At 54.4% G+C, this 107,549-nt stretch carries 94 protein-coding genes and 1 tRNA gene (1 of these 95 running past the window's edge); 39 read left to right on the top strand and 56 right to left on the bottom strand.

Going from position 1 to position 107,549, the window contains the following annotated elements:
* Positions 1 to 377, top strand: a 377-nt coding sequence (locus HOV93_RS09620) for a hypothetical protein (protein WP_207396270.1), incomplete at its 5' end; no start/stop codon positions are given.
* Between the two features lie 284 nt (positions 378 to 661).
* Here the strand turns inward: HOV93_RS09620 and HOV93_RS09615 are convergent.
* From HOV93_RS09615 to HOV93_RS09590, 6 genes are all read right to left on the bottom strand, one after another.
* Positions 662 to 1,066, bottom strand: coding sequence for a hypothetical protein (locus tag HOV93_RS09615; protein WP_207396269.1), 405 nt, complete (start codon positions 1,064 to 1,066; stop codon positions 662 to 664).
* 56 nt (positions 1,067 to 1,122) lie between these two features.
* Positions 1,123 to 1,332, bottom strand: a complete 210-nt coding sequence (locus HOV93_RS09610; protein ID WP_207396268.1) for a CDGSH iron-sulfur domain-containing protein — start codon at positions 1,330 to 1,332, stop codon at positions 1,123 to 1,125.
* Between the two features lie 175 nt (positions 1,333 to 1,507).
* Entirely contained in the window at positions 1,508 to 1,738 is a 231-nt protein-coding gene (locus HOV93_RS09605; protein WP_207396267.1) for a hypothetical protein, read from the bottom strand.
* A 2-nt stretch (positions 1,739 to 1,740) separates the two neighbouring features.
* The gene (locus HOV93_RS09600) at positions 1,741 to 2,610 is read right to left on the bottom strand and encodes a radical SAM protein (protein WP_207396266.1); all 870 of its coding nucleotides are present in this window, start codon (positions 2,608 to 2,610) and stop codon (positions 1,741 to 1,743) included.
* A gap of 102 nt (positions 2,611 to 2,712) precedes the next feature.
* Entirely contained in the window at positions 2,713 to 3,204 is a 492-nt protein-coding gene (locus HOV93_RS09595) for a MarR family winged helix-turn-helix transcriptional regulator (protein WP_207396265.1), read from the bottom strand.
* Between the two features lie 94 nt (positions 3,205 to 3,298).
* On the bottom strand, positions 3,299 to 3,853 hold the full coding sequence (locus tag HOV93_RS09590) for a hypothetical protein (protein ID WP_207396264.1): 555 nt from the start codon (positions 3,851 to 3,853) through the stop codon (positions 3,299 to 3,301).
* Positions 3,854 to 4,114: 261 nt separating this feature from the next.
* Here HOV93_RS09590 and HOV93_RS09585 point away from each other — a divergent pair, with 261 nt between their 5' ends.
* Positions 4,115 to 5,782: a 30S ribosomal protein S1 gene (locus HOV93_RS09585; protein WP_207396263.1), complete on the top strand. Its 1,668-nt coding sequence runs from the start codon at positions 4,115 to 4,117 to the stop codon at positions 5,780 to 5,782.
* A gap of 180 nt (positions 5,783 to 5,962) precedes the next feature.
* On the opposite strand, the gene HOV93_RS09580 is transcribed toward HOV93_RS09585, so the two are convergent.
* From HOV93_RS09580 to HOV93_RS09560, 5 genes are all read right to left on the bottom strand, one after another.
* Positions 5,963 to 6,871 (bottom strand): alkaline phosphatase family protein, encoded by a 909-nt coding sequence (locus tag HOV93_RS09580; protein WP_207396262.1) that lies wholly within the window; start codon positions 6,869 to 6,871, stop codon positions 5,963 to 5,965.
* Between the two features lie 191 nt (positions 6,872 to 7,062).
* Positions 7,063 to 7,455, bottom strand: coding sequence for a hypothetical protein (locus tag HOV93_RS09575; RefSeq protein WP_207396261.1), 393 nt, complete (start codon positions 7,453 to 7,455; stop codon positions 7,063 to 7,065).
* 24 nt (positions 7,456 to 7,479) lie between these two features.
* Positions 7,480 to 8,478 carry a DUF1559 domain-containing protein gene (locus tag HOV93_RS09570; protein WP_207396260.1) on the bottom strand — a complete coding sequence of 333 codons (999 nt, stop codon included), beginning with the start codon at positions 8,476 to 8,478 and terminating at the stop codon, positions 7,480 to 7,482.
* Between the two features lie 453 nt (positions 8,479 to 8,931).
* On the bottom strand, positions 8,932 to 9,429 hold the full coding sequence (locus HOV93_RS09565; RefSeq protein ID WP_207396259.1) for a hypothetical protein: 498 nt from the start codon (positions 9,427 to 9,429) through the stop codon (positions 8,932 to 8,934).
* A gap of 30 nt (positions 9,430 to 9,459) precedes the next feature.
* Positions 9,460 to 10,725: a beta-ketoacyl-[acyl-carrier-protein] synthase family protein gene (locus tag HOV93_RS09560; RefSeq protein WP_207396258.1), complete on the bottom strand. Its 1,266-nt coding sequence runs from the start codon at positions 10,723 to 10,725 to the stop codon at positions 9,460 to 9,462.
* Between the two features lie 384 nt (positions 10,726 to 11,109).
* On the opposite strand from HOV93_RS09560, the gene HOV93_RS09555 reads away from it, so the two are divergent.
* The 3 genes from HOV93_RS09555 to HOV93_RS09545 all read left to right on the top strand — a co-directional run bounded on the left by HOV93_RS09555 (position 11,110) and on the right by HOV93_RS09545 (position 17,377).
* Positions 11,110 to 12,264, top strand: a complete 1,155-nt coding sequence (locus tag HOV93_RS09555; protein WP_207396257.1) for a fatty acid desaturase family protein — start codon at positions 11,110 to 11,112, stop codon at positions 12,262 to 12,264.
* Between the two features lie 59 nt (positions 12,265 to 12,323).
* On the top strand, positions 12,324 to 12,755 hold the full coding sequence (locus HOV93_RS09550) for a YidH family protein (protein ID WP_207396256.1): 432 nt from the start codon (positions 12,324 to 12,326) through the stop codon (positions 12,753 to 12,755).
* Between the two features lie 224 nt (positions 12,756 to 12,979).
* A complete protein-coding gene (locus HOV93_RS09545) occupies positions 12,980 to 17,377 on the top strand; it encodes a DUF7133 domain-containing protein (RefSeq protein WP_207396255.1) in 4,398 nt (1,465 codons plus the stop codon).
* Positions 17,378 to 17,457: 80 nt separating this feature from the next.
* Here the strand turns inward: HOV93_RS09545 and HOV93_RS09540 are convergent, their stop codons facing one another.
* From HOV93_RS09540 to HOV93_RS09520, 5 genes are all read right to left on the bottom strand, one after another.
* Entirely contained in the window at positions 17,458 to 17,880 is a 423-nt protein-coding gene (locus tag HOV93_RS09540; protein ID WP_207396254.1) for a carboxypeptidase-like regulatory domain-containing protein, read from the bottom strand.
* A gap of 71 nt (positions 17,881 to 17,951) precedes the next feature.
* A complete protein-coding gene (locus HOV93_RS09535; protein ID WP_207396253.1) occupies positions 17,952 to 18,866 on the bottom strand; it encodes a DUF1559 domain-containing protein in 915 nt (304 codons plus the stop codon).
* Positions 18,867 to 19,050: 184 nt separating this feature from the next.
* Positions 19,051 to 20,241 carry a hypothetical protein gene (locus HOV93_RS09530; protein ID WP_207396252.1) on the bottom strand — a complete coding sequence of 397 codons (1,191 nt, stop codon included), beginning with the start codon at positions 20,239 to 20,241 and terminating at the stop codon, positions 19,051 to 19,053.
* Complete coding sequence (locus HOV93_RS09525; RefSeq protein ID WP_207396251.1) at positions 20,231 to 20,743, bottom strand: anti-sigma factor family protein; 513 nt, start codon at positions 20,741 to 20,743, stop codon at positions 20,231 to 20,233. The genes HOV93_RS09530 and HOV93_RS09525 overlap by 11 nt, the downstream gene beginning before the upstream one ends.
* A 117-nt stretch (positions 20,744 to 20,860) precedes the next feature.
* Complete coding sequence (locus HOV93_RS09520) at positions 20,861 to 21,499, bottom strand: RNA polymerase sigma factor (RefSeq protein WP_235990040.1); 639 nt, start codon at positions 21,497 to 21,499, stop codon at positions 20,861 to 20,863.
* A 953-nt stretch (positions 21,500 to 22,452) separates the two neighbouring features.
* On the opposite strand from HOV93_RS09520, the gene HOV93_RS09515 reads away from it, so the two are divergent.
* Both HOV93_RS09515 and HOV93_RS09510 read left to right on the top strand, forming a co-directional pair.
* Positions 22,453 to 24,123, top strand: a complete 1,671-nt coding sequence (locus tag HOV93_RS09515; RefSeq protein WP_207396250.1) for a DUF1549 domain-containing protein — start codon at positions 22,453 to 22,455, stop codon at positions 24,121 to 24,123.
* Between the two features lie 77 nt (positions 24,124 to 24,200).
* Positions 24,201 to 25,469, top strand: a complete 1,269-nt coding sequence (locus HOV93_RS09510) for a DUF1501 domain-containing protein (protein WP_207396249.1) — start codon at positions 24,201 to 24,203, stop codon at positions 25,467 to 25,469.
* A 285-nt stretch (positions 25,470 to 25,754) separates the two neighbouring features.
* Here HOV93_RS09510 and HOV93_RS09505 read toward each other — a convergent pair whose 3' ends face one another.
* Positions 25,755 to 26,060: a DUF7674 family protein gene (locus tag HOV93_RS09505; protein WP_449243541.1), complete on the bottom strand. Its 306-nt coding sequence runs from the start codon at positions 26,058 to 26,060 to the stop codon at positions 25,755 to 25,757.
* 61 nt (positions 26,061 to 26,121) lie between these two features.
* Between HOV93_RS09505 and HOV93_RS09500 the strand changes: the two genes are divergently transcribed.
* Positions 26,122 to 26,262: a hypothetical protein gene (locus tag HOV93_RS09500; RefSeq protein ID WP_207396247.1), complete on the top strand. Its 141-nt coding sequence runs from the start codon at positions 26,122 to 26,124 to the stop codon at positions 26,260 to 26,262.
* On the opposite strand, the gene HOV93_RS09495 is transcribed toward HOV93_RS09500, so the two are convergent.
* Both HOV93_RS09495 and HOV93_RS09490 read right to left on the bottom strand, forming a co-directional pair.
* Positions 26,259 to 27,410, bottom strand: coding sequence for a GNAT family N-acetyltransferase (locus tag HOV93_RS09495; protein WP_207396246.1), 1,152 nt, complete (start codon positions 27,408 to 27,410; stop codon positions 26,259 to 26,261). The two genes, HOV93_RS09500 and HOV93_RS09495, sit on opposite strands and share 4 nt — an antisense overlap.
* Positions 27,411 to 27,679: 269 nt before the next feature.
* Positions 27,680 to 29,560: a protein kinase domain-containing protein gene (locus tag HOV93_RS09490; protein ID WP_207396245.1), complete on the bottom strand. Its 1,881-nt coding sequence runs from the start codon at positions 29,558 to 29,560 to the stop codon at positions 27,680 to 27,682.
* A gap of 386 nt (positions 29,561 to 29,946) precedes the next feature.
* On the opposite strand from HOV93_RS09490, the gene HOV93_RS09485 reads away from it, so the two are divergent.
* From HOV93_RS09485 to HOV93_RS09475, 3 genes are read left to right on the top strand one after another with little or no spacing between them, the layout of a single operon-like run.
* Complete coding sequence (locus HOV93_RS09485; RefSeq protein WP_207396244.1) at positions 29,947 to 31,029, top strand: KpsF/GutQ family sugar-phosphate isomerase; 1,083 nt, start codon at positions 29,947 to 29,949, stop codon at positions 31,027 to 31,029.
* Entirely contained in the window at positions 31,030 to 31,545 is a 516-nt protein-coding gene (locus HOV93_RS09480) for a KdsC family phosphatase (protein ID WP_207396243.1), read from the top strand.
* Between the two features lie 15 nt (positions 31,546 to 31,560).
* Complete coding sequence (locus HOV93_RS09475; protein WP_207396242.1) at positions 31,561 to 34,566, top strand: LptA/OstA family protein; 3,006 nt, start codon at positions 31,561 to 31,563, stop codon at positions 34,564 to 34,566.
* On the opposite strand, the gene HOV93_RS09470 is transcribed toward HOV93_RS09475, so the two are convergent.
* Complete coding sequence (locus HOV93_RS09470; RefSeq protein WP_207396241.1) at positions 34,563 to 35,729, bottom strand: FG-GAP repeat domain-containing protein; 1,167 nt, start codon at positions 35,727 to 35,729, stop codon at positions 34,563 to 34,565. The genes HOV93_RS09475 and HOV93_RS09470 overlap by 4 nt on opposite strands.
* Before the next feature lie 157 nt (positions 35,730 to 35,886).
* Complete coding sequence (locus HOV93_RS09465) at positions 35,887 to 36,519, bottom strand: response regulator (protein ID WP_207396240.1); 633 nt, start codon at positions 36,517 to 36,519, stop codon at positions 35,887 to 35,889.
* A gap of 487 nt (positions 36,520 to 37,006) precedes the next feature.
* Between HOV93_RS09465 and HOV93_RS09460 the strand changes: the two genes are divergently transcribed.
* The 5 genes from HOV93_RS09460 to HOV93_RS09440 all read left to right on the top strand — a co-directional run bounded on the left by HOV93_RS09460 (position 37,007) and on the right by HOV93_RS09440 (position 43,303).
* A complete protein-coding gene (locus HOV93_RS09460) occupies positions 37,007 to 38,395 on the top strand; it encodes a sigma-54-dependent transcriptional regulator (RefSeq protein ID WP_207396285.1) in 1,389 nt (462 codons plus the stop codon).
* Between the two features lie 284 nt (positions 38,396 to 38,679).
* Entirely contained in the window at positions 38,680 to 39,864 is a 1,185-nt protein-coding gene (gene sucC, locus HOV93_RS09455) for an ADP-forming succinate--CoA ligase subunit beta (RefSeq protein WP_207396239.1), read from the top strand.
* Positions 39,865 to 39,960: 96 nt separating this feature from the next.
* Complete coding sequence (sucD, locus tag HOV93_RS09450) at positions 39,961 to 40,839, top strand: succinate--CoA ligase subunit alpha (RefSeq protein ID WP_207396238.1); 879 nt, start codon at positions 39,961 to 39,963, stop codon at positions 40,837 to 40,839.
* Between the two features lie 347 nt (positions 40,840 to 41,186).
* Positions 41,187 to 42,944 carry a phosphoenolpyruvate--protein phosphotransferase gene (gene ptsP / locus HOV93_RS09445; protein WP_235990034.1) on the top strand — a complete coding sequence of 586 codons (1,758 nt, stop codon included), beginning with the start codon at positions 41,187 to 41,189 and terminating at the stop codon, positions 42,942 to 42,944.
* A gap of 146 nt (positions 42,945 to 43,090) precedes the next feature.
* On the top strand, positions 43,091 to 43,303 hold the full coding sequence (locus tag HOV93_RS09440; protein ID WP_207396237.1) for a hypothetical protein: 213 nt from the start codon (positions 43,091 to 43,093) through the stop codon (positions 43,301 to 43,303).
* Positions 43,304 to 43,381: 78 nt separating this feature from the next.
* On the opposite strand, the gene HOV93_RS09435 is transcribed toward HOV93_RS09440, so the two are convergent.
* The 10 genes from HOV93_RS09435 to HOV93_RS09390 all read right to left on the bottom strand — a co-directional run bounded on the left by HOV93_RS09435 (position 43,382) and on the right by HOV93_RS09390 (position 51,943).
* Positions 43,382 to 43,990, bottom strand: coding sequence for a hypothetical protein (locus HOV93_RS09435; RefSeq protein ID WP_207396236.1), 609 nt, complete (start codon positions 43,988 to 43,990; stop codon positions 43,382 to 43,384).
* A 128-nt stretch (positions 43,991 to 44,118) separates the two neighbouring features.
* Positions 44,119 to 44,775: a hypothetical protein gene (locus HOV93_RS09430; RefSeq protein WP_207396235.1), complete on the bottom strand. Its 657-nt coding sequence runs from the start codon at positions 44,773 to 44,775 to the stop codon at positions 44,119 to 44,121.
* A 333-nt stretch (positions 44,776 to 45,108) separates the two neighbouring features.
* Positions 45,109 to 45,546, bottom strand: coding sequence for a universal stress protein (locus tag HOV93_RS09425; protein WP_207396234.1), 438 nt, complete (start codon positions 45,544 to 45,546; stop codon positions 45,109 to 45,111).
* Positions 45,547 to 45,634: 88 nt separating this feature from the next.
* The gene (locus HOV93_RS09420; protein ID WP_207396233.1) at positions 45,635 to 46,081 is read right to left on the bottom strand and encodes a hemerythrin domain-containing protein; all 447 of its coding nucleotides are present in this window, start codon (positions 46,079 to 46,081) and stop codon (positions 45,635 to 45,637) included.
* Between the two features lie 54 nt (positions 46,082 to 46,135).
* Complete coding sequence (locus tag HOV93_RS09415) at positions 46,136 to 46,570, bottom strand: universal stress protein (RefSeq protein WP_207396232.1); 435 nt, start codon at positions 46,568 to 46,570, stop codon at positions 46,136 to 46,138.
* 320 nt (positions 46,571 to 46,890) lie between these two features.
* On the bottom strand, positions 46,891 to 47,655 hold the full coding sequence (locus HOV93_RS09410; RefSeq protein ID WP_207396231.1) for a VIT1/CCC1 transporter family protein: 765 nt from the start codon (positions 47,653 to 47,655) through the stop codon (positions 46,891 to 46,893).
* A 71-nt stretch (positions 47,656 to 47,726) separates the two neighbouring features.
* Positions 47,727 to 48,026, bottom strand: a complete 300-nt coding sequence (locus HOV93_RS09405; protein ID WP_207396230.1) for a hypothetical protein — start codon at positions 48,024 to 48,026, stop codon at positions 47,727 to 47,729.
* Between the two features lie 57 nt (positions 48,027 to 48,083).
* Complete coding sequence (locus HOV93_RS09400; RefSeq protein ID WP_207396229.1) at positions 48,084 to 49,289, bottom strand: GNAT family N-acetyltransferase; 1,206 nt, start codon at positions 49,287 to 49,289, stop codon at positions 48,084 to 48,086.
* A gap of 187 nt (positions 49,290 to 49,476) precedes the next feature.
* A complete protein-coding gene (locus HOV93_RS09395) occupies positions 49,477 to 50,160 on the bottom strand; it encodes a class I SAM-dependent methyltransferase (RefSeq protein WP_207396228.1) in 684 nt (227 codons plus the stop codon).
* A gap of 4 nt (positions 50,161 to 50,164) precedes the next feature.
* Positions 50,165 to 51,943 carry a permease gene (locus tag HOV93_RS09390; RefSeq protein ID WP_207396227.1) on the bottom strand — a complete coding sequence of 593 codons (1,779 nt, stop codon included), beginning with the start codon at positions 51,941 to 51,943 and terminating at the stop codon, positions 50,165 to 50,167.
* A 238-nt stretch (positions 51,944 to 52,181) separates the two neighbouring features.
* On the opposite strand from HOV93_RS09390, the gene HOV93_RS09385 reads away from it, so the two are divergent.
* From HOV93_RS09385 to HOV93_RS09375, 3 genes are all read left to right on the top strand, one after another.
* Positions 52,182 to 52,841 carry an RNA polymerase sigma factor gene (locus HOV93_RS09385; protein WP_235990032.1) on the top strand — a complete coding sequence of 220 codons (660 nt, stop codon included), beginning with the start codon at positions 52,182 to 52,184 and terminating at the stop codon, positions 52,839 to 52,841.
* Complete coding sequence (locus HOV93_RS09380) at positions 52,825 to 53,832, top strand: hypothetical protein (protein ID WP_207396226.1); 1,008 nt, start codon at positions 52,825 to 52,827, stop codon at positions 53,830 to 53,832. The genes HOV93_RS09385 and HOV93_RS09380 overlap by 17 nt, the downstream gene beginning before the upstream one ends.
* Positions 53,833 to 54,104: 272 nt before the next feature.
* Entirely contained in the window at positions 54,105 to 54,323 is a 219-nt protein-coding gene (locus tag HOV93_RS09375) for a hypothetical protein (RefSeq protein WP_207396225.1), read from the top strand.
* Between the two features lie 42 nt (positions 54,324 to 54,365).
* On the opposite strand, the gene HOV93_RS09370 is transcribed toward HOV93_RS09375, so the two are convergent.
* Together HOV93_RS09370 and HOV93_RS09365 are read right to left on the bottom strand one after the other, a co-directional pair.
* The gene (locus HOV93_RS09370) at positions 54,366 to 55,058 is read right to left on the bottom strand and encodes a hypothetical protein (RefSeq protein WP_207396224.1); all 693 of its coding nucleotides are present in this window, start codon (positions 55,056 to 55,058) and stop codon (positions 54,366 to 54,368) included.
* Positions 55,055 to 55,669, bottom strand: a complete 615-nt coding sequence (locus tag HOV93_RS09365) for an RNA polymerase sigma factor (protein ID WP_207396223.1) — start codon at positions 55,667 to 55,669, stop codon at positions 55,055 to 55,057. Before HOV93_RS09365 ends, HOV93_RS09370 begins: the two co-directional genes overlap by 4 nt.
* A gap of 649 nt (positions 55,670 to 56,318) precedes the next feature.
* On the opposite strand from HOV93_RS09365, the gene HOV93_RS09360 reads away from it, so the two are divergent.
* The 5 genes from HOV93_RS09360 to HOV93_RS09340 all read left to right on the top strand — a co-directional run bounded on the left by HOV93_RS09360 (position 56,319) and on the right by HOV93_RS09340 (position 62,503).
* Positions 56,319 to 57,086: a DUF1559 family PulG-like putative transporter gene (locus HOV93_RS09360; RefSeq protein ID WP_207396222.1), complete on the top strand. Its 768-nt coding sequence runs from the start codon at positions 56,319 to 56,321 to the stop codon at positions 57,084 to 57,086.
* A gap of 54 nt (positions 57,087 to 57,140) precedes the next feature.
* Entirely contained in the window at positions 57,141 to 57,833 is a 693-nt protein-coding gene (locus HOV93_RS09355) for a DUF1559 family PulG-like putative transporter (RefSeq protein WP_207396221.1), read from the top strand.
* 2 nt (positions 57,834 to 57,835) lie between these two features.
* A complete protein-coding gene (locus tag HOV93_RS09350; protein WP_207396220.1) occupies positions 57,836 to 58,618 on the top strand; it encodes a DUF1559 family PulG-like putative transporter in 783 nt (260 codons plus the stop codon).
* A 33-nt stretch (positions 58,619 to 58,651) separates the two neighbouring features.
* On the top strand, positions 58,652 to 59,365 hold the full coding sequence (locus HOV93_RS09345; protein WP_207396219.1) for a DUF1559 family PulG-like putative transporter: 714 nt from the start codon (positions 58,652 to 58,654) through the stop codon (positions 59,363 to 59,365).
* A 126-nt stretch (positions 59,366 to 59,491) separates the two neighbouring features.
* On the top strand, positions 59,492 to 62,503 hold the full coding sequence (locus tag HOV93_RS09340) for a DEAD/DEAH box helicase (protein ID WP_207396218.1): 3,012 nt from the start codon (positions 59,492 to 59,494) through the stop codon (positions 62,501 to 62,503).
* A 16-nt stretch (positions 62,504 to 62,519) separates the two neighbouring features.
* On the opposite strand, the gene HOV93_RS09335 is transcribed toward HOV93_RS09340, so the two are convergent.
* Entirely contained in the window at positions 62,520 to 63,182 is a 663-nt protein-coding gene (locus HOV93_RS09335; RefSeq protein ID WP_207396217.1) for a hypothetical protein, read from the bottom strand.
* A 188-nt stretch (positions 63,183 to 63,370) separates the two neighbouring features.
* Positions 63,371 to 64,828 (bottom strand): trypsin-like peptidase domain-containing protein, encoded by a 1,458-nt coding sequence (locus tag HOV93_RS09330; protein WP_207396216.1) that lies wholly within the window; start codon positions 64,826 to 64,828, stop codon positions 63,371 to 63,373.
* A gap of 422 nt (positions 64,829 to 65,250) precedes the next feature.
* Here HOV93_RS09330 and HOV93_RS09325 point away from each other — a divergent pair, with 422 nt between their 5' ends.
* From HOV93_RS09325 to HOV93_RS09310, 4 genes are all read left to right on the top strand, one after another.
* Positions 65,251 to 65,778, top strand: a complete 528-nt coding sequence (locus tag HOV93_RS09325) for an RNA polymerase sigma factor (protein ID WP_207396215.1) — start codon at positions 65,251 to 65,253, stop codon at positions 65,776 to 65,778.
* Positions 65,775 to 67,937, top strand: a complete 2,163-nt coding sequence (locus HOV93_RS09320) for a DUF1549 domain-containing protein (RefSeq protein ID WP_207396214.1) — start codon at positions 65,775 to 65,777, stop codon at positions 67,935 to 67,937. The genes HOV93_RS09325 and HOV93_RS09320 overlap by 4 nt, the downstream gene beginning before the upstream one ends.
* Positions 67,938 to 68,126: 189 nt before the next feature.
* The gene (locus HOV93_RS09315; protein ID WP_207396213.1) at positions 68,127 to 68,762 is read left to right on the top strand and encodes a protein-L-isoaspartate(D-aspartate) O-methyltransferase; all 636 of its coding nucleotides are present in this window, start codon (positions 68,127 to 68,129) and stop codon (positions 68,760 to 68,762) included.
* 94 nt (positions 68,763 to 68,856) lie between these two features.
* A complete protein-coding gene (locus tag HOV93_RS09310; RefSeq protein WP_207396212.1) occupies positions 68,857 to 70,716 on the top strand; it encodes a transketolase in 1,860 nt (619 codons plus the stop codon).
* 16 nt (positions 70,717 to 70,732) lie between these two features.
* Here HOV93_RS09310 and HOV93_RS09305 read toward each other — a convergent pair whose 3' ends face one another.
* The 3 genes from HOV93_RS09305 to HOV93_RS09295 form a co-directional block, all read right to left on the bottom strand.
* A complete protein-coding gene (locus HOV93_RS09305; protein WP_207396211.1) occupies positions 70,733 to 71,047 on the bottom strand; it encodes a hypothetical protein in 315 nt (104 codons plus the stop codon).
* Between the two features lie 780 nt (positions 71,048 to 71,827).
* Positions 71,828 to 72,223: an aspartate 1-decarboxylase gene (gene panD, locus HOV93_RS09300; protein WP_207396210.1), complete on the bottom strand. Its 396-nt coding sequence runs from the start codon at positions 72,221 to 72,223 to the stop codon at positions 71,828 to 71,830.
* Positions 72,224 to 72,436: 213 nt separating this feature from the next.
* Positions 72,437 to 72,868, bottom strand: a complete 432-nt coding sequence (locus HOV93_RS09295; protein WP_207396209.1) for a nuclear transport factor 2 family protein — start codon at positions 72,866 to 72,868, stop codon at positions 72,437 to 72,439.
* A 530-nt stretch (positions 72,869 to 73,398) separates the two neighbouring features.
* Here HOV93_RS09295 and HOV93_RS26370 point away from each other — a divergent pair.
* Complete coding sequence (locus tag HOV93_RS26370) at positions 73,399 to 75,465, top strand: spermidine synthase (RefSeq protein WP_207396208.1); 2,067 nt, start codon at positions 73,399 to 73,401, stop codon at positions 75,463 to 75,465.
* A 9-nt stretch (positions 75,466 to 75,474) separates the two neighbouring features.
* On the opposite strand, the gene HOV93_RS09285 is transcribed toward HOV93_RS26370, so the two are convergent.
* Positions 75,475 to 76,581 carry a PP2C family protein-serine/threonine phosphatase gene (locus HOV93_RS09285; protein ID WP_207396207.1) on the bottom strand — a complete coding sequence of 369 codons (1,107 nt, stop codon included), beginning with the start codon at positions 76,579 to 76,581 and terminating at the stop codon, positions 75,475 to 75,477.
* Between the two features lie 55 nt (positions 76,582 to 76,636).
* On the bottom strand, positions 76,637 to 77,392 hold the full coding sequence (locus HOV93_RS09280; protein ID WP_207396206.1) for a sensor histidine kinase: 756 nt from the start codon (positions 77,390 to 77,392) through the stop codon (positions 76,637 to 76,639).
* A gap of 192 nt (positions 77,393 to 77,584) precedes the next feature.
* Between HOV93_RS09280 and HOV93_RS09275 the strand changes: the two genes are divergently transcribed.
* Positions 77,585 to 78,073: a HEAT repeat domain-containing protein gene (locus HOV93_RS09275; protein ID WP_207396205.1), complete on the top strand. Its 489-nt coding sequence runs from the start codon at positions 77,585 to 77,587 to the stop codon at positions 78,071 to 78,073.
* Positions 78,074 to 78,263: 190 nt separating this feature from the next.
* Complete coding sequence (locus HOV93_RS09270; protein ID WP_207396204.1) at positions 78,264 to 79,208, top strand: endonuclease/exonuclease/phosphatase family protein; 945 nt, start codon at positions 78,264 to 78,266, stop codon at positions 79,206 to 79,208.
* Between the two features lie 18 nt (positions 79,209 to 79,226).
* Here HOV93_RS09270 and HOV93_RS09265 read toward each other — a convergent pair whose 3' ends face one another.
* From HOV93_RS09265 to HOV93_RS09240, 6 genes are all read right to left on the bottom strand, one after another.
* Positions 79,227 to 79,712 carry a DUF6960 family protein gene (locus HOV93_RS09265; RefSeq protein WP_207396203.1) on the bottom strand — a complete coding sequence of 162 codons (486 nt, stop codon included), beginning with the start codon at positions 79,710 to 79,712 and terminating at the stop codon, positions 79,227 to 79,229.
* A 161-nt stretch (positions 79,713 to 79,873) separates the two neighbouring features.
* The gene (locus HOV93_RS09260; RefSeq protein ID WP_207396202.1) at positions 79,874 to 81,730 is read right to left on the bottom strand and encodes a VWA domain-containing protein; all 1,857 of its coding nucleotides are present in this window, start codon (positions 81,728 to 81,730) and stop codon (positions 79,874 to 79,876) included.
* A gap of 93 nt (positions 81,731 to 81,823) precedes the next feature.
* Positions 81,824 to 82,306 (bottom strand): TadE family protein, encoded by a 483-nt coding sequence (locus HOV93_RS09255; RefSeq protein WP_207396201.1) that lies wholly within the window; start codon positions 82,304 to 82,306, stop codon positions 81,824 to 81,826.
* Positions 82,307 to 82,491: 185 nt separating this feature from the next.
* Positions 82,492 to 83,067, bottom strand: a complete 576-nt coding sequence (locus tag HOV93_RS09250) for a TadE/TadG family type IV pilus assembly protein (RefSeq protein WP_207396200.1) — start codon at positions 83,065 to 83,067, stop codon at positions 82,492 to 82,494.
* 256 nt (positions 83,068 to 83,323) lie between these two features.
* A complete protein-coding gene (locus HOV93_RS09245) occupies positions 83,324 to 83,890 on the bottom strand; it encodes a hypothetical protein (RefSeq protein ID WP_207396199.1) in 567 nt (188 codons plus the stop codon).
* 78 nt (positions 83,891 to 83,968) lie between these two features.
* On the bottom strand, positions 83,969 to 84,187 hold the full coding sequence (locus tag HOV93_RS09240; RefSeq protein WP_207396198.1) for a hypothetical protein: 219 nt from the start codon (positions 84,185 to 84,187) through the stop codon (positions 83,969 to 83,971).
* A gap of 95 nt (positions 84,188 to 84,282) precedes the next feature.
* Here HOV93_RS09240 and HOV93_RS09235 point away from each other — a divergent pair, with 95 nt between their 5' ends.
* On the top strand, positions 84,283 to 84,936 hold the full coding sequence (locus HOV93_RS09235; protein WP_207396197.1) for an RsmD family RNA methyltransferase: 654 nt from the start codon (positions 84,283 to 84,285) through the stop codon (positions 84,934 to 84,936).
* Between the two features lie 179 nt (positions 84,937 to 85,115).
* The gene (locus tag HOV93_RS09230; protein ID WP_207396196.1) at positions 85,116 to 87,797 is read left to right on the top strand and encodes a hypothetical protein; all 2,682 of its coding nucleotides are present in this window, start codon (positions 85,116 to 85,118) and stop codon (positions 87,795 to 87,797) included.
* On the opposite strand, the gene asnB is transcribed toward HOV93_RS09230, so the two are convergent.
* The 3 genes from asnB to HOV93_RS09215 all read right to left on the bottom strand — a co-directional run bounded on the left by asnB (position 87,794) and on the right by HOV93_RS09215 (position 90,989).
* A complete protein-coding gene (gene asnB / locus HOV93_RS09225) occupies positions 87,794 to 89,710 on the bottom strand; it encodes an asparagine synthase (glutamine-hydrolyzing) (RefSeq protein ID WP_207396195.1) in 1,917 nt (638 codons plus the stop codon). The genes HOV93_RS09230 and asnB overlap by 4 nt on opposite strands.
* A 46-nt stretch (positions 89,711 to 89,756) precedes the next feature.
* Positions 89,757 to 90,257 carry a MarR family winged helix-turn-helix transcriptional regulator gene (locus HOV93_RS09220; RefSeq protein WP_207396194.1) on the bottom strand — a complete coding sequence of 167 codons (501 nt, stop codon included), beginning with the start codon at positions 90,255 to 90,257 and terminating at the stop codon, positions 89,757 to 89,759.
* A 174-nt stretch (positions 90,258 to 90,431) separates the two neighbouring features.
* Entirely contained in the window at positions 90,432 to 90,989 is a 558-nt protein-coding gene (locus HOV93_RS09215) for a glutathione peroxidase (protein WP_449243536.1), read from the bottom strand.
* A gap of 499 nt (positions 90,990 to 91,488) precedes the next feature.
* Here HOV93_RS09215 and HOV93_RS09210 point away from each other — a divergent pair, with 499 nt between their 5' ends.
* Positions 91,489 to 92,505 (top strand): DUF1559 domain-containing protein, encoded by a 1,017-nt coding sequence (locus tag HOV93_RS09210; RefSeq protein WP_207396193.1) that lies wholly within the window; start codon positions 91,489 to 91,491, stop codon positions 92,503 to 92,505.
* 60 nt (positions 92,506 to 92,565) lie between these two features.
* Positions 92,566 to 92,991, top strand: coding sequence for a carboxypeptidase-like regulatory domain-containing protein (locus tag HOV93_RS09205; protein WP_207396192.1), 426 nt, complete (start codon positions 92,566 to 92,568; stop codon positions 92,989 to 92,991).
* 118 nt (positions 92,992 to 93,109) lie between these two features.
* Here HOV93_RS09205 and HOV93_RS09200 read toward each other — a convergent pair whose 3' ends face one another.
* Positions 93,110 to 93,424 carry a transcriptional regulator gene (locus HOV93_RS09200; RefSeq protein ID WP_207396191.1) on the bottom strand — a complete coding sequence of 105 codons (315 nt, stop codon included), beginning with the start codon at positions 93,422 to 93,424 and terminating at the stop codon, positions 93,110 to 93,112.
* Positions 93,425 to 93,678: 254 nt separating this feature from the next.
* Between HOV93_RS09200 and HOV93_RS09195 the strand changes: the two genes are divergently transcribed.
* The 3 genes from HOV93_RS09195 to HOV93_RS09185 all read left to right on the top strand — a co-directional run bounded on the left by HOV93_RS09195 (position 93,679) and on the right by HOV93_RS09185 (position 98,588).
* On the top strand, positions 93,679 to 96,417 hold the full coding sequence (locus HOV93_RS09195) for a hypothetical protein (protein WP_207396190.1): 2,739 nt from the start codon (positions 93,679 to 93,681) through the stop codon (positions 96,415 to 96,417).
* 30 nt (positions 96,418 to 96,447) lie between these two features.
* Positions 96,448 to 97,110: a hypothetical protein gene (locus HOV93_RS09190; RefSeq protein ID WP_207396189.1), complete on the top strand. Its 663-nt coding sequence runs from the start codon at positions 96,448 to 96,450 to the stop codon at positions 97,108 to 97,110.
* An 86-nt stretch (positions 97,111 to 97,196) separates the two neighbouring features.
* Positions 97,197 to 98,588: a glycerate kinase type-2 family protein gene (locus tag HOV93_RS09185; RefSeq protein WP_207396188.1), complete on the top strand. Its 1,392-nt coding sequence runs from the start codon at positions 97,197 to 97,199 to the stop codon at positions 98,586 to 98,588.
* 70 nt (positions 98,589 to 98,658) lie between these two features.
* Here HOV93_RS09185 and HOV93_RS09180 read toward each other — a convergent pair whose 3' ends face one another.
* The 4 genes from HOV93_RS09180 to HOV93_RS09165 form a co-directional block, all read right to left on the bottom strand.
* Complete coding sequence (locus tag HOV93_RS09180; RefSeq protein WP_207396187.1) at positions 98,659 to 99,090, bottom strand: peptidylprolyl isomerase; 432 nt, start codon at positions 99,088 to 99,090, stop codon at positions 98,659 to 98,661.
* Between the two features lie 215 nt (positions 99,091 to 99,305).
* Positions 99,306 to 100,694, bottom strand: coding sequence for a DUF1598 domain-containing protein (locus tag HOV93_RS09175; protein ID WP_207396186.1), 1,389 nt, complete (start codon positions 100,692 to 100,694; stop codon positions 99,306 to 99,308).
* A gap of 271 nt (positions 100,695 to 100,965) precedes the next feature.
* Positions 100,966 to 104,505, bottom strand: a complete 3,540-nt coding sequence (gene dnaE / locus HOV93_RS09170; protein WP_207396185.1) for a DNA polymerase III subunit alpha — start codon at positions 104,503 to 104,505, stop codon at positions 100,966 to 100,968.
* A 189-nt stretch (positions 104,506 to 104,694) separates the two neighbouring features.
* Positions 104,695 to 105,381 carry an FHA domain-containing protein gene (locus HOV93_RS09165; RefSeq protein WP_207396184.1) on the bottom strand — a complete coding sequence of 229 codons (687 nt, stop codon included), beginning with the start codon at positions 105,379 to 105,381 and terminating at the stop codon, positions 104,695 to 104,697.
* A gap of 211 nt (positions 105,382 to 105,592) precedes the next feature.
* Between HOV93_RS09165 and HOV93_RS09160 the strand changes: the two genes are divergently transcribed.
* Positions 105,593 to 105,665: transfer RNA gene (locus HOV93_RS09160), tRNA-Arg, on the top strand.
* Between the two features lie 58 nt (positions 105,666 to 105,723).
* Here the strand turns inward: HOV93_RS09160 and HOV93_RS09155 are convergent.
* Positions 105,724 to 106,698 (bottom strand): ABC transporter permease subunit, encoded by a 975-nt coding sequence (locus HOV93_RS09155; RefSeq protein WP_207396183.1) that lies wholly within the window; start codon positions 106,696 to 106,698, stop codon positions 105,724 to 105,726.
* A protein-coding gene (locus tag HOV93_RS09150) for an ABC transporter ATP-binding protein (protein WP_207396182.1) crosses the window boundary here: on the bottom strand, positions 106,695 to 107,549 show its 3' portion. Its footprint extends 33 nt past the window's final position; the window shows 855 of its 888 coding nt (coding positions 34–888); its start codon lies beyond the right edge, outside the window — the gene reads right to left on this strand; it ends in the stop codon at positions 106,695 to 106,697. Before HOV93_RS09150 ends, HOV93_RS09155 begins: the two co-directional genes overlap by 4 nt.

Raw genomic sequence — 107,549 nt, 5'->3', positions numbered from 1 at the left:
AACGCGAGCGCCAGCTTCACCATCGTTACCGCGAGCGGGAAATCCGTCGAAGCAAACAACCAATCCAAGAGCCGTTGTCCTACCAAGAGAAACGGTTCTTTGCGTGGACCTACTACCGCATGAAAGCGCTTAACCTGCAACTGCAGGGAGAGATATGCGCCAAGCAGGAAGAGATCGACGCGTTAGAGCGTGAGTTCGACCGCCCGCACGAAACGCCCTCCAACAAAGAACCCTCAACCACCCCGCCAACAAAACACCGGGTGCCATGCCCACGTCTTCGTGGGCATGCGAAGAAGGTCATCCACCAAAGAAGACGTGACCGAGTACATCAGGCTTTAGAAAGAGCTTCCCAAACCAAAGAACGCGGTCCACCCTGACAACCCGGCCCTTCACCCAGGGTAGGGTGCGAGCAGAGACGCGAAGCGGAACGTATCGCACCGAATACGGCCTCCATCCCATGGCAACGCGAAAACGTTGTTCATGGTGCGATTCGCTGCGCTACTCAGCACCCTACGGCAGAACTGGCCTCTCTTCTCTTGTCCTCTCCCCCGAGTACAGGGGCGAGGGGGCCGGAGATGCGCATGGCAACGCGGGCCCGTTGTTCGTGGTGCTACTGGCTGCGCTGTTGGGAACCCTGAGGCGAAACCTGCCGTTTAAGGCACTACAACTCTTCGTCTAGTGCGCCATAGGGGACTTGAGAAAGGTCCCCCTGCAGGTCGTCATAGAAAGTGGACACTGCCTCGACGGCCATGGCGTGGAAGTCGTCTTCGCGGGTTGGGCCTTCGAGCGGGCCGATCTCCCCGATGGGTGTGCTCGCATCGTCTAGGTATTTTTCGCTGAACATCAGCAGCGGATGGAATCGCTGGTTATCGACGCCGATCCATCCCATGTCCAAAACCTGCCCCATGCTCATGCCGAACTGGGCGCAGATGCTTTTGCGGATCCCTTCGTCGTCGATGCCGTTTTGTTGGAGCGTCGCATCGAGTTCGGCTACCTGGGCCATGAGATAGGCGTTCATCAGGTTGCAATACGTTTCCGTATCGCGACGGATATCAACCGGTTCCATGCTTCTGCTCCTGGTCAGTGGTGACAAATGTGGGAGACGTCTGTCGCTGGCACTGCTTAGGTTGCGTTGGCACGCTCTTGGGAAGTGAATCCGCAATGCTTGTGCTTGCCGTCGCAAAACGGCTTGTTGTCGGACTCGCCACAGCGGCACAGGGCAATCGTCGGCTTATCGATGGTGTAGGAGTTGCCTTCAGAGTCTTCGAGGGTTACCGGACCTTCGACCAAAAAAGGGCCATTGTCACGAATGCGAATCTTAGTTTCAGACATATCCCGATCCTTCACTGGTGTGGGTGGCTACTTGGACCTGCTATTTGCATTTTAGGGTAGTCCTAGAGAGAAGTCAGCCCAGCGCCTGGCGGTGAGTGGGAAGTTTGAAGTGTTCCGTTTTCAGTAACAGGAATGCCCTCAGGCAATCTTGCTGAAAACTTCACAATTGGCGAACTTACTCGTCGTCTGAGCGAAGACGACGTTGGCGATTCCAAAGCAGGGCTCCCCAGAAAAGCAGAAAGCTACCCATGCTGGCGAACACGATCAACCCGCGGCGGATGTCGTACCCGCGTGTTCCTTCCGCCAAACCCAAGTACGAACCAATGGCCAGGTAGATGCCCCACACGGCGAGCGCTGTGATGACGCCCACGATCAGGTAAACCGAGTTTTTCGACTGGAAAGCCATGCCTAGTAGTCCGAACTGCCGTAGTAAACTTCCGCGCGAAGGCCGGTGCGGTCGCGAACAGCCTGGGCAATTGCGTCGACTTCGGCGTCTTCCAGCGGGGTGACAATTGACTCGGCCGGCTTCCGGGCCACGGTGTAAACCTGGACCAACTTGATTTCGCCGCCCGCGTGGGTGATTTCGTTCAAGCGATCGCAGAAGGCCGAAATCTCTTGGGGCGTGGGGCTTTCGCCCAGCAGCTTCAAGAACATCGATTGAATGACCAGCGGACGAACTTTCGCCGCGAGCAGCAGGTTATCGAGTACCCGTTGAAAGGGAATTTTGGTCCGTTCGATCGTGCGGTAATAGCTCTCGGTGCCGGCATCGAGCTTGGCCCAGATTTCGCCCTGGTTGGCGTCGAAGATCTCGAGACCACGCTGGACGTGCGGCCGATGAAACATGGTGGCGTTGGTAATCAACACCATCTTCACGTCGTCGAGCCCATGCTTGCGCTTGATCTGGGCACTCCGGTCGATCAGTTCGTCGAAGTTTTTGTAGGTGGTCGGTTCGCCGTCGCCGCTGAACGCGATATCGTTCACGCGTCGCAGATGCTCTGGCGTCTCGGCAAATTTCGCCGTGTGGAAGATTTCGCCGGAAGCACACAGGTCGAGCATTTCTTCCAGTTCCTGGAAGTAGCGTTCACTTTCGACGAAGCGAACTTCGCTTTCGGTCCGGCGATCGACCTGGCAGTAGATGCAATCGAAATTGCAGATCTTGTCCGGGTTCAAATTGACCCCCACCGACAGCCCCTTGCTTCGGCGAGAAAGGACCGGATAAACGAACCGGTTCCCTTCGAACGTTCGCTGGTGCTGAGTGTGGAGGTGGTGCGTGGACATTCAATTTTCAGTGGGAAGTCTTCAGTTTTCAGTTTTCAGCGGGAGAGAGGTTCTCAACCATTCTTACTGAAAACTGAGCACTGAAAACCTATTTTAACAAGATCACGGCGTTTCCGATGCTTGTTTTTGGCCGACAGGCTCTGCCGGGATATGCCCAGGTAGTTCGGAAAGCAAATTGCCGCGAATGACCGTCAGCGTGCTTTTGACCTTCTGAACTTCTTCCGGAGGAACTTCGAGAAGAGCCTTGGCGCGGACGCTTTTGGCGCAGTCGACCATTTGTTCCCACATGGGTTCCACCTTTTCGGTGGCGCGGATGATCTTCTTGCGTCGATCGTTGGGATCGGTCTCGCGGACGATCCAGCCGTCGCGTTCCATTCGGTCGATCACCCCGACCAGGGTGGGCGCTTCGATGCGCATCTGGTCTGCCAGTTCGCTTTGGGTGATTTCGCCCATGTACGACAGCCAGCACAAGACTTCCCACTGGCGATAGGTGATACCGAGTTTCCCCAGTTCATCGTTCATCGCACGTGTCATCAAATGGGCGACACTGAAAACCCAATAGCCTAAGCTATCTTCAAAATCGTAACGGAGCATTCTTTTCTCTTCACGTCGGAGGCTGAGAAATTTAGATAAGAAATATGACGAGTCAGCCTTGCTTCTCTGTTCTATGCCATCGGTTATCGGCGCACTAAAAAGCACGCGAATAACAGGTTTCAAATAACGTTTCCCATTCTAACTGGGCAACTTTTCGTAATAGTAACTCATTTGCGCACTTGCCGCGGCTGACCGCTTCACATGCGTCAACCATGGCCATCGGGTCCCAATTTGGCTCTGCGAGGAATTGGGTATGGCTGTCGAGGTTGGCGTCGGATGCCAACAAATTTGCTTTTGCTGCGAGTGGTTCCATCGCGGGATGATCGCCGGTGCGGCGAAACCAGTACTTGCCGTTGCCGTAATCAGGTTCACGCCGGTGCATGATTGCGTGCCAGTAGCTGCCTGTCGAACTGGGCAGATCCTGGCTGATCGTGTGCGACTCGTCCAAATAATTCCAAAGCAGCCACAAACCACTGATACAAGCCCGAGCCATCTCGGTATCTTGTACCGGCTTGTTGCTCAGGGAATCGACCTGGATTGCCTGGAGCCGCTCGAAGACCGTTCGATCTGGATTCCCAGGCCCCAAAGGGCACAACGGGGCAGTTTGGATGAGTTCGGCGACTTCGGTTGGGTACGGATCGAAATTCATTGCCTACGCGGGAACTACCTTCAAGAGGGGGGTGATTTGTGATGAATCTAACATGGACTTACCTTAACACGTTTCGTCAGCTAGCGACCTAACTATTTCGAAAATCGAACTCCCACGCTTGAAGGAAGCTAGTATTCCCTGTTCAGGCCGATTTTTCGCTGATAAACTCAAGGGCTTCGTCCTCTTACTCTAGAAGTGACCTAGAGGGCGCTAATAGTTACACCCCTTTAGATTCTATGATTCTCGTCCGAGGCCTTTCCCATGTCGACTGATCCTCAGAAGGATCCCGCTTCCGTGGAACCCACTCCCCAAACTCCTGAAGCTTCGGCCCCGGAGGCTTCATCCGTCGAAACCACGCCTGGTGATGCCCCAACACCGGCAGAAGCTGCGACACCCGCAGAGACTCCGGTTGAGAATGCTGCCCCAGAGCAGACTGCCGACGCCGGTGGCGATGACCAGGAAAAGAAGAAGGTCCTGATCGGTTCGCAGCGCGACAAGCCGAAGCCGGCCCCAGCGAAGCGGCAACCTCAGAAGCCGAAGCGTCCTGCTCAGCCCAAGCCGGCTGAAGAGGGTGACGATCCTACGAAAATTCCGGAAGACCTGGCCGAGACGTTAGGCGAGACCTCTCAAGAAGAGGGCGAACCAGACTACCGCTTGCCAGTTGATGGTGGCAAGGTCCACGTCCCCAATCGGCGCGAAACGATGGAAGACATCGAAGCCGAGTTGGAAGCCGCGTTCGGCGAAACGTCGATCGACGACGTGATGAGCAATCAAACGCCGGCACCTGCTGCGACTCGCTTGGACGAAGGAGACCGCGTCACCGCGACGGTCATTCGTGTGCATCGCGAAGATGTCTTCTTCGATCTTCCGCAAGGCAACCAAGGCATCGCTTCGGTTCGCAGCTTCGTGGCACCACCGACGGTGGGCGACAAGATGGAAGTTTCGATCGGCACGTTCAACGGCGGCCAACGCCTGTACGAAGTCGGCATCCCAGGTGCTTCGACCAGCGTGCAAGATTGGGGCGACATCAAGGAAGGAATCATCGTCGACGCAGTCGTCGACGGCGTGAACAAGGGCGGCCTCGAATGTGCCGTTGGTTCGGCTCGCGGCTTCATCCCGGCCAGCCAAGTCGCGATCTACCATGCGAAGGACCTGGAAGAGTTCAAGGGCCGCAAACTGCAGTGCCTGGTGACGGAAGCCAATCCCGAGAAGCGTAACCTGGTACTTAGTGCCCGGGCCGTCGCCGAGAAGATGGCCGAAGACAACAAGAAGCAGTTGCTGGGCAACTTGACCGTCGGTCAGATCCGCGAAGGAACCGTCACGCGAATCCAGGACTTCGGCGCATTTGTCGACCTGGGTGGCATCGACGGTTTGGTCCACGTCAGTCAAATCAGTTGGGACCGCGTACAGCACCCTTCCGATGTCCTGGCCGAAGGTCAGGCCGTGAAGGTGAAGGTCACCAAGATGGACCCCGAGACCGGCAAGATCGGTCTTTCCATCCGCGACACCATGGAAAACCCATGGCAGAAGGTCGCCAACGACTTTGCCGTCGGTAAGGTGGTGCCAGGCAAGGTTACCAAGCTGATGGACTTCGGTGCGTTCGTCGAGATTGCTCCTGGTATCGAAGGCCTGGTTCACGTCAGCGAAGTGAGCTACAGCCGCATCAGCCGCGTTTCGAGCGTGTTGAAGGCCGGCGAAGAGGTCGAGGTGAAGGTCCTCAGCATCGACCAGGCCAAACGCCGTATCAGCCTGTCGATCAAAGCAACCCAGCCGCCACCGGCTGACTCCCGGCAAGGTGGTCGTCGCAAGGACGACGTCGAAACTGATGTTGACCGCGAACTGTCGGTCAAGAAGACGTCGTCCCAGCCGCTCAAAGGGGGCGTCACCAACGACCACAGCGAAGGTGCCAAATTCGGCTTGAAATGGTAACACCAGCCAGCCAAAATTGAGAAACAAAGAAAGCCCTCACGCCAGTTCGCGAGGGCTTTTTTCGTAGAAGCCTCCCTCTCGTTCAGTCCCCTCGCCCCTTTGGGGTGAGGGGCAAACAAGGAACACGCTTACACAAGACCAACCGCCGAAGTCGCGAGCCGTTTTGCAAGGTGCCTATGCCTACTTAAGCCCAACCGCATGTCCATCCAGCTCCCAGGCTTGGTCGATATCGACGCCCAGGAAAGTCAGCAATGTCGGCACGGCATCCACAATGTACACCTGCTGTTCAAACTGCCCCTTCTTGGCCGCCTCGCCGCTGACGATCAAGAAGCTGTGCAAGATGTCAGGGTTGGTGTGTCCACTGCTGTGTCCTTTGCCGAAGCCGCCGTGGTCGCTGGTGACGACGATCAGCCAATCCTCATCGGTTCGCTTTTCGATGGCTTCCATTACGTTGCCGACCAGCGCGTCGACATGCTCGATGGCGGCAATGTACTGCGGGACCGCTGGGTGAAAACCATGACCGTGGCCAGCTACGTCGACTTCGCCAAAGTACAGCATCATGGCCGTCGGGGCGTCCTGCTCAGACAGTTGCTTGACGGCGGCAGCCGCTGCTTCGTCGTCGGCCTCGGTGTAGGACGATCCCTTTTGCGTATCGATGGAAACGTCAGCCGCAGAAACGATGTACTGAGCAATGGGCGACCAGTTGATGATCGAAACGGTCTTCGCGGTGGGCAGGCTCTTCTTCACGTAATGAAAGAAGTGCGGGTACTTATCGAACTTGGGCTCCTTGAAGCTGTTGCCCTGCACGTTGTGCTTGTCGGCCCAGACACCCGTGTTGATGCTCCCCCAACCAGGCCCGCTGATCGTGTCGTTCTTCTTGTAGCGATCGCCCAGGATGAGCGCCGTGGGCGAGTAGCTGCCGTTCTCGCGAAGCTTATCGAGGTTCGGAGTCTTGGCCTTGGTCTGGGCGTCGAAACGACAGCCGTCGATGCCCAGAAGCAGGACGTGCTTTGACTTCTCTTCCGCGGAAAGCGAAGTCACAACGAAGAATAGCAAGGTGAAAGCAGCGAAAGAGAACAAGCGTGGCATGGTTGGGTTACTCGTAGCGGAGGAAAGTTTGTTGACTTAAAGTCTATTTTCTTTCCTCAGAAGATGCCACACGCAGAACATCAAGTTTTGATGAATTCGCCTGTCGGGTTGGCTGCCTATAAAAAAAGAGCCACGCCCGTGGAAAGTTGGGCATGGCTCTTTGGTTTCAATTGGCGAGTGCGGACGATCGGTTATAGTTCGAAGTCCGCGATGTTCTTGCCATCGGAGACGGTCGTTGTCAGGTCTGATTTTTTATTGAACTTCGCGGGAATCGATTCGGTCATGATCGGTTCCTTGGTGATTTCATCGCGTCCCGATTCAACGCGATGCGAGATTCTCACCGTTTTGGTACCGGTCGTTGTCTTTACCGAATACTTGCCATCTTTGATTTCACCCGAAGTTGGCGGGATTCCTTGCGATGCGTCCTCAGGCGAGTCAAAGCTGATTCGCCCTTCGGCTAGAGGCTTGCCGTCGAGCGTGACGCTGCCGGACAGCTCGTGCCGCGCGACCCCTTCCTCCTTCGCCGCTGTGCAGCCGACGGCCATGGCCATTAAAAGGCCAACGGCTAATACAATCTGTCGCATGATGTGTTCCTGTAAGGGTTGTGACTACGGCAGTTGAACAACATTGCCGTCGTTACGGACGCCCAGGTTGCCGAAGGTCGCCAGGTCGATCGTCTCGGGAATGAAGTGCACCGATCCGTCGACAAACAGCACATTCACGCCGCCGGGGTGATCTGAACGTAGGGGACTATTGTTGCCAAAGTTAGAGCAGACACCGTCTGGATCGCAGGCGCTGTCGAACGGTTCGATCTGGTTGATGGAATATCGGAGGGAAGCCGTGTTGAAGCAGCGACCGCTCGTCGAGTTGGGAAGTGTCGTCTTGTTGTCGTTGTTGCCGATGGTTCCCATATTGAATCCATAGGTGGTGCTTCGGTAGTCAACTTTTGTGCCGGATGCATTTTTGAGCCATGCCCCGACTTCGCTAACCATCATGGTGTTACTGGTGCCGTCGGTAACGTGCGCGAAGTTGGTCTTACTGTTGTAGTAGAGCACGCCGTTCATGGCCGCGTTGCCGACGGTAGTGGCGTTTTCTGTTGCTCCAGTTACGCCTGCGAAGCCGTTCACCACGCCCGCGATCGAGATGTAGTCGGCGATCATGGTCTTCACTTCGTGGCTGGACAGTTCTTGCGACACCGAAGCCGAAGGGCATTCATAGATTCCGAAGACGGGGCTGCCGGCGTCGGCGCCACATGCATCGCTGACCGAACCTTCGTTCCAATGTTCGCTCAGATCGATTAGGTCGTAAACATTTCCCAGTTCAACATACGGCAATAAGTGCACCATCCAGGTCGATCCCCATTTGTTGCTGGTCGCTGTGCCAAATGGTGGGCGGTTATTGCTCGTCCCCGGCGGCAGGCGGAGGTATGTATCGTGGAAGTTATGCAGCCCCAGGCCGTGCTGTTTCAGGTTATTGACACACTGCGAGCGTCGAGCTGCCTCGCGAGCTTGTTGCACCGCCGGCAATAGAAGCGCGATAAGAACCCCGATAATCGCAATCACAACAAGCAGTTCGACCAGCGTAAAGCCGGCATTTCGAGTCTTCATGAAGAGCACCAGATATAAAAAGATAAGCATGCGTCACCGCAACCCGAACGGGGAGTACGGTGGGCGACGTGAAAGATAAAAGTATACTTATAAGCACGAAAAAATACAATAAACCCATGATTTTAGTTGCGGCTTTCATGTGTTTTTGTGCGGCGCATTCCGCCCATATTGGCTATTTAATGATTTGCGAGGGAATAGATAGATGTGTGTTGATCCAACCTTACGAGGCCTGGACCCGTAAGAACGGTGGGATACTTCCCAAAGGAACGGCACTCCGCCGAACGCTAGCGAGACCAATTTCCGGTGCCTGAAAAGGCAATATGCGATCGTTAAGACTTCACATTCATCACGCTGAACACACCAGTAGAGGGGGGGCAAGGCGTTGTAATCAACCGGCGGAGCATTCTAGGGTTAGCTCGGCGACAGAGAGATTTTCTTGGCCTTGCCTGCTGACTAACGCTTCACGCCAAAGGTTTTGGGATCGACCGGCGTGCCGTCCTCGTGGCGGAGTTGTTGCACAAGCAATTTTTCGGAAGGGCCCAGCCTGCCAAACTTCAATCCTTCAGCACGCAGGGGAGCCTGGACTTTTCTCATTGCCAAGATGAGCCCGACAATAGGCAGGAGTGGAATCCACGCGAGAAGGAGCGGCGCCAGAATTTCTCGAAACGAGAACAAGGGGAGCAGCGCGAACAGGATGATGCCTGAAACGATGAATGACCCCAGGACCCAACTTCCGAGGAAGGCTGGCCAAGCGGAAAGGTCCCCTGCTAGGAAAGCGAGAACCTGATCGATCGGGGCAAGCGTCATGATGCTTGTGAATGCGAAGGCTGGAATGCCTAGCTCTAACCGGCGATGGGCGCGGCGCCACTGGAGGATTCTCTGAGAACGGTCATCCAGCGGTTCGTGATGTTCGACGACTTGTGGCGAACGAAATGGAGATTCGTCTTCCATCAAAGTTCTCACGCTGGCGAATGAAACAAGCTAGGCGCTGGCCACGACCATCGCAGCGCACTGCCCTTTACGCGTGTGGCTGAGGATCAGGATCGCGGACTTGTCGATGTCCAACGGCTGACCATGAATGATCGGAATATCGCACGCTGGGTCAGGCGTATCGTAATTCAGCGTCGCCGGGACCTTACCATGCTGCAGCGCCAAGACAGCCACTGCCGCATCCAACGCCCCGCAAGCAGAGCCACTGTTGCCGTAATAACTTTTCAGAGCCGCAACCGGGACACCTGGCAGCGCGGCTTTAATGCCCTGGGCTTCGAGCGGGTCGTCGGCGATGTTACCGGAGCCGTGCGAGATGATGCAGGCCAGGTCGTCCTTGGTAATACCAGCGTCACGCAAGGTGGCGTTGATGCAGTTTTTGACCGCTTCCGGCGAAACAGGTGCCTCGGGTGTGATGCGACCAAATGTCGAGGATGCACCGAGCACTTTGCCCAGAATGTTCGCTCCGCGGGCTTCGGCTTTCTCACGCGTTTCAAGAACCATTGCCGCGGCCGCTTCGCTACTGACCGCGCCGTCGCGATCCTTTTCAAACGGACGCGAGGCTTTCTCAGGCTCTTCGTTACGATGCGAAAGAAGCGAGTCACCACGATACAGCAGGACATTCAAATTCAAGCGAGAACCGGTCGCACCGGCGATCATGCAGTCCATCGTTCCGCGACGCAGATGGGACAAGGCCTCTGAAAAGGCATTGATCGCGCTGGCTTCTTCCAGGCAAATCGTATTGTTGTGGCCGCGACCGTCGTAATAGATACCGACGTGACAGGCCGGCATGTTGGGCAAGTACTTCAGCATCCACAGCGGGTTGGTTTCGCTCATTGCCGATGGTCCCCAGCGGTCGTGCTGGTACCATCCCTCTTCGATGCACTGATCGTAAGCGTCTCGCAGATCTTCGAAGTCGCTGTACATCATCTCGCTGCCGTAGACGACGCCGAGCCGATCGGGGTCGATGCTGCCCGGCTCGAGCCCGGCTTGATCCATCGCCAGGGCGGCGGCGGCAAATCCGGTTTGGATCTCGCGGCACATGACCTTCAAAGCTTTGCGCGGCTTGACGTACTTCTTGCCGTCGAAGTCTTTCAGCTCGCCCCCAAAAGTGACTGGGTAGTCGGGCATCGTGAATACGGAAAGGGGCGCAATGCCCGACTTGCCGGCCATGAGACTTTCCCAGATGGCCTGGTTTCCGATTCCAATGGGGCTCACTACCCCATTACCAGTAATTACGACTTCGACTTGGGACTGCATCCGTAAGCTTTGCTTTCTTGAAGCGATCGCGAAAGATTGACTGTTGTTATATCGGTATGGCCTGCCCTTCCCTAGATCGGCCCGACAACCAGAATTTCGCCAATTACGAAATTCTATGGCAATGTCGATAATTTAGGCGAAAAGCACTGCCCTGGAAGGGTGGGTCGTTAGATTTCCACAAATTAAAGTTAAGCTATGGGTATTCACATCCCTGGGGTGATGTAATCGACATGTTTTACCCGCTTTCCGCCGGAAACTTGGCTGAATCGGGATAATTAGACAAATCCTCATTGTCAGCACAGCCGATTTTGATGCATAGGGCGTAATCCCGAATCATGGGCGGACTTACCGAAACTGTGAACCCGACAGCGACTCGATACAGCCATGAGCGACACCACCAAAAAATCTTCGCAAGCATCTTTGCACTGCAACAAGACCGCTGATTTCTCGATGGCCGAGGCCCGTAAATCGATTGGCGACCTGTTTCAACCCAAGCCGTGGGTCTACTGGACCGACTTTTTGATGAGCTTCTCGGTGGGGATGGTTTGCTTTCGGATGGTAGGCCAAAGCGAGTTGTTCAGCTGGCAACAAGCGTTTTTCTTTGTCGTTAGCAGTGCGCTATTTTACCGAATGGCCATGTTCATTCACGAACTGGTCCATCTTCGTACCGGAACGATGACCGCGTTCCGCGTGACATGGAACCTGCTGGTAGGCATTCCGTTTCTGATGCCGTCGTTCGTTTATTATACGCACCTGGATCATCATCGTCGGAAGCACTACGGCACCGACATGGACGGCGAGTATCTGCCGATCGAATACGAGGGCCGTTGGCAGATCTTTGCCTTTTTGGCTTCCAGCTTCTTCGTTCCGTTTTTGGCCGTCTTTCGTTTCCTGGTGCTCACGCCGCTGACCTGGATCAGCCCGCGTTTTCGCGACTGGGCGTTTCAGCATGCGTCGTCGATGGTGATCGATCCGAAGTATCTTCGCCCGCTGCCCACCAAGAAGGCGATGCGGTTGATTCGTTTGCAAGAGGGTTTGTGCTTTCTGTGGTGCCTGGGCGTGCTGGTGGGTGTGTTGGTCGTAGGTGGATACCCCTACCCTTTTCTCGTGCAGGGCTATTGCACCGGCGTGTTCATCCTGACGCTCAACGCGCTACGTACGCTGGTTGCCCATCGTTGGCATAATCACGAAGGGGAAATGACCTTTCTCGAGCAGTTGCTGGACTCGGTCAATTTTCCGCATAACAAGTGGGTCACTCAGATTTGGGCACCCATCGGAACGCGTTTCCACGCCCTGCACCACATGTTCCCCTCGTTGCCTTACCATGCGATGCCGGAAGCTCATCGCCGTTTGGTCGAGCAACTGCCCGAAGGCTCGCCGTATCATCAGACCAACGAGCGATCATTCAGCCATGCGTTTCTCGACTTGTGGGAGCGTTGTGGCCGGCTGATCAATCATCAGGGCGAACCGGCGGAACAATCGCAAGCAAGGCATGCCGAACCGGTCGCAAGTCATGGCGATATGGCTAAGTCGGCTTAGCAGATCTTGCCTGTGGTGATTGAACTTTCGTGCAAGACCCGTAAGAATCGTTCTTCATCATGAGCACTGAAGAACCCAAGCCGTTGCCGCCGTCCGACCCCCGCGTCTTTTTCGCTGCCGAGCGTACCATGCTCGCGTGGCTGCGTACGGGTCTCGCGATTCTTGGTGTTGGGTTCTTGGTGGCCCGCTTTGGGCTCTTTCTGGAGATGCTCCGTCACCCAGGCGTCGATATCAGCCCGCCTCTTTTCTCTTCGCTGATTGGCATTGGTTTCGTTTTGCTGGGGGCCACGCTGATTGGTGTTTCGGCCTGGCAACACACCGGGTTCATTCGCGACATGACCCTCGATCAGCGGCCGGCCAATTACAGCATGAATCTGGCCATCTGGGTTTCGGCGGTGGTGACACTTTTAGGTTTGGCCTTAGCGTTCTACCTGCTTCTAAGCGTCTTTACCGGCGAACCGATCCACGCCAGCCCCGGTGTCGGCGTGTAGGTGGCGATTCGATCGAGGTTTTTCATATTGGCGCGTGTCAGGCCACTTTTCGCCGTCAGAAACCTTCTTTTTCGGCTGAATATTGAGAGAATTATCTCAATCTCACGTGACATCTTCACCCGGTCGCGGGTTCCCGATGCTGCGGCATGAACTATAGTAAATGCGGACCCTCTCCCCACTTCCCCCTCCCCTGAAAACTTCTCATGCAAGTAGGTTTTTCCTTGATGACACCCCACCGCCCGCTTTTTGCCCGCCTATTGTCTGTTGTCATGCTTTGCGTTTTGCCGGCCACGATCATGGCCGCGGATGCTCCGAAGCCGATCAAGGCCCTCTTGGTTACCGGCGGTTGTTGCCATGACTATCAGACGCAGAAGAACATCATCAAGGAAGGGCTCGAAGCCAGGGCTCATATCGAAGTGACGGTTGTTCACGAAGGGGGCAGCACCACCAACACCAAGATCCCGCTCTACCAAGATCCGAACTGGGCCGAAGGGTACGACATTGTCTTGCACAACGAATGCTTCGCTGCGGTGAAAGACCCTGCGTGGACCGCTCGTGTGTTGAAGCCCCACCAGGAAGGTTTGCCGGGCGTGGTCATTCACTGCGCGATGCACTGTTACCGCGACGGAACCGATCAGTGGTTCAAGTTCTGCGGCGTGACTTCGCATCGGCATGGTGCCCAATACCCGCATGCCGTTTACAACTACGACGCCAAGCATCCCATCATGGAAGGCTTCGGACCGGCCTGGACGAACCCACAAGGCGAGCTCTACCACATCGCTAAGGTGTGGGACACGGCGCATGTGTTGGGGGCTTCCAAGGAAAAGAACCAAGGGGACGAACATGCCTGCGTGTGGACCAACCAATATGGCGACACGAAGGTCTTCGGCACGACGCTCGGCCACCACAACGAAACGATGGAAGACGATACCTTTTTGAACATGCTGACCCGCGGCACGCTGTGGGCCTGCGATAAGCTGAGCGACGAGTACCTGAAAGACGCTCCCCTGGTGCCGAAGATGGTGCCGGTGAACCTGTCGCAGAACAAGCCCGCCAAGGCATCGAGCGAAGAAAAGAACAAGAACAACTTTGCCAAGAACGCATTCGACGGAAAAGAATCGACCCGCTGGTGTGCCAGTAGCCCCGATTATCCGCAGTGGTTGGAAGTCGACCTGGGCAAGTCTCAAGACTTGCGTGGCGTGCAGATCGAATGGGAGAACAACGGTGTCTTTCAGTACGTCGTGAAGGGAAGCCTTGACGGAGAGAAGTGGGAAACACTGCTCGATCAATCGAAGAACAACGGCAGCAGCTACGACTTTGAAATCAACGCCGACAACGTTCGGCATGTTCGCCTGGACGTGCTCGGTAAGAACTCTGGCGGCTGGGCTTCGGTTCGCGAACTGCGTCTGCTGGGGGCCGAGTTAGTCGAGGTTGCTCCTGAGCAAGCCAAAGAGGACGAAGACGCCAAGAAACTGGCCGAAGTGAAGCTCCCCGAAGGCTTCGAGAAAACCGTCTTCGCCGCGCCTCCGGCGGTGAACTACCCGGTCTTCGTCGCCGCTTCACCCGAAGGGGACGTTTACGTTTCGGTCGATAAGAATGGTTCGCTCGATCGTGAATTGAAGCGAGGAGCCATCCACCGTTTGCGAGACACCGACGGCGACGGCCAGGCAGACGAAGTGAAGCTGTTCGTGCCGGATGTCGACTCGCCTCGAGGGCTCGTCTGGGATCGCGACCGGCTATACGTGCTGCACCCGCCGCACCTCAGCGCGTTCATCGACGAAGATGGCGACGGCCGCAGCGACAAGCAAGAGATCCTTATTAAAGACCTGGCGTTCACCTTCAAAGATCGCCCGGCCGACCATACGTCTAACGGCGTGACGATGGGGATCGATGGCTGGCTGTATCTGGCAATCGGCGACTTTGGTTTCCTGCAGGCCGAAGGGGCCGATGGTCGCAAACTGCAAATGCGCGGTGGCGGCGTGCTGCGGGTTCGTCCGGATGGATCGAACATGGAGGTTTACAGCAGCGGCACGCGAAACATCCTGGAAGTGGCCGTCGACCCGCTGATGAACGCCTTCACGCGTGACAACACCAACGACGGGGGCGGTTGGGATATTCGCCTGCATCACTTCAGCGGCCTGGAAGACCACGGCTACCCACGTTTGTACATGAACTTCGGCGAAGAGATCGTCCAACCGCTGGCCGATTACGGCGGAGGTTCCGGATGCGGGGCGCTTTACATGGACGAGCCAGGCTTCCCCGAAGGTTACGGCAATGCTCTATACACCGCCGACTGGGGCCGCAGCTGGATCTATCGCCACAACCCCAAACGCAACGGAGCGACCTTCGAGGTCAACCAGGAAGAGTTCCTGGGCATCCCCCGCGTGACCGACCTGGACGTCGACGCCAACAGCAACATCTACGCCGCCAGCTGGAAGGGAGCGACCTTCAAGTACAACGGCGAGGATGTGGGTTACCTGGTGCAGGTCCGACCGAAGGGATACCAGGCCGAAGCTTTGCCGAATTTGCGAGAAGCCAGCGAAGACGAACTGTTTGCGATGCTTTACTCGGATAGTCACCGCCGACGCTTGGCAGCTCAGCGTGAGTTGTTAGCTCGGTGCGATTTTAGTGATAAGAAAGGTGCGGCGCTGGGAGCTTCGACTTTCAATAAAGCATCAATGATCGCCAAGGGTAAAGAACGTGATCGTAAGAAGCCGTCGGTGGAAACTCGTGTCGCGGCGATCTACCTCGCAACACAATTGCTTCTTAAAGCTGACGCTGCAAATGAACACGTTTCGCACGAAGACGCTTTTAAAGCACTGACCCCACTGCTCTCGGATGCCGACGTGGGACCAATCGTCATTCGAGCCCTATCGGATTATGTAGCTGCTGGCAGTGTTATGCTCGGAGTTAATTCTAGAGACACGCTAAATCGATTGGTCGAAGAACAGTTCAACAGTAAGAATCCGCGAATGCAACTGGAAGCGATCATTGCCAAAGGTCGCCTCACGCCACCTGTTGGCGTACGGAATTGGGAGAATGAACGAGCAGGCGGAGTGGCAACGTTCCTCGGTTCCGATGATCCAGTGCTTCGTCATACGGCATTTCGCGCGGCGGTCAATTTGGAAGATTACGAGGCGATGTTTGCGATCATCGATAGCCGTACCGCCAGCGAGCGTAAGCGCCAGTTCGCTTTGTTCGCGCTGCAGCGAATGCACAAACCGGAAGTCGTTGACGGGCTCATCGAGCGTTTGGCGAAGGAAGACGCCTTCTCTCGTCGCCAAGGCCTGCTGACGGCATTGTGCCGGCTCTACTTTGTGGAAGGTGAGTGGAAGGGGAACAGCTGGGGCACGCGTCCTGATACGCGTGGTCCTTACTACCAGCCCGAGAAGTGGGAGCTGTCCGACAAGATCGGTGGCGTGCTTCGCGGTACGTTGGCTTCGGCCAACAGCCAAGAGTCGGCCTTCTTGCTAGAGCAATTGCAGCGGCACCGCGTTGAACTCGACGGCACGCTGCGTTTGGCACTGGAGAAAGCGGCCAGCGATCCGGAATTTGCTGCTGCGGCGGTTGGCCTGGTTGCCCGCTCGAGTGAACTTCCCAGCGAAGCGATCGGGCTGCTCAAGTCGACCGCAACCGCCGATGGTACCTCGGCAGAAGTTCGCGGTCAGGCCGTGACTGCCCTGCTTCGTAGTACCGATGCCGATACGATGAAAACCGCACTCGCTGGCCTTACCAAGCTACACGCAGCCGATGCCGGCAGTGCCGCGTTCAAGAAGGCCCTGGGCGAGTTCCAGAACAAAGACCAACTCAGCCGCCAGATTGGTGTGCTGGAAGGTTTCGCCAAGACCCCAACCACCGACGCTGCGGTTTGGGCCGAAGCGGGGCTGTTGACCCTCTCGCAACAGAAAAAACTTTCGCCCGAGGTGGAAAGCACCGTGAAGAGTTCGCTGGCTTCTGGCTGGAAAGACCCGGCCCGTCAGCCGCAACTGCTGGCCGCTGCGATGATCGTCAATGATCGTCAGCTGGAAGGTAAAGTTCGGGGGCTGCTCGATAGCAACAGCGCCGAGGTCGCTACGGCTGCCGGCAAAGTTGCCGCGGCCTGGAAGCTGAAGGCCCAGATGAATCAGCCGACCGGCCCGAAGGTCGCCACGATCGATCCGGCCGAGGTCATCAAGATGGTCGTCGGCATGAAGGGGGACAAGGCCCGCGGCGAACAGTTGTTCGCCAAGTTAGCCTGTAACAAGTGCCACACGGTCGATCCGAACGAAGCGCCACGTGGCCCTTACTTGCCACAGGTTGCCAAGACCTACAAACGCGATCAGCTGACCGAAGCGGTCGTGCTGCCGAGCAAGTCGTTGGCTCAGGGGTTCGTGACGAACATCTTCCAGATGGAAGACGGACGGCTGCTGTCTGGCTTCATCACCTTCGAAGGCCCCGACAAGATCGTCATCCGCGACAACCAAGGCAACGAGATCACGCTGAAACCGGATGATATTCTCGGCCAGAAAAAGGACGACATCTCGATCATGCCGGTCGGCCTGGCCAACGAAGCAACCGTCCAGGAACTGGCCGACCTGGTGACCTACCTCGAGAGCTTGTCGTCGAAGGCAGGCACGAAGTAAGTCCTGGGCCCCACAAGCGGTCTTTGCGAACGATTGAAACAAACCGGCACGTCTCCCTAGGTTTCGGAGACGGCGGCCGGTTAGTTGGCTTCGTTCAGTTCAAAGTCGATGACGTTGTCGTTGCCTTCGGTCACGGCAACGGCGTTGGGCCATGTCACGCGATCGTATTTCATGAGCATCATCCGCTCTTCCTTGTCCATTTCCGCGAAGCCTGGGATCTGGGAAGGCTGTCGCTGCGGGACGCGAATCTCGACGGTATGCTTACCGATCATGCCCCCGTCGATTGTCTCGGTGTATTGCAATTGATACTTGCCTGCGGAATCGGTTCGCCCAAACGAGGTGCGTCCGCTTTCGGGACGGAACTCTAGGGTGACGCCTTCCAACGGCGTGCCGTCTTGAGTGACAAGCCCGCTAACTTCTTCCAGTGGTAGCCCATGGTCTTGGTAGCAGCCAAGGGAAATCAGCATGAAAGCGCACAGGGCGCAGCGATAGATCGTCGCCATGATCGAGGCTCCTTAGAGTCGCGGCAGAACGCCGGGTCGTTGTGAAATGAGAATAGATGAAATCGAACGGATTAGGACTCGTCGATCACTTCCCCGCTAGACCGTGTGGCAAGGGCCGAATAGGTATCGCCGTTGATCGTTTCTGGTAAGAAGCGAACGTGCGCGTCGCCAAAAACAAACATCGCCCCGCCGGGATGGAAGCTGCCAAACGCACGATGCGGAAAGGTCCCGGCCGAAGGCATGTTGATCGGATAACTGCTCGAGGCGGGCGCGAAGGCGCGATCGGGAAATTGCGCCACATCGGTACAAGCCCAAGTGGCAGCACGGCGAACAACGACCGGGCCATTGTTCGCGATATCGCCTCCGTCGCGTTCTCCGGCAAGGATCGTGTTGCTGGTGCCGTCGATGATATCCCGAAACTGGCGTGACTCGTCGTAGCAAAAGATACCGTTGTAATTCTGGGGATCGTAGTTGCCGTTGGGAACGAAGTTCTCGGAATTCGCGTACACCATCGAACCACCACAGCCCATGTAGTTCGACTTGCCCATGTTGGAACGAAACGTGTTGATGTCGCCCAGAATATCGGAAGGGCACATGTAAGCATCGACCGCCTGTCCACCGGCGTTGGTACTTGTCCCGTTGGGGACCTGGGCCGAGAAGTTGCTGGTCTCGGCTTTGACCTGCTCGTACAGCGCCGACTGCTCGAGGAAGGGAAGAATGGCGACGCTCCAAATTGGCAAGTTGTCGCTGCTGCCATAGCCGGTGAACGAGGTCACACCAATCGGAAACGCGGTGTGCGTATCGTGATAGTTGTGAATCGCCAAGCCAATTTGCTTGAGCTTGTTCGAGCAGGACATCCGTCGAGCTGCCTCTCGGGCTTGCTGAACTGCCGGCAACAGAAGCGCTATGAGGACGCCAATAATGGCGATCACAACCAATAATTCCACAAGCGTAAAACCACGTAACTTAGTCCGTGAAGAGTCCATCGAAGCATCTTTCGAATCAGGAGCGACTGGAAGGAGATTACGGAGGAGGGGCGGAATGAGGGGGTGGTTTCCATGTATAGCGGGTCGATCATTGGCAAGCAAGAAAAAAGCCAACAATACTTTCGCTTGAGATCGCTATCGGTAGAGGAGAGAGAACGCTGGACGTATCGCTTGCCGCAGAAGACTACACTTCTTCCTGCGGCTTGGGGGCCGGGGCGTCTTGCTTCTTCGCGGGTGGGCCGAACCCGCCATCTCGCATGGGTCGAGGTCCCTCGAATCCCGGGGGCCGGGGGCCGCGCTCACGATCGCCACGCATGCCCGGCGGGCCTGGTCCTCGGTCAGGACCACGGCCATCGGGACCACGGCCTTCAGGGCCACGATCATTCGGGCCTCGGTCGCGGCCATCGCCCCGGCGACCATCGCGGTCGTCACGATCGCGATCACGGTCCCAGGGTGGCCCAGGCGGGCGACCGCCAAAGAAGCGACCGCCGTTTTCTCGCATGTACTCGTGTCGCAGCTCGGCATCGAATCGCTCTGGCGGCAACGCGGCGAGCTCGGCCTGACGTTTCTCGGGAAGGCGACGATAGAACTTCTGCAGTTGGTCGTCATCGACGCGGTTTTGAAAGTGAGCGAAGACGGCGGCCTGCATCAAGGCGCTTAAGAGGCCTCGCTGACGGTCTGGCGGTTCGGACTGCAGCCGCTGCTGCGTTTCTTTATCAAGCTGGGTCGACAGTTGTTGGAAGTCTTGGTCCGATGGCATGATCGATTTCATTTCGGGATCGCGCATGAGCCAGACCCAGATGACGAACAGCTTGCGATCATCGGACGCGTCTTCCAGGCGATCTTTCAGCCAGGGGATTTTGTCGTAAAGCTCTTGCTCGTTGGCCAAGATTTCGGCTTTGTGGGCATCACGCCATTCATCGAACCAAACTTTGATGGCCTGAAAGTCTTCGCGTTTGGGTTGAATATCTCGGAATGCGTACTTCGTGAATTCTTCAAACTGCTTTCGTTCTTGGGCTGCGATGATCCGTTTGATCTCGGTGATTCGCTTTTCCGGCGGCAGCTCTTGCAGTTTCATGCGTTCGACCGAGCTGACCGTTTTCAGCCAGTCGTAATAGCGGTGCATCACTTCCCGCAGCTGGTCACCTTCGGCGTGTTCGTCGAGCGCCTCGTTCAAAGCGATCCGCCGGTTGCGTTCGTCGGTCGAGAGCTTCTCGAAGCGTTCGAGCTTCAACCGTAGTTCCGACTTATCGGCAGCCGACATCGCTTCGATCCGGGCAACACGCTCGGAGGTCGATTCCTGTCCATGACCGGTCAGGGCCGTCACCAAGATTAAAGCGACGACCGTGCTGGCGGAGATTGCGTTACGATTCATCGCTGGTCTCTCCCGTGAAAAGGCCTTCTTTCCGCAGGGCTTCCAGAAACTCGATATTGTCGACGCGTTCTAGTTCGTCCACATTTTCGATCACCGGAAGGCTCTCGACGAGAACACGATCGGGGCGACTGAGCCGCCATTGGGTGAGCACAAAGCCCATGCCTACCAGGGCGACAATACCCAAAGCGATGCCTGCCTGGCGAACCGTGGCAGTGCGTTTGCGTTGTTGTTCGTATTGCTGAATCTCTTGCGAGGCGGCCACGGTGATCATTTCGACGGTGGTGCGGACGAACTTTTCGTCGTCGAGATCGGCTTTAGGCAGCGCGTCGAGCATATCCCAAGCGCGATCGAGTTCGTCAAGCCGACCGCGGAAGTTGTCGTCCTCGGCCAGGCGCGTTTCGACCAGCGAACGCTCCGTTTCGGAAAGCTCGTTGTCGAGATAGGCGGCCAGCAGCTCGTCCATCTCGGTCTTCGCGTCGGGATGTGCAATGGGATCGGTCATGGCTACGTCGCTAGATGGGCGGGACGAACCCGCTTGATCCACTAATTTTCCGTGATGTTCCACCTCCAGTCCCTTCAGGGGAGAGGGGACTGGAGGTTTGTTTTCAAACAGGGATCTTTAGGGGACGGTTCCTTCTTGTAGGTAGGGTTGCAGGGCTTCTTTTAAGTTGGCCCGGGCACGGGACAATAACGACTTGATGGCTTGGACCGACATGCCCATCGTCTCGGCGATGTCGGCGTAGCTCATCTCTTCAAATTTCGAGAGCAACACGGCCATCCGTTGTCGCTCGTTGAGGGACTCGACGGCCTGACGGACGATCGAGCCCATTTCTGATTTATCGAGTTGCCGGGTAGGCATGAGCCCACTAGCCGCCGTGGCGATTCGCTCCATAGGATTTGCCGGTTGGCTGCCAGACTGCTCGACCGAGCTGGTAACCTGGACTTCCTTCCGGCGTGCCAAGCTGCGGCGGGCATTGCTGGCCACGTTGTTTACGATGGTGAACAGCCACGTCGAGAACCGCGAACCCGGCACATATGTCTTCCGCGAGCGATAAACGCGCATGAAAACTTCTTGAGCAAGGTCTTCGGCCAGATCTCGCTTACTAACTAAATGTTCCAATACGGTGACTACCCGGCGTTGATACCGGAGCATGAGCTCTTCGAACGCGGCAGCGTCGTCATCGCGCACCAACAGCATGAGCCGGACATCCGGATCTTGCAGTTCGTATCTTCGGGCAGTCGATTCCGAAATCGACAAAACATCTTCTCCGCGAGCCGACGTGATAAGGACAATTCAAGGGGCATCCGCGCCCTGAAATTCAGTCTAGGGATTGGTATCGGCAAAAACTAGCAGCCGATCCCCAGGCAAGCTGCCGAGTATCACGTCCACTTCCGACTTTTTATCACAAGGAGCAATCATCTTGGGGCACATAAAAAGAAACCCCGAGCGCCGGTTAAGGTTCTGCGACTCCCTCCAAAGAGTGGGTAGTCAGGTTTTCCGCTTCTAGCTGCGAGTCCCTCGGAGCGTATCATTTATTTTTGATCCAGCTAGCGACGGAAACGCGTCAGTATTTTTCTTTGGCACGGCTATTGCATATATACCTAGCATCCTAACGGAAGCTGAGACAGGGTCGAAGCAGAGAAGAGGATCCTGGATAACAGGGGCCGGTCATAAGAAGAGGCACACCGGTTTGAGACCTTAATCCTTTAGAGGCATCGGGTTAAGGTCATTCCGAAAGGATGATAAGAGGCTAGAGTTGGAAGGATCTCCCCCTTCCACACAGAATAGAACAGGCGAGTTCGTTTAACAGAGACGACTCGCCTGTTTTATTTTGCACGTTGCGAAATTGAACAGTGTGCAATTCTAATACGCCCCGGGTGGGGGTATCGGTGCCGCGAAATGCGATACCAAATCGAAAACGCAAAATTCGCAATAAAAAGTCTCGCTTTTTGTAAGTCGGAATAATCTACCCGAATTTCGTAGAATAGATGAGTAGTTGCGTCTCTTGTCCACTCGCGGGAAAAACTCGCAGAAATCCCACCGAATCCGGAAAATCAACGAGTACATTCATAGTACAAGCACGTTTATCCAGGGTGAGTTACGACATGATCGCAATGTTATGTCAGGATAGTAGCTCACGATGGACAGACCTAACTCGTTACGCACGAGAGCTTTTCGCCGTCCATTTTTTGTCGCAGAGAGGTATTTCCATGTCGCGCTGGCAAGTTATTCCCGTTACTTTCGGCTTGATGCTCGCAGTTACTGCGGGTTTGAGCGCCGCTGATAAATCGGAAGATTATGGCATCCCTCAGGTTGCCACGATCAACGAGAAGATTCGTCTCGGTTGGGAAGACTACGGAATTTCGCCATCGCCGGACGAGATCGACTCTGTTTGGGCCCGGCGCCTGTTTCTCGACGTGCTGGGCCGTGTTCCTTCGGTCGACGAGCTGAACGAGTTTCAGCGAGATCGCGGCAAGGACAAAAAGAAGAATCTTGTCGACAAGATTCTCTTCGACGAGCAGTACACCGAAGAATATGCCCGCAACTGGACCACCGTGTGGACCAACACGCTGATTGGCCGTAACGGCGGTACCGACAACAACTCGCAGATCAGCCGTCCCGGCATGCAGAAGTATCTACGCGATAGCTTTGCCCGTAATAAGCCGTACGACCAAATGGTCAAAGAACTAGTGACGGCCACCGGTGCCAACACGCCGGGCATGCCCAACTTCAACGGGGCTGTCAACTTCTATATGGACAAGCTGGAAGAAGACGGCGTCCAGGCGACGGCCAAGACCGCCCAGATTTTTCTCGGTATGCAGGTTCAGTGTACCCAGTGCCATAACCATCCATTTAACGAATGGAAGCAGGAAAAGTTCTGGAACATGAACGCCTTCTTCCGTCAAACGCGTGCCCGACGCGGTGAGATGCCCACCGGTGGCAACGATAACATGCGAGCGATGACGCTCAACGATGTCGACTTCATGGGTGAAGGCCGCAACATCAACAACGCCGAGATTTATTACGAACTGCGTAATGGTCTATTGAAGGTGGCCTATCCAGAGTTTTTAGATGGTCAGAAGATTCCGACTAGTGGCCGTGTTGCAGAAGTCAATCGACGTGATGAACTCGCGAAGTTCATGATCGACTCCGAGAGTCTGCCGGAAGCGGTTGCTAACCGTTACTGGGGACACTTCCTCGGCTATGGCTTCACCAAGCCTGTCGATGACATGGGACCGCACAACCGTCCGACCCATCCTGAACTGGTCGCCTTTTTGGGTGAGGAAGTCCGGAACAACAGTTTTAATCTGAAGGATCTGATCCGTTGGATTACGCTGAGCGAAGCTTACGGGCTTTCTAGTAAGATCACCAAGGGGAATGCCCTGGACGATCCGACGGTGGGTGAACCACCGAAGTTCAGCCACTTCTACCTGCGTCAGATGCAGGCCGAACAGTTGTACGAATCGTTGTTAGTTGCGACCGAAGCTCATAAGACTCGCGGCAACTACGAAGCTCAGGAAAAGAAGAAGAGCGAATGGATGCAGCAGTTCGTCACCGCATTCGGCACCGACGAAGGGGACGAAGCGACGACGTTCAACGGCACCATTCCGCAAGCTCTCATGATGTTCAATGGCGACTTGGTCATGGACGCTGTCAGCACGAAGCCTGGTAGCTTTATCCACCGCATGGCGGCGGAAGGTCGCGATGGGAAGGAAGCAATCAATCACCTGTACATGGCGACGGTTGCCAGACGCCCCACGCGTAACGAGTTGCAAGCCGCAAACTTCCTCATTGGTGTTCACAAGGGAGACATGGCCAAGGCCATGCAAGATGTCTTCTGGGCTCTCTTGAACAGCAACGAGTTCATTTTAAATCACTAATCTGTCGACGTACTCTCAACCAGTAATCACACCGCTGGCCCGAGTCGTCGGGCACATCAAGTAAGGAACACTTTATTATGAGTTTTGCTCCACAGGGGATGACCCGACGCCACTTCATGTCGCACATGGCCGGCGCATCGGCAATGATCGCTCCTTCGATGATGATGGGGAGTGCCATTCAGGCCAACGCACAAGACCTGAAGAAGCGTGGCAAGAGCTGCATCATGCTTTGGATGGGTGGTGGTCCGAGCACAATGGATATCTGGGATCTTAAGCCAGGTACCAACACCGGTGGTCCTTTCCGCCCCATGAGCACCAAGGGTGATCTGCAGATCAGCGAGCACATGCCCAAGACCGCTCAGGTCATGGACAACCTCTCGGTCGTTCGCTCGATGAGCACCCGCGAAGCGGATCATGGTCGTGGCCGTTACTACATGCATACCGGTTATGTGCCTAATCCCAACATCGAGCACCCTAGCTACGGTTCGGTGATTGCCCACGAATTGGCCAGCGATCACAACGAACTGGAAATCCCACCGTTCGTTTCGGTTGGTGGTGGTAGCGTCGGCCCAGGCTTCCTGGGTATGTCGTGGGCTCCGTTCACCGTCAGCAGTAGTGGTCAGGTTCGCAACCTGGGCATGAAAGGCTGGGGGGATGAAACCCTGCAAAGCCGCCTGGAAATGCTGCGTTTGATCGAAGGTGGCTTCGTCAATCAGAACCGCGGTCCGGCTGCCATGGATCACGCCAAGATCCTGGACAAGACCGTCAAGCTGATGACCAGCGATCAGATGAAGGCCTTCAAGGTCATGGAAGAACCCGAAGAAATGAAGGAGCTTTATGGTAACGATGGCTTCGGCCGTGGTTGCTTACTGGCTCGCCGCCTGGTGGAAGCTGGCGTTCCGTTCATCGAAGTCGATCTGGGTGGTTGGGATAACCATCAGAACATCTTCAACACGTTGTCCGACAACAAGCTGCCGGTTCTCGACCGTGCGATGAGTGCCCTGGTTACCGACCTGAAGCAACGTGGTCTGCTGGAAAGCACCACGATTGTGTGGATGGGCGAATTTAGCCGTACTCCACGCATCAACGGTAACACCGGTCGCGATCACTGGGCTCGCAGTTGGAGCACCGTGGTCGGTGGTGGTGGTATCAACGGTGGTCTCGCCGTTGGTGAAACCAGCTCGGACGGTACGCGGGTTGAAACCGAACCGTACAGCTCGGAAGACCTGATGGCGACCGTTTGCCGTGCGATGGGTATCTCGCTCGATACGACCTTCACCAGTAAGAGCGGACGTCCGATGAAGATCGCCAATGGCGGTAAGATCATCAAGGAATTGATCGCCTAAAAAAGGCGAAATATTTTTCGCAGTGCGGGAACAATTTGGAAGCCTCACTGCGAACTCCTTATTAGCCAAGCAAAAAGAACCTGACAGAGTTTTAACTCTGGAGGGAAACGCCCGACGAGAATTAAATTGTCAGGCATATAAACCAACGAAGCGCGACGGTCGAAAGCCCCTGATTACCTCGTGGTAGTAAAGACTTTCGGCCGTGTTTCGTTTCTTGGGTTGAATAAGTCTTAAATGATTTGCAGGCAAATCATTTAGAGGTTAACTAGCCTCTGATAGCACAACCTATTCTCCCCCATGGATTCGTCGATTGTGCGATTCCATTTCTTCATACGCCGTTTGCATCATCGGCGGCATCCGATCGTAGGCCCAGCGGCGACTCGTCGTATCGTCCTTGAATGTGATATTTTCGAGGAATGAAACGTATAAGGCGTTCATCAGTTCCGGGCTTCCCTGCTGAAACAGTTCCATAAAAAGCTGGCAGGCTGAATCGAACTCGTGCCGCTTGTGCTGATCGATGAAGGATTGAACCAACCGACTGAACTCGGCAACTTGAAGATGTAGTAATCCTTCCCAGATGTCATCGTGCAGCTGGTCGTATAGTTACGGAAAGAGTGTCTCAATGCGATGAACGGCTTCTGCCCCAGTGATCATGGCGAATGAACTCGGTGGTAAATCGAGCGAATGCCAAGGATGGGTGCTTGGCGATTTGGTCATGTTCTGGCGTGAGACGCTTGTCGGCGGTGCTGACCTTGAGGTATCTCTCTGGATCGCCTGTAAGTTCGGTGACTAGACGGGCGATTGTTTCCCTTCCAGGGCCGTTCGTAAGCGACCCGTCTTGCGGTCGCGACATGACTGCCACCAATGCTTCAGGCGAAGAATCTGGGCACGCGGTGCTAGCATCGGGTAGTGGGTCATGCGCCCAACCGTCGCGATCCGTGTCATCCAACGTCGCTTGGCTTCAAACGAGCCTGGTCCCATGTCGAGCGACTTGTCGGCTCGCTGAAAGCTGTCGCGGATAAGGATGGCTGTCAGGGTCGTGCCGAGTCCAAGCTCGCGAGCTTCGGGGGCATCGCCACGACGTAACCCGAAAATGTGACCGTCTGAGCAATAGTTGTAACAGAAGCCGATCGGCTTGCCGTCGAGATAGAGCATGGCTAGATCAAGCATGCCTAGTTCGGTCGCGGCGACATGACAGTCTTTGATGTAACGGCGAATATGTCGATGGGAGATCGTAGTTCCCGTTGTCGAGTGTCCTTGCCAGCTCTTTTCTGCAATCGTTGTGGCCTGTGAGTAAAGGTCCCAGCGAGGATCGCAATCGTTTGCTGCTTTTCCCTGTGGGCGATATCGTTCTAAGTGAACGCGGCCAGTCGAATCAAACTTGTTAAGTTTCCGGCGAATATCACTACGCATCTTAGGGCTTCGCGAACGCAGGTAATCATCCCAGGTCCCTTCAAAATCGATGAAGACGGTTTCCTTCCAAACGCCTGGGTTAGGAGAGTAGCCGGCATCGGCCATTGCGTCGCTGGTCAAGTTGACTTCCATGTCCTCTTCGGCCAGCCAGCGGAGATCGATCATGTCCCAGTCACGCGGCTGCTCTTGAATGTGCTGTAGAGCCCGACGCAGCGTCAGCTGAGGGTTTTCGGCTAGAACGCTGAAATGGGTACCCCAGTCGGCAAGCGGGTAGGTTAAGACGTTCACTTTGCCCAGACGCGTCGGCTCTTTGACAACGACCAGGGGGACCACTCCGACCAAGCATTGTCCTTCGAGGACCAGCAAGACGCGAAGTTGTTTCCCTTCACCGAAATGCTTCCAGTAGATTTGTAACCACTCAAGCGTTTGGAAGAATGTCGCTCCCGGCGTCGATTCCCATAGCCGATGCCAATTGGATCGAACGTAGGAAAGATCCTGGGATTCGTTGATTTCCAAAACGCGAAGCATTCCAGCTCTGTCCTAACCGGGGGGCGAATAGCGGCAAACGCTCCGAATAGGGAACGTAATTTGGCTCACTTGAAACCTTATGCCGCGAAACGAATCGGGGCTGCCAGATGGTTGGGGTTATCCCCACCTCAGAGAGAGAGCATTGGCGTTAAGATCGCTACAACCATTAAAAATGCAAAGGCCTGTCGAAAACATGCTTCGACAGGCCTTTGCCTGGGAATTACTAATAGCTGACGGACGTTCAAAACTCGGTTTAATCGCCAGGCAAGTTACGGACTCACCGGGAAGAGTGGCGCTCGTTTCACTGGCGATGCTTCATCAAGCGGGCCAGCTTGGGGCGAGGCGATTTCCGAGAGGTCTAGCTCGCTTGTGGGCGTTGCCGCTTCTTCGGTCGGAGTGGTTACCGGTGCAGCCGTCGATGGTCCCGCGTCTGCCGGAGCATCTGTCGGGGTCATCTCCGGTTTGCGTACTTCCTGCTGCAGGTCCGTTGCTTGCGCAACTTTCTGCTTGGCCGAGTTTGCTTCTTTTACGGCAGACATCGAGATCGGTTTCGCGAGCACGCTTTTTGCGAGCTCAACCGCCCCTGCTCCGTCAGGCGACTCTTGATACAACGAGACGATCCGACGGAAGATCTCACGACCCTCTCGGACGTCGCCAGAGAGAATCGACTCTTCGGCCTGAAGAACGAAGTCGTTGATCGACGAGTTCTGAACCTTACCGGTAATACGCTTGTGCTGCAGCCGATTGATCTCTCGTTTCGAGATCAAATGGTAGGGCCGGTTATCTAACGTCTCTGGAAGTTCTTCCAGGATCATGTCGTACTGATGCCATGCCCCCAGGTAATTACCACCCTCTTCCAAGCCCCGGGCATTGGCCAGTCGGCGTTCGGCATCGCTGCGAAATTCACGACCCATTCGCAAGCTGATCGCCAGGCGAGCTTCGGCTCTTTCCATTTGAATCATGTTGAGCCAATTCTGCGCCTCGTCTGCATATTCGCTGTCGGGATAACGATCCAAGAGGGGCTGAATGTAGTTGTTCTCGGCATCACGCCACTTGGTAGTGTCGTCGGTAAGCATCATGGGTTCGGCGCGTGCGTATAGTTGAGCATCGTTGAGCGGACGAAGCAGCCAAACAAGTGCACCGATGATGAGGATCAACGCCAGCCCAAGGAAGATTCGGCTGTTGAAGAACGAACCCCGTTCGTAATACGAGGGTTTGTGCATCAGTTTCTCGGCTTCGCTCCGGTCGATACCGATATCGATGATGCTTTCGCGTCCGTTGTTGCCGACCAACGCATGTTCGATCGCGCTCATGCCGCGCGCGACCGCGTCCTGTGATTCGCGTAGCCCGGCCGCGACTGAATCGATATCCGGAGGGCGACGATCGGGCATGACCTCGATCATCCGCATGATGACTCGGTCGAGCCACACCGGGCAGTCCAGTTCGAGCGAGGCCGGCCGCTCTGGCAGTTTCCAACGCTCGTCGCCGGACGCAAGCGGGTTGAACGGCAGCTTGCCGGTGATCATCTCGTAGAAGACGCACCCCAGCGAGAAGATATCGGTGGCATCGTCAACATACTGGGGATCCTCAAACTGCTCTGGCGAAAGATATTGTTGTCGGTCTTTCGGAAGAAGCAGCAGCGAAGAACGCCGCCAGCGTGGATCGGCCCAGAAGCTGGTCAGTTGGACGGTCAAAGGCTGGCGTGGATCGGTCAGACCTGCACCGGAAAGCAACACATGGGCTGGGCGAACATCCAAGTGATGGATGTTCATGTGATGCGCGGCCGCCAACGCGGCACATACCTGCAGGCCAATCTCGACGACCGTTTCCCAAGGAAGGGGACCATGTTGTTCTAGATACTGCTGCAGATTGATGCCGTCGACGTAATCGAGCGCGAAGAACGGAACCCCCTGATCAATCCCCGCCCCGTGATAGCGGACGATGTTCGGGTGGGTCAATTTCATTAACTGGCGACTACGATTTTCAAGTCGTCGTCGCGCACGAGGATTCTCGGCATATCGTTCGGGCAGGATGCAAACGACTGCTTGGCGTTTTTGCTTGAGATGAAAGCCATGGAAAACATGGCTATTGGGGTCCTTGCCGAGGCGGTTTTCCAGGGCAAACGGACCTAACTTGGATAGCTCTATCATCGATCGTTCCCTCAAATCGGTTAGGCATGCGAGGGGGGTCGCAATCTATTCGACGCGCGCGGACAGCGAGTAGTTCGCCTCTTCTGCCAAAAGGTTTAACACTGCAAACCCCAAGCCAGATTCGAACAAATTGCCCCGATTACTGTGTAACTCGATATAAGCCATTACAGTCACTATACTTCTTACCGCAAAATATTTCGTATCTAACTTGACTAATATGAATAACATGCTGTCGATCTGAGACTTCTTGTCTCAAAATGAGGCGAATTCGTCCAGTCCGGTTTCTGTTGAGGCATTTCAAGAAAATCCGTAGAATCGCCCTGCCTGGGTGCGCTCCGTATACTCAGGCCCCGGTATCAATGGCCAAGTCAAGGAAGACACGCGTCATGAGTTCTCCCATTGCTAAGGGTGAAATCGCCACGCCTCGTGCCCGCTGGATCGAGCAAGGACAAGCCGCTATTCGGCATGAAGCCGACGTGATGCTGCGCGTTGCCCAGTCGCTCGACGATCGTTTTGCCAGCGCTGTCGAGATGATCTTAAACTGTCACGGCGACGTGATCGTCAGCGGGATCGGCAAAGCAGGCCACGTCGGGACCAAGCTTGCCGCAACATTGGCATCGACCGGGACGCGTAGTCATTTTCTGCATCCGGCGGAAGCGATTCACGGCGATCTTGGCCGCGTGAGTGAACGCGACATTGTGCTCATGCTTTCGCAAAGTGGCGAAACAGAAGAAATCATCCGGCTGCTGCCGATTCTGCGAGGACTCGGTGCGACGCTCATCGCGATGACCTCATCGGCGGAAAATACACTCGGCAAAGCGGCCTCTGTGGTGTTGGAACTCGGGGGCATAACCGAAGCGTGTCCGCTCAATCTGGCTCCGACCGCAAGCACGGCGGCCATGCTTGCGTTAGGAGATGCGTTGGCCATTACGGTGAGCGAGCATCGCGGATTTCGCCAGGAAGACTTTGCCCGCTATCACCCCGGCGGAAGTCTGGGACGCAAGTTGGCGCTGGTGGAAGAAAAGATGCGTCCTCTGGATCAATGCCGCGTAGCATCCGATCAGTTTTCGATTCGGGATGTCTTTCGGAAGGTTCGTGTTCAGGGTCGTCGAACCGGGGCTATTATGTTGACCGATGCCGAAGGGCGGTTGTCCGGGATCTTCACCGACAGCGATCTGGCACGCTTGTTCGAGCGGGATGGCATGGTTGATATCAATGCTTCGATCGCCACCGTCATGACGACTCATCCTAAGACGACCGTAGCAGGCACACGCTTTCAAGCGGCCCTGCATCGCCTGGCGAACGAAAAAATTAGCGAAATGCCGGTGGTCGATGCCCAGGGGCGTCCACTTGGTATGTTGGATGTGACGGATGTGGTGGGTCAGGTTCCCAGCGACGCAGCAGAAGAGCCAATTGTCAGGCCCACTCTAAAAATTCGTTATCCGAACCAAGACGAGCGAGGGGCGTAGATGAATTTGGAACAGCAATGCCAGGGGATCGAGATCCTCTTGACCGATGTTGACGGGGTGCTGACCGATGGCGGCGTTATTTTGAACAACGAAGGCGTCGAGTCGAAGCAGTTCCACATTCGGGACGGTCTGGGCTTCAAGCTGTGGCGTCAGGCCGGCTTCAAATGTGGCTTGATCACGGGCCGTAATTCGCAGGTCGTACGGCTTCGGGCTCAAGAGTTGAACATGGACATTGTCCGGCAGGGCATTCAAGACAAAGCGACCGTAGCCCAAGAGGTGCTCAAGAGGTTTGACCTCAAGCCGGAGCAACTGGCTTACGTAGGAGACGACTTGATCGATCTCGGGGCAATCCGTCTGGCAGGCCTGGGGATTGCGGTTGCTGATGCGGTGGAAGAGGTGAAGGACGCAGCCGACTACGTCACCAAGACACCTGGCGGTAAAGGCGCGATTCGCGAAGTGATTGAGGTCATCCTCAAAGCGAAAAAAGTCTGGAACGACATCATCCACACTTATTAAGTACGGAAACGAACCTTGACGGCAGCCATACAGCAAGACACCTGGCAACCTCCTACGCTCATCGGACAAGCAATGCTTGTGGGGATCGTGTTTGGAGTGATGGTGGCCATCGCCGTCGGCTATCAGATGACGTTCGTGCAGTGGATCGAGCCAACGATCAAAGAGAGCGACAATACGGCCGTCCCGACGGTCGACTTTCTCGGCCAGCAAAAACAAAAGCTGGCACTCTACTTTTCCCCGCGGAGCTGGCAACTGGGTTCGACGAAAGTTCTTGAGAGCAACAATATCATGCTCTTGATGAAAGACTTTCGCGAAGTGGGCGAGAATCGCTTAGAGCTAGAACCGCTGACGATCATTGCTTTCGAGAGCGACCAGGAGCACGACAAGTGGGATCGACCGGTGGTCGTGCTCAATGCGGAAAAAGCCATTCTACAGTTCTCGGAATTAAACCTGACGTTCGGCAAGATTGGTGACCTAGTTGGCGGTCAGTTGCTGGGTAATGTGCAGATCACACGTAAGAGCGCCGATGGGCAGCACGAGCCATTGAACGTGCTTACCTCGGACGTCATGTTGGCATCCAACCGGATCGAAACTAAAAGAGACGTCCAGTTCCAAATGGGGAAACACCAGGGAAGCGGACGTCATTTGATCGCCCAGTTCGAGGAAGGCCCCAATCGTGGCCAGCAGAAGGGACCGAATATTTCCGGGCTTTCCGTTCTCGAGTTAGTCCATGTCGACCGGATCGTGCTTTCGACAGAAGGTCGGGGGCTGCTGGGCAACGCGGCCGAGATGCCTGGCGTACGCGAAAAATCGAGTCAGATGTATGCTTCCGCTCCTGTCGAGATCCGCTGCCTTGGGGCATTTGTGTTCGATGGCGCGCACCGCGTGGCGACCTTCCGCGATCAAGTGCATGTGCGCCGCCTGGTCGCTTCTGGGGTGACCGATCAATTGGAAGCTGACCTCTTAGAGGTTCACTTCCAGAAAGAAGACCCCGACAAAGAACCCACTGAGCAAACAGCGGCAGTCAGTCAAGAAGGCGAATCCGATGCAAAAACGGCTAAGCTGAAAATGCAGCGACTCGTGGCGGTCGGAAATCCGTTTCGCTTGTCGGCTGCCAGTGTTTCGGCGAATGCAGAAGGAGGCCAGTTGATCTATGACCTCATTCAGAAGCGGATCGAGGTTAAAGGGAGCCCCAATGCCGTCCTTACTAAGGATCAATACCGCTGCGAGTCGCCTCATCTCATGTACGAACTGGGGGACAATCCCAGTCACTTGGGGCGAGTGTGGTCGGCCGGACCAGGCGTCTTTACGGGAAATCTGAACGATCAAGATCCCAGCGAAGTCAGTCGTTTGGCTTGGCGAGATCAGTTTCGTATTGAACCTCAACAGGGTGAGTATGCCGTTGCCGTCGAAGGCAACGCGACGGTCTCCGGCGGCAACAAGGGACAAATCTCTGGAGATAAGTTGTTTGTCTTCCTGCAGGACGTAACCCCTTCGGGCGAAAAGAAACAAAAGCTCATCCCTAGTCGGCTGCACGGAATTGGACGAATCTCGATCGATACACCTCAGCTTGTAGGACGCACGAACGAAATAAAAACATGGTTTCAATTCGACCAGCCTCAGGTTGCCCAAGGCAACGAGCCTGGCAAACTTCCGATGGGACCAGCACCGGGGGCACCGGCGAATAATGGATCTCGGCAGCCACAGCCATCTCAGTCGCAATCTCCCGAAGAGAAGCCCACACGGTTTCGTCTCTCGGGCGAAACCATTCAGTTGGTTGTTCGCTTTGATGATCAGAAATCGTATCTCGATTCGGCTCAGATTTCCGGAGAAGTGCAAATGGCCGAAATGCCGGAAGGGGAAGGCCTGATCGATCCCTTCATGGTCCGTGGCAACGTGGTACAGCTGCTTAACGCGGCAGACAGCAACGCCGAGATTCACGTGACCGGCGAACCGGCGACAGTCTCGGGACGAGGACTGGTCATGCGGAGTGGTCGACTACGCGTGAATCAACTGCAAGGGCGAATCTGGACCGAGGGTGCTGGCACTCTTGAGTTTCCTTTGGACCGTGATTTCCAGGGGCGAAAACTGGCGGTGCCAGAGTTTTTCAATGTGCAGTGGCAAGGTAGTCTCGAAGCGCAGCACGATCAGATTACCTTTGATCGAGCCGTCAAAATCCAAGGTCGCCAAAGCGAACTGAACACGGCTCGCATGACGATCACATTGAATCGACCGATCAGTTTTACCGATACGGGGCAAAACAAGTCATTGAGCGCTAAACGTGTGGAATGTTCCGGAGGCGTACAGCTTTACAATCGCAACGTCGAATTGGGCGTCGTCAAATCGGTCGATCAGTTCGAGGGCAAGACGCTGGCCATCAACCAAGAGACCGGCGATATCCAGGCCCAAGGTCCTGGCACAGCCAAGACGGTCATGATGGGAAGCCCCAATGCGCAAATCCCAGGACAGCCGGCCCCGCTCAAGCCTGCCGATGAGAAGCAGTTGACGTTTTTGCGTGTCGACTTTGTCAGTCACGTCAGCGGCAATGTGCATCGTAAAGAGGTGACGTTCCACAAGGTCGATCGTGCTTACTATGGCCCGGTGAAATCATGGGAAGACGAGATTGACTTGCAGAACCCTGTCGCAATGAACGCTACGGATGTCACCCTTCGTTGCGATCAACTGACCGTCGTGCAGCACGATAAGCAGTCGGGCCTGAGTGGGGGCGAAATCTTGGCGATGGGCAACAGTGAAGTTCAAGGAAAGATGTTCAGTGCCTGGGCCGATCGCATTAGCTATTCAACCGAAAAGCACCTGCTGACGATGACGGGCAATGGTCGCAACGCGGCGCAATTGATCCACCAGCAGCGGATCGGTGGATCGCGACAGACGCTCAAGGCCGGCAAGATTCAATACTGGCCGGAAACCAGAAAGTTTCAAATCGATGACGGGAAATCGATCGACGTATCAGGCGTTAAATCGAACGACTTCAACATTCCGAAAATCCCCGGACTACGTTAGCGGGTAGGGTTTTCATACCAGATAACGCCCAGATTATCGCGTTCTTCACAGGTAAGCACATCCAGGTCGCCGTCTCCGTCGAGGTCGATCAGCTGCAGCAAGTCAAACTTGATTCCTTCCTCTAGTCCGCTGATTGGCTGGGCGACCCACTCCCCTTCTCTCTTGTGCATCCACATCACGCCATGTTTCTTGCCGGCGTTTCCGCAACTGATCACGAGATCGTTTTGCCCATCAAGATTCACGTCGACAACCCGCACGGACTTACCGGTGCCGGTGTTTGCCGGCATAGGGATTTCGATTTGCTCGAAGACCGGGGCGGCTTCCTTGCGCCGAAACCATAGAAGCGTATCGCCATAGGTCGCACATACCACATCGCGTTGCTCATCTTGATCGAGGTCGGCAACGTCGAGGAACAGCACTTCGTGGGCCGCACCACCAATGAGTTTGGGGGCTGTGGATCGCGGATCGCTCGCCAGGTCGATCCAATAGACGCCGCGCCGTTTCCCTTTGCGATCGCTGTACAGAAGATCTGCATGGCCATCTCGATTCATGTCTTCCGGCACGAGAGACATGATCCAGCCGGCATCGGTCAGCTTCTGCCAATTCCACGCACCGGCATCGTCACGACTGAAACGACCTACGGCGCCATTGGGTGCTTTCGAGCCAGCGATAAGTTCGAGTGTCTTCCCCGGCTCGCCCTGCCAGGGTAGCGCGAACATCCAGCGGGTTTGCTTTTCGGAGGTTGCGATTGGTTCGGTTTTCCAGGCAGTCGGTGTGAGATAGTCTTCTGGTTTTGACGGCGCGAAGTGGACGAAGATCGTTTGCTGCCGCCCCTCACAGGAAGAGACTACATCGAATGCTCCATCGCCGTTGACATCCATAAAGACGGCATCTTCAGGGCTTTTCACTTTGCCGACGGTTACTGCAGGCCATGGTTGTTTCACCTTCGCTTGGCCGGGATGCAAATAGACGCGGATCACGCCCCCTTCTTCCCATCCGGTACACAAATCGGGAAGGCCATCGCCATTCACGTCGAGAGGTCGGACACCGTCGGCGCCGCGCGATGTGTTATCGATCGTGTGTCGTTGCCACGGCTCGGCCGCGCTTAGGGTTCCCAAAAGTGACAACACGATGGCAACCGCAGTGCAGCGCAGAGCAAGCATGATGAGACCTCGAAGAAGAAGGCAAGATGGATAGCCGGCAAGACTTGCACAGTACTAGACCCAGAGGCCAGCGTCCAGAAATTCTCGGCAGCGCATAGAAAAACCCTGCCGGTATCGCAGCAGGGTATGATCGTGAATAAACGAAGCGCACGGGTCGTTAGACGAGGCCCTGACGTACGGCCCAAACCGCGGCTTGGGTGCGGTCGGTGACGTCGACCTTACGCAAGATGTTCTGTACGTGTTCTTTGACGGTTTCGATACTGATGCTCAGCGAGCGACCGATCTCGCGATTGCTAAGACCCAAGGCCAAGTGACGAAGGACTTGCATTTCGCGATTGGTCAAAGGGAACTCGCTGTTCTTGGCATCGTGACGTTTCGCCATGGTGCCTTTGATGCGAGCCATGATGCTACCGTCGGGCTGATTGCTACCGCTTGCGGCATTGTGGATCGCTTCGACGATCATTTCTCTTGGCGAACCTTTGAGAACGTAATCGACTGCGCCCAACGCAACTCCACGTGCAACGTAGGTCGGGTTGTCATAGGTGCTGAGCATGACAACCGGCGTGCCGGGAGAGTCAGCTTGCAGCTTTTCCAGAGCAGCCAAGCCGTCCATCTCTGGCATGCGGATGTCCATCAGGACGACATCTGGCTTGTGCTGGAGTGCCTTTTCGATGGCGTCACTTCCATTGACTGCTTCTCCAACGACTTCAATATCGGTGCCTCGGAAGAGACACACCAAGCCGCTGCGAACAACTTCATGGTCGTCGACAACCAACACATTAATTGACATAAGAACCTTTCACACTGAAACAAGAGTGGCTGTTGTGCGTGGCTTCTCGGAGCAGTATTCCCCACCCGTCGCGAGCCTATCACTTTCTGGAAAAATACCAGAAATCTCGCTAACTGCATGCCCACGATAACCTTGCGTTTATCGACGCTGCCTTGGCCCCATATTAACCCCCGCTGACGGCTTTTCCAGTGTGGTTGTCCGTGCTGCGCCCCTTTTTGCGATGTCCCGCACCCGCTAAACGTAGTAATTCGCGGATTTTTTACTCAAGCTAAGGGGGAAGGTTCCGCCTATACGAAGCATGTGGTTTTCCGCAGAGGGCCCGTTGAGGCCTCGGGGGGTGTCTACAAAATGCCACATTGTTTTGACCAGGGGGAATGCGTGACCTAAATAACATGGTGGGTGTGGTGAATCTGCGACATTTGCTGCGTTGCAAAACCTTCCCCCCCAAATTGAGAGATAAATCAAAACGCATTTCCTGGATATTCCCATCATGAACCAAGCTCAACTGCTGCTGATTGACGACGACCGCCATGTCTTGGATTCGATGGGAAGCTGGCTGCGCGAAATTGGTTATGGAGTCGATCAGGCCTCTAACCTCAACCAAGCCATTGCCTTGATCGATGACCGTCCTTACGACCTGATCTTGGCCGATGTCCGCCTAGGAGACGAAGACGGTTTTGATGTGTTGCGACATTGCCACACGCATCATCCTGGCACCACCGTGATCATGATTACCGGTTACGGGACCGTGGAAACCGGAATCGAGGCGCTGCGTGCAGGGGCATTCGACCTGCTCACCAAGCCGTTGATCGACGAAGAGTTGGATATGGCCATCCAACGGGCTCTCTCGCAACAAAAGGTAATGCAGGAAAATCAACAATTAAAGCAACAGCTTGATCTGCGTTTCGGGCTAGAAAATATTATTGGCCACGACCATCGCATGTTGCGCATTTTCGACATGGTCGACAGCGTTGCCGACACGCGAGCCACGGTTTTGATCACCGGCGAAAGTGGAACAGGTAAGTCTCTATTGGCCCGAGCCATTCACCGCCGTAGCAACCGCCGCGACCAACCGTTTATCGAAGTTGCCTGTGGTGCGTTGCCTGAGAACCTGCTCGAGAGTGAACTTTTCGGTCACGTTGCCGGCTCGTTCACCGGAGCTACCGGTAATAAGCTCGGTAAATTCAAAGCGGCTGACAAAGGAACGATCTTCCTCGACGAAATCGGTACCGCTCCGCAGAGCATGCAGGTCAAACTGCTTCGCGTGCTGCAGGAACTTCAGTTCGAGCCGGTCGGCGGAACCGAAACGGAAACCATCGACACACGTGTTGTTTTGGCAACCAACGAAAACCTGGCCAGCTTGGTCGATCGTGGCCAGTTCCGTCAGGACCTGTTCTACCGAGTGAACGTGATCAACCTGGAACTGCCCCCGCTGCGGGAACGTATTTCCGATATTCCACGGCTGGCGGGTCACTTCCTGGCCGAAGTTTGCCAGGATACCGGTCGTCGCGTGCAAGGGTTTTCGGCCGAAGCGGTTGCCGCTTTGCAGCGATACAAATGGCCAGGCAACGTGCGAGAACTGCAAAACGTGGTCGAACGAGCCGTGCTGCTCAGCAAGAACGACGAGATCACCCCAGACGACATGCCGTCGTCGATTGCCTCAGGTGCGCCGGTTTCGGTAAGCCGAAGCACGGGGACGTCGCTGAAGGAAGCCTTAGAAGGCCCCGAACGTCAGATCATCCGCGAAGTGTTGGAATCGAACGGCTGGAATCGCAACGAAACGGCCGATCAGTTAGGCATTAACCGCACGACTCTTTACAAGAAAATGAAGAAGCTTGGTCTGGAAGAACTGGCCGGTCAGCGGCTAGGGATGTAATTCAGGCCTCGCCGCAGACACAATCTTTCCGAGAAAAACTTTCGAATGCCCGATTCGCTTGCTATCGGGGTTCGATTATCAAATCTCGTGCAGTCTGGCACGCATCGCAGCCATAGGCGCATATTTCCGTATTAGTTCGACTAATCCCAAACTCTTAATCTGGGCCTTTCCAGGGGTTAGTGCGACGGTTTAGTGCCTCCCCTCCGGTTGACCCTTATTTTCCCAGAGTCGTATAATCCGGCTTTTCCTGCTCGACCGTTGCCAATTCCACCTGGAAGAAGTCGATGAAGATTCATGAGTTCCAGGCGAAGGAAATCCTTCGCCAAGCTGGGGTTGCTGTACCCCGTAGCATTGTTGCTAAGACCGCCGAAGAGGCGAGTGCCGCCTACACTGAACTGGGCGGTAAGATCGCTGTGGTGAAAGCCCAGATCCACGCCGGTGGTCGCGGTAAGGGAACCGTGAAGGACAATGCCGACCAGCATGGCGTGCAGTTGGTGAAGTCGGCCGAAGAAGCCGCCACCGTTGCTAAGAACCTGCTGGGTAAAGAGCTGGTCACCATTCAGACCGGCCCCGAAGGCAAGCAAGTCAATCAGGTGTTGGTTGAAGAAGGTTGCGACATCGCTCGCGAACTGTACCTGGGCATCGTGCTCGACCGTGCTGCCAAGCTGCCGGTTCTGATGATGTCGAGCGAAGGTGGTACCGAGATCGAAGAAGTCGCGGCTGAAACGCCTGAGAAGATCTTCAAAGAACACTTCGATCCGGCCCTGGGCCCTCAAAGCTATCAGATCCGCAAGATGTGCAAGAAGCTGGGCATCGAAGGGGCAGCGGTTCGCAGTGCCGAGAAATTCATCAAAGGACTTTGCAAAGTCTATGTCGATACGGACTGTGCGTTGGCTGAAATCAACCCTCTGGTCATCACCGGCGACGGCGGCATGATCGCTTTGGACTGCAAGATGACCTTCGACGAGAACGCCATGTTCCGTCACAAGGACATCGCCGAGCTGCGTGACCTTTCCGAAGAAGAACCTGCTGAAGTGCGTGCCGGCAACACGGGGCTCAGCTATGTGAAGCTCGACGGCAACATCGGCTGCCTGGTCAACGGTGCCGGCCTGGCAATGAGCACGATGGACATCATCAAGCTGCACGGCGGCGAACCGGCCAACTTCCTGGATGTGGGGGGCGGAGCCAATGTCGATCAGGTCACCGAAGCATTCAGCATTCTGCTGGACGACAACAACGTGAAGGCCGTTCTGGTGAATATCTTCGGCGGCATCATGCGTTGCACGACAATCGCCGGTGCGTTGCTGGAAGCCTACAAGAAGCTCGACTTCAACGTTCCGCTCGTGGTTCGTTTGGAAGGAACCGAAGTCGAAGAAGGCCGCAAGATGTTGGCTGAATCTGGCATTGATATCATCATCGCCGATGGGCTGACCGATGCCGCGAAGAAAGTCGTCGCGACAGTTGCCTAGCTCAAGTATGAAGTGTTCAGTTTTCAGTCGAAAGAAAACTGACGCTGTGTCCTCGAATCTTGCTGAAAACTGAACACTAAAAACTGAAGACAAATCATGAGCATCCTCGTCAATAAAGACACCAAGGTCATTTGTCAGGGCATCACCGGCAAGGTCGGCGAGTTCCATACCAAAGGCTGCAAGGAATACGGCACCAAGATGGTCGGCGGTGTCACGCCGGGCAAAGGGGGCCAAACGGTCGAAGGCCTGCCGGTCTGGGACACCGTGGAAGAAGCCGTCAAAGAAACAGGTGCCAGCGCCACGATGATCTTCGTGCCGCCTCCGTTCACCGCCGATGCTATTTTGGAAGCGGTCGACGCCGGTATCGACGTGATTTGTGCAATCACCGAAGGGGTGCCAGTCTTGGACATGGTTCCCGTTTATGAAACGGTTCGCAAGAGCAAGTCGGTTCTCGTCGGTCCCAACTGCCCTGGCGTGATCACTCCGGAAGAATGCAAGATCGGCATCATGCCGGGCTACATTCACAAGAAGGGCCCCGTCGGCGTGATGAGCCGCAGCGGTACGCTCACCTACGAAGCCGTCTGGCAGCTGACCAATCTGGGCCTGGGCCAATCGACCTGCGTCGGCCTGGGTGGCGACCCGATCGTGGGGACTTCGTTCATCGACCTTCTGGAAATGTACCAGAACGACGGCGAGACTGAAGCAATCATGATGATGGGCGAAATCGGTGGTACGGCTGAGGAAGAAGCCGCTGCCTACATCAAGGAGCACGTCACCAAGCCTGTCGCCGCGTTCATCGCCGGACGTACGGCCCCTCCTGGCAAGCGAATGGGTCACGCGGGGGCGATCATCAGTGGCGGTAAGGGAACGGCTGACGAAAAGTTCGCTGCCCTACGATCGGCTGGTGTTGAAATCGCAGAAAGCCCCGCCGACATGGGTACGGCCCTCAAGCGTGCGATTGAGAACCACAAGTAAGAGCTTGCTTTGCGAGTTTTAGAGTAAAGACCACTGGTGACAGTGGTCTTTTTTTATGCAAGCATCGCTTAATCGACGCTGTTTTGCGCAAGTCGTAGTCTTGTACTGCTGTAGATATCCCCCACCCGCGTGTGACAGATTGTCAGGGATCTTTTTCCTCTTCGACCGCGTAGAAGTAACTGGACATCAAAACCATCTACGGGTTCAGCAGCGGATTACGCTCCATTACCTGGGGTTTAATTGCGGCCCTACCGCACATGGACCGTCAGGTTGCTATAATACCCCATTAGGCGGACCTTCCCACAGACTTACATAGAGAGACCATCGTGTCGGGAATGGAAAAAGGATTGGCAGTCTCCCCAGGGATTTCGATTGGGGTGGCGTACTGCATATTAGAGATCTTCGTGAATCCCGATCGCAAGCGATTGGAAAAGCACGAAGTTCAGAAGGAGCTTGCGCGGTACGAACAGGCCCGCGAACGTACGGCCGTTGATTTGGTAGCGCTTCAGTCGAAGGTCGAAAAGCAGATCGGCAAGAGCGAAGCAGCGATCTTTGCCGTTCATCAAACGATCCTGCGTGACCCGGCTTTCACTAGTAAAGTGCGGCACTGGGTTGTCGAAGAACACCTGACCGCTTCCGCTGCTTTGCATCGGCTGATGGAAGAGTACACGGTATTGTTCTCGAAAACGGGGGACGCATACCTGCAAGAGCGTCTGAATGACATTCGTGACGTGGTCGTTCGATTGAGTGCGTATCTTTCCGATGTTCTGAACGACGCAGAAGAATCTGGGCTGAGTGGTCCTCTGATTGTCGTTGCCGATGAACTGCTCCCATCCCAGGCCGTCGCTCTAGGCGAGGCGGACGTGCGCGGCATTGTGACCCAGGCCGGCAGTCAAACGAGCCATGCGGCCCTGATTGCGCGCAGCCGCGGCATACCGGCGGTGAGCGGTGTCTCAGGCATCTTGCGCAAGATCAAGACCGGCGATACGGTCGTCGTGAACGGCAGCGAAGGCATTGTTTCAATCAATCCTGAGCCGGAAGAACTTGCCGCGTATCGCAAGCTGGAGCGCGAGTTCTTTCATCTAAAAGATCAGCTGGCCGCCAATCGGCATCACCCGGCTGTCACGCGTGATGGTACGCCCCTCAAGTTGCTGGCGAATATTAACAACGTCAAAGACGTAGAAGCAGCCGAGGCGATGGGAGCCGCTGGTGTAGGGCTCTATCGCACCGAGTACCTATACCTGACACACGAGAACGTCCCGGACGAAGACGAACAGTACGAAGTTTATAAAGAGATATTGCAGAAGTCGCCGCACAAGTACGTAACGATTCGGACGCTCGATATCGGGGGTGACAAGACGGTTGCTTACTTGGGGCACAATCACAACGAAGCGAACCCTTTCATGGGCTGGCGGAGCATTCGTCTCTCGTTCGAGCACCCCGAGTTCTTTCTTTCGCAGCTCCGCGCGATCATGCGTTGTGCCGCCGAATTGACTGAGGGGGGCCCGGGGGAAGTCAACATGCTCTTCCCGATGATCACGAACGTCGAGGAAATGCGCAAAGCGAATCACCTGGTTCGTAAGGCCGAAAAATCGCTCGACGAACGAGGCGTGCCGCGGGGGAAGGTCAAAGTCGGGATGATGCTTGAAGTGCCGGCCGCGGCCGTGTGTATTCATCACCTGCTTGAATTGGTCGACTTTGTTTCGATCGGGTCGAATGACCTCGTGCAGTATCTGACCGCTGCCGATCGCGACAATCCGAAGGTGAGTGGGCTATGTCAGCCTCTTTCGCCTGCCGTGGTGATCACGCTGAAGAATGTCATCGAGGCTTGTAACCTTGCCAATACGCCAGTGACTCTTTGTGGAGAAATGGCAGGGCAACCGCGGGCATTTCTACTGCTTTTGGGGATGGGGCTGCGAAGCTTCAGTATGAGCCCTGCGTTTATCCCGACGATCAAAGAATTGGCCATTCTGACCACGATCGATCACGCCGAACGAGTGGTTCAAAAAGTGACCGAAATGAAAACGACCAACCAAGTAAAGCGTTTCTTGCGAATGGAATTGGAAGCGATTTCGCCCGAACTGGCCCGTTTGGACACGGAATAAGCCATCAAAACGGCTTGAGTATCGATTGTGCAGCGTGGGAGGCCTGGCGAATTCTGTGAAAATGCACAGAATAGATTGGCTTTAGGCGAATCTCAGGCTAGACTTTCGCGTCCCTGGGCATGATTGATAGTTCGAAAGGTTTTAAAATGGTTCCTACCGCACAAAAAAACATTCTCTGCAGCATGGCACTCGTCGCTACGATTTGGTTCGGCTTCGCAGCATCCAACGTACAAGGCATGAACCGGGCCGAATACCGATCCCACATCCGCTCGATGGAAATCACGCAACGACCCAATCGCTTCGGTCACTTTTACGGCAACAATGTTCGCCGAATCCATCGCTTCCGTCACGGTCGCTAGTAGAACCGAGCGACCTAGATAAAGCAATTTAGATGGCTGCGTCTCAAGTAGACGAAGCCATCTTTCTATTTCTTGTCCTCAAAACTGCTGAGGACTGCCAAGTCCGCGAATGCTGCTCGGCGTGGGCGGTACGTAGACTGGCGGTGACGTGAGCGGGACTGCTTCCAGCGTTGGCGCTCGCCAGGTTGGTTGCTCAGGATGGAGTACCTGATAAGGGATTTGCGGCTGTACCGGCACCGCTGCAAAATCGGGATGGCGACCAAAGTAAGGATCTAAGAGATCGTAGCCGTATAGGTCGTAGTAGGTTTGATCGAATGCATCTTGCAGGTTCCGCCAGTCCTGCATGCGGGGATTGCCCTGCTGCCAATCGGATGCGTTATCGATGGTGTATTCCACAACTTTATAGCGTTGAATAACGGGATCAAACGCTCGCTGAAGGGCATAGTAGCTTCCCTGCCGCTGAGCTAGTCGCGTGAATTTCTGCGACTGGTCGGCTAGGTCTTTCAGGGCCGCATTGAGCGTTTTCATCTGCGTATCGTACGATGCCAGTTTCTTAACCTTGTGCTCGAGTGCGAGCGCGTCGACCGACATGTTTCCCCGGCGAATAAAGATGCTTTGGGCAAAAATGTCGGTGGCCGTAACGCTGGCTAATAACGCGATTATCAATGGTGTTACGAAAGTTCGCATGGCGAAAACCTCGATCAGGTCAGGGGGTTTCTCTCGTTGTATTGTAAGAACAGAACATCGTGTCAGCCAAGAAAAAAGAAAAGCGTGCGACAGGCTATCGCACGCTTTTCCGCCGAGTACACCCTCAGCTATTTGATCGCAGCCTTGAGAATGTGGGCCCAGCCGGGGGCTCCATGGCCTAGCTTGACGTTGACTTTGCCGTTCTTCGAGCCAATCTGAACGCTTGGCTGTGGGAAAGGTCGTGGTCGCGGTTGGTGATGACCGTGGCCTGGGCGGTATTGGTGATCTTGGTAGTGGTCCTTGTGGTGACCATGATGGTGCCCGCTGCTGATCTTGCAGCTGTACTGGATGTATCCGCAGTGTCGTTCGTACAAGTCGTAGTAAACGCGGTCGAACGCTCGTTCAACATCTGCCCAGCTGCTCAGCACGTGACGGTCTGGTCGATGGCAGCCATGCCAAGCCCGACGGAATTCTGATTGAACATGACGCATCTCTCGCGAGACTTCTTCAAAGTCGTGACGCAAGTGCGAAAGGCTTCCGCCCCGGCGAGCCGTATCACAGAAGTGATCGACTTCACGTAGCAAGGCCTTGGCTTCAAACGTCAGGCCGGTGAAGCCTTCATGGATGCGAATCTCTCGATAAAAGTCTTCGGTTGCGTGATGCAGCCGTTCGATGTCGTTGACCAGGCGATGTCGATGATCGAAGTAACCGGCGTCGGCCGTCGATGCCATCGAAAGGAGTGCTGCGCCCAAAATCCCGGTCCAGATGAAAGTCTTCGTCAACATATTCGTTTCCCCGATTTGCTTGAATCTAAAAGCTCGTTGTGAGTTGTCCCGCTGCCATCGATGACTTGATGGCAACGCTAGTACTAAAGGCAGCGCGGATGCCAAAACCGGAAAAGAAATCCCAGGAGAAGTCGTAAGTAATGGACAGTTAGGGATTTAAGGCCAAGGAAAGAAAGTTGGCCTGGGTAAGAAATGTGTGCCAGTCGCCGATATGCTGTCAATATGACAACAAGCTGTCTCAGCACGGACCCTCTGCACGGTGTCCAATCGCCGGTGAGCTAAGAAGGAGGTCTCAGGAGGCGACCGCTCGCCTCGGTTCCCCCATCTCAGGCATTACTTGCGAGGCTTCTTTAAGACGATCACGGGGCAGTGGGCCAATCGAACCACTCGATCAGCGACACTACCAACCAAGACGCGCATGATCGACGAGCGTCCGTGAGATGGAATCAAGATCGAGTTGGCTTCGACTTGCTCGGCGTAATGGCAAATCTTTTCGCCTGGGTCGCCGAATGCGATGACGATTTTTAAATCTTTGTACTTCTCTTCGGAAAATGCTTTACGGATTGCCTGGGTAGCGTGATGAGTCCGAGTGTTTTCGTCCACGGTATCCCATACTTCGCCCGGGTCGGCCGGTGAAAGCTCTCCGAGTACGTGAATCAAGTGAACGCCATCGCTTGAGTCCAGCAGGGAAACTGCCATGTCGACCGCATCCTTGGAATCGGCAGAGAAGTCGAATGGTACTACGATCGGAGCTTTTGAAATCCAAGTCACGGGCAGTTTCCCTTACTCGTTGTGCACAAAAGTTGCTTTTCGTCTTAGCGTTCAACTCATGGTAGCGAACTGCACGGTCACGTAACAGTCAAGCATCTTCTTCCGCAAGCTGTAGTCCTCGACGAACAAAGGCGAGTTCTTCCTTCTTGTGCTTGTTAAGGTCTGCAGCAAACGCATCAAACTGATCTTTCCACTCGTCGGTAAGCGAGTGAGATTCAAGATCACGGGAAAGCTTATCCAATTGTGTTAGCAGCAGCCGATGAGAAAGTTCCATCTGCCGCGTTGCCGGACACATGTGCGGATGCTGAGCACAGATCTCGTCGAAACAACCTTCTTCCTCTTCGTGAAAATGTTTCGCCATCAGGTCACGAAACTGCGTCAGACGCTTTGAAAGTTCCGCTTTCGAGATAGGCTTCTGGGAATCTCGAAGACTTCGTTGAAGATCGTGGGTAGCACAATCGAGCCCTTCGTGCTCGAACGTAAAGTGCAGGTAGAAGGGCTGATTCCCTCCGGTTAGGTAGCTATCACTGGACATCGCACACCTCCTTCCCTTTCGGGGCTTAAAGTAAGGCATCGAACATAATGGGGGTTAACTTGTCTCGGACGGTTGTTTAAACGTCAAGACAGGACACTTGGCGTGCCGCACGATCGACTCGGCGGTACTACCAATCAGCATATGCAACAGGCCGGTGCGGCCATGGGTGCCTAAAACAATCAGGTCGATGTTTTCTTCCTCTGCCAGTCGCACGACAGCCGAGGAAGGGTCGCCGGTAACGAGTCGGTACTCGACGGGAACTTCCGGATCGCTGGGTTTGATCTCGTGCAGCATCTTCTTCAGATCGTCGGGAGACGGGTCTAACATGCCGTAGTACATTTCGCCGGTACCGTAGACGGTGGGCGGCTCTTCGACATGGGCGACAACAATCGTGCCACCGCTATCGCGTGCTAATGCCGTCGCCAAGTGCAACGCAGCATCACCACAGTGAGAAAAATCGGTCGGAAAGAGAATACGTTTGAAGTTCATGGCTCGACTCCTTCTCCATGGGGCAAGTGATTTCGGGTAACGGTCGAACCCCTTGCTCTCTATTGTTTGTTACGAATTTCACAAGGTTCTTGTTTGCAAGAAACGGGGTTAATCAGGCAGAAATTCGTCGGAAATGTAGATGCAGCGGAACGATGTCAGCGGCTATGGACGTCGACGCGATAGAGGCATGGGGGCAGGCCGCCGCTCGTTTGCGAAGCATTTCTATCGATGTTCTATTTTCGCGACTGGGCGAGTACTTGGCAAACAGATCCTGCTGCGGTTCTCGATAATTGCGACACTTTTAAGTCACTGGTCTGTCGCTACATTGCAGGGGAGCCGGCCAGTTGATCTAGTAAAATTCCGACCCCGTAAGCAATCGCTGCGGCGACCCCACCGGTGGCGACCGTCTCGATGACAGAAGCCAATGGACCCGCTTGTAGGACGCGAGCACGGAAGACACCAATCAGCGCGAACGCGATGACAGTAAGAATAGCGCTGGAAAGAAAGATTGTCGCGGCATCCAGTCCGAAATGAATCAGCGGCAACGGAGCCAGTGGGATCGAGCCGCAAAGCACAAACCCAGCAAAGGTCACCAGACCAGATTTCCAGGGGGATGGAGGTTGCAAGCGAAGGCCCCATTCTTCGACCAGCATCGTGTCGACCCAGCGCTGACGGTCCTCGCAGATCGTTTGTACGACTTGTTCTAAGAGGTCGCCTTCGAAACCTTTGGCGGCAAAGATCTGCCGAATCTCTTCCCGTTCGCGATCTGGAACTTCCTTGATGTGGATATTCTCGATCTGACGATACTTCTTCAATTGCATCTGATCGCTACGGGCCTTCAGGTAATTGCTGACGGCCATGCTGAAACCATCGGCCAGCAGGTTAGCGAATCCTAGAACGATGGCTACTGTGACGCCGTAACTGGCACCGGCTACCCCTGCCACAATCGCGAACGTGGTGATCGTTCCGTCGACGCCCCCTAGGACAAAGTCGCCGGCGAATTCCTCGACCGATGGCCCAGCGATACGTGCCGCAATGGCTTCGTCGGTATGCTGCTGGGCAAGTTCTTCCGGCGAAAGCTTCATCGTAAGTCATTCCCTAGCCGAGGTCACATTCCAATGAGAGCCTCAAGTATACGAAGAAGATCGGTGCTCGTTTACTTCTTTCGAGCAATCAGCAGTCCTCCATGCACGGCCATTACGGTGCCGGCACTAAGTGCTGCCCAAGCAATCCAGCTTGGTGGGCTGATCGTTTCCCGAACATCCGCTCCGCTGTTGACCATAAGGTGATTAAGAGCACCTCGGGGTGTCTCTGGACCAGGGCCGACATTATGGGCCAGGAACTTCGTTGCAGAAGGCGTCAGTTGAAACGACTCAACGGCGTACATTTGGCCACCGGCCAGCAATAGGAAGATGCCGGCGTAAACGAAGTGAATGGCCCAGGCCTTTTGTCTCATGGCAAATGTCTCGATTCGAAAGTGCTAGCTGTCGAGCTTAACCTTCTCATCGAGTGTTTAGCCTTCGTCCGATGAATGGCCTTCGGTTTGTAACGGTTTTGACGACCTCCGCAGAATGCGTTTGGCCTGCTGCTTGGCCATGCGTACCACTTCACGAACTTGCGAACGGAGTCTGGCACTGATTTTTGGGGGGACGAATTCCAGATTTACCATCGGAACCGGTTGTCCGCGCCAGTGGCTTTTGTAATCTTCATCCCCTCGAAGAAAATCAAAGGTCGTCTTTCCGGAATCGATGGCATGACGGATCGCGGCAGTGATGCCGAGCCAGCCTGGACGGGCATACTCGCAATCGATCGCGATACCGCTGCAATAGTGCAGGCAGGTATCTCCTTCTTCCAGATCTAATTCGACAGCGACCGGTCGCCCTTCGAGTTCAATCCATTGTAGGCGTAGCTGACCCGAATCGAGGTGTTCGTGCGCGGCCTCCTTGAGGAAACCATGAAATCGCTTCGATGCGAAACAGCCAGGCTGCCCCATCTGGTTGCGGCGTTTTTGATGGAGATCGACGAGGATCGAGAACCCTTGTTCCAGGGTCGTTTCGTCTGAGATATGAATGGTGGCTTTGCCGGTGTCGAACTGATTACGCCATAGTTGGCGAACCCGATGGCGGCGCGATCGAGAGAGCTGCGAAACCCACTCTTCCCATGTCGCCGGAAGCGCGAGTCGGTAGCTATCTAGAAGCGGCAGTCTCTTCACTTCGTATTGCCGGTTTTGCATCGCACTGGCTAGGTGATGCATGACCACGTCTGACGCGTCGAGACCTTCGAAGAAAAAGCGATCGATTCCGGCAAATTGTTGCGGAATAAAATCGGCTAACGTGTGGATGACTTGGTTTTCTTCGCTGGGCTTGGCCAGCACGGAAAGGTAATCGCTACAGACTTCTCCGGAGCCGAGCAGATGAATCTCGTCACCACCCCACCAGGTTCGACGGCGATACCACGGAGCCAGACCAATCAGCCAACCAGCATTTTCTCGCACGGTGACAATCTGCAGATCACTGCCAGGCCGGCGATAGTGCTTCCACCAAGTGAGCAGCCAGCGTGGGGCTAGAAACAGACGTTGTCCGGCCAGGCGTTCCCACTCCACGAAAAGTGACGACCCAGAATCGACCTCGGTGACGACTTCGACTCTGAGTGGTTGAGCTTCGTGAGAGAGCGAACCTGGAAAGGCAATGGGGTCGCTCGAGGGGCAATCGGTTGCCATGGTTCTTCCAGAGTAAGGTACGCATTGCGATTCTCGCGATCTTCCCGCTGGAAAATCACCACGTTAAACCGCAATACCACGCACTACGAGTTAGATCGTAGTTGCTGTTGGAAGAGAACGGACAATTCTCGTGATGGAATTGATAGAAGCTTTGACGACTTAGGGAATAAGTTGCCGAATATGCAGATTATTCCGGCTTTTGGGCTGCCCACGTCCAGTGTCGATCCGAGGTAAGCTGGACGGTTTCCGAGCCGAATCCTAGCGAAGCCACCATCTCGCGGATATCTGATAGCGAAAGAGCCGCATGAAGCGAATCGCCAAATAGTTTTTGTGCGGGCTCCGGCTCGTTGCCGCAATAGGTTGCGACGAGTTGTTGGAGCTGCTCGTCCGTCTCGGGCCGTACAAGATCACGGAAGAAGAGCCAGCCGCCTGGGGCCGCTAGACGCACGCTTTCCTGCAGCACGGCAAGCGGTTCAGGGATGTGATGGATGATGGTATTGGACATCACGCCGGTAAAGAAGCCGTCTTCGTAGTCGCACTGCTTCGCGTCGAATCGAACCAATTGAACACGATCTAGCAGGCCGGCAATATCGATGTTGATCTTTGCTACGTCCAGCATGGCGATCGATGCGTCGCCGCCCATGATGCGACACTGCGGGATGCGGTCGGCCAGGATTATTGGAATGCGGGCAGTGCCGGTACCGACATCGAGAATGTCGATCATCTCGGCTTCAATATCGGGATGGATTCCGAGAAATGAAATGAGATCATTGACGAACGCCTCGTTGACCGCGTTATGGTCCATGTCGTCATAGAGCATGGCTTCCTGCGGCGTGTCCATTACTTCAGGTTCAAGAATGCGTTCGAGCATTGAACTAGCTTTCTGTTTCGTGCTGGGGGTATTCGCGCGGAGGGGATGCATGTTGCCATAGGCCACACACGGACAAAACGACCGCCATGCAGACGTAGGCCCACATCATGTAGATCGGACCTTGTCCAGCGGCCGCACTGGGTAGGTCTGGCACATGCCAACCTAGCACCAGCTTACCACTTGGAAAAGGCGAGTGAATCATGCCGAACAGGCTAAACGCAGCACAAGCCAACGCGAAAGTCGCCGCCGTGTACAGGCGACGATCAATGATGTAGGCCAGGATCGTGGCCCATAGCATACTCGTCAGAATAAAACCGCCGGCCAGCATTTGTAGGGTTTGCATCTTCACGGCGATCCCAGCTGGGTGAGTATGCCCCTGTTCGTCCGGTGGTGTTTGGATGTTTCCCTGACTGTATTCACGCAACTGAAGCGTTAGGTCATTTAGCTTTTGCGCAGCTTCGGCATCGATTTGCCCTGCGTCGACCATCGCGGCGACTTCACCCTGCATTTGATAGGAAAGCCCCGTATAGGTTCCCTGCAAATCACCCGCAAAGATTAGCACCAATGCAGCCAAGGCCGGGATGCAAGCGATCGAAACGGCAGGGTAGTGCCGCTTGGGTGTTGCTTGAAAGCTTTGCGAGGTGATCTCGAGCCCGATAAAAACGAGGATCGGAAAGACCGTGGGCTTGGGAATCGCCCAGTACAGAAACCCGAAATAGCCAAGCACCCCTGCCCCACCCACGAAGAGAGCCGTTGCCAAAGTATATGCGGCCCGACCTCCCATCGCTTTGTAGGCCGGATGACCGATATAAGGTGTCGTTTGGATCACGCCCCCGCAGAGACCAGCGACCAGGGTCGCGATGGCTTCGGCGCCGATGATGCGATTGGTGTCGTATTCGTCTCCCGCTGCGGCAGCGCTCTCCACGCAATCGATTCCGCCAATCACCGTCGCCAAGGCAAACGGGATGACAATCGGTAAGTACTGAGCTGCTTCATTAAACTTCGCGACCGTCAGCCATTCGAAGCGGAATACGGCTAACCAGTCCATCGGAAGCAACGCGTCGGCAGGTTGGAAGTCCATCGGCTCCGGCGTAACTCCTAAGAGGCCCAACCCATGCATGAGGTAATAGACGGCACCGGAAACGACGAGCGCCGCAAGCGCGCCGGGGATTTTCCATGGCAGGCGAATGTGTGCCACGAGCGTGACCAATACGATCGACAGAGCGGTCATGCCAACAATCGGAAAGTGCAGCGCTTCGATAAATGGCAGAAAGCTAATGAGCACCAGGGCAATTGCCGCGAGCGATCCGAGTAGACCTGCACGAGGAATCACCTTGCGTATCCAACTTGAGCTGAACGCGAAAAAGGATTTGAAAATTCCGGACAAGACAATGGACCAAATGCCAATATGCCACGTACGGATAGCAGCCTCTTCTGCTGTCAGTTGTAATTCCTGGACTCCCAGGGCAAACGACGGTCCCAAAACGAAAAACACCATTCCGAAGGTGCTCGGCGTGTCGAGCCCTAAAGGCATGGCAGTTACGTCGTTACGGCCGCTCCTTTTCGCCAGATTCAAGGCCATCCAGAAGAAGATCAGGTCGCCTACCAACACCCCAATCGCCGTACCTGGCACCATGTGTCCAATGGCGAATGTTGTAGGAAAGTTAAAGACAGCCGCTAGCAAGCCGATCGTCAGCAAAAGATCGGCGATGTTGTCTAACATCAAGCCAAAGAAGGCGTTAACGTCGCCAGCAACGGCCCATTTGTATTTTCTATCGTCCATTTTTTCTCTTTCGGCACGGGCGTTGCTTTAGGGGTAGATCGAGTTTATGAGCCTGTCATGGGGCTGTCAATTCTCGACCATCTCCACACGTAAACCACTTTCCCTGGTGCAAGCGTGCTAGAATACGGATCACGGCGATGGTCGGACGGCATCTTCGACAAGCCTTTTCAAAGGTTTGTATGAAGATTGCTCCCATCAGGAAACGGATTTCGAACCATTGCTGGGAATCTTCGTAGAAATGACAACTGCCACACTTGAAATGACGTCGAGTTATTCCGAACCATCGCTCGTTCAACCCAAATCCGATGAGGATTTGCTGTTGGCGTACCGAGATTCGGGGAATCGAGAGTACTTCCAGAAGTTGGTTCAACGTTATGAACGTGAACTGTTTAACTATCTGCGGCGGTACTTGGGTGACCCCGAAATGGCGGAGGATGTGTTTCAGGCTGCCTTCCTGCAAGTGCACCTGAAGTGCGATACCTTCGAGGAAGGACGTCGTTTTCGCCCCTGGCTGTATACGATTGCCACCAATCAGGCAATTGATGCTCAGCGCAAGACAAAGCGCCACAAGATGGTTAGCTTAGACCGCGCTGGTACGAGTACCGAACAACAAGAGACCGGTTCGCTGGTCGATTTGTTGGTAAGTGCCGAGCCAGGTCCGATGGCACAGATGGACGATTTTGAACGTCAACGTGTAATGCGCGATGCCGTTCAGCAACTGCCGGAATCGTTAAAGACCGCCGTAGTGCTGGTCTACTACCAAGGTTTGAAGTACCGCGAAGCTGCGGACATCTTGGAAATTCCGGTCGGTACGGTGAAGAGCCGTCTGCACACTGCAGTGCAGAAGTTAACCGAAGCATGGAACGAAGTTTATACCCCAGATGACGATGACGCGTGAGCACTGGTTGGGCTACCTGATGGGAGCCCTCGATGAAAACGAGCACGCCTCGGTTGAACAGCAAATTGCTGAAGACCCTCGCGCTGCAGACGAAATTGAACATCTTCGAACCCACCTGAACCTGATGTCCGATGGCCTCGACGAGGCTGCCCCACCGGTCGGACTTGCCACACGAACATGTGCGCTTTTGGAGAGTCCTGGCCTTTTTGCCGAGATTCTCGATCCATCGATTCCCGAACACGAAAATGCGCCGACTCTCCGGGAGAAGCAGCCTTTTGAAGCGATCGCCGGTGGTAATCCAAGCTTCACCATGATGGATATGATGGTAGCCATCGGAGCATGCGTTGCCGCTGTGGCAATCTTTTTCCCTGCGTTGGCCAGCTCGCGTATGCTCGCAACGCGGCTTCAATGTGAAAACAATCTCCGCCAGGTCGGGTTTGCTCTGCAAGAGTTTGCTACCGGCAACGCAGAAAAACGCTACCCTGCCGTGGCCTCGGCCGGACCACTATCGGTCGCTGGGGCTTTTGCTCCTCGACTTCTCAATGACGGCTACTTGAAACACCCAGAAGTGGTGCGCTGTGCCGAATCGTTGCAGAATCTCTCCCAGCCACAGCAATTGCCAACCGTCGAGCAGTTGTTGAATGCACCTGAGTCAGACGTCGAAAGACTGCAGCAGGGCTTGGCAACGGTTTATAACTACAATCTTGGGAACCTTCGCGATGGAGAGTTGCAAGCTCCTCTGATGAAAGGTCGCTCCAGCTACCCGGTCGCTTCGGATACCGTGATCGTTCAAGATGGGCAAATCGCCCCACAGGGCCACGAGGACGGACGCTTCAACATCCTGTTCGATGATGGTCACGTCGAATTCATCAGTTTGGAAGATCTGCCAAGCTCGATGAAGCATTACTTCCTCAACGACAAAGGCCAGGTTGCTGCCGGTGTCGACGAAGACGATGCCGTGATCGCTAATGGCATCGCTCATCCGTTCTAGAAAGAGAACCTTCTGGGGTTGGCCAATATTTTGCAAGCAAACCGGCCCCTGCGAGGGGGTTGATCTTTGTGGCCTTTAACTCCCGCAGAAGGCTTTGAGCGTTAAGATTCGATAACGCTCCCTAAAATACCGTTTGCTCCCCTATTGTGGAATTGGTATCTTTCCATCACGATATTAGAGATTCTCCCCGGAACAGACTCAAGAAATCAGGCAGAACGTCGCTCGTGATCGACACTGGCTCATCCTCTATTGCCACATCACCGCGAAATTCGGTGAAACAGACTATTCAGCTCGGTTTTTATATCGGCGCTGGCGTTGGCTTGGCCATCGGATCAGGGCTCGCCGTATTGATGGGCAGCAACCTTCTTTGGCAAGCAGGCGGTTTGTCGGCGGGTGCCCTGTTAGGCATATTCGGCGGTCTGGCAATCTCTTGGATGCAGCGTCGCTTGAAACGAGTGCCTGCCCCTGCTTATCGGCCTAGCGGCACCTAGTCGCTAGATCGTTCTCTGAAATAGATAAAGTTGCCAAGCACATTACTTTGCGTGGCAGTGCTTGCAGCGGTTTACTAAGGCCAGCATATGTGGCCCCTTGAGCGGGACCGCCTTAGACGGTTTCCCCTTCTCTGATTCGGCATGATGGCACTGGCTGCAGCAATGCGCTGACGTGAACTTTTGCTCGGCAAGGTTGGAAAGAAGCTCGGCATCGGTCCCTTGGTTCTCGCTTGCGGCGTCAACCGAAATGAGCGAACACGTGGTAGGACCCGCGACAAGGTCGGCCAGATTCGCACCGCCACTAGGGCCAGTGGTAGCGTAGCTATCGGTTGCTGAATGGGAATTACCAGAGCCGCTCGAACCGTGCGACCAGTTTCCCTGAACCGCCAACACAATCATCAGGCACATCGCCAAAGCAATTAGCGGCGCCCGCACGGCGGCCACGATATCGGTAGTCGATCGCTCAGGCTGATCGGTGATGCAACGCTGGCTGGAAGTGCTATCGTCGGCCAAGAAGACCGGCAGCGCGAAATCTTCTTCAGCGGCAGCGGCTTGGCCATTGCCTAGCAAATCGGTTGCTGGACGCAGTGCTTCTGCCAGGTCTCGGCAGCTATGGCAAACAGTCAGGTGCCGTTGAATCGGCATGTCGGTCTCGTGCTGGCCGGTAGGAAACGGACCCCGGGTAAGCACATCGAACACGTCGTCGCAGGTGGGAAGATGGTGCGATTGAATCATCGAACGTGTTCCTCGGAAAGCTCTTGGCAAGTGTTCTGGATCAATTTCGCTAGTTGTAACAATCCGTTGCGGACGCGAGCCTTAGCTGCTGGCAGGCCGATTCCCTGGGCATCGGCAACTTCCTGAAATTTCATTTCGCCAAAGAATCGCAGGCGAATCGCTTCAGCTTGAATGGGCGTCAGCTTATCGAGCAGCCCCAGCACCTGGCTGCGGCGTTCTCGGTCGATCAGGCCAACGAGGGCCTGACACGGGACTTCCTTCTCTAACGGCGAGGGACAATCCTCGGTTTGGCCAGCCTGAAGCTTGGTGGAGGTGACCGGTAGCTTCTTCCCCTTCTCGCGAATTCGGTGGCACACATTCAACAGAATTCGCCATAGCCAGGTGCGGAAGCTATACCGCGAGTCGTACGTGTGCAGCCACTTAAAGCTATTAAGAAACGCTTCCTGAACAGCATCCTCGGCCGACTGAGAGTCTCCCAGGTAGCTGTAAGCCAGGTTCAGTAAGGCCCGGCGATAACGCTTCACGATGACGGCATACCGATCCGCATCTCCTGCCAATACGGCCGAGAGGATCTCGCCATCGGTTAATTCTGGGACGTCAGAAGCAGCCATGAAGCGGAGGGTAGGAAGGAATCAGCGGAAGTGAAAGCACTCCCACCATTATAGCGCGACCCGAAGCAAAGGGATATGTTTTCCGTAACCCCTTATTTCAAAGGAGTTTTGATCACGGAGCCGTAACTTCGTCATTCGCGGCGAGTCGTCGCTGTTCCTCAAACCGGCTTCCAAGAAACGCTGAAAGTCCGTCTTTCTTACCAAAAGCTATTGGTCGTACAAGAAAGGGTCATCAGAACTTAACCCTGGTCCAGAGGAGAAGCGTTCCCTGGATTCTTGCCGTACCATCCACTTTGGTAAGAAAGACGGACTCTCAACTGAACTATCGTACGAAAACGTGCGTCATGTTCACTTACGATGTTCGCAAACCTTAACCACCTGAGAAGATCCCCACCTTGCCCAGGTGTTAGAGTTATCGAATGCTGTGCCGCTGAGGGTGATTGATACTGCTTTGCTAATTAGATTTCTTATCGCAGTCGGTCAGGTCGGGCCGGGTGTGGCGATTGTGCGGCCGGACTACCGATGCAAACCGCTCATCTCGCCAGGAGGCAAGAGGTCTTCCAATTGATTGCAAGCATCGCAGAAGCCCGGGACAATCGAGGGAGACTTATCTCCCCCACCCTGCTCTTCTATTGGGCGGCTTGTTTGCATGATGGAATCGACACATCGCTCTGGGCAAATTCCTCAGCCAAACTCTAGTGAGGAACGGAATATCCTCTGGGTGGCCGTAGGCATCCTGGCAATAGCCGTGATCTGTGTTGGCTTGTTTTTACTAGGCATGGGCCAGCATCCAGAAGCAACACACCGTTTCGAAGTGATTAGCGATTTAAAGCACATCGGCTTGGTCTATCAGTTGAAAGCAAACGCTGATCCACACAATCGCGTTCCGCCGGTGGCGATTGTCGATGAGGATGGCCGCCCGCTTCTCTCCTGGCGGGTTCTCTTATTGCCGCAATTGGACGAGCAGAAACTGTTCGAGAAGTTCGACCTCACCAAGCCCTGGGACAGTCCCGAAAATCTTCCGTTGGTGAAGCAGATGCCTCACATATTGGCTTCGCGTTATGATCGTGCTACAGCTAAGCAAGGCAAAACTCCTTACAAGGCGATCGTCAGCGATGACCCACAGTGGAACACGGCCTGGCCGAAGCAAGGCGAGGAGTTAACGTTCGCTAAGTTCAAGGACGGCTTAAGTAGTACAGCCATCGTCGTGGAAGATCTTACCGACCCGGTGATTTGGACAAAGCCGGAAGAGATCACACCTAGCGAGTATCTACAGACACTCGACCATGGCCAGTGGTCAAGTAAGTTCTTCTTGATCGGGTTTGCGGACGGATCCGTTCGTGAATTCAAAGACCCAACCGAAGAAGAGGTTCTACCGCTGCTTTACGCGGATGATAGCCGTGTGCCGGAGAATTAGAACATGCCGATCGTGCGATTATCGCGAAGTAAATTACCGCGTCATGGAAAGCTGATGGCAGCCCTTTGTGTCGTTGCCATCTTATTGTTTTTGATTGTCATGTTGGTTTTGCCAAACTTTTCCAGGTCTCGCACCGTAGCACGGCGGTACGCTACCCAGAATCGTCTCAAAAGCATTGGATTAGCCCTTCACAATTACCACGACACCTACGACATGCTTCCTCCTGCCTACGTGGTGAATGCGGAAGGCGAGCCTCTTTACTCCTGGCGTGTGCTCCTGCTCCCCTTCCTGGAAGAGAAAGAGTTATACGAGCAGTTCGATTTGGAAAAGCCTTGGTGGAGTGATCACAACCGAGCGTTGCTCGATAAGATGCCGACCGTCTATGCGAGTCCCTTTTCCTCGGGTTCTACCGAAGAAGAAGGAAAGACGCCTTATCGCGCGGTTGTCGATACGCACGAGCAGAGAACTGTGCTTCGTCCCACAGAGGGACGGCCTTTTAAGGATGTCTCAGATGGTCTGAGCAATAGCGTTATGGCCATCGGCGATCCAAGCCGCCTGGTCGAATGGACCAAGCCGGAAGACATTGCCCCGCTGGACCTGCTGGCCCTGACTCCGATTGGTGAAAACGAAATGCACGGAATTCTGATTCTCAATGGGGACGGCAGAGTCCGATTCATTGGCGAGCAGAACCGTAGCGAGTTGGTCGGGCTGATCTACTGCGAAGATGAGCGAGTGGGAGAGCAATAGCCATGACCGAGCCCAGTCCGTTCGATAGTCCTCAGGCCTTTGTTAAAGAGCCGGAGTCCAAGCAATGGTGGAAGCTGACGGTTACCGAAGTATTGGTGATTATTTTTATCATCGCGGTCCTACTAGGCCTGTTGCTTCCACCAATCACCTCACAGCCTCGCATTAATTCGCGGATCGATCAGTCGATGAACCAGATGAATAATATCGGCTACGCGCTTCAATCATATCATGATACGTACGACTGCCTGCCTCCAGCTGTGGTGACCGATGCCGACGGTCAGCCGCTCTATTCATGGCGGGTACTCATCTTGCCGTTTATCGAGCAAAAGAACCTTTACGACCAGTTCGATCTTTCGCAGCCGTGGGATAGCAAGACAAACGGGCCCTTGGCTGAGCAGGTTCCGTATCCGCTGGAAAGCCCATTTCTTGGTCCGTCCGCGCAGCTAGGTGTGACCACGTATTTGGCGGTTGTCGATCCCGCTGAACAGCGGACGCTAATGCTCGCTCACAAGGGTGGCATCCTGGATGAGGTCCCGTGCTTGCTGGGCGAAGCGTCCCTTGTCGTCGAGCATGTCGGTAGGCCTGTGATATGGACGAAACCGGAAGATATTAGCCCTTTTGAGTTGATTGCTCAGCCCCCAATCGACCAGAATGGCGATTCGAAATGCCCGGTGTTGTTGGGTGACGGTTCGGTGCGTGTGCTTGATGCTAAGAATCAATCGCAATTCCGGAACGAGCTTCTCTGCGAGGAAGTCGCCGCCGCCGAGGATCCGGGCAAACGCTAACTCCCGCATCTTTTCTCTCTCAGGAATTCCATCATGCATTCGTTTCGTCGTGGCAATGCCAAAGTGATCATCATTGTCGTGCTGGTTATTGTGGTGGTGATGGGGCTTATGTGCACAGGCCTCGCGGTAGCGATTCTGTTGCCGGCAGTCAGTCAGGCTCGCATGGCGGCTCAGCGGATGCAGTCCAGAAATAACCTGAAGCAAATAGCCCTCGCTCTGCACAACTATCACGATACGTACGGTACGTTCCCGCCGGCTTATATTCCGGATGAAGATGGTAAGCCGATGCACTCGTGGCGGGTATTGATTCTGCCGTTTACGGAATCCCATTATATTTACGATCAGTACGACTTCTCGCAGCCATGGGATAGCCCGGCCAATATGCAGGCCTGTGGGACCATGCCGGGGGCCTATGTCAGCCCGGCCTTGGGGGCCAATGACCTGGAGGAGCGAACAACTTACGTCGCTATATCGGGGCCTAAGACCGTATTGGGAACCGATCAGTCGAAACCGTTTTCAGAGATCGTTGTCGGGACTTCGAATGTCATTATGGTAGTCGAAGACACGACCACCCCGGTTCCGTGGAACAAACCTGTCGATATCTCGCCCCAGGCACTGACATCGAAGAATTTCGACGATCAATACTTCGGCGGAATTCAAGCCGCGATGGCCGACGGATCGGTCCATTTCTTCCCGGAAGGAAGCAAGCAGCAAGTACAAGGGATGATGTCAATTGATGGTAGTTAGCACGTCTCGCGGCATTCGATTCATACTCAATTGAAGGAACAATTGCCGGAGCCCTCTTCAACATCTCAGCCAAAGCAATGAGAATAGCCGAGTCACCTGTGTTTCTCATCTTGGGCTGGAAGCGATATGACGCCGAGCGATTCATTCCCGACGATTAAATTCCGCGGCCAGTTGCGCCCCTCGCAAGTTCAGGTCCGCGATGTCGCCAAAGAGCAGCTATCGCGGGGGGAGCGGCAACTGCACATTGTCGCCCCGCCGGGGTCGGGAAAGACGGTCGTCGGGCTCTATCTTTGGGCTGAGCTGATCAAGCGGCCTGCTTTGGTGTTGAGTCCGAACTCGGCCATTCAATCGCAGTGGGCGGCCAGGACCGATCTATTCGAGACCGATCGACCTATGTCGATGCTGGTCAGCACCTCCCCGGACGAGCCGAAACTGCTGACCTCGCTTACCTATCAGGCCGTCACGCTGCCACGGCGTGGTGACGAGGGGCTCGATCACGCGGCCATGTCGCTGTGGGAAGATCGCCTGATCTCGAAAGGACAGGCCCAAGATCCAGCCGAGGCAAAGGTTTGGATTCGCGATCTGAAGAAACACAATCGCGACTACTATGACCAGCGGCTGTCCGCCTATCGTAAAAGCGTTCGTGACGAAGCAGGCCTGGCCGGCGAATCGTTCGAGATGCTCCATCAGTCGTGCTTAAGAACCTGGCAGCGACTCCGCGACGAAGGGGTGGGCATGCTGATCCTGGACGAATGTCATCACTTAGTGGGACATTGGGGACGGGTACTTTCCGACGCGATGCACTACCTCGACGATCCAATCGTAGTGGGTCTCACGGCGACACCCCCGGACGGCGATGGAAAGATCCCTGCCGACTTCGAGCGTTACCAAGAGTTCCTCGGGCCAATCGATCACGATGTTCCCGTTCCGGCGGTTGTTCGCGATGGCTTTCTCGCACCGTATCAGGACCTGGTTTACTTCGTCCGTCCATCTGAGGCCGAACTGCGCTTTGTCGCCCAGGCCGACGATCATTTAGAAGAGATCCTACAGGAGGTAACCACCAAGCCTGCGGACAACGGACACGAAGAACCTGTCTCGGAAGTTCTCCCCGTGGAAGAACAAGAATTGGATGAGACAGAAGCAGACGAACTGCAATTGCACCACATGGGTGGAACCGATGCGGTCTACGAGGCAGAAGAAGACCCTTTCGCAGATCTAATTCCGGAAGGCGAAGTTGAACCGGCAGCGCCTCCGGTGCCAGTTCCACCGGTAGAATCAGCGACCCGCGACGAAGCTCCCCGTGTGAAGGCGTTAGTCCCATGGTTGGTGCAAACGCTAGAAACACGCAGGCACGCGACGAGCACGTTTAAAACATGGTCTTCCTTTCATCGTCGCGACCCCGATTTTGCGGACGCGGCTCGTGTGTTTCTGCAGACGCGTCAGGTGGAATTGCCCACGGAAGTGCCGCCGGTTGTGCTGGAAGTCCCTATCGACGAAGTTCCACAGATCCCGGTCATCATTCCGGTACTCGATCGGTACGTACGCCACGGTCTGCGACGTTCGGCCAATGCCGAGGATCGCGCTTTGGCCGAGAAAGTGATCACTGGCCTGCGGATGTTGGGCGTACAGATCACCGAAACAGGTTGCCAGGCATGTGCCTCGCCGGTGGGACGCGTGCTTGCCTATTCGAGCGAAAAGGCGAAGGCCTTGCAGCCGATCCTCATGGCCGAAATGGCGGCTCTGGGGGATGCCATCCGCGCGGTCGTGGTGACCGACTTCGAGAAGACCTCAGCCACGATATCCGAAGTCGAGCATCTGCTCAGCAGTGAAGCTGGTGGGGCAATCGCGGCATTTCGGGTATTGGTCAACGATCCGAAATTAGATGAACTCGATCCGATATTGGTAACAGGATCGAGTGTTCTGATAGATGACGATCTGTCTGAAAAGTTCGAGGCCGCGGCCAAAGAGTGGCTGTCCGATGCCGGCTACGATGCGACGCTAACGTTCAATGCCGAAGTCGGATTTCACGTTGTCTCGGGCAGCGGTCGCGATTGGTGTCCTCGTGTGTATGTCGAGATGATTACCGACTTGTTTCAACGTGGTCTGACGAAGTGCCTGGTTGGCACGCGAGGGCTGTTGGGAGAAGGCTGGGACGCAAACAAGATCAATGTTTTGATTGACCTGACAACCGTTACCACGAGCATGACGGTGCGGCAGCTTCGCGGGCGATCGTTTCGGCTCGACCCCCAGGTACCAGAGAAACTGGCCAACAACTGGGATGTGGTTTGCCTTGCACCGGAATTCAGCAAGGGGTTGGATGATTATGCCCGTTTTATCAAAAAGCATCTGAATATCTTCGGCGTGACGGACGATGCGGTGATTGAAAAAGGCGTGGGACACGTCCACCCTGCACTGACCGATTTGCGTCCCGAGCTTTTGGAGGGTTCGGTCCGAGATTTGAATCGCGATATGCTTTCGCGTGTCACGCTACGCAGCGAGACCCGCGATCTATGGCAGATTGGGACTCCTTACGAAGGAAGCCCGAATCACACGCTGGAAATGCGGATCAAGGGTTCCGCACGCGAGACCGGTGGCTTTCCGCCGTTTGCTGGGACTAAAGAACCATGGTCGAGTGAGTCGCTCGTCCAGGCGATTGGTGAAGCGATCGCACGTACGATGGTGGAGTTGAATGTAATAAAGTCGCCACCGGAAGTCGTGGCGAAGTCTCGGGCCGGCGGGTACGTGCGTGTTTTGCTCGAAGATGCCAGCGACGCCGATAGCCGTCTTTTCGTTAAGGCTCTGCACGAAGCATTGGGACCGCTAAATCGTCCTCGCTACATCATTCCTCGCAAGCTTAAGTTCGTGCGAACCAATTGGCTGTCGCGCATGTTGCCAAGTGTGCTTGGACAGTACTTCGAGAAGAGTGAAGACAAGACGGTGACGGTGCACGCGGTGCCCAGCTTGCTAGCGAAGAACAAAGAGTCGGTCGAGGTCTACGAACGCTATTGGAACCAGTACGTCAGCCCTGGCTTTCCGGTGTTTGCCCTGCGTGGTGAGGGAGAAGACCTGATGCGTGAAGCGCTTAAGAAGGGAATGAGCCCGGAAGGAGATTTCCACGAAAAGGAAATCTTCCGCTAAGAAGATGTGGGTGGTTCTAGCTGTTAAACAAAGCGGCGATGTCATCTTGGTCGAGCGGTTTATCGTCCAACTCGTCGCTCTCTTCTACATCCTCTTGGGTAGTCGCGTTTACCGAGGTCTTTTCCTCGTCTTCGGATTCTTGCGAAGCCGCGAACATTGATTCGATGTCGTCGGTAGAAGCGATCTCAGAAGTCTCCTCGACCTCAGGGTCTGCTTTGGTGTTCTCTTCCGGCTCCTTCTTGTGACCGGCTAAGTACTTCTCAAGCTCGTTATCTTCGTCCGATTCGGAAGGGATTTCGCTGGAAGGTTCTGTTGGTGCTTGCTCAGCAACGGGCTCGACCGACTCTTCTTCTTCATTCACCCCAGGCTTTTCTTCGGCCACCGGCTGCGGGACGATCGGCATATCTTCCGGTTCGTTGATTTCCGGAAACGGCTGATTCACAATGTTGGGTTCTGGCTCAGCGGTTTTTGGAGAGGCCGCCGGCTCTTCAGGTTTCGCAATGGGTTGCGGTTTCTTGGTTTCCTCTTCTTTTGAGTCGATCGCGTCGATCTGGACGCGGCAATCTCTATCGGAGGGCAGAAACAATGCGTACCAAGGCTGCGGTCCGTAGCCCAATAAGATTGCAGCTCCAAAGCCGATTGTCAGATTGATTATGGCGAACAACAAGAAGATAAACACGGCTTATCCACAAATGAAACCTATGCCGACGCAACGGAGGCATACCACCCCACGCCTAAAGCATACGATTCATCTAGGCATAGTTGCCGATGGCTTGCCGAATGCTGCCGCAATTATTAATTTGCCGTGCTTTCGATCTGAATATTCGTTTTAACTGCTACAAGAGAGACTCTGCATGCAGCGTTCAATTAGCGGCTTTGTCCACGCATAATGGGCCCAGGACGCCCAGAGTTTTGAGATGCTTGACGCATAAATTCCGGCGAAGGACTGCCAGGCAAGGTGAATACCGCCGGCTGGGCGGTTGGATTGTCTTTCGAGCGAAGGACGACGGTAACCTCAGCTCCATCCTTCTGTCCACGCAGATAGCGCAACATCTCTTGTTCAACTTCGCTCAGGCCTTGCATCGACTCGACGCCACCTTGAGGTGAAGCGGCTGCGGCAGAGATGTCAGGCACCGATCGAGCGGCGGGATTCGAAGGGAAATTGCTTTGCGGAGCTTCCGGAATAGATCGCGCTGGACCGGTTACCGACGTCTGCGATGCCGAGGCCAGTTGGACTGGGCCTGCATTCTGGTTGTTCTCGAACAGATGCGAGAGGTTCGCCTGTTTCATGACGGTATAAATGGTTGGAATGGCTGCGTAAATCCCTTCGTTGTCCTCGTCGTCAGCTGCGTTGCAGATACCAACGAGTTGGCCTTGGGGATTGAATAGCCCACCACCGCTGCGACCTACCGTTGGGGCTCCGGCGGCCTGTACGTTGTCGTGACCAACGTAGCGATTTACGCTGTTGATCCGTGTTTGATAAAGATTACGCGGTCCCCCGTTATCGCAGCCGACGCTAAACGCCTTTTGGCCTACTTGTAACTGGTGTGTGGGTGGGGCGACCGACATCGGCTTAATCGGCGATTGCGTGCGAATGGCGACCAGGGCCACGTCCCGTTCGAGATCAAAGACTAGGACCTTGCCAGGAACGGTTGTGCCCGATTCGGATTGCTGGAAGGTAATGACTTCCAGAGGTCCTTGCCCTTGTGAATCTCGGAATAGGTGAGCACAGGTCAGCACCAATGCCTCGTTGCCTTGGATATGAACGACGGTACCGCTACCGTACGAGTGGCCATCGGGATCGCTGATCTTCAGCTTGACGCTGGCCTGCATCGCTTGGGCGTGTATGTCGCCGCCAGCATGCGAAGGCGTCTGGGCGATGGGCTGTCCGTACACCGCTGGCTGCACGCTGGATTGATTAGGCATTCCCATCGAAGGCTGCGGCGACTGGCCCCGGGCTAGTCCCGTGGCAGCGGTTAATTGAGGTGCGGTTTGGGCCGCATTCATCGGCGGCTTGGCCGCGTGGAACATCTTTGCCAGGCGGTCGAACGACGTTGCACCTTCGACGGAATCGACGATTTGGTCGTTCGAGACGAGAACGAAATATGGCAGGCCGCGGACACCCATCTGCTGGGCCATTTGCGGCTGTTGATCACGATTGATGACTTGAACAGGAAAGCCGGCCTGTTGCATCCGGCCGATCACCGGCTGCATCTGATGGCAATACACACACCAATCAGCCGTGAAGCAGTAAAGCACCGCGTCGGCAGCAGCCAACGGCGCCGTAAGCGCGAACAGTAACAAGAGCGAGGTAACCGCCTTCATCGCATCCCTCCTTGGAGCGAAATCTTTGCTGGGCCCTGTCTATGGGCCTCGTGTCTGCACCGGGAGCAGACTCTACGCTTCTCACGTTCGGCCATCCTGGTCGAAAGGGGTCGGAAAAGCGCCGGGACAATGTCGTGGGATCGTGAATTTCCAGCAATGGCAATTCGAAACGAATTTGCCGGAAATGTATGAGCTGAGCAAAAAATCCTCAAGTTTCCCCGTGCTATCAGTCGCAGTCATCCATTTGACAGCATCCGATTGTGCCCCCATTCGGTGAGTCGCTTCCGCAGCTTGAGGGGCCTATTGGCGACTTTTCTCAACATTTCGAGATAGACTGGAACAGATACCCCTGGGCTTCACGAATGTTCTTAACTGACACTCGTTTCTGAGTACTTTAAGCCTCTAGCTGTCGTTTTTACTAAATGAAAGACCTTCCGCAACACGAATTGCCTGCGGTTGATGTCGCGCAACTTGTTGCTCAGCATCAACTTAGCGTATGGCGTTATTTGCGATCTTGGGGTTGTTCGTCCCAGGAGGCGGAAGATCTGACGCAGGAAACTTTTTTAAAAGTCCTTGAGAAGCCGTTCGAGCAGCTAACGGATGCCGCCACCAGGGGGTATTTGAGGACGGTAGCTCGCAATTTGTTGATTGATCGCCGACGCAAAGAGGGGCGGCAAACCAACATCCAATCGGTCGAGAACATGGAACAGTTTTGGGTGGCGACCGACGATCGCAAGCCTGACGAACTGTTGGGCTTATTGAACGAGTGCCTGGACGGCCTTACTGAGCGTGCCCGTTTGGCATTGCAAATGCGATTTCAAGATCACAAGTCGCGAACAGAAATTGCCGACTCACTTCAGATTGGCGAGCACGGAGCGAAAAACCTGATGCAGCGGGCGAAGCAGCAACTTCGCGAGTGCATCGAGTTCAAATTGAATAACGAATCATGAACCACGAAGATCCGATCATCGATCCTCTCTTAGAGGAACTGCTGGGCAAGCAGCAGGTGCCGGATTTGACTGCGCGCATCGTCAAGGCTCACCGGCAACGGCAAAGCCATGGTTCTTCGGGGACCAATGGTCGTGCCAAAGCACCACTCTCGATGGTGTCCGCAGCCACAGGTCAAGCTTCGCCGGAAAATTCCACGACCGAAGCTCCTCCTCAAAAGACAAGCACAGCCAAGCGTCGTTTACAGCGGCAGCGATTCTTAACCGCCATTGGGTCGCTTGCACTTAGTCTATGTCTGTTAGTCGTCCTCAGTGGGGTGGCTTACATCAGCTACCAGCAACTTATGCCAGGGCAAGGCACGCCGCTCGCCGCCGACGGGGATAAACCCCCGTCGGCCGGCGCCCGCGACACCAACGCGACTACGGAGCCACAACCGCAGCTCGCTTCCCATAACGGTCCGCAATCGAGTGACGTTCCACCTCCACAAGCGATGCCCGAGCCTGCCCCACAAATGCCTAAAGCAATCGAGTCGGTTGATGCAACGGCTTTGGCGGTACAAGCGGCACCTCGGTTTGTGAAGCCGAGAACGCGTGACAGCTTGGAGCTTTCCGACGGCCAGATCGTGGGCCAAATCAACGAGGCCATTGCTTCCGCTTGGCAGGCCGAAAATGTAAAGCCATCGCCTGCGGCAACCGATCACGAGTTCGTTCGTCGTACGTATTTGCAACTGCTCGGGCGAATTCCGACGGTCGAAGAGATTGAACGCTTCATCAGTCAGCGCCGCGAAAACAAACGCGAGTGGCTTGTCGATCAAATCATGTCAGGCGAAAGATACGAGGTCGAGTTCGCTTCGTTTTGGAGTGCTCGCTTCGCGAATATTCTCGTGGGACGTGCCGGGGGCATGAGTGAAGAGAGCCCTATAGATCGCTCCGCGCTCGAAGGCTACCTGGCTAAGCAGATCGAGAATAACACTCCGTACAACTTACTCGTTCAAGATCTCTTAACCGCAACCGGTACCACCAGTCCGGGAAGTGAAAGCTTCAATCCGGCTACGAACTTTCTCGTAAGCATGATCGACGGCGATGCCAAACTGGCTACTGCCAAGACCTGCACGGCGTTTCTCGGACAACAGCTTCAATGTGCCGAGTGCCACAACCATCCGACCACCGGCTGGAGCCAGCAGCAATTCTGGGGCTTGAATGCCTTTTTCCGCCAAACCAAGTTGGCCCAAGATCGCCAGTCGGGGCAGTTGGCGATCCTTGACCAAGACTTCACCAAGAGCCGCGATTCCGACTCCGGCGAAGTCTACTACGAACAGCCAAATGGCCTTTTGAAAGTTGCCTATCCGCAGTTTGTGGATGGCACCACCATTCCCCACTCGGGTAAGGTTTCGGAAGTCGACCGTCGACAAGAATTGGCTCAACTGATCGTCAATTCGGATCAATTTCCGAAGGCGACCGTAAATCGCATGTGGCAGCATTTCTTCGGTGTTGGTTTCACGCAGCCGGTCGATGACATGGGCCCTCATAACCCAGCTTCCCATCCCGAGCTTTTGGATCAGCTCTCCGAGCACTTCGCGGAGTCGAATTTTGATCTTCGACGTTTGATGCGTTGGATTACACTCTCTCAGCCTTACGGACTGTCTAGTCGGCAAATCGACGAGAATCTGGCCGATAGTCCCGACACGGGGCGGCAGCTATTTGCTCGGTACTATTCTCGGCAGATGGAAGCAGAGCAGTTATTTCACTCACTGCAAATGCTGGCTAAGAATTCAGCCGACGGAAGTCGCTCGATGGTTGCTTCGGTCGATGATCGCCACAGTTGGCTTGGGCAGGTCAGTCAAAAGATGGGAGATGATGAGGATAGCGAGACGTCTGCGTTGGATGGGGGAATCACGCAGTCTCTGTTAATGATGAACGGAGGCTTAATGAAGCAGGCCACCGACGCGCAAGCAGCCGTTCTGAAAAAGGTCACGGCCTCGAAAATGTCCACGCACGATAAAGTCGAACACCTGTTCCTCGCGGCCCTCTCGCGTCGGCCGACCAAGCAGGAGTCCTCCGCGATTAGCGAGATTCTTAAAACTCGCAACAACGAATCGGCGGCCTTGCAGGATATCTGGTGGGCACTCTTGAACAGCAACGAGTTCATTCTCGATCATTGATCGAAACGAGCCAATTCCAGTCTGATGCGTTTGCCTTGGCTCGCGTTTTGCGCGAGACTTATAGAGAGAGCGACGTCAAAAAATGTTGGCCGTATCGGATAGCTTCGTGTTGCTAGTGGTTCTGGCTGCTTTGCACTAGAAATTCTTTTCGACGGAAATCTACGCCGAGACACCGTGGGTGCGTGCATCATGGCACTTGATCAGCAACGTGACGAAATGATAAGTGTCCTCAAAGATCGAGGCATCACCGATCATGCCGTGCTGCAAGCGATGCACGACGTGCCGCGTGAAGACTTTGTCTTGCCTTCGTTTCGAGACGACGCCTATGCCGACTCGGCATTACCTCTGACGCATAAGCAGACGATCTCTCAGCCTCTGATTGTTGCCCTGATGACTCAGATAATGGAGCTTCAGCCAAGTGATCGCGTGTTAGAGATAGGCACCGGTAGCGGTTACGCGGCTGCGGTCTTAGGGCAGCTGGCCAAAGAAGTAATTACCGTCGAACGAATTGGCGACTTAGCAATTACGGCGGCTGAAACAATCCGAAAGCTGGGGAAACGCAATGTTCACATGCGTTTTGGAGACGGCCTGAAAGGATGGCCAGACGACGGACCGTACGACGCAATTGCCGTTGCCGCCGGAGGAGATCGGGTGCCCAACGCTCTATTCGACCAGTTAGCGATCGGAGGACGACTGGTCATTCCTCTGGGGCCTCGGCAGGATTCGCAGAAGTTGATTCGAATTCGTAAAATTGGCGAAGATCGTTACGTAGAAGATGATTTCGGCGGAGTTCGCTTTGTTCCATTGCTGCCAGAAACCGATTAACGGCCAGGCGTGTCATTGATAGGGCACAAAAATTGCATACCCCTCTACTCTAAGGAGATAGCACTTCAAAACTCCCATTCCCGAGGAATGATCCATGTCGACCCAATCACTCGATTCGTTGCAGCAACTTTCAGTCAACATTCGCAAGTGGATTCTTAACTGTACCCACAGGGCAGGATCTGGGCACCCAACGTCTTCGCTTTCCGCAGTGGAGTTGATGGTCGCGCTGATGTTTGACGGGAATTTCCGATATGAACTGCTTGATCCGAAGCACTGTAACAATGACCGGCTGATTTTCTCGAAAGGACACGCCTCCCCTCTCTTCTACTCGCTATGGTGCGCAGCAGGCGTACTCGACGAAGATGACTTGATGACCTATCGGAAATTTGATGGCATCTTGGAAGGCCATCCTACTTCCAGGTTCCCTTACACCGAGGCCGCAACAGGCTCGCTGGGCCAAGGTTTATCGGTAGGTGTTGGGATGGCGATGAACGCCAAATATCTTGATGAGCTACCTTACCGAACGTTTGTGCTCATTGGCGATAGCGAAATGGCGGAAGGCTCTCAGTGGGAAGCGATAGAAATTGCTAGTCACTATAAGCTGAACAATTTGGTTGGCATACTTGATGTCAATCGACTTGGGCAGCGGGGGCCCACGATGCTCGGTTACGACCTGAAAACGTATGAGAAGCGACTCGAGGCTTTTGGTTGGAACACGATCGTAGTCCCCGAAGGTCACAACCTTCGGCAAATAAGTGATGCCTATAGGGAAGCCGCCACTTATGAAGACGCTCCGACGATGATCATTGCGAAGACGATTAAAGGCAAAGGCGTCCCTTTCCTTGAAAACGAAAAAGGATGGCACGGTAAAGCACTCGATGATGAACAACTACAGGAGGCCATAAGCCAATTGCCACGAGTCAACGATGACTTGCGCGGAGAGGTACGCAAGCCCCAAGCGGCCTCGTTTCCCATTTTAGATAACGGTGCGAGCGGCGAATTTAATTACCAACCCGGAGAGAAAGAGGCGACAAGAACCGCATATGGAAACGCTATAACACGCTTAGGTGACAAGCACTCCCAAATGGTTGTTTTGGATGGTGAGGTATCCAACTCAACGCGTGCTGAATATTTTCGGAACAAATATCCTGAACGCTATTTCGAGATGTTCATTGCCGAGCAGAACATGGTAGGGACCGCGCTGGGAATGGCATTGAGAGGAAAAATTCCATTCGTCTCGACGTTCGCCGCTTTTTTTACCCGTGCATTCGACCAGATCCGAATGGCACGCTATTCCGATCCCAATATTAAGTTTGTCGGATCGCATGCCGGCGTCGAGATCGGAGAAGATGGTCCCTCGCAAATGGGATTGGAAGATTTGGCTATGTTCCGATCGATCATGGGCTGTACCGTACTCTATCCTAGCGATGCTGTTTCTACGGAGCGTTTAGTCGAGGAAATGGCATTAATGAATGGTATGGCCTACCTGCGGACGACACGCGGTAAACTGCCAACTCTCTACAATTCCGACGATACGTTCTGTATTGGCGGAAGCCACGTGCTACGTCAATCGGACCGCGACACGATCACGCTGATCGGCGCAGGAATTACGCTGCACGAATGTCTCAAAGCGCACGAAGCTCTGAAAGAAAAGGGAATCGTATCGCGAGTCGTCGATCTCTACTCGATTAATCCGCTGGATATGGTGACTTTACGGAAAGCAGCCTTGGATACACATCGCTTGGTTGTTGTCGAAGATCATTTCGCCGCAGGGGGAATCGGTGAAGCTGTTGCTGCCGCTTTGGCAGATCAGATGACGCCGATTCAGTCACTTTGTGTAAGAATCAGACCGAGAAGTGGTGAGACGGAAGAGCTACTCGATCTGGAGGGAATCTCAGCAAAGAAGATCGAGGAAGCGGTCTTGCGGACCGAATTGGCCGCTTCCCCGTCGTAACTCTAGCTGAGGTGGTTTAGGCGGCCTTCAGATCGCTTTCCATGTTCGAGAGGGCCTGCATCAGTTGGCTCCACTCGCTGACGACATCGAGCGTTTCAAACTGGGTGACGTCCGTGTTTTCGAAGCCGCGTTCGCTGAGTCGAATTGCGTCTCCTAGCACCATTGTGCCGACGGGCTCTATCTCTGGCAGATTGTCCACATCAAGCTCCTCTTCTTCATTAGGTAAAATATGTTCCAACGCACGATGAACGGCCCACAAAGCAGCTCGACGGGCGTCAGCGGCATCCACGATCAAACGCAACGATCCTGATTCGACGTAGTACTTGGCCATGATTGATATCCTTCGGTGTATTGTTTTAGGGTTCTGAATAACTTGGTTGCCCTTGGGCAGTAGTAGTTATCGCGACCCGCCTGACACGTCAGGTCATTGCCCAGAAAGATTTTTCTAAGCAGGCCAAAAATCGTGAAAAGTGCCGAGAAGAAGGGTGCTAGCAGTCCTGATGCGCGCAAAAAAGGAGCCGGTCCAACGTTCTGCCCCAAAAGGTAGTGAAGCACGAGTGCCTCGCTAAGACGTTGTACCGGCCCCAAAATGGCTCGTGAGGTGCACCAACAGAAAAAGGCGACATCTTGTCGCACGTCGAGTCACATCCTGTGGTCGCAATATCTGTTTGCCAATTGCTTGAATTGAAGCTGGAGACCCACCTAAGAGCTCAGCTGTTCGATGACGTTCTGCCCAGTTCGCCAGCCAACAGATGCAATGTTGCTCATCTTCTGCTTTCCCGCAATGGTAAAGGTCCCCCAAACCGGGTTTCTGCGGCCAACCGACAGACGCGTGCGGGTTTTTGCTCTCTTAGATAAGCCATGGTGTAACTAGCGGAAAGCATACGCCTATTGAGGCATCCAGCCTTATTCGCTCATAGGTCATTAACCAGTAATTCGGTTAGAACAAGCCAATAAGCTGCCGTGTACTTTGTCATGAACTTGGACGGAGATCCCCAGGCAGGTCCAGAAATATTAACTCGCAAAGAGCCTGGTACTCGATCTGTTGGCTAGTTGTGGGCATCTATCATGTCGCCCTTAGAAACGCGCCAATGCATTGCCGGCAAACGTGTTATTGCGGTTGAGCAGAAGAATTCATCGCGTCTGATTCAACGATGCAGTCGGTCATTCGATTCGCTTCATCAACCAGAATGACCCGTGGTTGGTGCCCCTCGATTTCTTCGGCGGTGAACTGGGCATAACAGACAATGATGACCAGATCGCCTGGGGTTACCAAGTGGGCGGCTGCGCCGTTAATTCCAATGACGCCGGAACCTGCCTCGCCAGGGATCGCGTAGGTAGTTAGTCGCTGACCGTTGGTAATATTGAGCACGTCGACCTGTTCGTGCGGTAAGATCTGAGCCGCTTCCAGCAAGTCGGAATCAATGGTGATGCTTCCCACATAATCCAGGTCGGCCTGGGTCACGGTTGCGCGGTGAATTTTGGATCGAAGAAAGGTACGTAGCATCCTAATGCTTTCGTAGGTTCGTTCCCGTGTCTACAGAATGCCACTGCAATTTCGGGGAAGCCACTATCAGCAAGGCTAACATCAGCCGAGCCTCTTATTATATCGGATAATGCCAAGAATGGAAAAAGCCCCCAGGTGGAAACCTGGGGGCTTTTTTTGCGTTTGGAATGGCTTGGATATGGGTCAATAAGAAAAATAGAGGCAGATAGGTTGCTATTCCACGCAGGTATCAGCTTCTGATTCTACGCTAATGGGCGAAGAATAGTGAAGCTGAGCAATTTGCCAACCGAGATGATTTTGAATCATGACGGCTGTAATTCGTAAGGGCACTTCGGCTTTCCGGTATCCAGCTTGGACGTAGAGATAGCAATCGGTGGCGAGCCAGGCGACCTGACCCATCGTCGAAACACTTCTCCATCCAAATCGCATCCGAAGAGTGTCTGTTTGTTCCCAGTCACGGCGAACTTGGCCCCAAATGGCGGTGGAACCGACGTTTCGTTCGTCGCATCCACTTCCCAGAACCACAGCATCTCGATCAGAACAAAACAGTCCTAAAAGTCTCCCCTTATCGCGGATTGCATAAGCATCTGCGAACTGGCGCAGCACGCTCATTACATCCGCTTCAACAGAAGCAGTTGCATACACGACAATCTCCCTGTCATGCGTGAGCACGTTTGAGCTCAGAATTGCCACCGAAGATAAGCAAGTTGAATAGGACAGATTCGATAATAGGCCAAATCAGAGTCAGGAGGCTATTTAGACTCTTGGGTGACGTTACAGGAACCGGTTGAACTAGCTTGACCGCCGAGGCATCTGGCTGAAACACACTCCCTAAGGAACCATTTCACCCGCGATATCGAGGCACAATACGCAGATGAAAACGAGCAGAAAAGGATAAGGCTATAGCACAGATTTTAATAGAATGTTTTCACAATCTCCAAGAACAATTGATCGGCTTAGACGGATTAAAACAGAAAGAATTCTCTGGAAAACCGTTGCACGACCCTTAATGGGAGAGGATTTCTCATTAAATGGCAAGTCGGCTCGCTATATATGGGGGGCAGTATTAGCCCGCACAAAACTGCAGTTTCCGCGACCTATGCTTTAAGGCTGTACTGCGCGCCGGAGTTGTCGGCGAATGGTTTCCTGGAAGTCCCTAGGCGGGAAAATTATCTGTGGCGAACAACAAGAACAACCTCATTCATGGGTGGGTGCTTCCTCTCGCAGTTTTGTGGAGCGCCTTCCTGCTGTTTCAAGTGCAGCCGCTGATCAGCAAGACTATTCTCCCCTGGTTTGGCGGAAGCCCAACCGTGTGGACGACTTGTATGCTGTTCTTTCAAGTCGTTCTCTTTGCCGGCTACCTGTACGCCCATCTTCTAGCGACCTACGTACCCAAGCGATGGCAGGGTGTAATACATGCGGCTCTAATGCTTGCTGCACTCTTACTTATGCCGATTTCCCCAGCCGATGACTGGAAACCCTCAGCCGATGTTTGGCCGCCTGGGTATATCCTGTTGCTGTTGGTCACACACCTTGGGCTTCCCTATTTCCTGCTGGCGGCCAATGGGCCGCTGCTGCAGCATTGGTTCAGTGAACTGGCTCCGGGAAAAACCCCTTACCGGCTCTATTCCTTGTCAAATATCGGTTCGTTAGCCGCATTGTTGACCTACCCCTTTGTGGTCGAACCCAATTGGACCCTACCGACCCAATCGGGGGCATGGAGTTGGGGATACGCCGGATTTGCTTTGATCTTGATTCCAATCGCGGTAGCGATTGTCCGAAATCAAAGGGTTCAGCAAGTAGCCGATGAGCCAACCAGCGAATTGCTGGACCACACGGCTCCTGAATGGAAAACGCTTGCGGCGTGGTTGGCATTGCCAGCGTTTGCTTGCGTCATGCTTTTGGCTACCACCAACCATGTCTGTCAGGACATGGCTGTCGTGCCGTTCTTGTGGGTTGTCCCTCTTAGTCTTTACCTGCTGACGTTTATCTTTTGCTTTGACGGCGAAGGCTGGTACCGCCGTAGTTGGCTGGGATGGATGACGATCGGCAGCATTGTATTGATTAGTACTTTGGAACTGCTCGGTGGCATGCTAGATATAGCGTGGGTCGCCGTCTCCTATTTCGGAGCGATGTTCTTCATTTGCATGATTTGCCACGGCGAACTCGCTAGGCTGAAGCCGCCGACGCGACATTTGACGCTCTATTACCTAATGATTTCCGGTGGCGGTGCTATGGGTGGGATATTTGTGTCACTCGTGTGCCCGCTTCTCTTCTCGCAGTATTACGAAATGCCGCTCAGCTTGATCGTGGCCTTCGCCTTGGCACTTTTGGTCACGGTAAACTCCCTGGAAAAGAGATTCGGATCGATTCCTCTCTGGTCGATGGCGCTAATGTTCTTTGGAATGTTGACGATGTTGTCCGGCCAATTACGTTCGTTTCAGTCAGACTACCTGGAGTCGCAAAGGAACTTTTACGGCGTGCTCAGCATCGGCCAGGTTCCGACGGACGATGGTCAATCAATACTCGCGATGTACCATGGGCGAATTATGCACGGCTTTCAGTATCAAGCCGAAGAAAAGCGTCAGGTGCCCACCTCGTACTATGCCCGAGATACGGGCGTCGGTCTTACGCTGGCTCGATTACCCAAGGCAAATGGGAAACGCGTCGGTGTCGTGGGTCTCGGGGCAGGGACATTGGCGGCCTATGGCGAAGAAGGCGACTACTATCGCTTCTATGAGATCAACGACGACGTTATCGAAATGGCGCAAGAGCACTTCACCTTTATGGAAGATTGTCAGGCCAATCATGATCTTGTGCTTGGCGACGCACGTCTGTCATTGGAACGCGAACCTGATCAACAGTTCGACCTGTTGGTACTCGATGCGTTTAGCGGCGATGCCATTCCGACTCACTTGCTAACACGAGAAGCATTTCGGATCTATCAGCGGCACCTGGCCGAAGGTGGCGTCCTTGCGATTCATGTGAGTAACAAGCATCTGGATCTGCGGCCGGTTGTGCTAGGGACGTGCGAAGAGTTTGACTTGGAAACGCTCTACATCACAACAGCGCCGGACGCTGCCACACAGCAGACCGGGTCCCAGTGGATTATCGCATCAAAGAACCGACAATTTCTCTCGGACGATACCATGCAGTCCGCAGCGACGCATTTAGGGCCGCACATGGTGTACGCAAAGCCATGGACAGACAACTTTAGCAATCTTCTTGAAGTGCTGAAGTAGAGCCAAGTTCTACGCAATCTTGATAATGACTGCCGTCAGGTCATCTTCGGCTTTGGCAGCGATCGCGAAATTGCGAACCTCAATATCCAGCCTTTTCACCATCTGGGCTGCGGTCAGATCTCGGTGTGTCGCGATCAGGTCGGCGATTCGATGCGTTCCGAATTGCGAGCCGCCTTGCCCCTCGGTTTCATGAATTCCATCGGTGCAGAGGACTAGAATTTGTCCAGAAGTAAGTGGGACTCGGTGAGGGCTGGGAAACTCAAAGTTATCGATGACCCCTAGCGGTGGACCGCTCCGTTCTAGTTCTTTAGTTGAACCATCTGCTTGGATGAGCAGACCATTTTGGCCGGCCCCCAGGTATTCAATATTTTGCTCCTTGAAATCCAACCGCACTACGAGGGCCGTCATGAAATCGCCGGCCTCGATATCTTCGGCAATCGCATTGTTCCAAGTGTTGATGATTGGTTGGCACTGGTTGCGCGTTCGCGCGATACCGCGGAAATAGGAACGCGAAGTCGTCATGAGTAGAGCGGGGCCGAGACCGTGACCGCAGACATCGGCCACCGTGACGATCAGCGTGTTGTCATCCGGTTGAACGAAATCGAAGTAGTCTCCACTGGTCCATTCGGCCGGTCGGGATAAGAACGCGATATCAAGACCAGGCACATTCGGAGCGGACTTGGGAAGTAAATTCGATTGAACGCGTTGAGCCAGCATCATCTCTTCGCGGCTATGTTGGACTTCACGGTTTAAGAGGGCATTCTCACTCGCCAAAAGTGCCCTGGCGGCCTCGTTCTCTTTAAACAGCGGCTCAATCGTCGCAATTCCAGCAAAGAAAAGAATCGCCGTGAGCAGCGTTGCCAGTGTTTGAACCCAAAGTGTGGGCTCCCCGATAATGTTGCCAGGCGGGCTATGAATCGTATCGACGATGCCAGCCCCAATCCAAAGGGTCATGAGTACGCCGGCTCCCGAAATAAAGAGCCACGCGTAGCGACGTCGGTAGATCGTGTTCAGACGCAATGCCATAAGGACTGCGACTAGTTGAAACAGGGCGGCGAGCCCCAGAACGAAGGTGAATACCATGTTGCTGCCGTTAAATGCACTCTGGCGAATCATGCGCTGGCCAGTTAATAGCGATTGTTGAGCATGACTCAGTGTGCGGCAATGCGCTTCACGGTTTCTTAATGTTGATTGTGTCGCTCGAAAAACGAAGCTCGATCTTGGTTCCGCAATCTGGGGCACTTGTGATGGTGAGCTTACCTTCTAAAAGGTCGGCCTTTTGTCTTAGGCCGGTCAGGCCATAACCAATCAATTCGATCGATTCGACATCGAAGCCCATTCCATCATCGCTGACGCAAGCAACAAGGTCCTGGCCTTGTCGCTTGAGTGACACATCAATCCTAAGTGCTTCGCTATGTTTTCGTGCGTTCGTGATGCACTCTTGGAAGAATCGAAAGATGCACGATCGCTGCCAAGGGGCAAGAAGGGGCAAGACTTGCTCCACTTCAACATGAATCTGGGCCGGGGAAAGGGAAGGAACTTTGATGAAGTCTAAGAGAGCCGCTTCGATACCTTCCTCATCAAGTCGTTTGGGGTTGAGGCCTTGGATCAAGCAACGTGACTCGGTGAGCGCTTCTTCTAGTATGGCTCGACACCGATCCAGCGGCGTTGAATCAGACTTCTCTTGGTCGTACGACTCAAGAAAGAGTAATGCCGCAGTGATTTGCTGCGTCAGGCCATCGTGGATCTCGAAGCCAATCGATTGCCGCCACCGTTCGAGATGGTCGATGTAACGCCACAAATTCGCCTGGGCTTCCTGGCTTAAGCTTGGTAGCTTGGACGTATCGATACTAGGTGGGACGGTCGAATGAGCCCCGGACGTATCTTCCGACGACGGTGTCGGGTTAGAAGGGAAATGGGAACTCATAGCTCGCTTCCGTGATCCTGCGGAAATGATTCGTAAACGTGAGCTTCCGTTTGCTGCGGAAACCTATCACCCCTTCCCCCTGTCATTGTACCCCGCGTGGGTGGTCGGGGCAGCGCGTTTTTATCCAAATAGACGTAATATCGTCAACTCGGGCACGAATCTCTACGCCCTTAGACTCTAGGAATGAAATTTATGGAAGCATCGCATGCAGTCCAGGCCCTGGGCGGAGTGAAATCAGAAGAACGCCGAAAAGCTGCAGAAGCTTGTGCCAAGGATCCTAGTATTGCAATGGCCGCAATCGTGCCTCTATGCCGCTGCTGTAGCGATAGTGATGAAGAGGTCAGCCAATGGAGCCAAGCGGCATTGGAAGAGTTAGGCCCTCCGGAGGCCGATGAACTTGACTCGCTGCTTGAGCTAACCACCTCCGCCGCATCGACTGCCTATTGGGCTGTGACACTTATCGGACGACTTCAAGCCAAAGCATCTCCGGCAGTCGCGAGCCTAGGAAAATTGATTGAGAAAGAGGACACTCCTGTCGAAGTTCGCGATCGTGCAATCTGGGCGATCGGTCAAATCGGAGTGGCTGACGAGGCGATCAAGACAACCCTGCAGAAGGCCGCCCAAAGCGAAAACGCCCGCACGGCTCGATTGGCCTCCAAGGCATTGAGCAAATTGCAGTGATCTGAAGCCTGCTATCACCGCGAGCAGCAATAAATTTGTATGCTCGCCATCTTTTCTGCTTTCTTGCCAGCGACTGACCTGGAAGTGGGGAACCCGTTTCGCTAAGGTTGCCCCGCTTGGTTTTAGTGCTTTGCTATGGATGGCATGGTGCCTACTGCCGACGAAACCGCACATCGCAGGGAGGCTTCGCGTGCGTGCTCTCATTCTTTCTTCGCTTGCGTTTATTGTTGGTCTTGTTGCAGCTACCGGCTGCAATGTCGAGCAGGTTCTGGAACAACTGCCTGACGGCGTACAGACTACCACGACATCGAAACCGCAATTTAGCGAAACGATTCGACTTGCCAGCTTCAATATTCAAGTCTTCGGACAGTCGAAAATGAATAAGCCGGAAGTCATGAAAACATTGACCCAAGTGGTCAAGTCGTTTGACATCGTGGCAGTCCAGGAGCTTCGCAGCAAAGAACAAGATGTCATTCCGCGTTGGCTAGAGATGATCAACGCCGATGGCTCTCGCTGGGCTTCCTTGGTGGGACCACGCCTGGGACGCACGACGAGTACAGAGCAGTACGTTTTCTTGTATGATACGGCCAAAATCGAGTTCATCGAAAAAAGCGACTTCACGATCAACGATCCTCACGACTTGCTGCACCGCGAGCCTTACGTCGCTTCATTTCGCACTCGGGTTGGTTCAGACGTTCAGCCATTCAGTTTTACCTTGATCAACATCCATACCGACCCAGACGAGGTTGATGAGGAGTTGAATGCATTAGGTGAGGTTTTCGAAGTCGTCCGCGATGCCAATCCTCACGAAGACGATGTAATCCTTTTGGGTGACTTAAACACGGACTACACCGATTTTGGGATGCTGGGGCAAGTCCCTGGCATCTTCGCCACGGTTCAAGGGACGCCGACCAACACGCGGAAAAGTAAGAGCTACGACAACATTGTATTCGATCAGCGTCGTACAACGGAGTTCGCCGGACAGGCAGGCGTGCTAGATCTGATGGCGGCCTTTCAGATGACCGAAGAGCAGGCTCTGGATGTTTCCGATCATCTGCCGGTATGGGCGACGTTCTCCACGGTTGAAGCGAGTGGCGGAACGCTGGCAGCAGCTCCGGCAGGCACGACTCGATAAAGCTTGCCCCGCAGGTTCTTACGGGTCGTATTCGTGCATCGCGTGGAACTCTTGAGGTGGCTCAAAAGGACGTAGATCTTTGGCCAGGTATGCGTTCTGGCTCTTGAGATCGCCACGGATGAGATAATAGTGCGGTTCCTGGTGATATTCACTCCAGCGAACCGCATAGATGGTTCCCGTAGTTAACTTTTCGACATCGAATTGATGCGCTAGTTCAACGATCTCACCCATCTTGTATTTCGGTTCCGGTACTTCTTCCATCAAAACCGGGCGTATCTTCAATTGGACTTCGCCGTAGCTGATTAAGTAAAAGTCATCGTCCGTCGTTTCGCGGCGAAAGATGAAATCGCTCGGAATCAGCCCTTCCGCTTTGTGGCGATCCTGGGGAAAGATCCAGCCGTCACCATCTTCTGGCCAACGGGAAAACATGACCCAAGACACCGGCGGTTTGACGGGGAAAGATTCGCTGTTCTGGATGGGAATTGAATCGTCCGAGGGAGTCATGCCGAATAGTTCTCGCAATACAGTCTAGGAAATCGATTCTGAGCGGACCTCTATCATTCTAGCGAATAATTGACCTGACAAGAAACAACACAAGGTGGTTGCCGAGAGGAATTACCTCAACGACAACCACCTTGCAGGACACGTCGTGGTGTGTCTCGACTCTACTCTTGGGCCTGACTCAAGTCATAAACCAGTTGCGGTGGTGGAACCTTGGCGGCGATTTGCTGAAATGCGGAAAGCATTTGAGATTCCAACTCGGCGATCGTCGAGCCACCGGGCACGCTGATATGGATGCCTCCGCACGCATTGGCAATGGCTGTCATCACGTTGCGGTCGGCACCGGCACCCACGCTCATGGTGTGGATCGTCACGCCGCGTTTGTGGGCCTGGACGGCCTCCCAGATGGCATATTGTTTCGAGCGATCATTGGTAGAGTAGTCCGCGTGACCGTCGCCATCGTAGTCGGTATAGTCATCCCAGTCCCAATCACGAGGCATGCTCCAGCCACTTTCGTAGCGGTTGGCGTTGCCGTCGGTCATCAGCACGATTGTCGGACGGGCACCATGTCGCGAATGAGCTTGAAGCAACTCGTCCGCTTCCTCCACCCCAAAACCAACAGCCGTGTAGCTTCCGTAGTGACCGGCCTGCTTGTGACGTTGAATCGTATCGAGCGAATCGTAGTCGTCCGAGATCAAGTTGCCGTTCAAGCTGGCGTAGGCGTTACCATCGTTGAGCGTGTGCTCGACTCGGGAAGATTCATCGTAGGAGACGATACCCACTTCGTCACCGAAGTCGAGTTCTTCGAGGAAGTCGAGGAACAGGGTCAGTCCATTCTTCACGGCATGGAAGGGATAGTGGGGTGCCTTCCAGAGGTCTTCTGTTTCGTAGTTGTGGTATCGGTTGGTCAGAACGTAATCAACAAAGTTCAGTTTGCCGTACTTCTGCCGGTTGCCGCTATTGCTGGGGACGTTGTTTCTACAGTAGTTGATGAATTCGTCCCAGCTACCTCGGTCGAAAGGATACCGGATGTCATCTAAGCCAAACGCCTCTTCCACGGCGTCGTTGGTATCGCGGAACTGTTCCCCGTTGCCCGAAGCATTACCAGCTCTCACATAAACCCGATCGATCCGTCGACCGTTATTCGAGCCTGAGCCCGAGAAGGTTCCGTTTTTGCTGTTGGGATAAAAATACTGGGAACGTCCATTGTCAAAGTACAAACGGACCCGGCTGATGGTCTTGGTTGATTTGACTTCGACTTCACGATCTTTAAACGTCACTTCGTTTTGCGGAGCGGCCGAGCTTGTAGGTGGATCGCCAATGATGGTGAGGTAGTCTTGCTCGAATGTCAAATCGCCCACATTGGGATTCATGGCATTGAAGATGTCGGTCATGTTCGCTTCGATGTTGTCTTGTCCCAAACGATTGATCGACGAGTAGCGGCTGTCGTCGTTCATCGAGCCAGAGAAGTCGAGCACCACGACCATGTCGCGAGCTTCAACAAATGCGATGGCTTCTGCTTGCAGACCAATCGTCGGTGTCCCCACGGCCCAACCGAATGCGAGCGGCACTCTGCTGTCGCGTGCACTCATATCAGTCTGGTCACGGCGAGCAACAACCTTGACCACGTTGTAGGGGCCTTCATTCCAGGTGATGCCCCACTCGCCAGTCCCTTCGTTGTAGGTTCGCTTACCGAAGACCACGTCCTTGCTCGGATCGACGTAAACCCCATTGCGGTCGGCAACATCCGCGGCCATTTCCCGTGCATGTTCTAGCGAGATCGAGTTAGGATCTCCCCCTTCGCTTGCACCTTGAACTGCGGACGTGATATCTTGCGAGGCCGCCAATGCGGCCGAATCAACGGCGTTCTGTAGGCGAGTTTGTTCCATTGCAATCAGCCCGGAATCGATACCGAGCGAGAGGAAAGCGAACAGCACGATCATTACAAACGCCGCAAGCACGATAAACACGCCGCGTCGCTGTTGTCGCTCAGGAATCAGTGGAATGTTTTTGCTGGCCATAGATATTTTTCTCTCTGAACCTGTTAGGGAGTGCTGTTAGCCGAGTGCCAACCAGGTACTAAAATGGTGCAACGAAGACGATAAGAGGGGGGACTACTGTACGATCGTGGACTTTGTATTACGGAAGATGACAGCCGTCGAAAGGTCGTAGTCCAAGTTGTCGGGTACCGGCATCGCAGCTATTTGAGACATTGGCAAAGCGATACGTACCTGAAACAATTCAAGATCGTTAATAGGATCGTCTAAGTTAAAACCTTCTCCCGGCCTGCCGGCAGGTTCGATAGAAATTTCAAGCTCATCCGGATCGTATCCGGATGCTTCCAGGCTGTTACGAATGTCGGAGATAATTTTGTCATTCGTCCTGATTCCACTAGCTACCCAATCAGCACGATCCATCGCTCCCAGACGTCCCCCGTCGCGGGCAACTTGTGCCAGCTGGCCATACGTTTCAAACATACGGCTGGCTTCCAGCATCCCTAAAATGAGCATTAAGAAAACCGGCGCGATCACGGCAAACTCCACCGTTGCGGTCGCGCGGCGGTTGTTCCGTGCACTTCGTCGATGAAAGAGGTTCATGGCACTTCGTTGGGAAAAGGAATTTATAAAAGCACAAGAGTGCATAAGTTGCTTTGTCTTGCCCTCTCTCCCTTCCCATGAGAAAGGGTGAGAGATTGAAAGCGGGTACCTGGCTTGAATCTCGTCCTAACCCTCTTCCCAAAGGGGCAAAGGACAAGGCGTGAGTTGGCCGGACGCGTACTTGGCTATTCGTGCCGAGTAAACGTCTCGCCGCTCAGCAATACACCGCCCAGCCAGGGATGGGGAATCAGGGATACATTGCCGTATGGTATCGAGGCGCGAACCATGAACATCTGCCGCGGTTCGGCGTCTTCGAGTTCAATATCAGGCATCGTTTGGAAGTCTTCGCTTGTTATCGGAGCATCGCCGCCGTTATCAAATTGGCTGGCGTCTTTGATCAGAATGGTTACCATCGATGGATCGACCGCTCCGCCCATCCGGTCTCTTGCGTATTGTTCCACTTCGCGAGTCGTTGCCCCGGTAGCCGAGCCCCATCGAGCCGCCGTACGGGTGGCATTGTTCAGAACGTTGTTGATCATCGTGGCATGGCCAAATTCGATGATGGCAAAGACGAACATGAAAAATACCGGCATCACGAGTGCGGTTTCCACAATCGTAGCGCCGGTTCTTTTCCCACTTTGATTGTGCGAAAAAAGAGATACTTGACGCGAATTACGACGCTTTCGCCACATGGCGAGGGCCTCTCCTAGGGTGCGGGAATGCCGCGAAATAGTGCGATAGATTAGGTTTCGTAGCAACATCGCCCGCCGCTTCTAATTCAATGCATCAGAAGATCGAGATAGGTTGCTATTGAAAACCTAGTTCACAAATCACACATTTGCAGAAAGAATTGGCAACTTTTAGGCAGAGGCGTCGTCGAGAGGCTGCCTGCAGAGGACGCGAATCACAGTGAATAGCGATTCGCTTGTAGTCTAGCGTACTGCAGTGAGAACGCAGGTGGTCACATAGAAAGAGAATGTTTCAACGCGATCGTGTCGTGTTATTGGCTATTCGAGCCTACGGTCCTTCCTCTTTAGCGACCGTATCGACCAGCACGAGGATTTTGCCGGTGTCTTCGTTGTAACCATAAATTTCGTACCAGCGAAGCTTTGCGAATTCGATGCGGTGGTCACGCATCATTTTCATGAACTCATCGTAGGTCGGGTATTTGTCGTTGAGTGCCCTGTGATGCTGGACGGCCTGTTGAAGACCTAGCGTGCTCGCTTTGGCAGCCAGCGTGAAATAGCCTGAGGCTGCCTGGCTGAACGGGTCGACTCCTTCAATTTTGCCATCGCGGGCCTCAATGCTCTGCTTTTGCAGCCATTCTTTCGCATCGACCACTTCATCGGTCGTTTGATGAATAAGTCCCTTCTTGGGCTTCGGTGCCGGTGCTGGTTCAGCAGGCGGTTTCTCCTGCATCGGTGGCTTGCTATCCGCCGGTGCTCCCTCGGTAGGAACTTCTGAAGTGGCTGCTTCAGGCACCGAGTCGTTACTGGCTACGTTTGGTTTGTCCAGATCAGCGATGGGTTCGGCGCAGCCAATCAGAAGGAACGTTAGCGAAAGACAGATTGCGAATCGCAACATGAGGAAACCGCCTAGGAGGAGAAAGACTGAAAAAGCATCGGCTCTATTTTCACGCGTTTTGCGGTCTGGTGCAAGCGTTTACGACGAGGGCGAATTCGCCGCCCGGGAGGCGAGATACCCCCCCACCAAAATTCCACCTAAGCAGACGAGAAACGCCACGCAGCCAATTCCCAGGATAACATTACTTCCTAAAGCAATTCCCATTAGAAAGAGGATTGCCGATAGATTGCCAACGGCGACGCAATAGATCTGCCGTTTTCGCCACTTTTCGATGGCAGCACGTTGTTCGTCATTCATTTAAGAGTCTCAGGTGGGGGTGCGCAGTTCCATGCTGCATGCTACCATAAACGCCTACAGACTCTGTGGTTTTAACCTCGATCGACCGGACATCCATGGCCAAACGTCGCCCCGTGAAAAAGAAACCCGCTCGCGGTGCCTCTGCGCAACCGCCAGCTGTTGACGCCCCGATGCGAATCATTGGCGGCCAGCTTAAGAACAAGCGGATCGAATACTCGGGCGACACGCGCACCCGGCCCATGAAGGAACGCGTTCGTGAGGCCGTTTTTAATCTGATCGGCCCCCCAATCAAAGGTAAGATCGCGATTGACCTTTTTTCCGGGACCGGAGCATTGGGGTTGGAAGCGATCAGCCGGGGAGCAATCGAAGCTCACCTAATTGAACGCCATGTTCCGACCTCGAAGCTGATCCGCAGCAATGCCGAATCGCTTGAAATTAACGATCTGATAATAATCTATGCCCACAACTCGTTTTTGTGGGTCAAAAAAGAGTTGGATAAGGTCGCACGCACGCCGTGGGTGGTATTCATCTGTCCGCCGTACGATTTCTTTGTCTCACGATGGGAAGAGATGGAAAAGCAGATGAACACTCTGCTTGAAGTCGCACCACCGGAAAGCATCTTGATCGTAGAGTTTGACGACCAGTTCAAAGCTGCTAATCTTCCTGACGCCGAAAACTGGGACGTGCGGGTCTACTCGCCTGCTCATGTCGGCATCTATCGACTGCCTGCAGACGAAGAATCGTCATAGCAAACCACCCATTGGGAGTTCTTTTTGCCGCTTATGCTTAGCTAGCACTGCATCTTTCTTTTCTGAAGTACAGTTCTGCCCTGGTTATGACCGATGTAGGGGAGAGACGGCTTGTTGCGGAATTGCTGCCTACCTAAGACCCCCGGCATAACTCCTTGAGCGTGACGATCACAAGGCGGATGGTAACCAAATTGCAAACTCGCGTTTGGTTCGTACTGGTGCACCTGACTATCTTCGGTCAGGCGTCATTTCTATTCGCTGCGCCACCGGAGCCGGAATCGCGTTCGGCGTTCGACGATTCGGCTCTTTTCGAGATGGAGTTGGAACCGCCGGCGAAGAAGCAATTCCAACCGCTGGAGCAGGTTCGACCGAAACAGGCAAATCCTGTCGCAGCCGATCGATCTGCCGGACCTGCATTTGGCCTGCCAGACTTACGGCAATTGCATCAGCAATTCCCCAAAGCGGTCGAGAAGATCCGCGATATGCTTCTACCGGTTGAATCTCCGCACGAACCAGATTTCAACGATATCACGCAGCCGCTGACCGCGCCAGCGGAAACGTTGATGGCTCCGCTAGCCACCGAGACGCTTCCCCCGGTCGAAGTCAGCCCATGGCGAGATCCTACCATTGAATTGCCGGTCGCCAGCCAGCTTCCGTCCCTCGAGCGAATGCCGCTGGTCGCATACCGGCCAGACACGCGCAACCGTGACAATCTATACCGCGTAGGAGACGAGCCAGAAAGTGCGGCCGATGTGCTTCCATCCATCGAACCGCCGAAGGTTCTGCCACCAGATGATGCCGCTCGACCGGTCACCTTTCGCTGGCCTAAAACACCACACCTCGATGCGATGCTCAAACGTTTAGACGAGTATCCAGAGACAAAAACCTGGGCGAACGACCTACGCACGACGCTTCAGAAGCTACGCGAAGAATCGACCATCGGGACCTCTGCTGCTTCGCAGCACCTCAAAGACTTGGCGGAAGTCACCAGCGAAGCAGTCGCCATGGTCGATAGCCTTGACTTCGGATGGCAACGGACCGACATTACCCAGACCTACTACGCCCTATTGCGGCGGATCGATCTGTGGAACGCGGCGCACAACATTATCCACAGCGGTATTCAGTTGAGTGCATCCCCCACATCTCTGGGGAACATGCAGCAGCACCTCGATGATTCTGAAGCAATCCTGCGTGACGGTGGTCAGCTTCTCAGCTGGAGCGACTACCTGCGTTTTAAACAGCTCCGCCACGCGATGGAATCGAACGCTTCTGCTCAACAAATGCAGGAAGTTGCCAGTCAGGTTCTGGCCAGACTGGAAGGGAGTGAATTCGATGAAGCCCAGCAGCAGCTTCTCGGTCAGGCACCCTTTGTAAGCTTGGCCAATTCGCTGCGTCCATGGCTGGGAATCAACTTCAATCCCGAGAAAACACTCGCAGCTGTTGAACGATACGAACAAGAGCAGTCGGCCGCCGACGCGAAGCAACTAGCGATGGAAGCCGACATCCTGCAGCATCATGCCCAGCAGCCTATCGTCGATTTCGGCCAGTTAATCGACCACACCTACCGCAATGCGAACGCACGGTTTGAAGTCACCCAACCGTTTATGCAGGCCTTTATGCCGGAGCTTCAGCCGGATGAAGCGCCGGTGGATGACTTCATCCTCGGAGCACGTGTGCTAGGCCGTAGTCGTAGTGTGACTCGATTGCACGTGCGTCCTGTACCTGACAATCAGCAGTGGCGTGTTCAGTTAGAAGTACTGGGCAACGTCGATAGTCAAACGACCAGTCATAGCGGCCCGGTAAAGATCTTCAATCGTGGGCGATCGCGATACCACGCGGCCAAACAAGTGGTAGTCAATCCGAAAGGGTTTTGGGTTTCTCCGGCGGTTGCTCGAGCCGACACGACCACCAGTGTCGATAATTTGGAAAGCGACTACGATGGAATTCCGTTGATTGGTTCGCTCGTTCGCAGCGTCGCACGAGGCCAAACGGAAGAAAAGAAATATGCCGCAGAAGCGGAGGTCGAACGTAAAGTTCGCCGTCAGGCCGAATCCCAGTTAAACGAACAACTCAACGACAAAGTTCAACAATGGCAAGACAAACTGTATGTCGATGCCGTTCAACCGCTAGTTCGCCTTGGCCTTGATCCTTCGGTCGTCGATTTAAATACATCTAGCCGAAGTATCTCGGGACGTTTCCGTGCCGCAGGCCCTCGGCATTTGGCTGCCCATACGCCTCGACCTAGCAGCCCCATCGACAGTGTTCTTAGTGCTCAGTTGCATCAGTCTGGTCTGAATAACTTGATCCGCCAACTGCGCCTGGGTGGGCGTGAACTGACGCCGAAAGAATTCCTAAGGGAAGTTAGCACGCGATTCCCGGTAGTACAAAGTGAAATCGACGAAGAACTGCCTGCTGAAGTCACGTTTAAATTCTCGGAACTCGATCCGATTCGTATCGAGTTTAAAGACGGTCAGGCCCAGCTCACCTTGCGTATCGATGCGCTTACGGTCGACGACAACCGTTGGGAAGACTTGGAGGTATCGGCCCTCTATAGCCCGACAAGCGTCGATTACGATACCAAGATCGTGCGTGAAAGCACCGTCTTTTTAAAGGGGAAACGCTTGGGGTTCCGCGATCAAATCGCGCTGCGAGCGGTCTTCTTGAAGGTGCTATCGAAGAAGCACGAGATCCCGCTCTTTCCCGAAGGTGCGAAGGCCGATCCGCGTTTGGCTGAGTTCCAGGTCAATCAACTGGCCCTGCATGAAGGCTGGTTCGCCGTATCGCTCGGTCCCAAAAATGTCCCAGTGCAGGAGCGGAAACTGTTTCGGGTCGCTGACGAACCGCAACGCAACCACCGCTAAGAATCGACCCACTCTCGGTGCCAAAGTTCTAGAACCAGAAGCGCCCATAACCGGGCACTATGATCGAATTGGTTCTCGTCGTGTTCTCGCAGAAGCGTCTCGACAGCATCTTGGCGGAAATATCCGCGACTGATCGCCTTTTCACTGGTCAGGGTATCGTGCAAAAGCTCTTTCAACGGCCCTCGGAACCAGGCGTTAAGCGGCACCCCAAAGCCCATTTTACGCCGTTTCCAAATAACGTCCGGCAACTTGCCACCGAATGCGTGCTTTAAAAGAAACTTTCCACGACCCAATCGCCATTTCCATTTCGACGGCAATTGAATCGCGAACTCGGCCAGGCGATAGTCTAAAAACGGCTGGCGGCATTCCAGTGCGTGTGCCATCGAGGCGATATCAACCTTGGTATTGAGATCGCACGGAAGATAGGTCGTTAGATCGGCCAGCGAAGCCGCAGTCAGTGCATCTCGTTTACCGCTGCGCTGCCAGGCGGAGTAAAGAAACGCGTAAGGATCCGTATCGGGAAGCTGTTCGACAAAACCGTCGTCGTATAATTCGCCCCGACGCGTTTCGTTGAAAATACTGATCCAGTCCAGGTATCGTCGGCCAGGCGACATTGCGATCGCTTCGGCGAACCGTCGCGCTCGACGCAGCTTCGACTTCTGTGGCCCACCGGCCGGTAAAAACTTCATGCCGAGTCGAGATCCGAAACGCCCAATCGGACCAAACATGTCAACTGCTGCCGCCAGACGAACGGCCCGGTAGCGATCGTAGCCGGCAAAGAGTTCGTCGCCACCATCTCCGCTGAGCGCCACAGTTACGTGCTCGCGTGTCATTTGCGAGACGTACCATGTCGGAATGGCCGAACTATCCGCGAACGGTTCGTCGTAGTGATGAATCAGTTTCGGCAGCATCTCAATCGCATCAGGCGTTACCTGGAACTCGTGGTGTTCGGTTCCCAAATGTTCTGCAACCTGCCGAGCGTAGCTGGTCTCGTCGTATTCCTTTTGCGGGAAGCCAATCGAAAACGTTTTCACCGGCTGATCGGTGAGTTGTTTCATCGTGGCAACGACCAATGAGGAATCGACCCCGCCCGATAGAAACGCCCCCAGCGGCACATCCGCTTGCAGGCGAAGCTTGACCGAATCAGTGAACAGCCGGATGAGTTCCGCCTTGGCATCGTCTAAGCTGATGGAAATTTCGCGGCTGAAATCTGGGTTCCAGTAGCTGGCCACTTCCAGGTTCTTGCCGTCAAATGTTAAGTAGCAACCAGGCGGCAGCTTACGAATCCCTTGGAAGATCGTTCGTGGGTGGGGAACATACTGATAGGTGAGATAGGCATCGATCGCCCCGGGGTCGATCTCGCGCGAGATCCCCGGTACCTGAAGGATTGCTTTGAGTTCGCTTCCGAAGAGAAGCTGGTCACCATGCACGCAGTAATAGAGCGGCTTTTGTCCAAGTCGATCGCGGCCCAGTACGATTCGCCGGTGGCGTTGATCCCAGACGGCGATGGCGAACATGCCATTGAAGTGCGAAAACGCGTCGATGCCTTCATCTTCGAAAAGGTGAACGATCACCTCGGTATCGCAGTGCGTGCGAAAGGTATGCCCTGCCCCTTCCAGGCGTGCTCTGAGCGAATGGAAATTAAAGATTTCGCCGTTGAACGCGGTCCATACGGTCTCGTCTTCATTGGCCAGGGGTTGATGGCCGCCAGATAGGTCGATGATCGAAAGTCGGCGATGGCCAAGGCCCACACCAGGGACGGTTCCGTAAGGGCCATGTTCATGTGGGAGGCGATGATAGATTCCAGAATCATCGGGGCCGCGATGAGCAAGCGAATCGGTCATGCGGCGCAGCACCTGCTCGCTTACTTCGTGCTGCGGATCGATCCAAAATGCCCCGGCAATGCCACACATGGTTGTTGTACTTGCTGCCTAGTTCGCCTGATTCTCTTCGCTTTATTTATTCTGACCCATCACACAAAGGTGTTGCTTCAGCTCGGATGCGGGCTTTCACTAGCAGCCGATTCAGCTGCGAAAGCTCGCCTTCGGTCATGTGCCCGAGGTTCTGTTTATGAATTTCTAGTAACGGCAGGCGAATCGTTTCTACCAGTTCGCGTCCTTTGGGGGTGATGGTAATCATCACGACTCGGCGGTCACTCTCGCTGCGATTGCGCTCGACAAGTTCAGCCTCGGCCAGGCGATCGACCAGGCGGGTAATATCAGGGACGCGGGTTACCATCTGCTGAACGATTTCCAGGCACGGCACCCCTTCCCCGAGATGTGAGTCGAGAATCTTAAGGATGTTGTACTGCGCGCTGGATAGACCGTGCCGTTTCATCAAGCGACCAGGAGAGGCCGCGATCATATTATGCGTGCGAAGCAAGTTAAGAAAGGTTTCCAATTCGAGTGACTCGAATGGCTGTTCCTTTTTCAACTGCTGTTGAAGAATTGATTCAGGCAAAACGTACGGCCTTGCAGCGGGGGAGAATGAAGCGGGGGAACGTACCTATTATTATCACAAACTTGGCCGCCGTGGGCGGGAATGAAAAAAAGCCGCCGACCTAAGCCAGCGACTTCTTTTCATTACTCGATCTTTTGGGATGCGATTCGCTGTGAAACTCACACCCGACGAAGCTCAGCTTTCTTTCTTCAGTTCCGTTTCAATGGATTGAATCACCTTCTTGTCGTCCGGTTCGACGCGGGTACGGAACCGAGCGACCACTTCGCCATCCTTGCCGATCAGGAACTTCTCGAAATTCCATTTCACATCACCAGGATCGCTATCAAAGCTTTTCAGCTTAGTGAAAAGCGGTGCGGTCTCTTCGCCGTTGACTTCAACCTTCTCGAACATAGGGAAAGTTACGTCGTAGTTTTCGGAGCAGAACTCGCGAATTTCCGAAGCACTGCCGGGCTCTTGATTGCCAAACTGATTGCAAGGGAAACCGAGGACAGCAAAGCCCTGGTCGCCATACTGAGCATGCAACGCTTGAAGCGGTTCGTACTGTGGTGTCTTACCACACTTGCTGGCGACATTCACGATCAACAGTACCTTGCCCTTGTATTCGGACAGGTCGACCTTCTTACCTTCGAGCGTTTTGACTTCGCCCTTCAGGACATTCTCGGCAGCCATGGCCGATACGGAAAACGCGGCCATCAGGGCCACCGAAGCAAAGACGGACAGAACCGACTTCATAAGGAACTCCTCAGCGTTTGGGGGGAAATGTTTTGCTAGGTAGGACTGCCGGACGAAAATAGTTGTCCCAACAGCCAATTCACTAGTTTACCGGGACGAAGGTCAGATGGAAACAAATTATCTTCTTCATCTAGCAGAACATGATGTAGTCTGAGAATCCAAAGGACGTTTCAGTAGGCGATAGATCGGCTGACGGTGACGTGAAATTCCCATCTCGGTTTAGGCAGAAGTTGCCTCAATCCCCTATGTTTTCCGGGAAGTGCGCAAATGCTCGTAGCGTATAAAGGTAAAAGCATGGAAAACAGTAAAAATTAAATTCCTGCCCCACATGGAAGTTGACGCCCACTCTTCAGAGCGGTAGAAGTGGCTTTATAAGTTGCGTCACGGAGGTCCTTATTCACGTCTGATTCGTTGTTGACGTTTCATGGTGAATTGCGATCCCCGCAGCTTCCTTTTCTACCGCAATGGGCAGCGATCTTTTCTTTTCTAGGAGATTCCTATGCGCCTACACGCTACTTCTGGTCATCCTTCGGGCAGGCATCTTGGTTTTACATTAGTCGAATTATTGGTGGTTATTGCCATTATTGGTGTCTTGATCGCCCTGCTTTTGCCAGCAGTTCAACAAGCCCGTGAGGCAGCTCGGCGGATGAGTTGCAGTAACAATTTGAAGAACCTGGGATTAGCCCTGCACAATTATCATGATATCCACCACAGTTTTCCGATCGGTCACCAATATCAAGGTCACTTTGACGGCGACGCTATGAGCGAAAAGGGAGGTACCGGTTTCGGCTGGGCTGTGGGCCTTTTAGAGTTCATTGAACAAGGGAATCAGTTAGATCAATTCGATCCTCGGTACCCAGCCGGTGAGGATACGATCACCAACAATCGTACGGTCTGTCAGACGCCTCTGGAGATCTTCGCTTGTCCCTCTGATACCAAGCCAGACCGCCGCACCGATGGGGCAATTACCGATTCTGCGACCAGCAGCTACCAGGGCGCGGGTACGTCCTACGACGGCTGGTCAAATCACACGATGAATCAGAACGCTAATCGCGATCGTTACAACGGTGTTTTTGGGCGCACCAACCGAGGGCTGGTCGCCGGCATGCGCGACATCACCGATGGCACAACCAACACGATCATCATTGCCGAAACACGTTGGGACATGGACAACAATGGCCGTAACCGATCGCGAATCTATTGTGGCAAAGACATCGTCGACTATGCCCAAGGGGCAACCAATGCCGTCTTGATCAATGGTCGCTGGGCGATGAATTGGACTCAGCCAGATGGTAATCCCCAGCCGCACCGTACAGCCGGCAGCATGCATCCTGGCGGAGCGCAGTTCTGCTTTGTCGATGGATCGGTACGGTTTGTCAGTGAAACGATTCAGCATACTGCGACTGTCTGGAACAGCGGCAATCCTTACGACGTAGACAACAATGGTGTCAGTTACGGTGCGTATCAGCGAATGTTTTCGATTTCAGACGGCTTGGTTCTTAGCGAAATTAATTAGCCGAGGCTGTTGCTAGAACCCCGTCTTTCAATTCATTTTGCGTCATAAGGATGGCATGGGATGCGCATTTCGAAACAATGGCTGCTTTCGGTAGTCTTAGCTACTTCGTTGATTTCTTTCGTCGGCTGCAGAGGCGGAGGCGACCCCGGCGTCGTCCGGGTTACCGGTACCGTAACAATGGAAGGCAAGCCGTTGCCCAATGCGACGGTACTATTTGTTTCCGGCCAAGGACGACCCTCGGGGGCACTTACCGATGAGAGCGGCCGCTACGAGTTAAATTACACCGGCCACCAGAAGGGAGCACGGATCGGGCACAATCGTGTTCAAATCACAACTGCCCAAGGGCCATCAGAAACCATGGAAGGCGAGCCCGTTCCAGCAATCCCGGAGTCGATACCGGCGAAATACAATTCGCGAAGTGAACTGGAATTCACCGTCACCGAAGACGGAGAAAACGTAGCTAACTTCGAGCTTTCGTCTAAGTAGAAATATTGCCGATAGACATTTCAGAGATGGCAGCAAAAAACGCGTGGCAACACTTTGCTCCCGCCGGGGTATGTGTCGCCACGCGTTTATGCAATAGCCGAGTTAGATCACCGTAGGCTTAAAATTCGCCTGGGTTGTCGTCGCTCCCGCCGTTGGAGTCGGCTTTGTATTGATCGCGTTCGCGTCGAGTCGCTTCCAGGTCGAACATTAAGTACTTCATGTCCAGCCGCAGTTGACTCAGTGCTTCTTGAACCAACGTGTAAATGCGACGTCGACGTCGGCTGTTTTCGATCACCTTATTCACGGCCGGTTCCAACTCTTGTCGGTGCGTTTCCGGCAGTTTAGCGATCATGATGGCCAACTCGACCAAATCCTTGGGCAGTTCTTCTTGGGCGGCAGATTGGTCGTCGACTCGTTGGTTGGCGTGGCTCATGTGGTTTCTCCGCAATTGGGTTGTTCGCTTCTGACACGATTATTTGCAGCACTCGTGCCACGAACGTGCATGCATTCATGCTAAACGACTTAAGTCGCACTTAGCAAACATCTTACGGAAATCCATAAAATGTGGAAGCATCCCGACATGTGGTTTTTTTGCCACATGATTGATCTGGAAATGATTTCTAAATCTAAGTACAAGCACGACTTACGACCAACGAAACATCACGTTGTAGTAAGGAAACACTCGGCGTGAAAACGCCCACCCAACAATCCTGGTTTTTCTTCCATTTGCGGCTCGTGTTGCTTTTAGGTATCACGAGTCTTCCTTGCTGCGCGCTGGCGGCAGTGATCGAAGACTTTGAATCGGCGACGCCTACCTGGCAACCACTAGAGGGTGATGCTCCGGCAAGCCGGCTCGATCATAAGCGGATCGCTGGCAACTCGCATCTCGGAGCCAGCAGCGAATTGATTGCCCTGCGCTTTTCGCAGGGCTCGTATGCCTACTACGGCCAACGCATCAAGCCGGCCCGCGTTGTCCCAGATCTTTCGTTCTCGATATGGGTTAAATCAGATCGACCAGGAATTCAGTTTGCTGTTCAAGTTGTTTTTCCGCGAAGTCGCGATCCCCGCACCGGGCAGCCGATCACAACGCGCATTCTAGGGGATCGATCGGGACAGCCTGACCAATGGAACCAGATCGGTATCCGCAATATCGACGAACAGGTCAGCGGTCAAGTGACAGCGTTACGGAGCGAACATGGAGCCCAGTTCGATCCGCGTGAAGCGTACGTCGACATGGTCCTACTAAATCTATACACCGGTACGGGGATCGTTCGCGTTCAGATCGATGACCTGAACGGGGAAGGTTTGCTGAACGTTCAAAAGGCCAATACGGTTACTCAAAGGGTGACCAACCCAGGCGGACTCCGCGGCATGGGAGGTGTTCCCGGTACCACCGGCGCGAATGTGCAGTTGGCGCCACCCCGAAGCGAATCGGCCTCTAACGGTCAGGTTATCGAGTTAAACGATCACGCAGCAGTCCCACGCATTATCGATTATAACGGCGAACCCTTGTCGCTACTGCGAGGCCTTGGCTTCAATGCGATCCGAACGAGTCGTGCCCCGTCGCCGCAACTGCAACAAGAGTTATTGCGCTACAATATGTGGAGCGTCAGTTCGCCCCCAGAGACTCGCAGTCCCGCCGACCAGTCTGCGGTTTTAGCGTGGGAACTGCCTATCCCATCAGGTGACGATGCCTTTTCAGACTTTGCCATCCGCGCTGCAGATTTACGACTTCTCGACGGACAGAAACCTCGTCCTGTATTGGCCATCGCTCCGAATCGAGTGCACGACTATAGCCAGCACAGCGAGATCATCGCGACCCGTCGCTCTCCTCTTGGAACATCGCAGTCGTTGACCGACTATGCCAAGTGGACGCAGTCGTGGGGGCTGTTTGCATCACCCAGTGCAACCCGCTGGGCGGTGATACCAACGCAGTTCAGTCCTGCCACACAGCGACAAGTTTCATTCCTTGCACAAGAGGCGAGTGTGCCGATGGGCTTCCAACCGTATCAGTTGGAAAAGGCCACGTTTCTAGCGATTGCTAACGGTGTTCGAGGGATTGTGTTTGAAAGTAACTCGCCGCTCAATGAAGATCACCCGGTTGATTTTGCCAGAAGGACAGCGCTCGATATCATCAACCGCCGCATGGAACTGATTTACCCCTGGATCGCTCAAGGTAGCCCACGGAATGGGGCGATTTCCAGTGATCCGAACGTGCATGTTTCGATGCTGGCTACCGATACGGCTATTCTGTTGATTGCTGTACGAACCGGACCGGACGATCAGTTTGTGGTCGATCCCTTGCCAGATCGCCCCGTGGATGTCCGCGTGCGAGGCGTGCCGATGGCATCCGAAGCCTATCGAATCGGTGACAGCGGTATCCACTCGGTCAATCATAGCCGAGGATTAGGAGACATGAAGATTCAGCTGGACGCCAGCGAACATGTCTCGCTCGTGTTTCTGACACAGGATCCGCGCGTGATACGCAACATGCGGGAACGTAGTGAACGGCATCGCACCGAGATCGTCCGACTAAGGATGGAGGCCGTGAACCACGAGTTCGAGTTGGCCCGTAGCGTGCAAGCGGCATTGGAGTCTCCCGCCGAGTCACCAGCGATTCGTCGTAACATTGATTCGGCGTGGGCCGATATCCGCCAGGCTCGCACTCTGTATGAAGAGTACAATCTGCAAACGGCTTATCGTTATGTGACCCAGGCCGAGCGCAAAGTAGCGACCGTTCAGCGGCAACAGTGGACTCAGTGGGCATCGCAGTATAAGTTTCCGCTCACCAATCCTACGTTGATCTCGCACGACCTGGTGCCGTTCGCTTCGCGCTTGCAAGGCAACCTGAACTATCTTCGGCCGGGAACAAATACGTTGCCAGCTGGGGATATGGAAGACCTTACCTTCCTGCTTTCAAGTGGATGGATTCAGGTTCGCTCGCCACAACCGGGGTTTGAGTCGGCCGTCGAGTTATCTCCCCAACAGCCTCATGGGGGGAACTATGCACTCTCGCTCCGCGTTTCGCCGGACACGCAAGGGTTGTATGCGAGACCGGAACAAGCACCCATATCGGTTCGCAGTGCTACGGTACAAGTTCCACCGGACCGACTTGTAATTATTCGCGGGTGGATCCGTATTCCGCAGCGATTGTCGTCCGAGACCGGCGGGGTCCTCATCCACGATACGCTCGGCGGTCGCGAACTGGGCATTCACATGACCGAGGCGGCCGAGTGGACGGAATTCAGCTTGATGCGGGCTACCGGTGATTCCGATACGTTGAATCTGACGGTCGAGATGGCAGATGTTGGTCAAGTGTTTCTCGATGACGTGACTGTCTCAATCTATGAGGCGACGCGTGGGCCGGAGATCGCCCCCGGATTTGATGCTGAAGCGGACGATCGCTTTCAGAGCTACCAACCGTAAGACATCATACGGACGAAATTATCTCTGCGGTTGCGATTGCTGCTGCCGATTCGCTACGATCAAGGTGTTCCGATTCTTCCCACCGCGATGAGTGAATATGTGACCGTGCTGGCCTACTTTGGTGAACTTCCAATCCCTTTGCCGCTGTTAGGCGGACTGATTCTCGGACTGATCATTGTAGGGATCGTCGTTTATTTCTATATCTTGCCGAAGAAGTATGAACCGCCTGAGGTCGCTCCGGTAGAGATCGCCATCGACCCAAAGGTTGCCTCGGGTCCGAAGTCGCTACTGGGGCCCGAAGTTCGAATCTATAACGTGCCGGTAAGGATCGTGGCAATCGTCGTGGCACCGGCTGGACGTGGGCACGATCAAATGAGCGAGGAAACGCTGCGATCGATGATGGAAAACTTCCTCCCTCAAATGATGGCCGTCGTTCGGGCCCATCGGCCTGATGTCTATCGTTGGCCGGGCCAAATGAGCACGCGGGGATTCAGTCAACGCTTCTTTGCCCAAGCCAATCTGCCAGGTGAACATGGTGAGGGAAGCCCTTGGTCAGCAGTTGCCGGACGGTTTGATCACCAGGGCAGCGGGTATCTCGTTGGCTTGGTTTGTTGCGCCGACGAAGACAACCCCTTGGGGCAGATTCTGGTAGAACAGAAACAGCAGTGGACCGATATTGTGCGGATTGCTTAGCGGAGTTGTGCCTGCGCGGGGATCGATGACCCAGCGTTGGTTCAATACGACTAGGCCAGCCGTGACTCACTCTAAGGAAGCACTTCATGAAACGTTCCCCGAAGCAACTTGCCGAAGATGTCCAAGCCATTTGGAAAGCCGGTGTGGATGCGGTCAAGAGCGATGATCTCGTTTACGACGCCGTGGAAGTGGTGGAAGATACGCTTTTCGTAGGTGAATCCCAGTTCAATCTTTCGGCTATCAAACGCATCTTCGTCATTGGCGGCGGCAAGGCGGGCGCGGGCATGGCGATCGGCTTGCAGAAGGCCCTGGGGGAAAAGTTACTCAACGAAAAGCACGTCCAGGGGATTTTGAGCGTGCCGGCCGATTGTGTGCAAGAGTTTTCGCATATTCAATTGAAAGCCGGCCGACCGGCAGGGCAAAATTCGCCTACGGCCGAAGGGGTCGAGATCTCACGTCAGATCTTGCGAATGTGCGAATCGATGACAGTTCACGATTTGTGTATTTGCTTGCTCTCTGGCGGCGGGTCAGCGCTCCTGCCTTCGCCGATCGACGGTATCAGTTTGAGCGAAAAGCAGGAGATCACGAAGTTTCTCAGTGGCAATGGAGCCAATATCGAGCAGCTCAACACGGTGCGCAAGCAGCTAAGCCGCATCAAAGGGCACGGCTTGGCCATGCATTGTAAGGCCGGCAATCTGGTTAGTCTGATCATCTCGGATGTGCTAGGTGATCCTTTGGATGTGATTGCTTCCGGGCCAACCGTTCCTAATACGACCACAGCAGCGGACGCGTTGGAAGTGCTGAAGAAATTTGGTGTGCCGCAGATCGAGAAGTTCGCTAACGTTGTTCGCGTGCTGGAAGAGCAGGCAAAGCATCATCCTAGGAACGACTCGCGTACATCGTGTGGTGTTTCTAACTGGATCATCGGCAACAACGCCGTGGCGGTGGATGCTGCCGGTATCGAAGCTGAGAAGCGTGGGTACTCGCACGTCATGCACTGCGTAACCAATATGGAAGGCGAGGCTGAACAGGTCGGGCAGCACTTGATGCGAATGGCCATGAAGATGCAAAACGAAACCGGCCCTGATTGCTTGATTACTGGGGGTGAACCAGTTGTGAAGCTCGTCGACCCGTCGCAGCGAGGCTTTGGTGGAAGAAATCAACAGTTGGTGTTGGCCGCGACGCTTGAAGCAAGACAACAGCGAGGAGATGGCGCGCTCGATGGAATCGCAATTCTCAGCGGTGGCACCGATGGCGAAGATGGTCCTACGGATGCTGCGGGTGCGTGGATGGATGCCGAAGCGATAGCTGAGATGATGTCCAGCGGTCTAAAGCCTGAAGACTACCTTCTGAAGAACGACGCCTACCATTTCTTCGCGCCACTGCGTCGTTTAGTGATGACCGGACCCACCCATACCAATGTGTGCGATGTTCGTGTTGTGGTCGTCGATCGGGTTCAGCCTCAGCCAGAGAAGTAATTGGCGCAATGAAAAAGCGGCCTTCGTACTGGGAAGACCGCTCTCTTGATTGTAGGGTAATGTCAGCAAACTAACCTTCGCTGACGGTTACCTTTTCCATCTTGTCGCCTTGTTCGAGCGAGTTGACGATATCCTGACCTTCGGTCACTTTGCCAAAGACTGAGTGCTTACCGTCGAGCCATGCGGTTTCCACATGCGTGATGAAGAATTGCGACCCGTTGGTGTTCGGGCCAGCATTGGCCATCGACAGGACGCCAGGACCATCGTGCTTGAGGTCAGGGTGGAATTCATCTTCGAATTTGTAGCCAGGGCCGCCGGTGCCGGTGCCTTGAGGACAACCGGTTTGGACCATGAAGTCTTCGATCACGCGGTGAAACTTCAGGCCATCGTAGAAGCCTTCGCTGGCCAGCTTTTCGAAGTTGCCGACCGTCTTAGGCACCTTGTCTTCGAACAGTTCCAGCTTGATGGTGCCCTTGTTGGTTTCGATGGTGGCAACTTTCATCGGATTTCCCTTTTTCGTTTCGCGGTGAGTTGTGATGATCGTTGTCTATTATAGGTCTATCACGCCCCACCGATAACCGGGGCGAGACGACCGAGGCCAAGCCGTCTTACAAGCTGAATTCCGGCGGATGACCACCTCGGAAACATTCAAGAAATGCAGAACGCCGAATCATTCGATTCGGCGTTCTGTGAGTGATATCGATGGTTGACGGAAGCTTAGTCCCACCACCATTGTCCAGCGGCCAGGTTCTGGAGCGAGATACCCTTCTGGGTTTCTGCCAATTCTCCTTCTTCGTCCTTTTGAACATTGTCTGGCGTTAGGGCTTGCTTGGCGTTGATTTCAACACCACCGCCGATTGGAGTCAGCAGGCGATTGCCCTTCCAGATGGCGTTCACGGCCGTTTCAACGGTCTCGGGAGCGGACATCGTTTCGATTGGGTAAGCGTCTTCCTCAGCGAACACGCCCAAGTCGAAGCCACTCTGGTTGTAGTAGTCTTGTTCTTGGATGTAAGCCGCAGCGATCAGCATGTCGATCAAGTCGCGAAGCTGGCCATAAACGGCCTCTCGCTCTGCAAGTTCACCGTACTTCTTGGTGAATGTGTTGGTGAACATGAAGCTGGCACGATCGACCGCGTTGGTTTGTTGACGACCGCCTTGCATGGTGACCATTTCGCTGGCACCAATCAGTTTCACGCCTTCGCCTTGGAGTTCCATCGCTAGCCCATCGTCGGAAACCTTGACGCAGTCGTAGTTCGGAACGAAATACCAACGCTGCATGGCGTTGGAAGCGATCGAGCCGGGGCGAGCTTTTTCGACATAGCTAGGAATGTTGACCGACGGTTGTTCCAGGCCGATACCGATCAACTTCATACGGTAGTCCGCTTCAACCATCACACGTGCGAAATGTGTGTTGGGCGAGATGCCGCGAACCGAAACGATCTGATTGCCCAGAGCGTTTTTCATCGCCGTGACAATGTTGCGGGTATCGCCTGGGCGAACGCTCGTTTGAGGGATCGAGGCAATCACCTGGCTCAGGTTTTTAAGGCCTTCCTGAGTTGGATCGATCGAGACACCCACGTTGTTCGGACCGTCACTAAACGGACCAAACGCTCGCAAAGCAACAATCAGGTCATCAAGTTGAAGGGTAGCCTTGCCGGTGTAGGTACCAATATTGACGCCGTTGAGGTCCTTAACGTAGCCTTCGGCAGTACCGGCGAGAACGATGTCTTTTGTTTCTGGATAGTAGAAGACGTATTTGATCTCGTTCAATCCAGCCAGGTTCTTCATGTCGTCCGGGATACCGCCTCCCTTGGCGACTGCTTCAGCAACCGCTTTTTCAAGACGATTGAGCGAAACCTTCCGCAGTTTGCTGGGACGATTCAACTCGGGTGGCAGCACCGATGCCGCTTGGCGAATTCGCTGCTTCATGAGCATCCCGGTCGGATCGCTGGCACGACGCATTTTGAGCGTGCCCTGGGCGTCGACATAGATACCCGCCGCGATCGGGTTCTCTTCTTCCGTCGTTTGTGCCATCGCGCTTGAACCACAGCACAATAAAATGGCGACCGAGAGCAATGACAATAGCTTCGTAAGTCGCAAGTCCATAGCAGATCCCTGGATTCAGTAAAGCTCGAGAAGGTGAAGGGTTGGACGAAACGTCCTGGGAGGCCTCAAGTAATTATTGCATACCGTAGGCATACTGTCCCTGATTCCCTTGAACAATGAGGCAAGGGTTATCAGTGATCTTAATTTGAGGGAATAGGAAAGGCAAGCAATTCGCGAAAAGAGGGGCGAATCGTTGGCCATGTGGTCCAATGCTCTCCGAATAACCGGAAGAATCGGTCTAAGTATAGGGCATGCAACTAGTTACAAGTCACTAGGCCGAGTTTCGGACCCCTCCAGAAGAAGGGCGTCGAAGAAGCAGCTCGAAGTTTCCTTCTCCCAGAAGTTCATCGACGCGGGTACGCATTTCCGGTGAAAGGTCGACCCCTTTCTGGCTTTTCAGGGCAACCTGACGACCATCTTGCAGCACCAGCAGAAGCTTAAGTTCGCAATTACCAGGATAACCACGCACGATTTCGACAAGCGTTTGCAGTTTTTCTTCCCCGTGAACTTGTTCGTCCACGCGTACCATCACGCCGCGAGCGTAGCGAGTTTCGACTTCCTCGATCGGTATCAATTCGTTGACGATCAGGTTGGCTTCGTCGTCGCCACCTCGTCGATCGACGCGACCGGAAATGATGTAGACGCCATCTGGTCTCAGGGTTTCGGCAACTTTGGCATAGTCTTCAGGCCACAGGATGCAGCGGATGCCGCCGTCGACGTCTTCTAGGTCGAAGTTGGCGTACTTGGTGTGGGTGCTGCCTGCTCGAGCCTTACGGGTGTGCGCGAGTTTGATCGAACCGACCATACCGCCCATGGTGACTTCAGTCTTGTCTTTGATGGCTGCGATATTCGAGGTGCTATGGCTGCAGCACATCTCGAATTTGCGCTTGTATTCTGCCAGGGGGTGGCTCGACCAATAAAATCCAAGACATTCTTTCTCGTAGACAAGTGTTTCTTTGTCTGGCCAACGATCTACTTCAGGCAGCACGACGGACTTGGCGACGTCTGCGGGGTCTTCGACAGCAGCAAAGAGATTCTTTTGTCCTGCCTTCTTATCGGCGATTGCCGAGGCTCCCGATTGGATGGCTTTGTCTAACGCGGTAACGTATTGCGCCCGGTGTCCCCCGAGACGATCGAATGCCCCGGCCTTGATTAAAGTTTCGATGGCCGCTTTGCTACACTGCGAAGGATCAACACGTTCGCAGAAATCGAAGATGTCCGTGAAAGGACCATCCTTCTCGCGAGCCGCAACGATCGCTTCGGCAGCGCCGCCACCGCAACCTTTGATGGCGCTCAGGGCGAAAACGATGATACCGTCTTTTACCGTGAATTCTTCGTCGGAACGGTTCACGTCGGGCGGAGCAACTTCGATGGTCATCCGCTCGGCGTCCTCCATGTGCTCGACCAGGGCATCCTTCGTCTTGAAGTTACGACCACTGATATCACCGGAAAGCAATGCGGCCATGAATTCGATGGGATAGTGCGCTTTCAGATAGGCCGTTTGATAGGCCACCAGCGCGTAGGCGGTCGAGTGGCTCTTATTGAAGCCATATCCGGCGAACTTGACGATCATATCCCAGAAGTCTTGGGCTTCTTGCTTGGTGAGACCTTTCTCTTGAGCACCTTCCAGGAACTGCTCGCGATTGGCCTGGATGATCGATTCTTTCTTCTTACTGATCGCCTTAATACAGGTGTACGCTTTGGCCAGCGGAATACCACCCAGGCGGTTCAGGATCCGCATCACCTGTTCCTGATAGACCATCACGCCGTTGGTCTCTTCCAGCACGTCCTTAAGCACTTGATGCTTGTAGGTCGCTTCCTTTCGACCGAGCTTCACTTCGATATAGTCGTCGACCATCCCGCCTTCGAGAGGCCCCGGCCGGTACAGAGCATTGGTAGCGATGATATCGAGGAAGCTGTCCGGCTTCATGCGTTTCAAGAGGTCGCGAATACCGCCACTTTCCAGCTGAAAGACACCCTTCGTTTCGCCTCGCCTAAGGAGTTCGAAGGTCGCCTTGTCTTCTAGGGGAAGACGCAGGATATCGATGTCTTCGTCGCGAACCTTCTTGATCAGATCGACCGCGTTGCGCAGGATCGTCAAGTTGCGCAGGCCCAGGAAGTCCATCTTCAACAGGCCGGCTTCCTCGACGTCATTCATCGACCACTGGGTGATGATATCGTCTTTGCCGGAAACACGGCAAAGGGGGACGTACTCGGTCAGTGGTTCGTCCGCGATCACCACCGCGGCCGCGTGCGTACCGACGTTTCGTGCCAGCCCTTCAATCTTCTTTGCCAGATCGAGCAGCTCTTTGATGTCTGGGTTCGCGTTATACGCGGCCTGCATTTCGGCACTTTGCTCAATCGCATCCTTGAGCTTGATCCCCAGTTGATCCGGCACCATACCGGTCACTTCGTTGACCATGTCCAGCGGCAGGCCCATCGCTCGACCGACGTCTTTGATGGCTGCCCGGGCGGCAAGTGTTCCGAACGTTCCGATCTGGGCAACGTTTGCTTCGCCGTACTTGTCCTTAACGTACTTGATCACCATTCCTCGACGTTCTTTGTCGAAGTCGATATCGATATCAGGGGCTTCCAGGCGGTTTTCATCGAGAAACCGCTCGAAAAGCAAGTCGTACTTGATCGGACAAACGTGGCTCATATAGAGGGCATAGCACACGATCGCGCCCACGCCACTACCACGAGCCGTGGCGGGAATGTTCTGCTTGCGGGCCTCGACTACGAAGTCCCACACAATCAGGAAGTAGTTCGGAAATCCGAGCCTGCTGATCACGCCCAGTTCGCGATCTAAACGTGCCATCACGACTTCGCTTAACTCGCCGCCAGGCAACATTTCTTCGTTGCCTTCATAGCGTTCCTTAAGCCCTTGAATGCAAAGCTCGCGCAGATAGTCGTCGGCCGTCTTGCCACCCGGGATTTTGAAGGACGGAAAGTGACGCTTGCCCAAGTCCAAATCGATGTCGACCGTGTCGGCGATTTCTTGGCTACGAGAGCAGGCATCTTCCAGCCCTGGGAAGCTGGCGTACATGTCGTCGGGACTGCGCAGGTAGAACTGGTCGTTCTCCATCTTCATCCGCGACGCATCGGTGCGGAATTTACCGGTATTTACACACAGCAAGATATCCTGAGCTTCAGCATCACTCTGATCGACATAGTGCGTATCGCTGGTAGCGACCAGGGGCAGCCCAACCTTCTTGGCGATATCGACAGCACCTTCCAGCTGCATCTTCTGGATGTCGAGACCATTGTTCATGATCTCGATGAAATAACGATCGCCGAACAACTTGTGGAACCAGCCGGCCGTTTCCTCGGCTTCTTTGAAGACCTCCGCCGTGTTGGTCCCATTCATCACGATCTTCGAGAACTCGCTACTCACGCAACCACTTAGGCAGACGATCCCTTCGTGGAATTTCTCGAGCAGTTCCTTGTCGATTCGCGGCTTAAAGTAGAACCCTTCCAGATAGGCGGCCGATGCCAGCTTCACCAAGTTTTTGAAACCGGTCTTGTTTTGGGCCAGCAGTGTGAGGTGATAGTTCGAACCTCGCATCCCGCCAGATTTTTCCAGGCGGCTACCAGGTGCAATGTAGGCCTCGTACCCGATGATTGGGTTAATTTCGTTGGCCTTGCAGGTGTTGTAGAACTGCAACGCCCCGTGCAAGTTTCCGTGATCAGTCAAAGCCAAAGCGTTCATACCGTGCTCTTTGGCACGAGTCACGAGCTTGGGAATGGGCCCCGCTCCGTCCAAAAGACTGTAGTGCGAATGACAATGCAAATGGACGAACGACTGGCTCATTCGGGCTCCGCTCCATGGACTGGGCTGCGACTGCTAAGAAGCACGCAGCGAGAAGACTCATCAACCCAATGATTCTATCAGGTTGACGAGGATTGAAAACCGAAAGGGGCACGCATTGCTGTAACTCGTAGCTTGGCTACGCTTTGCAGTCTAACGACAGCAAAAGGCGGTGAATTTCAATGTTCACGCCTATTCCGGTTCACCGATACTACGAAGCAGCATGGCCAGTCGCGATTGTAGATCCAGCAGGTTCTGCCACTCGCGCATTTCCAGCACGACGTTTTCTGTTCGTTCGTTGACTTCCACGCTTACTAGCAGATGCCGGATACGGATGTGCACATAGTCCATTAGCTCGGCAAGCTGTGCGGCTTGAGCTGGGCTTAGGCGTTCCGGCAGCTCCGGTGGTTGAAGTGAATAGATGGCTGCCTGGAGATCGTCTTGCTGAGCGTTCCAGTTCAACTCGAACTCGAGCGATGATTCTCCTTCGTGATCGTTTGGGCCGTTGGTGCGGTCGTCGTCGGACTGGTTCCCTTCCTTTTCTTCCTGTTGTTTTCGCAGCGCGGCTAAGCGAACGGCAATTTGCGATTCCGAGCCGTAGATAATTACCGAACGTCCGACTTGGATCATGTCGCCGTGACGGAGGATGCGGAGATGAATATCCTCGCCGTTAACACGGGTACCGTTGGTGCTTTCCAGATCGGTTAAGACGATTTTGTTGTGATCTTCCTGAATTTTCAAATGGAAGCGGCTAACACGATCATCCTTGAGCTGAAGGGTGTTCCCTTCTTCGCGACCGATGGACACAGGGGTCTCGAGCCTCTCATAAACCGCCCCCCGGTCGGCACCGTCGATGATCCGCAACGTGATGTAGGCCATAAACTTGTGGATTTCTGCTCGGGAAGCGATGAGGTGTCTGGGCAGCTGGCTGCCCCTAATATTATGCCCCACAAGAAACAATTTCGCGAGTAGTGCGCAAAACCGCAGTGATTGGGCCGCAAGGTGAACCTTCATTACCTAAGAACTGTCCGATGCGGTAGTTGCGGCCCGATGGCAAAATGTTATCATCACTAAATTGCTGCAAATGCAAGCGGGAGTAGCTCAATGGATAGAGCATCGGTCTTCGGAACCGAGGGTTGGGGGTTCGAGTCCCTTCTCCCGTACTTTAAAAGCCACGCGATTAATCGCGTGGCTTTTTCATGCGCGGAGACCGAATGGTGTTTACACTGGGGCGGGTAAATCGCGGCGACAAAAGATCCATGTCGCACCAGCAAACCCAGCCAATCCGCCCCCACCGAGAGAGGTTAGGTAGGCCAACCCGCCCAATTTCCACTCTTCTTGCGACGTCTGAAATAAGAAACTCCAGGCACCGTCTTTCGTGTTGACCGCATAGCTGACGAGAACTTCTGGTTCGTATAGCGAGAAAATAGTGGTGTAACGAAGCCAGGGCATGTCTTCTAGAGATAGGGACAAAACGCGCAGCATTAGCTGGATAATCAGGAACGCGGCCGCAATGGCAATCGTTCGCCAGCGGTACTGATCCCACGATGACATCAGCGTCGTGAAGCCTCCGAAGAAGATACCCAGGCCGAAAAGATTCAAGGCCGAAGGGAACAAATCACCCTTGTCCACAAAGTCGGCAAGCGGAACGCGTTTGGGTGCATTCGCGTCTCGGGTGAACGGCACTTCGACTTCAATCTTAATCAGCGGGATCTGCATCTTGATCGGCTGATTCTCTCGTTTGACGGTTGTTGTCTCGATGCCACAGGCCAGCCCTGCATAGCCGCTGGCAGCGATCACCATGGTACCCAGCAACGTCATCAAATTTTTGCTCATCAAGTACTGAAAACGGCTGACCGGCTGGGACAGCATCATTTCCATGGTCCCTTTGCCCAGCGGACCACTCACCGTATCGCTTCCCCGAGCAATGCTCCACACGACAATCAGCAGAATGACCATTGGCTCGGTAAACGTAAACGCTACCCGGCCGGGATAGGTCAACGCTTGCTCGAAGTCGACAGCCGAGAAGTTTTCAAACTCTGGCTTCAGGATTTCCAAAATGCCTTGAAAGCGACTCATGTCGATCCGTCCGACGATCCACACGCGAACCCAGCAGAACGCGAATAATGCGACCGAGCACCCAAGCATCAGCAAACGTGACTCACGCCAAACTTGCCGTAACAAGGCCAGATTCATGCCGCGTCCTCGCTTGCCGGGGTGTGGAATCGGTCGTACACCTCGCGAAGTCCCATTCGCGTAACCTTCAATTCCGTGGATGGCAACTGCGTGACCCAGGCCATCACGTCGCGAAGTTCGCCCTCGGTTTCCAGGCGAACGGCATGTCCTTGCTGTCGGGCAGAGAGAACGCGTTCGCGAATATTCTCCGGTACTTGTGGCAGCGGCTGCATTAATTGAAATTCGACCGAATGCCTTCTGGCCAAGTCTTGCAAGCATTGATCGTGAACGATCTTTCCCTGCCGCATGATGATCGCTCGATCGCAGATGTCTTCGATCTCTGAGAGCACGTGTGAGCAAATAGCGACGGTTCGGCCCGACTTGTGAGCCTGTCCGATCATGCGGATTACTTCGCCACGGACATTGGGATCGAGACTGGTCGTTGGTTCATCCATGATTAGTACCGGTGCGTCCGTGGCTAAGGCAATCGAGAGTCCCAGTTTTTGCCGCATCCCGGTACTCATGTAGCCGACACGACGCGATGTATCCAAGTCTAATCGCTTAGCCGTAGCATACGATCGCTCTCGGCTGCCGCGTGGATGGATGTCGGCGAAGAAATCGAGGACGTGCTTTCCTTTCATTTCGCCGAACAACCGGACATCGCCAGGTAAGTAGGAAACCAAGCTATGGACCGCCTTTTTAGATTGCTGGCAATCCTTTCCACCAATTTCTGCACGGCCATGAGTCGGACGAAGAAAACCCATCAATATTCGGAAGAGGGTCGATTTACCTGCTCCATTGGGGCCCAATACGCCGCAGCATTCCCCTTGGGCGATCTCGATGTTGGCATGATCGAGAGCCAGAAAGCTGCC

Source organism: Bremerella alba, from assembly GCF_013618625.1.
GTDB lineage: Bacteria > Planctomycetota > Planctomycetia > Pirellulales > Pirellulaceae > Bremerella > Bremerella alba.
The sequence above is the reverse complement of the archived record's forward strand: the minus strand, read 5'-3'. Positions and strand labels throughout refer to the sequence as shown.

Bases quoted from the DNA above. Each gene is read 5' to 3' on its own strand.
- HOV93_RS09615 (WP_207396269.1), bottom strand. From the start codon at position 1,066: ATGGAACCGGTTGATATCCGTCGCGATACGGAAACGTATTGCAACCTG.
- HOV93_RS09350 (WP_207396220.1), top strand. From the start codon at position 57,836: ATGACCGAGCCCAGTCCGTTCGATAGTCCTCAGGCCTTTGTTAAAGAG.
- HOV93_RS09285 (WP_207396207.1), bottom strand. From the start codon at position 76,581: ATGATTCGCCAGAGTGCATTTAACGGCAGCAACATGGTATTCACCTTC.
- HOV93_RS09610 (WP_207396268.1), bottom strand. From the start codon at position 1,332: ATGTCTGAAACTAAGATTCGCATTCGTGACAATGGCCCTTTTTTGGTC.
- HOV93_RS09485 (WP_207396244.1), top strand. From the start codon at position 29,947: ATGAGTTCTCCCATTGCTAAGGGTGAAATCGCCACGCCTCGTGCCCGC.
- HOV93_RS09215 (WP_449243536.1), bottom strand. From the start codon at position 90,989: ATGAAGTCGGTTCTGTCCGTCTTTGCTTCGGTGGCCCTGATGGCCGCG.
- HOV93_RS09390 (WP_207396227.1), bottom strand. From the start codon at position 51,943: ATGGACGATAGAAAATACAAATGGGCCGTTGCTGGCGACGTTAACGCC.
- HOV93_RS09590 (WP_207396264.1), bottom strand. From the start codon at position 3,853: ATGAATTTCGATCCGTACCCAACCGAAGTCGCCGAACTCATCCAAACT.
- HOV93_RS09230 (WP_207396196.1), top strand. From the start codon at position 85,116: ATGGTAACCAAATTGCAAACTCGCGTTTGGTTCGTACTGGTGCACCTG.
- HOV93_RS09420 (WP_207396233.1), bottom strand. From the start codon at position 46,081: ATGTCCAGTGATAGCTACCTAACCGGAGGGAATCAGCCCTTCTACCTG.
- HOV93_RS09165 (WP_207396184.1), bottom strand. From the start codon at position 105,381: ATGGCCTACATCACGTTGCGGATCATCGACGGTGCCGACCGGGGGGCG.
- HOV93_RS09480 (WP_207396243.1), top strand. From the start codon at position 31,030: ATGAATTTGGAACAGCAATGCCAGGGGATCGAGATCCTCTTGACCGAT.
- HOV93_RS09470 (WP_207396241.1), bottom strand. From the start codon at position 35,729: ATGCTTGCTCTGCGCTGCACTGCGGTTGCCATCGTGTTGTCACTTTTG.
- asnB (WP_207396195.1), bottom strand. From the start codon at position 89,710: ATGTGTGGCATTGCCGGGGCATTTTGGATCGATCCGCAGCACGAAGTA.
- HOV93_RS09205 (WP_207396192.1), top strand. From the start codon at position 92,566: ATGCGCATTTCGAAACAATGGCTGCTTTCGGTAGTCTTAGCTACTTCG.
- HOV93_RS09280 (WP_207396206.1), bottom strand. From the start codon at position 77,392: ATGAGTTCCCATTTCCCTTCTAACCCGACACCGTCGTCGGAAGATACG.
- HOV93_RS09400 (WP_207396229.1), bottom strand. From the start codon at position 49,289: ATGGCAACCGATTGCCCCTCGAGCGACCCCATTGCCTTTCCAGGTTCG.
- HOV93_RS09515 (WP_207396250.1), top strand. From the start codon at position 22,453: ATGTCGCGCTGGCAAGTTATTCCCGTTACTTTCGGCTTGATGCTCGCA.
- HOV93_RS09560 (WP_207396258.1), bottom strand. From the start codon at position 10,725: ATGCAGTCCCAAGTCGAAGTCGTAATTACTGGTAATGGGGTAGTGAGC.
- HOV93_RS09500 (WP_207396247.1), top strand. From the start codon at position 26,122: ATGGCGAATGAACTCGGTGGTAAATCGAGCGAATGCCAAGGATGGGTG.
- HOV93_RS09345 (WP_207396219.1), top strand. From the start codon at position 58,652: ATGCATTCGTTTCGTCGTGGCAATGCCAAAGTGATCATCATTGTCGTG.
- sucC (WP_207396239.1), top strand. From the start codon at position 38,680: ATGAAGATTCATGAGTTCCAGGCGAAGGAAATCCTTCGCCAAGCTGGG.
- HOV93_RS09310 (WP_207396212.1), top strand. From the start codon at position 68,857: ATGTCGACCCAATCACTCGATTCGTTGCAGCAACTTTCAGTCAACATT.
- HOV93_RS09575 (WP_207396261.1), bottom strand. From the start codon at position 7,455: ATGCGACAGATTGTATTAGCCGTTGGCCTTTTAATGGCCATGGCCGTC.
- HOV93_RS09545 (WP_207396255.1), top strand. From the start codon at position 12,980: ATGACACCCCACCGCCCGCTTTTTGCCCGCCTATTGTCTGTTGTCATG.
- HOV93_RS09435 (WP_207396236.1), bottom strand. From the start codon at position 43,990: ATGCGAACTTTCGTAACACCATTGATAATCGCGTTATTAGCCAGCGTT.
- HOV93_RS09605 (WP_207396267.1), bottom strand. From the start codon at position 1,738: ATGGCTTTCCAGTCGAAAAACTCGGTTTACCTGATCGTGGGCGTCATC.
- HOV93_RS09410 (WP_207396231.1), bottom strand. From the start codon at position 47,655: ATGAAGCTTTCGCCGGAAGAACTTGCCCAGCAGCATACCGACGAAGCC.
- HOV93_RS09430 (WP_207396235.1), bottom strand. From the start codon at position 44,775: ATGTTGACGAAGACTTTCATCTGGACCGGGATTTTGGGCGCAGCACTC.
- HOV93_RS09565 (WP_207396259.1), bottom strand. From the start codon at position 9,429: ATGGAAGACGAATCTCCATTTCGTTCGCCACAAGTCGTCGAACATCAC.
- dnaE (WP_207396185.1), bottom strand. From the start codon at position 104,505: ATGAGCCAGTCGTTCGTCCATTTGCATTGTCATTCGCACTACAGTCTT.
- sucD (WP_207396238.1), top strand. From the start codon at position 39,961: ATGAGCATCCTCGTCAATAAAGACACCAAGGTCATTTGTCAGGGCATC.
- HOV93_RS09250 (WP_207396200.1), bottom strand. From the start codon at position 83,067: ATGTTGCTACGAAACCTAATCTATCGCACTATTTCGCGGCATTCCCGC.
- HOV93_RS09240 (WP_207396198.1), bottom strand. From the start codon at position 84,187: ATGAATGACGAACAACGTGCTGCCATCGAAAAGTGGCGAAAACGGCAG.
- HOV93_RS09265 (WP_207396203.1), bottom strand. From the start codon at position 79,712: ATGACTCCCTCGGACGATTCAATTCCCATCCAGAACAGCGAATCTTTC.
- HOV93_RS09305 (WP_207396211.1), bottom strand. From the start codon at position 71,047: ATGGCCAAGTACTACGTCGAATCAGGATCGTTGCGTTTGATCGTGGAT.
- HOV93_RS09360 (WP_207396222.1), top strand. From the start codon at position 56,319: ATGATGGAATCGACACATCGCTCTGGGCAAATTCCTCAGCCAAACTCT.
- HOV93_RS09275 (WP_207396205.1), top strand. From the start codon at position 77,585: ATGGAAGCATCGCATGCAGTCCAGGCCCTGGGCGGAGTGAAATCAGAA.
- HOV93_RS09550 (WP_207396256.1), top strand. From the start codon at position 12,324: ATGAGCACTGAAGAACCCAAGCCGTTGCCGCCGTCCGACCCCCGCGTC.
- HOV93_RS09260 (WP_207396202.1), bottom strand. From the start codon at position 81,730: ATGGCCAGCAAAAACATTCCACTGATTCCTGAGCGACAACAGCGACGC.
- HOV93_RS09315 (WP_207396213.1), top strand. From the start codon at position 68,127: ATGGCACTTGATCAGCAACGTGACGAAATGATAAGTGTCCTCAAAGAT.
- HOV93_RS09380 (WP_207396226.1), top strand. From the start codon at position 52,825: ATGACGATGACGCGTGAGCACTGGTTGGGCTACCTGATGGGAGCCCTC.
- HOV93_RS09495 (WP_207396246.1), bottom strand. From the start codon at position 27,410: ATGCTTCGCGTTTTGGAAATCAACGAATCCCAGGATCTTTCCTACGTT.
- HOV93_RS09245 (WP_207396199.1), bottom strand. From the start codon at position 83,890: ATGTTGCGATTCGCAATCTGTCTTTCGCTAACGTTCCTTCTGATTGGC.
- HOV93_RS09600 (WP_207396266.1), bottom strand. From the start codon at position 2,610: ATGTCCACGCACCACCTCCACACTCAGCACCAGCGAACGTTCGAAGGG.
- HOV93_RS09255 (WP_207396201.1), bottom strand. From the start codon at position 82,306: ATGAACCTCTTTCATCGACGAAGTGCACGGAACAACCGCCGCGCGACC.
- HOV93_RS09405 (WP_207396230.1), bottom strand. From the start codon at position 48,026: ATGAGACAAAAGGCCTGGGCCATTCACTTCGTTTACGCCGGCATCTTC.
- HOV93_RS09510 (WP_207396249.1), top strand. From the start codon at position 24,201: ATGAGTTTTGCTCCACAGGGGATGACCCGACGCCACTTCATGTCGCAC.
- HOV93_RS09585 (WP_207396263.1), top strand. From the start codon at position 4,115: ATGTCGACTGATCCTCAGAAGGATCCCGCTTCCGTGGAACCCACTCCC.
- HOV93_RS09540 (WP_207396254.1), bottom strand. From the start codon at position 17,880: ATGGCGACGATCTATCGCTGCGCCCTGTGCGCTTTCATGCTGATTTCC.
- HOV93_RS09490 (WP_207396245.1), bottom strand. From the start codon at position 29,560: ATGATAGAGCTATCCAAGTTAGGTCCGTTTGCCCTGGAAAACCGCCTC.
- HOV93_RS09235 (WP_207396197.1), top strand. From the start codon at position 84,283: ATGGCCAAACGTCGCCCCGTGAAAAAGAAACCCGCTCGCGGTGCCTCT.
- HOV93_RS09595 (WP_207396265.1), bottom strand. From the start codon at position 3,204: ATGCTCCGTTACGATTTTGAAGATAGCTTAGGCTATTGGGTTTTCAGT.
- HOV93_RS09535 (WP_207396253.1), bottom strand. From the start codon at position 18,866: ATGGACTCTTCACGGACTAAGTTACGTGGTTTTACGCTTGTGGAATTA.
- HOV93_RS09395 (WP_207396228.1), bottom strand. From the start codon at position 50,160: ATGCTCGAACGCATTCTTGAACCTGAAGTAATGGACACGCCGCAGGAA.
- HOV93_RS09415 (WP_207396232.1), bottom strand. From the start codon at position 46,570: ATGAACTTCAAACGTATTCTCTTTCCGACCGATTTTTCTCACTGTGGT.
- HOV93_RS09200 (WP_207396191.1), bottom strand. From the start codon at position 93,424: ATGAGCCACGCCAACCAACGAGTCGACGACCAATCTGCCGCCCAAGAA.
- HOV93_RS09210 (WP_207396193.1), top strand. From the start codon at position 91,489: ATGCGCCTACACGCTACTTCTGGTCATCCTTCGGGCAGGCATCTTGGT.
- HOV93_RS09340 (WP_207396218.1), top strand. From the start codon at position 59,492: ATGACGCCGAGCGATTCATTCCCGACGATTAAATTCCGCGGCCAGTTG.
- HOV93_RS09325 (WP_207396215.1), top strand. From the start codon at position 65,251: ATGAAAGACCTTCCGCAACACGAATTGCCTGCGGTTGATGTCGCGCAA.
- HOV93_RS09530 (WP_207396252.1), bottom strand. From the start codon at position 20,241: ATGAATCGTAACGCAATCTCCGCCAGCACGGTCGTCGCTTTAATCTTG.
- HOV93_RS09385 (WP_235990032.1), top strand. From the start codon at position 52,182: ATGACAACTGCCACACTTGAAATGACGTCGAGTTATTCCGAACCATCG.
- HOV93_RS09580 (WP_207396262.1), bottom strand. From the start codon at position 6,871: ATGCCACGCTTGTTCTCTTTCGCTGCTTTCACCTTGCTATTCTTCGTT.
- HOV93_RS09465 (WP_207396240.1), bottom strand. From the start codon at position 36,519: ATGTCAATTAATGTGTTGGTTGTCGACGACCATGAAGTTGTTCGCAGC.
- HOV93_RS09180 (WP_207396187.1), bottom strand. From the start codon at position 99,090: ATGAAAGTTGCCACCATCGAAACCAACAAGGGCACCATCAAGCTGGAA.
- HOV93_RS09440 (WP_207396237.1), top strand. From the start codon at position 43,091: ATGGTTCCTACCGCACAAAAAAACATTCTCTGCAGCATGGCACTCGTC.
- HOV93_RS09570 (WP_207396260.1), bottom strand. From the start codon at position 8,478: ATGAAGACTCGAAATGCCGGCTTTACGCTGGTCGAACTGCTTGTTGTG.
- HOV93_RS09155 (WP_207396183.1), bottom strand. From the start codon at position 106,698: ATGAATCTGGCCTTGTTACGGCAAGTTTGGCGTGAGTCACGTTTGCTG.
- HOV93_RS09365 (WP_207396223.1), bottom strand. From the start codon at position 55,669: ATGGCTGCTTCTGACGTCCCAGAATTAACCGATGGCGAGATCCTCTCG.
- HOV93_RS09370 (WP_207396224.1), bottom strand. From the start codon at position 55,058: ATGATTCAATCGCACCATCTTCCCACCTGCGACGACGTGTTCGATGTG.
- HOV93_RS09330 (WP_207396216.1), bottom strand. From the start codon at position 64,828: ATGAAGGCGGTTACCTCGCTCTTGTTACTGTTCGCGCTTACGGCGCCG.
- HOV93_RS09320 (WP_207396214.1), top strand. From the start codon at position 65,775: ATGAACCACGAAGATCCGATCATCGATCCTCTCTTAGAGGAACTGCTG.
- HOV93_RS09185 (WP_207396188.1), top strand. From the start codon at position 97,197: ATGAAACGTTCCCCGAAGCAACTTGCCGAAGATGTCCAAGCCATTTGG.
- HOV93_RS09355 (WP_207396221.1), top strand. From the start codon at position 57,141: ATGGCAGCCCTTTGTGTCGTTGCCATCTTATTGTTTTTGATTGTCATG.
- HOV93_RS09525 (WP_207396251.1), bottom strand. From the start codon at position 20,743: ATGACCGATCCCATTGCACATCCCGACGCGAAGACCGAGATGGACGAG.
- HOV93_RS09175 (WP_207396186.1), bottom strand. From the start codon at position 100,694: ATGGACTTGCGACTTACGAAGCTATTGTCATTGCTCTCGGTCGCCATT.
- HOV93_RS09555 (WP_207396257.1), top strand. From the start codon at position 11,110: ATGAGCGACACCACCAAAAAATCTTCGCAAGCATCTTTGCACTGCAAC.
- panD (WP_207396210.1), bottom strand. From the start codon at position 72,223: ATGCTACGTACCTTTCTTCGATCCAAAATTCACCGCGCAACCGTGACC.